The sequence below is a fragment of the Kitasatospora sp. NPDC088742 genome, from assembly GCF_055584905.1.
The window spans coordinates 1-107,919 of the sequence record NZ_JBVJLD010000030.1; the positions used below are offsets into that span (position 1 = coordinate 1).

91 protein-coding genes, 1 tRNA gene and 4 pseudogenes are annotated in these 107,919 nt (G+C 72.8%); 72 read left to right on the plus strand and 24 right to left on the minus strand.

Annotation, left to right across the window (positions count from 1 at the left end; translation table 11 throughout):
- Positions 1-183: 183 nt before the first annotated feature.
- From ACZ6ZR_RS22870 to ACZ6ZR_RS22880, 3 genes are all read left to right on the plus strand, one after another.
- Positions 184-1,029 (plus strand): NUDIX hydrolase, encoded by an 846-nt coding sequence (locus ACZ6ZR_RS22870; protein WP_465645062.1) that lies wholly within the window; start codon positions 184-186, stop codon positions 1,027-1,029.
- A gap of 93 nt (positions 1,030-1,122) precedes the next feature.
- Positions 1,123-1,308 carry a hypothetical protein gene (locus ACZ6ZR_RS22875; protein WP_465645064.1) on the plus strand — a complete coding sequence of 62 codons (186 nt, stop codon included), beginning with the start codon at positions 1,123-1,125 and terminating at the stop codon, positions 1,306-1,308.
- Positions 1,305-2,126 carry an MBL fold metallo-hydrolase gene (locus tag ACZ6ZR_RS22880; RefSeq protein ID WP_465645066.1) on the plus strand — a complete coding sequence of 274 codons (822 nt, stop codon included), beginning with the start codon at positions 1,305-1,307 and terminating at the stop codon, positions 2,124-2,126. The genes ACZ6ZR_RS22875 and ACZ6ZR_RS22880 overlap by 4 nt, the downstream gene beginning before the upstream one ends.
- Before the next feature lie 101 nt (positions 2,127-2,227).
- Here ACZ6ZR_RS22880 and ACZ6ZR_RS22885 read toward each other — a convergent pair whose 3' ends face one another.
- Positions 2,228-2,902, minus strand: a complete 675-nt coding sequence (locus ACZ6ZR_RS22885; RefSeq protein WP_030288117.1) for a Crp/Fnr family transcriptional regulator — start codon at positions 2,900-2,902, stop codon at positions 2,228-2,230.
- Positions 2,903-3,611: 709 nt separating this feature from the next.
- On the opposite strand from ACZ6ZR_RS22885, the gene ACZ6ZR_RS22890 reads away from it, so the two are divergent.
- On the plus strand, positions 3,612-4,022 hold the full coding sequence (locus ACZ6ZR_RS22890) for a 6-pyruvoyl trahydropterin synthase family protein (protein WP_465645068.1): 411 nt from the start codon (positions 3,612-3,614) through the stop codon (positions 4,020-4,022).
- A gap of 19 nt (positions 4,023-4,041) precedes the next feature.
- Here ACZ6ZR_RS22890 and ACZ6ZR_RS22895 read toward each other — a convergent pair whose 3' ends face one another.
- The 3 genes and pseudogenes from ACZ6ZR_RS22895 to ACZ6ZR_RS22905 form a co-directional block, all read right to left on the minus strand.
- Positions 4,042-4,470 carry an SRPBCC family protein gene (locus tag ACZ6ZR_RS22895; protein ID WP_465645069.1) on the minus strand — a complete coding sequence of 143 codons (429 nt, stop codon included), beginning with the start codon at positions 4,468-4,470 and terminating at the stop codon, positions 4,042-4,044.
- Between the two features lie 102 nt (positions 4,471-4,572).
- Positions 4,573-5,061, minus strand: a complete 489-nt coding sequence (locus tag ACZ6ZR_RS22900; RefSeq protein WP_465645071.1) for a carboxymuconolactone decarboxylase family protein — start codon at positions 5,059-5,061, stop codon at positions 4,573-4,575.
- Between the two features lie 68 nt (positions 5,062-5,129).
- Positions 5,130-6,137: pseudogene (locus ACZ6ZR_RS22905) on the minus strand (sigma-70 family RNA polymerase sigma factor); the annotation flags it as partial.
- Positions 6,138-6,266: 129 nt separating this feature from the next.
- Here ACZ6ZR_RS22905 and ACZ6ZR_RS22910 point away from each other — a divergent pair.
- Positions 6,267-7,025, plus strand: a complete 759-nt coding sequence (locus ACZ6ZR_RS22910) for a VC0807 family protein (protein ID WP_465645073.1) — start codon at positions 6,267-6,269, stop codon at positions 7,023-7,025.
- On the opposite strand, the gene ACZ6ZR_RS22915 is transcribed toward ACZ6ZR_RS22910, so the two are convergent.
- The 3 genes from ACZ6ZR_RS22915 to ACZ6ZR_RS22925 form a co-directional block, all read right to left on the minus strand.
- Positions 7,026-9,692 carry an ATP-binding protein gene (locus ACZ6ZR_RS22915; protein WP_465645075.1) on the minus strand — a complete coding sequence of 889 codons (2,667 nt, stop codon included), beginning with the start codon at positions 9,690-9,692 and terminating at the stop codon, positions 7,026-7,028.
- Positions 9,693-9,808: 116 nt separating this feature from the next.
- The gene (locus tag ACZ6ZR_RS22920; RefSeq protein ID WP_465645077.1) at positions 9,809-11,077 is read right to left on the minus strand and encodes a helix-turn-helix domain-containing protein; all 1,269 of its coding nucleotides are present in this window, start codon (positions 11,075-11,077) and stop codon (positions 9,809-9,811) included.
- A 93-nt stretch (positions 11,078-11,170) separates the two neighbouring features.
- A complete protein-coding gene (locus ACZ6ZR_RS22925) occupies positions 11,171-11,326 on the minus strand; it encodes a hypothetical protein (RefSeq protein ID WP_465645079.1) in 156 nt (51 codons plus the stop codon).
- 189 nt (positions 11,327-11,515) lie between these two features.
- Between ACZ6ZR_RS22925 and ACZ6ZR_RS22930 the strand changes: the two genes are divergently transcribed.
- Complete coding sequence (locus ACZ6ZR_RS22930) at positions 11,516-12,469, plus strand: ParB/RepB/Spo0J family partition protein (RefSeq protein ID WP_465645080.1); 954 nt, start codon at positions 11,516-11,518, stop codon at positions 12,467-12,469.
- Between the two features lie 58 nt (positions 12,470-12,527).
- On the opposite strand, the gene ACZ6ZR_RS22935 is transcribed toward ACZ6ZR_RS22930, so the two are convergent.
- Positions 12,528-13,034 carry a MarR family winged helix-turn-helix transcriptional regulator gene (locus tag ACZ6ZR_RS22935; protein ID WP_465645082.1) on the minus strand — a complete coding sequence of 169 codons (507 nt, stop codon included), beginning with the start codon at positions 13,032-13,034 and terminating at the stop codon, positions 12,528-12,530.
- A 68-nt stretch (positions 13,035-13,102) separates the two neighbouring features.
- Between ACZ6ZR_RS22935 and ACZ6ZR_RS22940 the strand changes: the two genes are divergently transcribed.
- From ACZ6ZR_RS22940 to ACZ6ZR_RS23000, 13 genes are all read left to right on the plus strand, one after another.
- Positions 13,103-14,389: an MFS transporter gene (locus tag ACZ6ZR_RS22940; RefSeq protein ID WP_465645083.1), complete on the plus strand. Its 1,287-nt coding sequence runs from the start codon at positions 13,103-13,105 to the stop codon at positions 14,387-14,389.
- 231 nt (positions 14,390-14,620) lie between these two features.
- The gene (locus ACZ6ZR_RS22945) at positions 14,621-14,884 is read left to right on the plus strand and encodes an acyl carrier protein (RefSeq protein WP_465645084.1); all 264 of its coding nucleotides are present in this window, start codon (positions 14,621-14,623) and stop codon (positions 14,882-14,884) included.
- 13 nt (positions 14,885-14,897) lie between these two features.
- Positions 14,898-16,808 (plus strand): beta-ketoacyl [acyl carrier protein] synthase domain-containing protein, encoded by a 1,911-nt coding sequence (locus ACZ6ZR_RS22950; protein WP_465645085.1) that lies wholly within the window; start codon positions 14,898-14,900, stop codon positions 16,806-16,808.
- 56 nt (positions 16,809-16,864) lie between these two features.
- Positions 16,865-18,430, plus strand: a complete 1,566-nt coding sequence (locus ACZ6ZR_RS22955; protein WP_465645086.1) for an amino acid adenylation domain-containing protein — start codon at positions 16,865-16,867, stop codon at positions 18,428-18,430.
- Entirely contained in the window at positions 18,427-19,539 is a 1,113-nt protein-coding gene (locus ACZ6ZR_RS22960) for a MupA/Atu3671 family FMN-dependent luciferase-like monooxygenase (protein ID WP_465645087.1), read from the plus strand. Before ACZ6ZR_RS22955 ends, ACZ6ZR_RS22960 begins: the two co-directional genes overlap by 4 nt.
- Positions 19,536-22,640, plus strand: a complete 3,105-nt coding sequence (locus tag ACZ6ZR_RS22965) for an amino acid adenylation domain-containing protein (protein ID WP_465645089.1) — start codon at positions 19,536-19,538, stop codon at positions 22,638-22,640. Before ACZ6ZR_RS22960 ends, ACZ6ZR_RS22965 begins: the two co-directional genes overlap by 4 nt.
- The gene (locus tag ACZ6ZR_RS22970; protein WP_465645091.1) at positions 22,637-24,394 is read left to right on the plus strand and encodes a thioesterase domain-containing protein; all 1,758 of its coding nucleotides are present in this window, start codon (positions 22,637-22,639) and stop codon (positions 24,392-24,394) included. Before ACZ6ZR_RS22965 ends, ACZ6ZR_RS22970 begins: the two co-directional genes overlap by 4 nt.
- Positions 24,391-25,707: an ATP-grasp domain-containing protein gene (locus ACZ6ZR_RS22975; RefSeq protein WP_465645093.1), complete on the plus strand. Its 1,317-nt coding sequence runs from the start codon at positions 24,391-24,393 to the stop codon at positions 25,705-25,707. The genes ACZ6ZR_RS22970 and ACZ6ZR_RS22975 overlap by 4 nt, the downstream gene beginning before the upstream one ends.
- A 99-nt stretch (positions 25,708-25,806) precedes the next feature.
- Positions 25,807-26,322, plus strand: a complete 516-nt coding sequence (locus ACZ6ZR_RS22980) for a flavin reductase family protein (RefSeq protein ID WP_465645095.1) — start codon at positions 25,807-25,809, stop codon at positions 26,320-26,322.
- A 99-nt stretch (positions 26,323-26,421) separates the two neighbouring features.
- Positions 26,422-27,252, plus strand: a complete 831-nt coding sequence (gene nth / locus ACZ6ZR_RS22985; protein WP_465645097.1) for an endonuclease III — start codon at positions 26,422-26,424, stop codon at positions 27,250-27,252.
- Positions 27,253-27,263: 11 nt separating this feature from the next.
- A complete protein-coding gene (locus ACZ6ZR_RS22990) occupies positions 27,264-27,914 on the plus strand; it encodes an NUDIX hydrolase (RefSeq protein ID WP_465645210.1) in 651 nt (216 codons plus the stop codon).
- Positions 27,915-28,035: 121 nt separating this feature from the next.
- Entirely contained in the window at positions 28,036-29,220 is a 1,185-nt protein-coding gene (locus tag ACZ6ZR_RS22995) for a MarP family serine protease (RefSeq protein ID WP_465645099.1), read from the plus strand.
- Positions 29,221-29,380: 160 nt separating this feature from the next.
- Complete coding sequence (locus ACZ6ZR_RS23000; RefSeq protein WP_465645100.1) at positions 29,381-30,082, plus strand: metal-dependent hydrolase; 702 nt, start codon at positions 29,381-29,383, stop codon at positions 30,080-30,082.
- Between the two features lie 18 nt (positions 30,083-30,100).
- Here the strand turns inward: ACZ6ZR_RS23000 and ACZ6ZR_RS23005 are convergent, their stop codons facing one another.
- The 4 genes from ACZ6ZR_RS23005 to nhaA all read right to left on the minus strand — a co-directional run bounded on the left by ACZ6ZR_RS23005 (position 30,101) and on the right by nhaA (position 33,673).
- Positions 30,101-30,319, minus strand: a complete 219-nt coding sequence (locus ACZ6ZR_RS23005; protein WP_465645102.1) for a hypothetical protein — start codon at positions 30,317-30,319, stop codon at positions 30,101-30,103.
- Between the two features lie 262 nt (positions 30,320-30,581).
- Positions 30,582-31,541, minus strand: coding sequence for an alpha/beta fold hydrolase (locus ACZ6ZR_RS23010; protein ID WP_465645104.1), 960 nt, complete (start codon positions 31,539-31,541; stop codon positions 30,582-30,584).
- Positions 31,542-31,653: 112 nt separating this feature from the next.
- On the minus strand, positions 31,654-32,130 hold the full coding sequence (locus ACZ6ZR_RS23015) for a phage holin family protein (RefSeq protein ID WP_465645106.1): 477 nt from the start codon (positions 32,128-32,130) through the stop codon (positions 31,654-31,656).
- A gap of 244 nt (positions 32,131-32,374) precedes the next feature.
- Entirely contained in the window at positions 32,375-33,673 is a 1,299-nt protein-coding gene (nhaA, locus tag ACZ6ZR_RS23020) for a Na+/H+ antiporter NhaA (RefSeq protein WP_465645108.1), read from the minus strand.
- Positions 33,674-33,994: 321 nt separating this feature from the next.
- Between nhaA and ACZ6ZR_RS23025 the strand changes: the two genes are divergently transcribed.
- Positions 33,995-35,173 (plus strand): serine hydrolase domain-containing protein, encoded by a 1,179-nt coding sequence (locus ACZ6ZR_RS23025; protein WP_465645110.1) that lies wholly within the window; start codon positions 33,995-33,997, stop codon positions 35,171-35,173.
- Between the two features lie 196 nt (positions 35,174-35,369).
- Here the strand turns inward: ACZ6ZR_RS23025 and acs are convergent, their stop codons facing one another.
- On the minus strand, positions 35,370-37,322 hold the full coding sequence (acs, locus tag ACZ6ZR_RS23030; protein WP_465645112.1) for an acetate--CoA ligase: 1,953 nt from the start codon (positions 37,320-37,322) through the stop codon (positions 35,370-35,372).
- Between the two features lie 455 nt (positions 37,323-37,777).
- On the opposite strand from acs, the gene ACZ6ZR_RS23035 reads away from it, so the two are divergent.
- Positions 37,778-38,419 carry a hypothetical protein gene (locus ACZ6ZR_RS23035; protein ID WP_465645113.1) on the plus strand — a complete coding sequence of 214 codons (642 nt, stop codon included), beginning with the start codon at positions 37,778-37,780 and terminating at the stop codon, positions 38,417-38,419.
- A gap of 194 nt (positions 38,420-38,613) precedes the next feature.
- Here ACZ6ZR_RS23035 and ACZ6ZR_RS23040 read toward each other — a convergent pair whose 3' ends face one another.
- A complete protein-coding gene (locus ACZ6ZR_RS23040; RefSeq protein WP_465645115.1) occupies positions 38,614-41,010 on the minus strand; it encodes a SulP family inorganic anion transporter in 2,397 nt (798 codons plus the stop codon).
- A gap of 342 nt (positions 41,011-41,352) precedes the next feature.
- Positions 41,353-42,348 (minus strand): ATP-binding protein, encoded by a 996-nt coding sequence (locus ACZ6ZR_RS23045; protein ID WP_465645117.1) that lies wholly within the window; start codon positions 42,346-42,348, stop codon positions 41,353-41,355.
- A gap of 221 nt (positions 42,349-42,569) precedes the next feature.
- Between ACZ6ZR_RS23045 and ACZ6ZR_RS23050 the strand changes: the two genes are divergently transcribed.
- Entirely contained in the window at positions 42,570-43,466 is an 897-nt protein-coding gene (locus tag ACZ6ZR_RS23050; RefSeq protein ID WP_465645119.1) for a Fic family protein, read from the plus strand.
- A 397-nt stretch (positions 43,467-43,863) separates the two neighbouring features.
- On the opposite strand, the gene ACZ6ZR_RS23055 is transcribed toward ACZ6ZR_RS23050, so the two are convergent.
- Positions 43,864-44,700 carry an HAD family hydrolase gene (locus ACZ6ZR_RS23055; protein WP_465645211.1) on the minus strand — a complete coding sequence of 279 codons (837 nt, stop codon included), beginning with the start codon at positions 44,698-44,700 and terminating at the stop codon, positions 43,864-43,866.
- 677 nt (positions 44,701-45,377) lie between these two features.
- Here ACZ6ZR_RS23055 and ssd point away from each other — a divergent pair.
- The 3 genes and pseudogenes from ssd to ACZ6ZR_RS23070 all read left to right on the plus strand — a co-directional run bounded on the left by ssd (position 45,378) and on the right by ACZ6ZR_RS23070 (position 48,939).
- A complete protein-coding gene (gene ssd, locus ACZ6ZR_RS23060) occupies positions 45,378-46,478 on the plus strand; it encodes a septum site-determining protein Ssd (RefSeq protein WP_465645121.1) in 1,101 nt (366 codons plus the stop codon).
- Positions 46,479-46,699: 221 nt separating this feature from the next.
- Positions 46,700-47,545: pseudogene (locus ACZ6ZR_RS23065) on the plus strand (TadA family conjugal transfer-associated ATPase); the annotation flags it as partial.
- A gap of 188 nt (positions 47,546-47,733) precedes the next feature.
- Complete coding sequence (locus ACZ6ZR_RS23070; RefSeq protein WP_465645123.1) at positions 47,734-48,939, plus strand: TniQ family protein; 1,206 nt, start codon at positions 47,734-47,736, stop codon at positions 48,937-48,939.
- 70 nt (positions 48,940-49,009) lie between these two features.
- Here the strand turns inward: ACZ6ZR_RS23070 and ACZ6ZR_RS23075 are convergent, their stop codons facing one another.
- Positions 49,010-51,295 (minus strand): ATP-binding domain-containing protein, encoded by a 2,286-nt coding sequence (locus ACZ6ZR_RS23075; RefSeq protein ID WP_465645125.1) that lies wholly within the window; start codon positions 51,293-51,295, stop codon positions 49,010-49,012.
- Between the two features lie 94 nt (positions 51,296-51,389).
- Between ACZ6ZR_RS23075 and istA the strand changes: the two genes are divergently transcribed.
- From istA to ACZ6ZR_RS23090, 3 genes are all read left to right on the plus strand, one after another.
- The gene (istA, locus tag ACZ6ZR_RS23080) at positions 51,390-53,048 is read left to right on the plus strand and encodes an IS21 family transposase (protein ID WP_465645127.1); all 1,659 of its coding nucleotides are present in this window, start codon (positions 51,390-51,392) and stop codon (positions 53,046-53,048) included.
- The gene (istB, locus tag ACZ6ZR_RS23085) at positions 53,045-53,842 is read left to right on the plus strand and encodes an IS21-like element helper ATPase IstB (RefSeq protein ID WP_465645129.1); all 798 of its coding nucleotides are present in this window, start codon (positions 53,045-53,047) and stop codon (positions 53,840-53,842) included. The genes istA and istB overlap by 4 nt, the downstream gene beginning before the upstream one ends.
- Positions 53,843-54,026: 184 nt before the next feature.
- Positions 54,027-54,974: a hypothetical protein gene (locus ACZ6ZR_RS23090; protein ID WP_465645131.1), complete on the plus strand. Its 948-nt coding sequence runs from the start codon at positions 54,027-54,029 to the stop codon at positions 54,972-54,974.
- Between the two features lie 271 nt (positions 54,975-55,245).
- Here ACZ6ZR_RS23090 and ACZ6ZR_RS23095 read toward each other — a convergent pair whose 3' ends face one another.
- Complete coding sequence (locus ACZ6ZR_RS23095; protein WP_465645133.1) at positions 55,246-55,458, minus strand: hypothetical protein; 213 nt, start codon at positions 55,456-55,458, stop codon at positions 55,246-55,248.
- A 202-nt stretch (positions 55,459-55,660) separates the two neighbouring features.
- On the opposite strand from ACZ6ZR_RS23095, the gene ACZ6ZR_RS23100 reads away from it, so the two are divergent.
- The 4 genes from ACZ6ZR_RS23100 (at position 55,661) to ACZ6ZR_RS23115 (ending at position 58,661) form a co-directional block, all read left to right on the plus strand.
- The gene (locus tag ACZ6ZR_RS23100; RefSeq protein ID WP_465645135.1) at positions 55,661-56,866 is read left to right on the plus strand and encodes a TniQ family protein; all 1,206 of its coding nucleotides are present in this window, start codon (positions 55,661-55,663) and stop codon (positions 56,864-56,866) included.
- 214 nt (positions 56,867-57,080) lie between these two features.
- Positions 57,081-57,293 carry a hypothetical protein gene (locus tag ACZ6ZR_RS23105; RefSeq protein ID WP_350641494.1) on the plus strand — a complete coding sequence of 71 codons (213 nt, stop codon included), beginning with the start codon at positions 57,081-57,083 and terminating at the stop codon, positions 57,291-57,293.
- A complete protein-coding gene (locus tag ACZ6ZR_RS23110; RefSeq protein ID WP_350641495.1) occupies positions 57,280-57,888 on the plus strand; it encodes a sigma-70 family RNA polymerase sigma factor in 609 nt (202 codons plus the stop codon). The genes ACZ6ZR_RS23105 and ACZ6ZR_RS23110 overlap by 14 nt, the downstream gene beginning before the upstream one ends.
- Positions 57,885-58,661 carry a hypothetical protein gene (locus ACZ6ZR_RS23115; protein WP_465645138.1) on the plus strand — a complete coding sequence of 259 codons (777 nt, stop codon included), beginning with the start codon at positions 57,885-57,887 and terminating at the stop codon, positions 58,659-58,661. Before ACZ6ZR_RS23110 ends, ACZ6ZR_RS23115 begins: the two co-directional genes overlap by 4 nt.
- 172 nt (positions 58,662-58,833) lie before the next feature.
- Here ACZ6ZR_RS23115 and ACZ6ZR_RS23120 read toward each other — a convergent pair whose 3' ends face one another.
- Both ACZ6ZR_RS23120 and ACZ6ZR_RS23125 read right to left on the minus strand, forming a co-directional pair.
- Positions 58,834-59,064 (minus strand): DUF397 domain-containing protein, encoded by a 231-nt coding sequence (locus ACZ6ZR_RS23120; RefSeq protein WP_465645140.1) that lies wholly within the window; start codon positions 59,062-59,064, stop codon positions 58,834-58,836.
- Positions 59,065-59,937, minus strand: coding sequence for a helix-turn-helix domain-containing protein (locus tag ACZ6ZR_RS23125; RefSeq protein WP_465645142.1), 873 nt, complete (start codon positions 59,935-59,937; stop codon positions 59,065-59,067).
- 271 nt (positions 59,938-60,208) lie between these two features.
- Between ACZ6ZR_RS23125 and ACZ6ZR_RS23130 the strand changes: the two genes are divergently transcribed.
- The 8 genes from ACZ6ZR_RS23130 to ACZ6ZR_RS23165 all read left to right on the plus strand — a co-directional run bounded on the left by ACZ6ZR_RS23130 (position 60,209) and on the right by ACZ6ZR_RS23165 (position 68,291).
- Positions 60,209-60,688, plus strand: a complete 480-nt coding sequence (locus ACZ6ZR_RS23130) for an ATP-binding protein (protein WP_465645144.1) — start codon at positions 60,209-60,211, stop codon at positions 60,686-60,688.
- A gap of 170 nt (positions 60,689-60,858) precedes the next feature.
- Positions 60,859-62,175, plus strand: a complete 1,317-nt coding sequence (locus tag ACZ6ZR_RS23135; RefSeq protein WP_465645146.1) for a UDP-N-acetylglucosamine 1-carboxyvinyltransferase — start codon at positions 60,859-60,861, stop codon at positions 62,173-62,175.
- Positions 62,172-63,401 (plus strand): metallophosphoesterase, encoded by a 1,230-nt coding sequence (locus ACZ6ZR_RS23140; RefSeq protein WP_465645148.1) that lies wholly within the window; start codon positions 62,172-62,174, stop codon positions 63,399-63,401. Before ACZ6ZR_RS23135 ends, ACZ6ZR_RS23140 begins: the two co-directional genes overlap by 4 nt.
- Positions 63,398-63,934 (plus strand): dCTP deaminase, encoded by a 537-nt coding sequence (gene dcd / locus ACZ6ZR_RS23145; protein ID WP_465645150.1) that lies wholly within the window; start codon positions 63,398-63,400, stop codon positions 63,932-63,934. Before ACZ6ZR_RS23140 ends, dcd begins: the two co-directional genes overlap by 4 nt.
- The gene (locus ACZ6ZR_RS23150) at positions 63,934-64,470 is read left to right on the plus strand and encodes a dCTP deaminase (protein WP_465645152.1); all 537 of its coding nucleotides are present in this window, start codon (positions 63,934-63,936) and stop codon (positions 64,468-64,470) included. The genes dcd and ACZ6ZR_RS23150 overlap by 1 nt, the downstream gene beginning before the upstream one ends.
- Complete coding sequence (locus tag ACZ6ZR_RS23155; protein ID WP_465645154.1) at positions 64,467-65,582, plus strand: glycosyltransferase family 4 protein; 1,116 nt, start codon at positions 64,467-64,469, stop codon at positions 65,580-65,582. The genes ACZ6ZR_RS23150 and ACZ6ZR_RS23155 overlap by 4 nt, the downstream gene beginning before the upstream one ends.
- Positions 65,583-65,667: 85 nt before the next feature.
- On the plus strand, positions 65,668-66,711 hold the full coding sequence (locus ACZ6ZR_RS23160; RefSeq protein ID WP_465645156.1) for a serine hydrolase domain-containing protein: 1,044 nt from the start codon (positions 65,668-65,670) through the stop codon (positions 66,709-66,711).
- Between the two features lie 368 nt (positions 66,712-67,079).
- The gene (locus ACZ6ZR_RS23165; RefSeq protein WP_350641517.1) at positions 67,080-68,291 is read left to right on the plus strand and encodes a TniQ family protein; all 1,212 of its coding nucleotides are present in this window, start codon (positions 67,080-67,082) and stop codon (positions 68,289-68,291) included.
- Between the two features lie 176 nt (positions 68,292-68,467).
- On the opposite strand, the gene ACZ6ZR_RS23170 is transcribed toward ACZ6ZR_RS23165, so the two are convergent.
- Positions 68,468-68,707 carry a helix-turn-helix domain-containing protein gene (locus ACZ6ZR_RS23170; RefSeq protein WP_350641518.1) on the minus strand — a complete coding sequence of 80 codons (240 nt, stop codon included), beginning with the start codon at positions 68,705-68,707 and terminating at the stop codon, positions 68,468-68,470.
- A gap of 59 nt (positions 68,708-68,766) precedes the next feature.
- On the opposite strand from ACZ6ZR_RS23170, the gene ACZ6ZR_RS23175 reads away from it, so the two are divergent.
- From ACZ6ZR_RS23175 to ACZ6ZR_RS23225, 11 genes and pseudogenes are all read left to right on the plus strand, one after another.
- Positions 68,767-70,596, plus strand: coding sequence for a TniQ family protein (locus tag ACZ6ZR_RS23175; protein ID WP_465645159.1), 1,830 nt, complete (start codon positions 68,767-68,769; stop codon positions 70,594-70,596).
- The gene (locus ACZ6ZR_RS23180) at positions 70,593-71,357 is read left to right on the plus strand and encodes a TnsA-like heteromeric transposase endonuclease subunit (RefSeq protein ID WP_465645161.1); all 765 of its coding nucleotides are present in this window, start codon (positions 70,593-70,595) and stop codon (positions 71,355-71,357) included. Before ACZ6ZR_RS23175 ends, ACZ6ZR_RS23180 begins: the two co-directional genes overlap by 4 nt.
- Entirely contained in the window at positions 71,354-73,471 is a 2,118-nt protein-coding gene (locus ACZ6ZR_RS23185; RefSeq protein WP_465645163.1) for a Mu transposase C-terminal domain-containing protein, read from the plus strand. The genes ACZ6ZR_RS23180 and ACZ6ZR_RS23185 overlap by 4 nt, the downstream gene beginning before the upstream one ends.
- Positions 73,471-74,592, plus strand: a complete 1,122-nt coding sequence (locus ACZ6ZR_RS23190; RefSeq protein ID WP_465645165.1) for a TniB family NTP-binding protein — start codon at positions 73,471-73,473, stop codon at positions 74,590-74,592. The genes ACZ6ZR_RS23185 and ACZ6ZR_RS23190 overlap by 1 nt, the downstream gene beginning before the upstream one ends.
- Positions 74,593-74,714: 122 nt before the next feature.
- Positions 74,715-75,125 (plus strand): hypothetical protein, encoded by a 411-nt coding sequence (locus ACZ6ZR_RS23195; RefSeq protein ID WP_465645167.1) that lies wholly within the window; start codon positions 74,715-74,717, stop codon positions 75,123-75,125.
- Positions 75,122-75,262 carry a hypothetical protein gene (locus ACZ6ZR_RS23200; protein ID WP_465645168.1) on the plus strand — a complete coding sequence of 47 codons (141 nt, stop codon included), beginning with the start codon at positions 75,122-75,124 and terminating at the stop codon, positions 75,260-75,262. The genes ACZ6ZR_RS23195 and ACZ6ZR_RS23200 overlap by 4 nt, the downstream gene beginning before the upstream one ends.
- Positions 75,259-76,308 carry a type II secretion system F family protein gene (locus ACZ6ZR_RS23205; RefSeq protein WP_465645170.1) on the plus strand — a complete coding sequence of 350 codons (1,050 nt, stop codon included), beginning with the start codon at positions 75,259-75,261 and terminating at the stop codon, positions 76,306-76,308. The genes ACZ6ZR_RS23200 and ACZ6ZR_RS23205 overlap by 4 nt, the downstream gene beginning before the upstream one ends.
- Positions 76,305-77,120: a type II secretion system F family protein gene (locus ACZ6ZR_RS23210; protein ID WP_465645172.1), complete on the plus strand. Its 816-nt coding sequence runs from the start codon at positions 76,305-76,307 to the stop codon at positions 77,118-77,120. The genes ACZ6ZR_RS23205 and ACZ6ZR_RS23210 overlap by 4 nt, the downstream gene beginning before the upstream one ends.
- Positions 77,121-77,242: 122 nt before the next feature.
- Positions 77,243-77,446: a DUF4244 domain-containing protein gene (locus ACZ6ZR_RS23215; protein WP_465645213.1), complete on the plus strand. Its 204-nt coding sequence runs from the start codon at positions 77,243-77,245 to the stop codon at positions 77,444-77,446.
- A complete protein-coding gene (locus ACZ6ZR_RS23220) occupies positions 77,436-77,957 on the plus strand; it encodes a TadE family type IV pilus minor pilin (RefSeq protein WP_465645174.1) in 522 nt (173 codons plus the stop codon). Before ACZ6ZR_RS23215 ends, ACZ6ZR_RS23220 begins: the two co-directional genes overlap by 11 nt.
- 92 nt (positions 77,958-78,049) lie before the next feature.
- Positions 78,050-78,379: pseudogene (locus ACZ6ZR_RS23225) on the plus strand (Rv3654c family TadE-like protein); the annotation flags it as partial.
- Between the two features lie 188 nt (positions 78,380-78,567).
- Here ACZ6ZR_RS23225 and ACZ6ZR_RS23230 read toward each other — a convergent pair.
- Positions 78,568-80,907 carry a DEAD/DEAH box helicase gene (locus ACZ6ZR_RS23230; RefSeq protein ID WP_465645176.1) on the minus strand — a complete coding sequence of 780 codons (2,340 nt, stop codon included), beginning with the start codon at positions 80,905-80,907 and terminating at the stop codon, positions 78,568-78,570.
- A gap of 228 nt (positions 80,908-81,135) precedes the next feature.
- Between ACZ6ZR_RS23230 and bldG the strand changes: the two genes are divergently transcribed.
- From bldG to ACZ6ZR_RS23310, 16 genes are all read left to right on the plus strand, one after another.
- Entirely contained in the window at positions 81,136-81,477 is a 342-nt protein-coding gene (gene bldG / locus ACZ6ZR_RS23235; RefSeq protein WP_345289613.1) for an anti-sigma factor antagonist BldG, read from the plus strand.
- Between the two features lie 273 nt (positions 81,478-81,750).
- A complete protein-coding gene (locus ACZ6ZR_RS23240; protein WP_465645178.1) occupies positions 81,751-82,176 on the plus strand; it encodes an ATP-binding protein in 426 nt (141 codons plus the stop codon).
- Positions 82,177-82,291: 115 nt separating this feature from the next.
- The gene (locus ACZ6ZR_RS23245; RefSeq protein ID WP_465645215.1) at positions 82,292-82,660 is read left to right on the plus strand and encodes a cyclophilin-like fold protein; all 369 of its coding nucleotides are present in this window, start codon (positions 82,292-82,294) and stop codon (positions 82,658-82,660) included.
- A 29-nt stretch (positions 82,661-82,689) separates the two neighbouring features.
- Positions 82,690-83,427 carry a hypothetical protein gene (locus ACZ6ZR_RS23250; RefSeq protein WP_465645180.1) on the plus strand — a complete coding sequence of 246 codons (738 nt, stop codon included), beginning with the start codon at positions 82,690-82,692 and terminating at the stop codon, positions 83,425-83,427.
- A gap of 75 nt (positions 83,428-83,502) precedes the next feature.
- On the plus strand, positions 83,503-85,038 hold the full coding sequence (locus tag ACZ6ZR_RS23255) for a DUF7059 domain-containing protein (RefSeq protein WP_465645182.1): 1,536 nt from the start codon (positions 83,503-83,505) through the stop codon (positions 85,036-85,038).
- 251 nt (positions 85,039-85,289) lie between these two features.
- Complete coding sequence (locus ACZ6ZR_RS23260; protein WP_465645183.1) at positions 85,290-85,745, plus strand: hypothetical protein; 456 nt, start codon at positions 85,290-85,292, stop codon at positions 85,743-85,745.
- A gap of 397 nt (positions 85,746-86,142) precedes the next feature.
- On the plus strand, positions 86,143-88,995 hold the full coding sequence (topA, locus tag ACZ6ZR_RS23265) for a type I DNA topoisomerase (RefSeq protein ID WP_465645185.1): 2,853 nt from the start codon (positions 86,143-86,145) through the stop codon (positions 88,993-88,995).
- Positions 88,996-89,170: 175 nt separating this feature from the next.
- Positions 89,171-92,404, plus strand: coding sequence for a dTMP kinase (tmk, locus tag ACZ6ZR_RS23270; RefSeq protein ID WP_465645187.1), 3,234 nt, complete (start codon positions 89,171-89,173; stop codon positions 92,402-92,404).
- Positions 92,405-92,570: 166 nt separating this feature from the next.
- Positions 92,571-93,827, plus strand: a complete 1,257-nt coding sequence (locus tag ACZ6ZR_RS23275; protein WP_465645189.1) for a DNA polymerase III subunit delta' — start codon at positions 92,571-92,573, stop codon at positions 93,825-93,827.
- Between the two features lie 183 nt (positions 93,828-94,010).
- Complete coding sequence (locus tag ACZ6ZR_RS23280) at positions 94,011-95,081, plus strand: alpha/beta hydrolase (RefSeq protein ID WP_465645191.1); 1,071 nt, start codon at positions 94,011-94,013, stop codon at positions 95,079-95,081.
- A gap of 166 nt (positions 95,082-95,247) precedes the next feature.
- Complete coding sequence (locus ACZ6ZR_RS23285; RefSeq protein ID WP_465645192.1) at positions 95,248-96,849, plus strand: alpha/beta hydrolase; 1,602 nt, start codon at positions 95,248-95,250, stop codon at positions 96,847-96,849.
- A gap of 88 nt (positions 96,850-96,937) precedes the next feature.
- Entirely contained in the window at positions 96,938-97,594 is a 657-nt protein-coding gene (leuE, locus tag ACZ6ZR_RS23290) for a leucine efflux protein LeuE (RefSeq protein WP_465645194.1), read from the plus strand.
- A gap of 97 nt (positions 97,595-97,691) precedes the next feature.
- Positions 97,692-97,765: transfer RNA gene (locus tag ACZ6ZR_RS23295), tRNA-Thr, on the plus strand.
- 241 nt (positions 97,766-98,006) lie between these two features.
- Entirely contained in the window at positions 98,007-98,555 is a 549-nt protein-coding gene (locus ACZ6ZR_RS23300) for a hypothetical protein (protein ID WP_465645196.1), read from the plus strand.
- Between the two features lie 5 nt (positions 98,556-98,560).
- Positions 98,561-99,232, plus strand: a complete 672-nt coding sequence (locus tag ACZ6ZR_RS23305; RefSeq protein ID WP_465645197.1) for a hypothetical protein — start codon at positions 98,561-98,563, stop codon at positions 99,230-99,232.
- A gap of 234 nt (positions 99,233-99,466) precedes the next feature.
- Entirely contained in the window at positions 99,467-100,327 is an 861-nt protein-coding gene (locus ACZ6ZR_RS23310; RefSeq protein WP_465645199.1) for a hypothetical protein, read from the plus strand.
- Between the two features lie 82 nt (positions 100,328-100,409).
- On the opposite strand, the gene ACZ6ZR_RS23315 is transcribed toward ACZ6ZR_RS23310, so the two are convergent.
- Together ACZ6ZR_RS23315 and ACZ6ZR_RS23320 are read right to left on the minus strand one after the other, a co-directional pair.
- The gene (locus tag ACZ6ZR_RS23315; RefSeq protein WP_465645200.1) at positions 100,410-101,270 is read right to left on the minus strand and encodes an ABC transporter permease; all 861 of its coding nucleotides are present in this window, start codon (positions 101,268-101,270) and stop codon (positions 100,410-100,412) included.
- Positions 101,267-102,166 (minus strand): ABC transporter ATP-binding protein, encoded by a 900-nt coding sequence (locus ACZ6ZR_RS23320; RefSeq protein ID WP_465645202.1) that lies wholly within the window; start codon positions 102,164-102,166, stop codon positions 101,267-101,269. Before ACZ6ZR_RS23320 ends, ACZ6ZR_RS23315 begins: the two co-directional genes overlap by 4 nt.
- A gap of 307 nt (positions 102,167-102,473) precedes the next feature.
- Here ACZ6ZR_RS23320 and ACZ6ZR_RS23325 point away from each other — a divergent pair, with 307 nt between their 5' ends.
- The 5 genes and pseudogenes from ACZ6ZR_RS23325 to ACZ6ZR_RS23345 form a co-directional block, all read left to right on the plus strand.
- A complete protein-coding gene (locus ACZ6ZR_RS23325; protein ID WP_345291011.1) occupies positions 102,474-102,638 on the plus strand; it encodes a hypothetical protein in 165 nt (54 codons plus the stop codon).
- Between the two features lie 126 nt (positions 102,639-102,764).
- On the plus strand, positions 102,765-104,024 hold the full coding sequence (locus ACZ6ZR_RS23330; protein WP_465645204.1) for a cytochrome P450: 1,260 nt from the start codon (positions 102,765-102,767) through the stop codon (positions 104,022-104,024).
- A 29-nt stretch (positions 104,025-104,053) separates the two neighbouring features.
- On the plus strand, positions 104,054-104,932 hold the full coding sequence (locus ACZ6ZR_RS23335; RefSeq protein ID WP_465645206.1) for a hypothetical protein: 879 nt from the start codon (positions 104,054-104,056) through the stop codon (positions 104,930-104,932).
- Positions 104,929-107,385, plus strand: a complete 2,457-nt coding sequence (locus ACZ6ZR_RS23340) for an ATP-binding cassette domain-containing protein (protein WP_465645208.1) — start codon at positions 104,929-104,931, stop codon at positions 107,383-107,385. The genes ACZ6ZR_RS23335 and ACZ6ZR_RS23340 overlap by 4 nt, the downstream gene beginning before the upstream one ends.
- A pseudogene (locus ACZ6ZR_RS23345) lies at positions 107,382-107,919 on the plus strand (hypothetical protein); the annotation flags it as partial. The gene ACZ6ZR_RS23340 and the pseudogene ACZ6ZR_RS23345, both read left to right, overlap by 4 nt.

A 107,919-nucleotide genomic window follows, 5' to 3' on the forward strand; every position in this document is an offset into this window, starting at 1 on the left:
GCGAGGAACTGCGCGAGGGGGCACGGCAGCGCGTGCAACTGGCTGACGTGCCCTCAGTCGCAGGTGGGCTGCCTTCCGATTCGCGCGGTTCCTCGCGCCCCTGGGTCCGCCGCCCTGCCGGTCGCTGCACTGCTGGAGGCGCTGCCCTGCCGGAGGCGTTGGGGTGGCCGGTAGCATCCGGCCATGATGTCGATGCCGTCGTCGTGGCCGGCCCGGATCCGGGCCCTCACCGCGGGTGAACTGACCCCGCCGGTGCCCAAGCCCTCCGCCACCGTGGTCCTGCTGCGGGACGGCGAGGCCGGGCCGGAGGTGTACCTGCTGCGCCGTCGGACCTCGATGGCCTTCGCCGGAGGGCAGTACGCCTACCCCGGCGGTGGGGTGGACCCGCGTGACGCCGAGGGCGGCTACGGCTGGGCCGGCCCGTCCCCCGCCGAGTGGGCGGAGCGGCTGGGCACCGACGAGCCGACCGCCCGGGCGGTGGTCTGCGCGGCGGTCCGGGAGACCTTCGAGGAGGCCGGGGTGCTGCTGGCCGGTCCGGACGAGCACCGCACCGCCGACCCCCGCGACTGGTCGAAGGAGCGCGCCGCGATGGAGCGGCACGAGCTGGCCTTCGCCGACTTCCTCTCCGCCAACGGCCTGTTGCTCCGTTCCGACCTGCTGGCGCCCTGGGCCCGTTGGGTGACGCCGGAGTTCGAGGAGCGCCGGTTCGACACCTGGTTCTTCGTGGCCGCGATGCCGCCCGGGCAGCTGGCGGCCGAGACCGTGGGCGAGGCCGACCGGGTCGCCTGGCTCGCCCCGTCCGAGGTGGTCGAGGGCTACGGGGAGGGCCGGTACCGGATGATGCCGCCCACCGTGACGGTCCAGCGGGAGCTGCTGACGGTCCGTTCGGCGGCCGAGGCGGTGGCCGCGGGGGCCGACCGGAAGGTGACACCCGTGCTTGGACGGGCGGAGACTTCGGGAGATCGGCTGACAGTTCGCTGGCCGGGGTATGAAGAGCTGACCATCGAAGGTATTTTTCCTCCCGAGTAGCCGTCACGCTCTCCCGCCGGGACGTGGGAGGCCGGACGCCGCTCGCCCCCGTCCACCGAGAAGCACCAGCTCATCCCGAGGAAGGACTGTCCGATGACCCACAACGACGTGGCTCGCCGGTCGGCGCTCACCGACAACACCCTCACCGCGCGTCCGCTGACGCTCCGTTCGCTGGCCGGCCGGCCGGTCGACCGCGTGCCGGAGGACCCGACCCTGCGGCGCCTGGAGCGGCAGCTGCCGCTGCGCAGCCTGTACCGGGTCAGCGAGGGCGGCCGGTGACCGGTCTCCTCCCGGGTGACCCCGCTGCCGCGATCGGCGGCGGGGCCACCCCCCGGGCGTTCTGCGTGCTCGCGCCGAACCCCTCGCCGATGACCCTGGACGGCACCAACACCTGGCTGCTCTCCGAGCCCGGCTCCGACCTCGCGGTCGTGGTGGACCCCGGGCCGCTGGACGAGGGCCACCTGCGCCGGGTCGTCGACACCGCCGAGCAGCAGGGCAAGCGGATCGCGCTGACCCTGCTCACCCACGGGCACCACGACCACGCCGAGGGCGCGGCCCGCTTCGCCGAACTGACCGGCACCGACGTCCGCGCGCTCGACCCGGCCCTCCGGCTGGGCTCCGAGGGTCTGCGCGGCGGCCAGGTGATCGAGGTCGGCGGCCTGGAGATCCGGGTGGTCGGCACCCCCGGGCACACCGCCGACTCCCTGACCTTCCACCTCCCGGCCGACGGCGCGATCCTGACCGGCGACACCGTGCTGGGCCGGGGCACCACGATGGTGGCCCACCCGGACGGCCGGCTCGGCGACTACCTGGACTCGCTGCGCCGCCTGCACACCATGGCCGCCGAGCACGGCGTCCGCACCGTGCTGCCGGGCCACGGCCCGGTGCTGGCGGACGCGCTCGGCGCCGTCGACTACTACCTCGCCCACCGGGCCGCCCGGCTGGCCCAGGTGGAGACCGCCGTGGAGGCGGGCCACCGGACGGCCGAGCAGGTGGTGGCCAAGGTGTACGCGGACGTGGACCGCGCGCTCTGGCCGGCCGCCGAGCTCTCGGTCCGGGCCCAGCTCGCCTACCTGGAGGACCACGGCCTGATCTGACGCCCCGCCGGCCGAGGGGCAGTCTCCGGACGCAGCAAGGCCCCCGGGACCGTCACGGTCCCGGGGGCCTTCCTGATGTCCCGTCAGCGCGGGACCTCGCGTCAGCGCGAGCGGCGGGAGAGGCGCTCGACGTCGAGCAGGACCACCGCGCGGGCCTCCAGCTTCAGCCAGCCGCGGCCGGCGAAGTCGGCCAGTGCCTTGTTGACCGTCTCGCGGGAGGCGCCGACCAGCTGGGCCAGCTCCTCCTGGGTGAGGTCGTGGGCGACGTGGATGCCCTCCTCGGACTGCACGCCGAAGCGGCGGGAGAGGTCCAGCAGCGCCTTGGCCACCCGGCCGGGCACGTCGGAGAAGACCAGGTCGGACATCACGTCGTTGGTCCGGCGCAGCCGGCGGGCGATCGCCCGGAGCAGCGCGATGGAGACCTCGGGGCGGGCGTGCAGCCAGGGCTGGAGGTCGCCGTGGCCGAGGCCGAGCAGCTTGACCTCGGTCAGCGCGCTGGCGGTGGCGGTGCGCGGGCCCGGGTCGAAGAGCGACAGCTCGCCGATCATCTCGCTGGGGCCGAGCACGGCCAGCATGTTCTCCCGGCCGTCCGGCGAGGCGCGGTGCAGCTTCACCTTGCCCTCGGCGACGACGTACAGGCGGTCGCCCGGGTCACCCTCGTGGAAGAGCGACTCACCGCGGGCCAGCGTCACCTCGGTCATGGAGGCACGCAGCTCGCCGGCCTGCTCGTCATCGAGAGCCGCGAACAGCGCGGCACGCCGCAGAACGTCGTCCACGTGCTTCCTCCTGCTGGTGGTGGATGGTGCATCCGGTCATGACTTGCATCACCAAGGATGACGCATGTCGCTCCGATCATATGAGGAGGGGTGCTGGCCGGGGGTACGGTACGGGGCCATTTGTACTCATCACGGCCGGTCGGCTACCGCCGTGAGCGTTCGTTCACCCGTATGCCGCAACGGCGGTGGCGCGCTCCGCCGCTCGCGGACGGACCGCCGCCGGACCACCGGCGACCAACCACCGGTGACCGAGGCGGCCGAGGTGGGGGGAGGGAATGGGCGGGGGAATTCGGCCCGGCGACTGTCCGTGTTCGTCCCGCCCCTGCGGCTGCGGTGTCCTAGGGTTTCCCCGGCGGGTGCGGTGGCACCTGGTGGCGGTGGGCCGTAGGGGTAGTGGTGCCGACGAATTTCGTGGACCGGGCCGAGTAGCTGTCGGAGTTCCACGACGTTCTGGGGGGATTGACCAGACGTCAGGGCCGGGTCCTGGTGGTGGAGGGCCGCTCCGGGATCGGGAAGTCCGCGCTGCTGGGCGAATTCCGGCGGATGGCCGCCGCCGGGCCGAGCTCGCCGCTGCGGGTGGTGACCATCCGCTGCCTGCCCCAGGTCGGCGAGGGCCTCTCGTACCTGGCCGCCTACGACCTGTTGCTCCAGCTCCAGGAGAAGCCCGAGTGCCCCAGTCTGCTCCGCCGTCTGCTCACCGGGGCAGGGCGTGGCGTGGCCCAGTCCGCGCCCGAGGCGCTCTCCACCCTGGTGCCATGTGCTGTCCCGGCTGCCGTCCTGGCACCAGTGCGCCAGGATGCACGGTCACAACTACGTCGTGGTGTTGGAACTCTCCTGCCGCTCCGACGAGTTGAACGAGATCGGGTTCGTCCGCGACTACCACGAGCTCGGTGCCTTCAAGACCTGGCTGGACGACACCCTCGACCACCGGCACCTGAACGACGCGATGGGTGCCGTCTCGCCCTCGGCCGAGAACCTGGCGATGTGGATCTTCGGCATCTGGGCCGACGAGTACCCCGAGCTCGCCGCCGTCCGGGTCTCCGAGACCCCCAAGACCTGGGCCGTCTACCGGCCGGCGCAGCCGCAGTGCCACCACTGCGGTGCCCCGGCCGGGGACTGACGGCCGACCCGCCCGCCGCTCACCCGGCCAGGTGGGCGGCCAGGCGGTCGAGGGAGGAGTTCAGGCCGGCCTCGGCCTGCGGGCCGAGGTACTGCGGCGGGACCTCGGTCTGGTGCAGCCGGATGGCGGTGCGGCCGTCGCCGAGGTCGGTGAGGTGGATCGCGCTGCGCATCGTGGTGCCCTGGACCCGGAAGACCAGCAGCTCGGGCTCGGTGACGGCCTCGAAGACGGCGCTGAGCGGGAAGCTCTGGTCGGTGCCGTCGACCACCATGGTGGACTCGAAGCGCCCGCCCGCGAACGGCTCGATGGTGACGCTCTCCAGCGGGACGTGGGTGCCCTCCGGGCCCCAGAAGTCGATGAAGCGCTCCGGGGTGACGTAGGCGTGGAACACGTCGGCGCGGTCGGCGTGGAAGACGCGGTCGAGGGTGAGCTCGCCGAGGTCGGTCATGTCGTACTCCCTGCTCCGGGGGGCTCCGGGTGAGCCTCTCGCAGGGGTAGACCGCCGACCCCGGCCGGACTCATCGGTCCGCGGGAAGGTTTCTGCGCGGGTTCACTCCCACTGGCGCTGGGCGAGCGAGGTGACCGGCATCGGCTTGCCGATGACGGCCAGCGCGACGAAGAAGTTGATCTGGCCGATCGCGATGGTCAGGGTCGCCATCGCCTTCTCGTCGTAGTGCGCGGCCACCTCGGCGTAGAGCCGGTCGGTGACCCGCTCGCGGCCGGGCGGGGCGGGCTGCAGGGTGGCCTCCACCAGGGCCAGGGCGGCGCGTTCGGCGGGGGTGAAGCAGAGCGCGTCCTGCCAGGAGGAGACAGCGGTGATGCGCTCCGCGGTCTCGCCGGCCTTGCGCAGGAAACCGGTGTTGAGAGTGGTCAGGTAGGTGTTGTGGACGATCTGACCGGCCCTCAGGTGCACCAGGTTGATCGTGGTCCGGGGCACCGAGCGGTTGCCCGTCGCCTTGAAGAGGGCGGTGCTGACCTCGGCCAGCTCAGGGACGAACCGGCCGGGGTCGGGCATCCGGGAGATCGACTGCTCCGTCATGGTGTGCTCCTCGTCGTCGGGGGCCTTCACCACACCGACGGACGGGAGCGCGGAAGTGTGACGGGCGGTCAGGAGTCGAGTCGGGGCGGCAGGCCGAACAGCGGGAAGAGCGCGTCGGTGTCCAGGAAGTTGTTCAGCCCGGTGATCCGGCCGTCCTGGACGTCGAGGACCTGGAGCGCCCAGGGCAGGTACCCGCCGGCCGGGTCCGGGCGGTACTGGGCGAAGGCCGGGGCGCCGTTGGCCGAGACCGGGAGCAGGCGGGAGCCGCGGCAGCCGCCGCCCGGGCCGTGCAGCCAGAGCAGGTACTGGTCCAGGCCCCGGAGCCACATCTCGAAGGGCGGCATGGAGAGCACCACGTCCTCGTGCAGCAGCGCGGCCAGCCGGTCCAGGTCGAAGCTCTCGAAGGCGGAGACGAACTTGGCCAGCAGCTCGGTCTGGCCGGGGTCGAGCGGCTCGGCCGGCTCGGCGTCGGCGCCCGGCTGCGCGGCCAGCGCCGCACGGGCCCGCTGCATCGCGCTGTTGACCGAGGCCACGGTGGTCTCCAGCAGCTCCGCCACCTCGGCCGCCGACCAGCCCACCACCTCGCGCAGGATCAGCACCGCGCGCTGCCGGGGCGCCAGGCGCTGGAGCGCGGCGACGAAGGCCAGCCGGACCGACTCGCGCTGCGCGGCCAGCTCGGCCGGGTCCCCGGCCAGCACCCAGGCGTCCGGCACCGGGCCGATCCAGGTGACCTCGGGCAGCTGGGTCCCGTACGCCTCGGAGACCGGGACGGGGCTGGTGAGGTCCATCGGCCGGGCCCGGCCCTGACGGCCCTTCAGGGCGTCCAGGCAGACGTTGGTGGCGATCCGGTACAGCCAGGAGCGCAGCGCGGACCGGCCCTCGAAGCCCTGGTGGCCGCGCCAGGCGCGGATCATCGTCTCCTGCACCGCGTCCTCGGCCTCGAAGGCCGACCCGAGCATCCGGTAGCAGTAGCCCGTCAGCTCCCGCCGGTACTGCTCCAGCTCCTGCTCGACCTCCGCCGTGACCGCCATCGTGCCGCCCCCTGCCGTCTCTGCCGTTGCTTCGCCGTCGTCCGACCGAGGCCTGGCACGGCGGTGGGGGTGACGCTACCTCAGCCCACCGACTGGCCCTGGTGCGGGAGCTGACGGGCTGTTAGCCTCCCTGGCTGTTGATCATGAACGTGATCGTCCAGTACGGGGGAGACCATGACCGAGTCCCAGCTCAGACCTGCCACCGAGGCCACCGGGGCCACCGAGACCGTTGAGGCCGTCGAGGCCCTTCCGACGCCGCCCGAGCGCGGTGGCGCCGGCAGCGCGCTCTGGCAGTGGGGTCCGTTCGTCCTGTTCGGCGTGGTGCTGCCGCTGATCACCTACAACCAGCTGATCGACCACGGCGTCGGCGTCAGCGCCGCGCTGCTGCTCTCCGCGCTCTGGCCGGCCGCCGAGACGGTCGCCATGCTGCTGATCCGGCGTCACGTGGACGAGATGGCGGTCCTCACGCTCACCCTCCTCGGCCTCTCGCTGATCAGTTCGCTGGCCTTCAACAGCCCCCGGATGATCCTGGTCAAGGACTCCGCCCTGACCGGCCTGTTCGGCCTGGTGATGTTCGCCAGCCTGCTGGCGCCCCGGCCGCTCTGCTTCTACATGGGCCGCAAGTTCGCCACCGACGGCTCCCCGGAGGCGGTCGCCTGGTGGAACGGGCTCTGGCAGTTCGCCGGCTTCCGCCGCACCCAGAAGATCATCACCACCGTCTGGGGCACCGCCTTCACCGCCGAGGCCGTGCTGCGCATCGTCCTCGCGTACCTGCTGCCCACCTCGGTGATGGTCACCCTGAACTCCGTGCTGCCCTTCGTGGTGATGGCGGGCCTGGTCACCTGGACCATCCGGTACGGCCGTCGTTCGGCCGAGCGCGGCCGGGCGGCGGCAGCGGCGGCAGCGGCGGCAACGGCGGCGTCAGCGGCCTGATCACCCGGCCAGTGCGGCGCGCGCCCGTCCGGCCAGTCCGTCCGCGCCGCAGCGCACGGCCAGCGCCAGACCCTCCGTCAGGCGGCGCCGCGCCCGGGCCCGATGGCCGGCCGCGGCCAGCGCCTCGCCGAGGTCGACCAGGGCGAGGGCGTGCTCGTAGCGGGCGGGGGAGCGTTCCAGCCGCCGGACCGCCTCCTCCAGCAGGGGCAGCGCACGCGGACCGCCGTGCACCGGGGCGGCGAGCCGCAGCGCGCTGCCGACGGCCGCGTCGGGGCCGAACTCCTCGGCGCGGCGAACCGACTCCTCGGCCAACTCCCGGGCCCGGTCCGGGTCCTCGGGCAGCAGGGCGAGGGCCAGGTGGCCGGTCCAGGGGGCCCAGACCGGATTGCGCCAGCCGCGCGCGTCCAGGGCCGCCCCGGCCCGGGCCAGCGCCTCGGCCGCTCCGGCGGTGTCCCCCCGGGCGAGCAGCAGCCGGCCGTACAGGGTCGGGGCGTCCGGCAGCACCATCACCGTCGGGTACGGCGGCCCGAAGGCGTACCGCCGGGCGAGCTGCCAGGCCTCCTCGGGCCTGCCCCGGGCCAGCAGGGTGTCGGCCAGCACTCCCACGGCGAACCACTGCAAGGGGATGCCCGGCGCGATCCGCTCGGCGATCCGCAGCGAGCGCCGCAGCAGTTGCTCCGCCTCGACGAGCTCGCCGCAGCGGAAGCGCAGCAGGCCGGTCAGGAACAGCGCGAACCCCAGGTGCCCGCCGCTCCAACCGGCCACCTGGTAGGCCAGCACCGCCTCGTCGAACAGTGCCTGGGCGCGGTCCGCCCGGTCCGCGTAGAGGTAGGCGATGCCGAGCACGCCGGGCAGTTCGAAGCCCCAGGTGGTGTTGGTCCACCCGAGCTCGGGCGGGAGCCGGCCGTCCTCCAGCACCCACTCCGCCAGCGCGACCGCCCGGGAGGCGTCGCCGCCCCGGAGCACCAACTCCCAGCAGCGCAGCACCGACACGGCCGCGTCCGTCCCGTCGGCCCTGGCGTGGTCGCGGGCGTACTCCTCCAACTGCCGGAAGCGGCCGGGCCCGTCCTCCTCCTCGGCCTGGAACGCCGCGAACATCAGGGCCGCCACCTCCAGCCGCCCGCGCCCCGGCCCGGGGGCGGTCCGCGCGGCCTCTTCGGCGCAGGCCGCGGCGGCCTCCCGCAGCCGGTTGCTGTGGGCCAGCGCCTGGGCGAGCCGGAAGGTGGCGTCCACCCGGAGCGCGGCGGTCAGTCCGGGCCGCTCGTCGAGGGCCAGGCGCAGCTGGTTCACGGTGGTGGCCGGGTCGGTCAGCAGCGCCGAGCAGCCGAGCTCGTACAGCACCGCAGCGCGCTCCGTCCCCTCCGGCGGCTCGCTCATCGCCCGCCGCAGGCAGCGCTGCGCCGCCTCGGGGGCGCCGGTGGCCAGGTGCTCGGCGGCGGCCCGGCGCAGGCGGCGGACCGTCTCGGGGTCGCCGTCCGGCTCGGTCTCCAGCAGGTGCCGGGAGGCGGCCAGCAGCCCCAGGCCGGCGTTCTCGATCGCGGTGGCGGCGACGCCGTGCATGCCGGTGCGGACGGCGGGCGGCATCGAGCGGTAGACGGAAGTGGCGATCAGCGGGTGGACGAACTCCAGCCGGCCGTCGGCCGTACCGGTCAGCACCCGCTGCCTGCGCAGCTCGCGGACCGAGTCGGCGGAGGTGTCCGGCCCCTGGGCGGAGATGACCGCCGCGAGGTCCGGGCGGATGCCGGTGCCGAGCAGCGAGGCCGCCCAGGCGAACCTGAGGGTGCTCGGACCGAGCCGGCCCAGCCAGTGATCGAGCGTCAGGCCCAGGGCGTCCGAGGCGAGTTCGCGCAGCTGCCCGGCGTTGTCGGCGACCGGGGCCAGCCCCTGGTCGCGCACCTCGCGCAGCAGTGCCCCGGTCGCGAACGGGTTGCCCCCGGTGACCGCCCAGACCTCACGGCAGAAGTCCTCCTCCGCCCCGTCCCCGAGCGAGTCGCGGACCAGCCCGGCCACCGAGTCCGGCCGCAGCGGGCGCAGTTCGTGCAGCCGGTCGGCCGTGCCCCGGATGCCCCGGATCAGGTCCTGGGCCCCGCCGGGTAACTCGTCGAACCGGTCCCGGCAGGCGGCCACCAGTAGCACCGGGAGCTCCCTGGCCCGCCCCGCGAAGGCGGCCAGCCAGCCGAGGGACTCCGGATCGGCCCAGTGCAGGTCGTCCACGACCACCATCAACGGCTCCAGCAGCCGGGCGAGTTGGACCAGGACGAAGTCCAGCCCGTCCCGGACGCCCTGCGGGTCGAGCTCCCCGGCGGGCGGCAGCAGCCCGACGGCGGGGCCGACGATCCCGTGCCAGTGGCCGGTGACCTGCCGCTGCCCGCCCTCGCCCAGCCCGGCCAGCGCAGGCTGCATCAACTGGCGCACCACGTGGAAGGGTTCGTTGCGACGGCGCTCGCCGCCGCGGGCGGAGAGCACCGTGCAGCCCGCCCGCCTCGCCAGCCGGCGGACCTCGGTCACCAGGGCCGTCTTGCCGACCCCGGCCGGCCCGGCGTAGACCAGCAGCCCGCCGGTCCCGGCCCCCTCGGCGGGGTCGCAGAGCGCCCGGACCGCCTCGTCCGCGGCCCTGGTCTCCGCTTCGCGCTCGTACAGACCGGCCCGTTCCCGAGCTGCCTCCACCGTGCCCCCCTCGGCGCTGCCGGTACCCCCGGCCGAGGTTAGTGCCGCACCGGCGGCGCCGGGGCGGACTTGGACCACGTCGGCCGGAATCGCCTCCGCCCGTCCGCCGGGTGGGATCAGGCCGGGGGACGGGGACGCAGGGCGCGGCCGGGCCGTCCGGGGTGGGCGAGGGCGACGGCGAGGGAGCGCCAGATCTCGGCGGCCAGGTCGACGTTGGCCGCGTCCTGGGCCTGGGCCGCGAGGCGCTCCAACTCGGCGACCGCCTCGGTGCGTTCGCCGTTCAGGATGCGCAGCTGGTTGTGCAGCATCTGGTGCCGGACCCGGTCGCGGAAGGAGAGGTGCTCGGGGTTCTCGCCGAGCTGCTCGCAGAGTTCCCGGGCCGCTCCGGGGTCGTTCTGCTGGAACGCCAGGTGGGCCCGGAGCGAGAGGAACTCCTGCAGGTGGATCGGCAGGTTGAGCAGGCCGACGGCCGGGGCGGCCTCGCGCAGCCGGCGCTCCGCCTCGTCGGTGTTGACCGGGACCATCCGCAGGTAGAGCGAGGCGGCCGCCAGCCGCAGCCGCATCCACAGCAGCAGCTCGTCGGCGCCGGAGCCGACCAGGTCCATGGCCTGCTCCAGCACCTCGGCCGCGGCGGCGTGCGCGCCCTGCCGGATCCGGATGCTGCTGGCGGTCCAGAGACACTCCGAGCGCAGCGTGCTCGGCACCCCCTCGGCGAGTTCGAGCATCCGGTCGGTGTGCTCGACGGCCTCACCGAGGCGGCCGGTCTCGGTCTCGGCCGCGATCAGCACGAGCAGGGCGCGGATGCGGTCGGTGCGGGAGAGGTCGGCCTCGGTGGCGATCTGCCAGGCCTCGCTCGCGGTGCGGTGGGCGGCGGCCGGGTCGCCGGAGGAGCGCTGGCAGCGGGCCAGTTGGATCCGGGCCCTGGCCCGCAGGTGCGGGTGCCGGATCTCGTCCCCGAGGGCGGTCAGGGTGAGCAGGGTGCGCTGCTCCTCGGCCCGGTCCCCGCTCTTGCGCTGATGCTCGGCGAGCATCCACAGGGCCTGCCAGCGGAGGGCCGGCTGGTCGGTGTCCGCGGTGTCCAGCAGCAGCCGGGTGCAGTCCTCGTCGTCGGCGCCGGAGAGCACGACGGCCAGCGTCTCCGCCGTCCGGTCGGCCTGCTCGGCGTTGAAGAACCCCGGCGCGAGGTCCAGTTTGGCGCAGAGGTACTCGACGGCACGGGACGTCGGCGGCCTGCTGCCCGACTCCAGCCGGGACAGATAGGCCGTGGACATCCCCGGGCCGGCCAGCTGCGTCTGCAGCATGCCGCGGGACTGCCGGACGGCGCGCAGTCGGATTCCGAACTGCGGCTGCGACAGGACGTCGTGGTCGCTGACCGATGCTCGCATAGCGAAACATTGCCACAACATTGCAGTCTCTTGTCAACTTGATCACCGAGGTCCAGCAAACTCTGTCAAGCTGGACCCCGGGGACGGATGCTGCTAAGGCCGGATCACGGGCCACTCGATGTCGTTGTTCTGCGGGCCCGCGTAGGTGGTGCGCGGAGCGCTCCCGCTCGGGTCCGCCCCGTGCACGAGGCCGATGCCGAACACTGCCAACAGGCCGGCCAGCACGGCGATCCTGCGGAACTTGCGCATGGTGTTTCCTCTGACTGCTCTGGCTGGACGGAAGCGGGGCAGGTTGCCGGGCCAGCCGTTTCCCCCGATCACCCCGTGTCCGAAACTTAACGTGAAGTGGCATCAGTTGACAACACGGATACCTCACTTGACAACTTTGGTAATCGATCGGAAAGCTGACGCCATCGCGTGACGGACGGGGAGGGAACGGTGACGGTGACGGGGGAGGCGCCGACCGGATCGGAACGGCTGCCGCTCGGGGAGCTGCGGCCGGCCGATTCGCCTCGGCTGGCTGGCGAGGATGCCGCCCGGATCGGTGAACTGGCGGCTGTGGAGGGCGAGTTCGAACCGGTCCTGGTGCACCGGGGGACGCTCCGGGTGGTGGACGGCCGGCACCGGCTGCGGGCCGCCGCCCTGCGCGGGGACCGGGACCTGCCGGTCCGCTACCTGGACGGGCCCGAGGACGAGATCTTCGCCCGCTCGGTCGAGGCCAACACCGCGCACGGCCTTCCGCTCACCCGCGAGGACCGGCGGGCCGCGGCCGCCCGCCTGCTGGCCCAGCACCCGCACTGGTCGGACCGCTCGATCGCCCGGATCGCCGGGCTGTCGCCCAAGACCGTCGGACGGGTCCGCCGCGATTCGACCGGGGAAGTTCCACGGTCGAACGCCAGGGTGGGCGAGGACGGCAGGCTGCGCCCGGTGGACGCCGGCGCCGGGCGCCGGGCGGCGGTCGCGCTGCTGGCCGAGCGGCCGGACGCGCCGCTGCGGGAGATCGCCCGGGCGGCCGGGATCGCCACCAGCACCGCGCACGAGGTCCGTCGACGGCTGCGCGAGGGCGAGGACCCGCTGGGTCCGGCCGTACCGCGGACCGGACGGGCTGCCCGGCCTCGGCGGACCGCGGCCCGGGCGGAGGCCGGGCGCGGGCCGACGGCGATCCTGGACGGGCTCGCCCGCGATCCCGCGCTGCGCCACACCCAGACCGGGCGACACCTGCTGCGCTGGCTCAACGCGCGGGACATCGACGCCCGTGCTGGCTGGGAGGTGGTCGCCGCCGTCCCGCCGCACTGCGCGCCGGCGGTCGCCGAACTGGCGAGCAGCTACGCGCAGGAGTGGAGCGCGCTGGCCGAGCGGCTGGCCCGTCAGGCCCGGGCGGCCGGGGCGTAGGCCCGACGGACCGTCAACGGCCTTGCCCGGCCTGCCTGGTCGGGTGCCGGGGTCCGGATCAGGCGGTGGGGTCCGGCCGTTCGGCCTCGATCAGGACCCGGCGCAGCAGGTCGACCAGCTGGGCCCGCTCGGCGGGTTCGAGCGTGCGCAGGATGCGGTGCTCCTCCTCGCCCTGGGTCTCCATGGCCGCCTGCCAGGCCGCCCGCCCCTCGGCGGTCAGTTCGATGTCGGTCTTCCGCCGGTCGGTCGCGGAGGGCAGGCGGCGGACGAACCCGCGCCGCTCCAGCCCGTCCAGCCTGCTGGTCATCGCGGACGGCGAGAGCTTGAGGTCGGCCACCAGCTCGGAGGGGACGGCCCGGCCGTCCCGCCCGGCCAGCGCGTGCAGGGTGAGGTACTCCGAGCTGAGCAGGTCGTGCGCGGCCAGCGAGCGCTCCTTGGCCTGGCCCAGGTGCTTGACCAGCACCCACATGCGCTTCACCGCGCCCTCCACCAGCGGGTCCAGTGAGGGCAGCACCTCCAGCCAGCGGTCCAGGTGGTCGTCGACGGAGTCGCGTGCGGTCGTCATGCGGCGATTTTACTTCATCGACGTAAAGTGCGTTGTCGAATATTGCGACATCGAAATACTATGGCGGAGTGACTCACCCACTGCGCTCCCCCAACTTCCGGCTGCTCTTCGCCAGTCGGACCCTGTCGACGCTCAGCGACGCGCTGGTGCCCACCGCCCTCAGCCTGGCCGTGGTCACCATCACCGGCTCCGCCACCGCCCTGGCGGTGGTGCTCGGCTGTGCCCTCGGCAGCCGGCTGCTGATGCTGCCGCTGGCCGGTGTGATCGCCGACCGGTACAACACCCGCTGGGTCGCGTTCGGCGCCGACTCGGTCCGGGTGCTGACCCAGGGCCTGGTCGCCGTGGAGCTGATCGGCGGCGATCCGTCCATCGCACTGATCGCCGTCGCCCAGGGCGTCGCCGGCATCGCGTCGGCCGTCGGCCTGTCCAACCTCTCGCCTCTGGTCACCAAGGTGGTGGTGGGCGCCGGCCCGCAGCGGCTGAAGGCCAACTCCCTGATGGGAGTGGCGAAGAGCGTCTCGCTGCTGGCCGGGCCGGCGCTGGCCGGGCTGCTGATCTGGCTGGTCGGCATCGGCTGGGTCTTCGTGCTGGACAGCGCCGCCTTCGCGCTCAGCGCGGCCCTGATGCTGGTCATCCGGATCGACGCGAGCACCACCGCCGCCAGCGCGCGCCGCAACGTCCGGGCCGGTCTGGTGGACGGCTGGGTCGAGGTGCGGGCCCGGGACTGGTACTGGACCAGCCTGATCGCCCACGCCGCGTGGAACTTCGTCGCCAACGTGCTGCTCACCCTCGGCCCGCTGATCGCGGTCAGCAAGCTCGGTGGTGAGGGCGCCTGGATCGCGGTGACCCAGGCCGGCGGCATCGGCCTGCTGGCCGGCTCCCTGCTGGCCGGCCGGGCCCGCCCCCGGCGTCCCGTCCTGGTGGGCAACCTCGCCCTCGCCAGCTACGCGGTGCCGCTCGTCCTGTTCGCCGTCGGTGCCCCGCTCCAGCTGCTGGTGATCGGCTACGGCGTCGCGCTGGCGGCGCTCGGCTTCCTCAACCCGACCTGGCAGACCACCGTGCAGACGGTCATCCCGCAGGACGTGCTGGCCCGGGTCGGCTCCTACGACTGGCTGGTCTCGCTGGCCGCCCAGCCGCTCGGCGTGCTGCTCGCCCCCATCGCGCTGCGGCTGTGGGGCGACCGGGTGCCGTTCGCCGTGGCGGCGGTGCTGGTGTTCGTCTTCTGCGCGGGCACCGCCCTCGTCCCCGGGGTGCGCCGCCTGCGGCTGGACCGGGACGGCGAGCTGCCCCCGGCCCCGCTCACCACCGCCCCGGCGCAGCCCACCGCCCCGCGCGAAGGCGTGAGCACCGGCTGACCACCGCCGTCGGCGTTCGGTGTCCGAGGGGCCCGAACAGCGGCGATCGCTTGATTCCCGAAGGGACGGCCGAGACGATGAAGTCACCGCAGCGGAGCGCGTGTTGACGCACCCGCGTGGTTTCTCAGGCCGACTCCGGCCTGCTCCCGCGACTCCTTGCCGACCGCCGCCCCGCCCTGCCCGGCGGCGGTCCGCGTCGTGGCGCAGGCACGCTTCGAAAGGCGAAACACCGTGACCGATCTCGTGCTGCTCGACCAGCTGCAGCAGATCTGGGCCGATGTCCTGGTCCTCGACGAGGTGCCGCTGGACCTCAACTTCTTCGAGGCCGGCGGCGACTCGCTCCTCTTCATCGTGCTGCTGGAGCGCGTCAACCGGCTCACCGGCCGGGAGGTGGAGGCCGCCGAACTCTTCGACTACGCCACCGTCCAGGCCCAGACCGAGTTCCTCTCCGAGCTCGTCGCGTCCTCGCCGGTGCCCGCCGGCCTGGCCGGCTGACGGCGGTCCGGAGATGACGCGCGACACCGACATCGCCGTGATCGGCGCGGGCTGCCGCTTCCCCGACGCGACCTCCCCGGAGGAGTTCTGGCGCAACCTCGAGAACGGCGTGGTCTCGGTCCGCGACGTCCCCGAGCGGGAGCTGCGGGCCGCAGGTGTCGCGCCGGAGCAGCTGAGCGCCCCGGACTTCGTCGCCAAGGCGGCCAGGCTGTCGGGCGTCGCGGACTTCGCGGGGGAGTTCTTCGGCTACGCGCGGGCCGAGGCCGAGACCGTCGACCCGCAGCAGCGGCTCTTCCTGGAGGTGTGCTGGGAGGCCCTGGAGGTGTCCGGCCACCCGCCGCGCACCCCGAACGGGCCGGTCACCGGGGTCTTCGTGGGCAGCCACGCGGGCCCGTACTCGGCCCGGCTGCTCGCGGCGAAGGCGCAGTGGGACGGCTGGCCGGCTGCGCTCGGTGACGTGCAGCTGCACCTCGGCGGGCTCGGCGACTTCACGGCGGCGCGGGTCGGCTACAAGCTCGGCCTGCGCGGCCCCACGCTCGGCGTCCAGGCGGCCTGCGCCTCGGCGCTGTCCGCCGTGCACCAGGCGGTGCTGAGCCTGCAGGCGGGCGCCTGCGAGGTGGCGTTGGCCGGCGGCACCACGGTGCTGGAGCCGGCCACCGGGTACCGGCGCCGGCCGGACGGCGCGCTCTCGGCGGACGGGCTGACCCGCTCCTTCGACGCCGCCTCCACCGGCACCGTCTACTCCTCGGGGGTCGGTGTGGTCGTCCTGCGCCGGCTGTCCGACGCGCTGGCCGACGGGGACACCGTGCTGGCGGTGCTGCGCGGCACGGCGGTGGGCAACCACGGTGCCGAGCGCGCCGGCTTCACCGCGCCCAGCGCGGCCGGAGTGGCCGCGGTGGTCGCGCAGGCGCTGCGGGTGGCCGGGGTGCGGGGCGACCAGCTCGACTACGTGGAGGCGCACGGCACCGGCACCCCGATCGGCGACCGGATCGAGATCCGCGGCCTGACCGCCGGATTCGGTGACACCCCGCCGCCGGCCGGTGCGTGCGGGCTCGGTTCGGTGAAGACCAACATCGGCCACACCGGCCCCGCCTCGGGCGTGGCCGGCCTGATCGGAGCGGTCAACGCGGTGCGCACGGGCGTGCTGCCGCCGCACCCGCTCTTCGAGTCGCCGCGCGAACCGGCGGCCTTCGCCCGCAGCCCGTTCACGATCTCCGCCACCGCCCGCCCGGCACCCGGGCCCGAGCGGTACGCGCTGGTGAACGCGATCGGGTTCGGCGGGACGAGCGCGGTGGCCGTGCTGGCCGCGCCCCCCGCGCCGACCCGCGCCTCCGCGCCGCTGCCGGGCACCGTCCGGCTGGCCTTCTCGGCCCGGAACCGGGCGGAGCTCGACGCGCTCGGGGAGCTGCTCGTCGAGGCGGTCGAGGCCCGCACGGTACCGCTCGGCGACCTCGCGCACACCCTGCGCGTGGGGCGCACGACCTTCCCCGAGCGCCGGGTGGTCAGCGCGGTCGCGGCCGGCCTGGCCGCCGCGCTGCGCAGCCCCGACTCCTCGGACGCGCGCACCGTCCGGGTCGCCGTACCCCGCCGGCTGGCACTGGTCGTCCCGGCCGGCCACCGGCTCCCCGACTGGGCCGCGGACCGGCTGCGGGCCGCCTTCGGCGGCCCGGTGCCGCTGGTCGCCACCGCCGCTGAGGCACCGTCAGGCGCGCTCACCCTGCCGGTCGGCGCGATGCCGTCCGGACCGGGACCGGCGGCCGACGACCTGGTCGACGAACTCGCCCACACCGCCTGGCTGCACGGCGTACCGGTCGAGTGGGAGGCCCTGGCCGGTGGCCGGGGCCGCCGGGTACCGCTGCCCACCTACCCCTTCCCGCGCGAGCGGTACTGGGCCCTGGACCGCGTCCCAGCCCAGGTCGGCTGACCTTCCCGGCTCGATCGCCCCCCACCAATCACCCCCCACCCAAGCGAGGAGTACCCATGCGTGCCCGCACCCTCTACGAGTGGTTCGCCGAGTCGGCCGCCCGCCACCCGGAGAACACCGCCCTGGAGGTGAACGACACCTCCTTCGACTACCGCCGGCTCGAGGAGCGGGCCGAGGCGCTCGCCGACCGGATGCTCCGGGAGCTGGGCCGCGCCCCGCGCCGGGTGGCGCTGCTGGCGATGCGCAGCGAGGTCGCGTACGCGGGCTACCTCGCCGCCCTGCGGCTGGGGGCGAGCGTCACGCCGCTCAACCCGCGCTTCCCGGCCACCCGGAACCAGGCCACCTGCGAACTGGCCGGGGCCGACCTGCTGCTGGCCGACGAGAACGGGGCCCCGCAGGTCGCGGGGCCGGAGGGCTGGCAGGGTCTGCCGGTCCTCGCGCTCACCGCCGCGGACCTGGCCGGGCTGCCCGCCGCCGGTGAGCTGCCCGCCCACCCGGCCGACCCGGACGAGGTCGCGTACCTGCTGTTCACCTCCGGCTCGACCGGCCGGCCCAAGGGCGTGCCGATCCGGCACCGCAACGCCTCCGCGTACGTCGCGCACTCGGTGGAGCGCTACGACGTCCGCCCCGGTGACCGGGTCTCGCACACCTTCGACCTGACCTTCGACCCGTCCGTCTTCGACCTGTTCGTCACCTGGGCGGCCGGAGCCGCCCTGGTCGTCCCGCAGCGGACCGAACTGCTGTCGCCCGTCGAGTACCTGACGGACCGTCGGATCACCCACTGGTTCTCGGTGCCCTCGGTGGTGTCGGTCGGCCAGAGCCTCGGCAAGCTCACCGGGGTGGCCGGCACGCTGCGCCACAGCCTGTTCATCGGCGAGCAGTTCACCCTCGACCAGGCGCGCGCCTGGCGCCGGATCGCCCCGCAGGCGGTCATCGGCAACGTCTACGGACCGACCGAACTCACCGTCGCCTGCAGCGGGTTCGAGCTGCCGGCCGATGAGGGGCAGTGGCCCCGCAGCTCCAACGACACGGTGCCGATCGGCCCGGTCTACGACTTCCTCGACTGGCTGGTGCTGGACGAGGAGGGCCGGCCGGCCGAGGACGGCGAGCTGGTGGTCCGCGGGGTCCAGCGGTTCGCCGGCTACCACGCCCCGGAGGACAACGCCGGCCGCTTCCTGGCCGTCCGGGACGGCGTCGCCGTGGTGTACGACGGCACCGAGCCGCTCACCGAGGAGCACTACTACCGCACCGGGGACCGGGTCCGGCTGGAGGACGGCGCCTGGGTGCACCTCGGCCGGCTCGACAACCAGGTCAAGATCCGCGGCTACCGGGTCGAGCTGGGCGAGATCGAGACCGTGCTGCGCCGTCACCCCGAGGTCGCCGAGGCCGTGGTGGTCCCGGAGCAGCAGGGTGTCGCGGTCGGCCTGGCCGCCTTCTACACCGGCCCGGCGGACCTCGACCGGACCGCGCTGACCCGCTGGCTGCGCGCCCGGCTCCCCGTGCACATGGTGCCGCAGCGCTTCGAGCGGCTGGACGCGTTGCCGCTCAACGCCAGCGGCAAGACCGACCGCGGCGCGCTCAAGGCCCGGCTCGCCGAGCGCCGGACGATCACGACGGGATGACCATGGACTTCAGCCTCTTCTACTTCGCCAACGACAGCGACGCCGCCGAGACCCCGGGCGGCCGCTACGAACTCCTGCTGGAGGGCGCCAAGTTCGCGGACCGCAACGGCTTCTCGGCGGTGTGGACCCCGGAGCGGCACTTCCACGCCTTCGGCGGCACCTACCCGAACCCCTCGGTGACCGGAGCGGCCGTCGCCGCCGTCACCGAGCGGATCGACATCCGGGCCGGCAGCGTGGTCGCCGCGCTGCACCACCCGCTGCGGATCGCCGAGGAGTGGTCGGTGGTCGACAACCTCTCCGGCGGCCGGGCCGGGATCTCGCTCGCCTCGGGCTGGCACGCGACCGACTTCTGCTTCAACCCCGACGCGTACGAGACCCGCAAGAGCGGGCTGTTCGACCAGGCCGACACCGTCCGCCGGCTCTGGCGCGGCGAGCAGCTGGAGGTGCTGGACGGCACCGGCGAGCAGGTCTCGGTCCGGGCCTACCCACCGCCGGTCCGGCCCGAGCTGCCGGTCTGGATCACCAGCGGCGGTGACGAGCGCACCGTCCGGGAGGCCGGCCGGCGCGGCTACGGCCTGCTCACCCACCTGCTCGGACAGGACCTCGACCAGCTGGCCGGGAAGATCGCCGCCTACCGCAAGGAGGTGGCCGGGCGTCCGGACGCCGACGGCTGGCCGGGCCACGTGGTCCTGATGGCGCACGCCTTCCTCGGCGAGGACGACGACGAGGTGCGGGAGGCCGTCCGTGGCCCGCTCTCCCGCTACCTGCGCAGCTCGCTCGGCCTGGTGCTCGGCTCCGGTCTGGCCGGGGCCCGCAGCATCGACCCGAGCAAGCTGCGGGAGAAGGACGTCGACTTCCTGGTCGCCCGCGCCTTCGACCGCTACTACGACGACGGCGGCCTGCTCGGCGGCGTCGAGAAGGCGCTCGGCGTGGTCCGCCGGCTGCGGGAGATCGGCGTGGACGAGATCGCCTGCCTGGTCGACTTCGGCGTGCCCACCGACCGGGTGCTGTCCTCGCTGACCCACCTCGACCGGCTCCGCCGGCTCGCCCAGGACGACCTGCCCCCGACCGCCCCGGGGACCTCGACCGATCTGGAGACCTCCCGATGACCATCCACCGGCTCTTCGCCGAGGCGGCCGCCCGCCACCCCGAGCGGATCGCCGTCTCGGACGGTACCCGCAGCCTCAGCTACGCCGAACTGGACCGGGCCGCCAACCGGCTCGCGCACCGGTTGGTCCGCTCCGGCGCGGGCTCCGAGCAGCTGGTCGCGCTCTGCGCCGAACGCACCGTCGACCTGGTGGTCGGCGTGCTCGGGATCCTCAAGTCCGGTGCCGGCTACCTGCCCCTGGACCCGCGCTACCCGCTGGACCGGCTGCGCGCGACCGTCGCCGACGCGGGTGCCCGCCTGGTGGTCGGCGACCGGGTGCCGGAGCTCGGCCTGGAGACCGTCGACCCGGCCGACCCGAGCCTCGCCACCGAGCCCGGCACCGCCCCGGACAGCGGCGCCGGCCCTTCGGACACCGCCTACGTCATCTACACCTCCGGCTCCACCGGCCGCCCCAAGGGCGTGGTGGTCGAGCACGCGCACGTCACCCGGCTGTTCTCGGTCACCGAGCAGGAGTTCGGGTTCGACGCCGAGGACGTCTGGACGATGTTCCACTCCATCGCCTTCGACTTCTCGGTCTGGGAGCTGTGGGGCGCCCTGCTGTACGGCGGCCGGGTGGTCGTGGTGCCGTACGCGGTCAGCCGCGACCCGGAGGCGTTCCTGCGCCTGCTGATCGACGAGCGGGTCACCATGCTCAGTCAGACCCCGTCCGCCTTCCGGCAGTTGGCCCGTACGGCGGAGGCCGTCGGCTTCCCGGACACCGCGCTGCGCGCCGTCGTCTTCGGCGGCGAGAAGCTCGAACCGGCCACCCTGCGCCGCTGGGTCGGCCACTACGGCGACGAGCGGCCGCAGCTGGTCAACATGTACGGGATCACCGAGACCACCGTGCACGTCACGGTCCGGCGGATCCGGCGCGCCGACCTCGACCTGCGGCAGAGCCCGATCGGCCGCCCGCTGGCCGACCTCACCCTGCACGTGCTGGACGAGTACCTGCAGCCGGTCGCCCCCGGCGAGGTCGGCGAGCTGTACGTCGGCGGGGCCGGCGTCACCCGCGGCTACCTCAACCGGCCCGAGCTGACCGAACAGCGCTTCCTGCCGGACCCGTTCGGCGCCCCGGGCGCCCGGCTCTACCGCACCGGTGACCTGGCCGAGCCGGACGCCTCGGGCGAGGTGTACTTCCACGGACGGTCCGACGGGCAGGTCCAACTGCGCGGCTTCCGGATCGAGTTGGGCGAGATCGAGGCGGCCCTCCTGGAGCACCCGGCGGTCCGCGAGGCGGTCGTGGTGGTCCGTGAGGACGAGGCCGACGAACAGCGCCTGGTCGCCTACTGGGTCGGCGCCGGGGCCACGGAGCCGTCCGCCGAGCCCGCCGAGGTCTCGGCCGGACTCCGTGAGCTGCTCGCGGCCCGGCTGCCCGCGCACATGGTGCCGTCCGCCTTCGTCGGGCTGGCCGCCCTGCCGATCACCGTCAACGGCAAGCTCGACCGGGCCGCGCTGCCCGCCCCGGCGGGCCCGGCCCGGTCCGCCGGTCTGGCCCGCACGGCACCGGCCGATCCGCTGGAGCAGCAGATCGCCGGCCTGTGGGCCGAGCAGCTCGGGGTGGCCGACATCGGCCGGGAGGAGAGCTTCTTCGCCCTCGGCGGGGACTCCATCCGCGCCATCCCGGTGGTGGCCCGGGCCCGTGAGGCGGGTCTGCCGCTGACCGTCGTGGCCCTGTTCGCCCACCCGACCGTCGCCGGGCTGGCCGCCTGGTGCCGCGAGCAGGCCGGGGTCGAGGACGCCGGCGCCGCTGGGGCCGGTGCGGCCGAGCCTCGCCAGGAGTTCCCGGTTCCGGACGGGGTCGAGGCGGTCTATCCGGCCTCCGCGCTCCAGCAGGGCATCATCTTCCACGCCAAGCTCAGCGGCGACCCGACGCTCTACCACGACCTGGAGACCGTCCGGGTGCGGGGCCCGTTGGAGCTGCCCGCCCTGGACCGCGCGCTCCGGGCGCTCACCGAACGGCACGAGATCCTGCGCACCTCCTTCGACCTGGGCAGCCACCGGCAGGTCGTGCAACACGTGCTCCCCGCCGTGGAGTTGACGGCCCAGCAGGTGCCCGTCCAGTCCGGCCAGGAGCCCGCGGCGGCAGTCCGCGCCTGGTGGCGGGAGCAGTGGCGGAACGGCTTCGACCTGACCCAGGGGCCGCTGCTCCGCTGCCACGTGCTGCAGCACGGCGAGGAGGACTTCCACCTCGCCGTCTCGGCCCACCACTCCATCCTCGACGGCTGGAGCTTCGCCCTCCTGATGACCGAGCTGCTCACCGGCTACGACCGCGAGCTGTCCGGCCTGCCCGCGCTGCCCGCCCTGAGGCCGGGTCAGCAGCCGGTGCGGTACCGGGAGTTCGTGGAACTGGAGGCTGCCGAGACCGAGGCGCCGGAAGCCGGGCGGTACTGGGCCGAGCTGCTGGACGGCGCCACCGCCACCGCGCTGCCCGCCCCCGCCGCCGCTCCGGGAGGGCTCGACCCGCACCTGCGGCTGCTGCTGCCCGGCGAGTTGGTGGAGCGGGTCGGTGCCCTGGCCGCCGAACTCGGCACCCCGGTCAAGAGCGTCTACCTGGCGGCCCACCTGGCCGCGCTCGGCCGGCTCACCGGGGACAAGGACGTGGTCACCGGGCTGGTGGTCAACGGCCGGCCCGAGGTGACCGGCGCCGAGGCCGCGCTCGGCCTGTTCCTGAACACCGTGCCGCTCCGGGTGGACCTGGCCGGCCGTCCCGGGCGGGAGCTGGTCCGGGCCGTCTTCGCGGCGGAGCAGGGCCTGCTGGCCCACCGCCGCTTCCCGCTCGCCAAGATCCGCAAGGCGACCGGCACCGTCCCGTTCACGGCGCTGTTCAACTTCACCAGCTTCGCGCCCGCCGACGCGGTCGCCGAGCTCGACCACCTGAGCACCGGCGAATGGTGGCTCAGCGACCGCAACAGCTTCCCGGTCTCGGTCGAGGTCGGCCGCCTGACCGGCTCCGACCAGTGGAAGCTCGACGTCAAGGTCGACCCGGCCAAGGTGGACGTGGCGGCCGGCCACGAACTGGCCACCGCGATCGAAGCACTGCTGCGGGAGATCACCGCCGGATGACCCGACCCTGGATCCGCCGGTTCCACCCCGCTCCGGCCGGCCTGCCCCGGCTGCTCTGCCTTCCGCACGCCGGCGGTTCGGCGGCCTTCTTCCGGCCGCTCTCCCGCTACCTGGAGGGCCGGGCCGAGGTGCTCGCCGTGCAGTACCCGGGCCGTCAGGACCGGCTGGGCGAGCCGCCGTTCGAGTCGCTGGACGCCCTGTCGGACGGCGTGGCCGGTGCCCTGGCGGACGAGGCGCCGCCGCTGGGCGGCCGCCCGCTGGTGCTGCTGGGTCACAGCATGGGCGCCGTGCTGGCCTTCGAGCTGGCCCGCCGCCTGACCCCGGATCACCTGGTGCTCTCCGGCCGCCGCGCACCGTCCAGGCACCGCACCGAACGCTGGCCGGAGACCGACGCCGAACTGCTGGCCGCCCTGCGGCGGATGGCCGGCACCGACCCCCGGCTGCTCGGCCACGAGGGCCTGCTGCGGCTCGCCCTGCCCGCGCTGCGGGCCGACGTCCGGGCGGTCCGGGACCACCGGACCGACCCGGCCGCCGTGGTGGCCGCCCCGATCACCGTCCTGCTCGGCGACGCCGATCCGACCACCACGGTGGCCGAGGCGGCGGCCTGGGCCGACCACACCACCGGCGGAGCCGACCTGCGGCTCTTCCCCGGAGACCACTTCCACCTGCGCGACTGGCCGGACGGACCGGCCGAGGTGGTGGCCGCCGTCCTGGCCACCACCAGCGCCCGCACCCCGGAGGCACCCGTGCCGACCCCTTCCCCCGCCCGGCCCCTCACGGCGGCCGGCCCGAGCGCGATCATCGACCTCGACGTCCGCTTCCCGGCCGGCCGGGTCACCGTCGAGCGGATGAGCGCCGAGTCCGGCCTGCCGCTCGAGGACGTCCTGCGGATCACCGCCGGCACCCGGGAGATCCCGGTCCTCGGCCCGGACGAGACCGCCTGGGAGATCACCCGGGACGCCGCCGAGGCGGTCCTCGCCCGCAGCGGCGTCGACCGGTCGGAGATCACCCACGTCATCTACGCCGGCTCCGGCGTCTGGGACCGGCCGGCCTGGTCGCCCGCCGCCAAGATCGCCCACGAGCTCGGCATCGAGCAGGCGCACTGCTTCGAGCTCGGCAACTTCTGCAACGCGGGCATGGCCGCCCTCCAGGTCGCCGCCGACCAGGTCACCCTGCGCGGCGGGTACACCCTGCTGCTGCTCGGCGACCGGCTCGGCCGGCTGGTCGACTACCGGGACCCCGAGACCCGTCCGCTGTTCAACGCGGGTGACGCCGGCGCGGCCGTCCTGGTCGGCCCGGACGGCCGCTACCGGCACCTGCACTCGGCCATGCGCACCGATCCGAGCTGGGCCGACTTCTGGGCCGGCGAGCACCGTCCCGAAGGCCCGGCCTTCCGCCGGGCCGGCACCCGCGAGGGCCTCGGCGCGGTCTACCTGGAGAACTTCGTCCAGCTGGCCGACCGGACCCTGGCGGCGGTGGGCCGCAAGCGCGAGGACATCGGGTACCTGCTGATCAACCAGGGCGACCGCAACATCCAGCTGCGCCTGCTGGAGGCACTCGGCCTGCCCGAGGAGCGCAGCGTCTTCACCTACGGCCGGCTCGGTCACATGGCCTCCGCCGACAGCATCGTCTGCCTGCGCGAACTGGCGGACCGTCAGACGCTGCGCCACGGCGACCTGATCCTGGTCGCCTCCAGCGGCATGGGCTTCACCTTCGGCATCACCGCTCTCGAGTACCGGGAGGACCTCGCGTGAACGCCACCGCTCCGGCCACCGCTCCGGCCACCGCTCAGGTCACCGGGCCGATCGTCGCCGTGGTGTACGACCGCGGTGCCGTGTCGCCCGGTGAGATCGCCGCCGGCCTGGCCGGCCTCGGCACCCCCGTCTTCCTGACGGCCGACTCCCAGCACACCGCCGACCTCCGTCCGGTGCTCCAGGAGCTCGGCCCCGTCCACCCGCTGACCGGGGACCCGGAGCAGGACCTGGCCACCGCCCGGGCGCTCGCCCCGGCCGCCGTGCTCACCTTCAGCGAGTCCATGCTGCGCACCGCCGCCGCCCTCTCCGAGGGCCTCGGCCTCCCCGGGCACACCCCGGAGACCGCGCTGCTGCTCACCGACAAGGCCCGCCAGCGCGAACGGTTGCGCGCCGCCGGGGTGGACGAGGTCCGCAGCCGGACGCTGCACTCGGTCGACGACTGGCCGGCCGCGGTGGCCGGCACCGGCCTGCCGGCGATCGTCAAGCCCGTGCGCGGCGAGGGCAGCCGGGCGACCTACGTTCTGCGCACCGAGGAGGACGCGGCCCGGCTGCTGCCCGAGGCGTTCGCCGCGGTGCCGGCCGACGGCGCCGGCCCGGTGTTCGTGGTGGAGGAGCTGCTGGAGGGCCGCACCGGCCTGCCGTTCGGCGACTACGTCGCGGTGGAGAGCGTCTGCACCCCACAGGGCGTCACCCATCTCGCGGTGTCCGGGAAGTACCCGTTGGTGCCGCCGTTCCGGGAGGCCGGGGTGTACTGGCCGGCCGCCCTCGGCGCCGACGAGGAGGCGGAGATCAAGGAGTTGGCGGGCCGGGCGCTCACCGCGCTCGGGGTCACCGTCGGCCTCACCCACACCGAGGTCAAGCTCACCCCGGCCGGCCCGCGGCTGATCGAGGTGAACGGCCGGATCGGCGGGCACGTCAACCAACTCGCCCTGTACGCCTGCGGGGTGGACCTGGTCCGGATCGCCGCCCTGCTGGCCCTCGGCCAACGGGTCCGGGCACCCCGGCTGCGCCCCGAGCGGGTGCACTTCCTCCGCTACGGGCTTGCCCCCACCGAACCGGCCCGGCTCGCCGCCGTCCACGGCGAGCAGGAGGTGCGGCAGCTGCCGGGCATCGACGGCTACCGCGGCTACCGCCGGATCGGTGACCAGCTGCCCGGCGGGGTGATGACCCAGCCCCTGGACCTGCTCTGGGGGAGCGCCGCCGACCACGAGGAGATGGCCGCGCTGGTCGAGCGGGCGCTGTCCGTCCTCGGCTACGACTTCGAGTTCGCCGCCGGCACCCACCGGCTGTCCGCCGGCGACCTGGTGCGCTGACCGCGCCCGACCGCCGCCGGTTCCGCTCGCCCGACCGCCTGTCCCGCTCGCACCCGAGCGGCCCGGCGGGACCGACCCGACACCCACGAGGAGCATCCTGTGAGCACGTCGACCCAGGCGCCGCCCGCCCCGATCGGCGCGGCCGAATTCCGGGACGCCATGGCCCTGTTGGCCGCCCCGATCACCATCGTCACCATGGTGGACCCGACCGGTCGGCGCTGGGGCTTCACCGCCAGCGCCGTCACCTCCGTCTCGATGGAGCCCCCGCTGCTGCTGGTCGGGATCGGCCGCACCTCCAGCTGCCACCCGGCGCTCACCACCGCCGACGAGTTCGTGGTCAACCTGCTCGGCGCCGAACACCGGGCCACGGCCCGTGCGTTCGCCGAGCGCGGCATCGACCGCTTCGCCGCGGCCGGCGGCTTCCAGCCCTGGCCGGACTCCGACACCCCCTACCTGCCGGACGCCACCGCGGCCTTCCGCTGCCGCCGGGCGGACGTCCTGGCCGCCGGTGACCACGACCTGGTCCTCGGCGAACTCGTCGGGATCCACACCGGGAGCGCCGCCGACCCGTTGCTCTGGTACCGCCGCGGCTTCCACACCCCCGGGGCAGCCTGACCGGGCCCGGTGTTCCGGCCGGCACCGCCTGACCTTGGGACCGCCGGCTCCGGGGTCGAACCGCCACGGGTCGCGGGTGAACCGGCGTAGCCTTCGGTCATGGCAGAGATCAAGGCCGTGCGGGCCGCGAAGCCGAGGAAGCCGGAGTCGCACCTGGCGATGGTGCGCCGAGCCCGGAAGATCAACCGGGCGCTGGCGGAGGAGTATCCGTACGCGCATCCGGAGTTGGACTTCGAGAACCCCTTCGAGCTGCTGGTGGCGACGGTGCTGTCGGCGCAGACCACCGACCTGAGGGTGAATCAGACGACTCCGGCGCTGTTCGCCAAGTACCCGACGCCGGAGGACATGGCGGCGGCGGTCCCGGAGGAGCTGGAGGAGATCATCCGGCCGACGGGGTTCTTCCGCTCCAAGGCCAAGTCGCTGATCGGGCTGTCGATCGCGCTGCGGGACGGCTTCGGCGGCGAGGTGCCGGGCCGGCTGGAGGACCTGGTCACGCTGCCGGGCGTCGGCCGCAAGACCGCCAACGTGGTGCTGGGGAACGTCTTCGGCGTCCCCGGGATCACCGTGGACACCCACTTCGGGCGGCTGGCCCGGCGGTTCGGCTGGACCGCGGACGAGGACCCGGTGAAGGTCGAGGCCACCGTGGCGGAGATCTTCCCGAAGTCGGAGTGGACGATGCTCTCGCACCGGGTGGTCTTCCACGGCCGCCGGATCTGCCACGCCCGCCGTCCGGCCTGCGGCGCCTGCCCGATCACGGCGCTCTGCCCCTCGTACGGGGTCGGCGAGACCGATCCGGAGAAGGCCGCGAAGTTGCTGAAGTACGAGAAGGGTGGCCAGCCGGGCCAGCGGCTGCGGCCTCCGGCCGACTACCCTGGCGAACCCGCCCGTCCGGCGGGTCGGGTGGCCGTGGGGGAGGCGGAGGCGGAGTGACCGGGCGTCAGATGGTGCGGGTGGAGCGGGACGGGCTGCCGGAGTGGCTGGTGCCGGTGCGCGAGGCGGCGGAGACCGTCCGGCCGGAGCAGCTGAGCCGCTTCCTGCCGCCGACCGAGGGCGGCAGGGCGTCGGCGGTGCTGGTGCTGTTCGGTGACGGACCGTCGGGGCCCGACCTGCTGCTGATCGAGCGGGCCAGGGCGCTGCGCTCGCACGCCGGGCAGCCCTCCTTCCCCGGCGGCGCGCTGGACCCGGAGGACGGTGACCCACGGGGCGACGGGCCGGTGGCGGCCGCGCTGCGCGAGGCCGAGGAGGAGACCGGCCTCGACCCGAGCGGGGTGCAGGTCTTCGCCATCCTGCCCGCGCTCTACATCCCGGTGAGCGACTTCGTGGTGACCCCGGTGCTGGGGTGGTGGCGGCGGGAGACGCCGGTCGCCCCGGTGGACCTGGCCGAGACCGGCGCGGTGTTCCGGGTGCCGATCACCGAGCTGACCGATCCGGCCAACCGGGCCCGCCTGCGGCACCCCTCCGGGCACGTCGGCCCGGCCTTCGAGGTGGCGGGGCGGCTCGTCTGGGGGTTCACGGCCGGGGTGATCGACCGGGTGCTGCACTACAGCGGTCTGGAGCGGGAGTGGGACAGCTCCCGCACTCTCAGCCTCTGACGGTGGGTCACGTCAAGCCGCGGGCGGCTGTGCCTTCGTCCTCGCCTTCGTCCTCGGCTCCGTCCTCGGCTTTGTCCGGGCCTTCGGCCATTCGGGCGGCGGCCCGTGGGAGGGTAGCCGGGTGAACGTCCTGGATCTTCTGCTGATCGTCGCCGCGCTGGGCTTCGCCGTGACCGGCTACCGGCAGGGCTTCGTGGTCGGCGTGCTGTCGGTGCTCGGCTTCCTGGGCGGCGGTCTGATCGCCGTCCAGCTGCTGCCGCTGCTGCTGCGCCACCTGGACCCCGGCACGGTGGCCTCGGTGGTCGCGGTGCTGGTGGTGATCGTCTTCGCGGCGGTCGGCCAGGCGGTCACCACGCACTTCGGGTGGAAGCTGCGCGGCCACATCGGCCGCCGCCCGGCGCGCACCCTGGACGCGATCGGCGGCTCGGTGGTCAACGTGATCTCGATGCTGCTGGTGGCCTGGCTGATCGGTTCGGCCCTGGCGGGCACCTCGATGCCGACGGTCTCCAAGCAGGTCCGGAGTTCGACGGTGCTCGGCGGGGTGCAGGCGACCCTGCCCGCCTCCGCGCCGAACTGGTTCCGAGACTTCACCCACGCCCTGGCCAGGAACGGTTTTCCCCAGGTCTTCAACCCCTTCGAGCGGGAGCAGATCACCGAGGTCAGCCCGCCCGATCCGGCGCTGGCGGCCAGCCCGGTGGTGACCCGGGCCCGGCAGAGCCTGGTGAAGGTGGTCGGCACCGCCACCGCCTGCGGCAAGACCCTGGAGGGCACCGGCTTCGTCTTCGCCCCGCACCGGGTGATGACCAACGCCCACGTGGTCGGGGGTGTCGACGAGCCGACCGTGCAGATCGGCGGCACCGGCAAGCTCTACGACGCCACCGTGGTCCGCTACGACTGGCAGCGCGACATCGCGGTGCTGGACGTGCCCAAGCTGGACGCCCCCGCGCTGGAGTTCGCCGACGAGGCGAAGAGCAACGACAGCGCGATCGTGGCCGGCTTCCCGGAGAACGGCGCCTTCAACGTCCAGCCCGCCCGCGTGCGCGGCCGGATCAAGGCCACCGGCTCGGACATCTACCACCGCGGCCAGGTGGTCCGGGACATCTACTCGATCCGCTCGCTGGTCCGTCAGGGCAACAGCGGCGGGCCGCTGTTGAGCCCGGAGGGCAAGGTCTTCGGCGTGGTGTTCGCCAAGTCGCTGGACAGCTCGGACACCGGGTACGTGCTGACCGCCGCCGAGGTGCAGAGCGAGGCGGTGGCGGGCGCGTCCGCCACCGGGCGGGTGGACACCGAGGGCTGCGCGCTCTGAGGGGCGGGCGCCCGTAGCGGGCCGCTGTCGGTGACCTCCGCCGTTCCGCGGACAGCGGCTGGTAGCGTCGCCACCGGCTCACCCGTTCGGCGCAACTGCCGTACGGGGAACGGGAGCCGACGACGGATCAGCAGGCCGGGACGACGGAGGACGAACGCCCATGATGGGTCACTCGCACGCGGTCAGCGGGGCGATGCTGTACGCGGGCACCGCACCGTTCCTGGCGCCGATGCTGTTCGACGTCCACCTGGCGCCCGCCGACGTCCTGATGGGCACCGTCCTGGCGGCCGGCGCCGCGCTACTGCCGGACCTCGACCACCACGACGGCACCATCGCCAACTTCCTCGGCCCGGTCTCCAAGCTGCTCTGCCGCTTCGTGGCCTGGGCCTCCGGCGGGCATCGGCACGCCACCCACTCGCTGCTCTTCGTCGCGCTGATGGGCGGCGGCACCTGGGCGGGCATCAGCTACCTGGGCCGCAACTTCACCCTGGGCATGACGTTCTTCCTGCTCGCCCTGGCCATCCGGGCCCTGCGGCTGCACCCGCCCGGCGACGGGCCGACGATGTGGATCACCATCATCGGCCTCTCCGTGCTCGGCACCGCCGGCATGGACACCTGGCTCCCCAGCGCGCCCGGCTGGCTCCCGTACGCGGTCGCCCTCGGCACGCTGGCCCACCTGCTGGGGGACTGCCTCACCAAGAAGGGCGCGCCGCTGCTCTGGCCGCACAAGGAGCGCTACGAGACGGTGCTGATCAAGCGCAGCGGCAACTCGATGGAGACCAAGGTGCTGGTGCCCGTCATGTCGGTGGCCACCTTCGTGCTGCTCTGGTTCACCGCCGTCTCGCCGACGGTCCTCAGCTGAGGCCCTAGGAGACAGCCGCTAGCCCTCGCGGCGCAGGCGCGCCCCGACCCAGCGGGCGCGCCGCCCGAGGATGCGCGGGATGCCCAGCGGGTGCTCGTCCGCGGCCTGGCGTTGGCGGCCGATCCGGCTGTGGCCGTCGTACTCGCGGGGCCAGTCGACGGCTTGGGTCTCGGGGTAGGGGTACTGCGGGCTGTCGGCACGGCGGCGTCGGCGCGCGACAGCTTCGCGATCGGGCATCCAGGTCATACCGGATGGATGCCCCCGGGCCGGGCGGGCTAATCGCTACCGGGCGGTCGCCTGGCCTATGCGATTGTCATATGAACCTGGCGACATGAGACTCCGTCAGGAGGGTCCACCGGCTCCGTCAACCTCCGGACCGATGCCCGCTGCTCCGTCAGGACCGTTGTCAGGTCGGGGTTCCGGCGAGCCCGTCCCGGTGTGCCGGCGTGCGTGCCGGTGCCGGTGCCGGTGCCGGTGCCGGTGCCGGTGTGCCGACGGGTCAGGGCTGGTGCTCGCGCACCCAGGACACCAGCTCCGCCGAGAACTGCTCCGGCGCCTCCTCGTGCGGGTAGTGCCCCACCCCCGGCAGCAGCCGCCAGCGGTACGGCGCCTCGACGTACTCACCGGCGCCCAGCGCGGTGTGGGAGAGCAGCACCGGGTCGGCCGCGCCCTGGACGTGCAGGGTCGGCGCGGTGATCGGGCGCTTCATCCGGCGCGCGAACTGGATGCCGTCCGGGCGGGCCATCGAGCGCAGCAGCCAGCGGTACGGCTCGATCGAGCAGTGCGCGGTGCTGGGGATCTGGATGGCCTGCCGGTAGGCGTGCAGGGCCTCCGGGTCGAGCTGGTTGGGGCCGGTCCAGGCGTCCAGGTACTCGGCCACCAGTGCGCCGTCGTCCGCCACCAGCTTGCGCTCGGGGACCCAGGGGCGCTGGAAGCTCAGGACGTGGTCGAAGGCGGCCATCTGCCGACGGTCCGTCAGCAGCGCCCGGCGCAGGTGGCGCGGGTGCGCGGCGGAGACCACGGTCAGGCTGCGGATCACCGAGGGCCGCATCACGGCCGCCACCCAGGCCAGCGAACCTCCCAGCGCGTGGCCGACCAGGTGGGCCTGCCGCTCGCCCAGCGAACGGATCACGCCGGTGATGTCGAGCGCCAGGTTGCCCGGGTCGTAGCCGCGCGGGGTGCGGTCGCTGCCACCGATCCCGCGCAGGTCCAGCGCCACGGCCCGGAAGCCGGCCTCGGCCAGCGCGGTCAACTGGTGCCGCCAGGCCCACCAGTACTCGGGCCAGCCGTGCACCAGCAGCACCAGCGGGCCCTCGCCGACCTCGGCGATGTGGAACCGGGCACCGTTGGCCGCCAGGTCGCGGTGGCTCCACGGCCCGGCCGAACGCAGCTCCCACGGGGTTTCGGCGATCTCGGTTGCTCTCGTTCCGGGGTTCGGCCTGTTGGCGGTCAGCGACATACCGAGAGCCTGTCACACCCGGCGGCGGAACAGCCGCCCGGCACTCGCTCCGGAGGGCTGACGCCCCGTCACCGGAGCGTGGCCCCGCCGCCGGTGCGACTGCGTCGTCGGTTCAGCGGATGCGGCCGAGGCCCCGGTCGATCTCTTCCTGGGTGGCCGGGCGCGGCCGGGCGTTCTTCAGCACGTCGGCGGTCTTCTGGGCGCCCTCGATGGTGCGGCGCGGCTTCTCGATCCGCTTGAACGAGCGCAGCGCCAGCAGGCCGAGCAGCACGGCCAGCAGCAGGTAGGCGCCGGCCACGATCAGGAACGACCAGCCCAGCGAGAGGCCCAGCGCGTGCAGGCCGAACGCGGCCGCGGCGCTCAGCATCGGGACGGCGGCCAGCGCCACCACGCCCGCCACGATCAGCGAGACGCCGCCGGAGACCCCGCGCTTCACGTCCTGGCGGATCTCGGCCTTGGCCAGCGCGATCTCGTCGTGCACCAGCGCGGAGAGGTCGGCGGTGGCCGCCGCGAACAGCTGGCCCACCGAACGCTCGCCCTCGTAGGGCACCCGGCCGTCGCTGGTCGGGTCTGCGATTCCTGCGGGCATCAGCGGTTCTCCTTCGGCTTGGGCTGCGGTCCTCGGCGTTCGGTACCGACAGCTCTGAATCATGCCCCTACCGGCCAGTCCGGCACCACTCCGGGGCACCCCAGGGGCGACGGCGTGTCACCCGTCAGGGCTCGGAGGGCATCGGACGGACCGTCAGGCGGCTGGGTCTGCCCATCGCCGGGGGTCTGACGCCGAGGGCCTGACGCCGGGGGCCTGACGCCGGGGGCCGCCGGCTGTCGTGACGTCAGCTCGCCTGTTGCTGGTAGACGTCGGGGATGCCGTCGCCGTCGGAGTCCCGGTCCTCCTCCTCGCAGAGGGCGCGGTAGTGCCGGTTCCGGAGCTTGAGCAGCACGGTGGCGACCAGCGCGCAGAGCAGCGAACCGACCAGCACGGCCGCCTTCGCCCGGTCGGCCAGCGCCGGGTCGCCGGGGAAGGCCAGCTCGCTGATCAGCAGGGAGACGGTGAACCCGATCCCGGCCAGCACCGAGACCGCGAACAGGTCGGCCCACTTGAGTTGCGGGTTCAGCTCGGCGCGGGTGAAGCGGGCCGCCAGCCAGGTGCCGCCGAAGATGCCGACGGTCTTGCCGACCAGCAGCCCGAGCACGATGCCGAGCGGCGTCGCCTGGGTGAAGACTTCCTCGAGTGCCGGGCCGGACACCGTCACACCGGCGGCGAAGAGGGCGAACACGGGCACCGCGAAACCGGCCGACAGCGGCCGCACCAGGTGCTCGATGTGCTCGCCGGGGGAGACCTTCTCGCCCTCCTCGCGGTGGCAGCGCAGGATCAGACCCATCGCCACACCGGCCACCGTGGCGTGCACCCCGCTCTCGTGCATCAGCGCCCAGATCGCCACGCCCAACGGGACGAACAGGTACCAGCCGCGCACCCCGCGACGGTGCAGGAACCAGAACAGCACCAGCCCGGCGAAGGAGAGCCCGAGCGCCCAGAACTTGATGCCCGAGCTGTAGAACACCGCGATGATCAGGATCGCGATCAGGTCGTCCACCACGGCCAGGGTGAGCAGGAACGCCCGCAGCGCGGACGGGAGGTGACTGCCCACCACGGCCAGCACGCCGAGCGCGAAGGCGATGTCCGTGGCGGTCGGGATCGCCCAGCCGGACGGGTGTCCGCCGGCCCCCGCGTTGGCCAGGGTGTAGACCACCGCGGGCAGCGCAACGCCGCAGACCGCCGCCACCACCGGCAGCGCGGCCGCCGCGGGATTGCGCAGCTCACCGGCCACGAACTCGCGCTTCAGCTCGATCCCGGCCACGAAGAAGAAGATCGTCAGCAGGCCGTCCTTGGCCCAGGCGTCGAGCGAGAGGTCGAGGTGGAGCGGGGCGGACGGCCCGATGGTGAACTCCTTGACGCTCTCGTAGGCGTCCGGCCAGACGTTCGCCCAGACGAGGGCGGCGGTCGCGGCCAACAGGAGGAGGACGCCGCCGACGGTCTCGGTGCGCAGGGCGTCTGCGATGTACGTCCGCTCGGGGAGCGAGAGCCTGCCGAGGAACTGACGGCGGGGCGGGGCGGGCGGCGGCGTGGCCACGGCTGTGGACCTCCAGGGCGGGGCGGCGGTGGGCCCACGGCTGTGGACACACGGGTGGTGTGGTGCCGACCAGACTTCCCGGCGCGCCTCAGAGATCTTGTTGTGTTTTTGACAGCTTATCGGGCTCGGTCCGGGAACCCTGAGGCGGCGTCCGGTTTGCCTATTTTATGAACGTGGCCGCCTTCCGCCCGCGCGCTCACGGCGCCCGCCGTGCGCTCGCTCGAATGGCCGCAGCGTCGTGCGACGCTCCCGGGGCGTTCCTATGGTCGGGGCAGTGTGCCGCCCAGAACGGGCGCCAGCTCGTCCCCCCGGGAGCACGTGATGGTCAGTCAGCAGCCCACCCCCATACCCGCGCCGCCCGCGCCGCCGTCCTCCTCGCCGTCCACCTCGGCGCTCTCCCCCGAGCTCGCCCAGCTGCTCCGGCCGCTGTTCAGCGGGGCGGCACCGGGCGGCGGCATCGCCGTCGCCGTCATCCGGGGCGGCGAGCGGACGGTGGTCTGCCGGGGCTACGCCGACCGCTCAGCCTCCCGCCCGGTCCGGGCCGACACCCGCTTCGCCCTCGGCTCCGTCACCAAGACCTTCACCGGACTCCTGCTCGCCGAGATGGTGGCCCGGGGCGAGGTCCGCTACGAGGACCCGATCGACCGCTACCTCCCGGCCGACTCGCTCCCCGGCTACCCGCAGGAGCGCCCGATCACCCTGCTCCACCTCGCCACCCACACCTCCGGACTGCCCAGGCTCCCGGTCGGCCTCACCCCGGCCGCGGTACCGCGCTGGTTCACCGACCCGTACGCGAGCTTCAGCCGCCCGCACCTGCTCCGGGCGCTGCCCCGGACACCCGTGCGCGGCATGCCGGGCGCGCAGTACCGCTACTCCAGTCTGGGCTGCGGACTGCTCGGCCTGGCCCTGGAGAACGCGGCCGGCCTGCGGTACGAGGAACTGCTGGCGGGCCGGGTCTGCGGTCCGCTCGGTCTGGTCGACACCTCCTGCGCGGAGGACCGCGAACCGTCCTCCGGCTACCGGCGCGGACGCCGGGTCGCCTCCTTCCGCCTGCCGGCCCTGCCCGGCGCGGCGGCCCTCAGCTCGACGCCGGACGACATGCTGCGCTACCTCCAGGCCCATCTGGCGGTGGACGCGGTACCGATCCCGGAGCGCGGTGGTGCGGCGGCGGCGCTGCGCTCGGCCCTGCGGGAGGTCCGGCTGCCCCGGGTGGAGCGGCGGCGGGGCAGTGGGGGGAGGGGCGGGGTGCGGATCGCCCTGACGTGGAACCAGCGACCGGTGGAGGACGGCGAGTTGCTCTACCACGCGGGCTCGACCGGCTCGGCCCGCGGCCGGGTCGGGCGGGGCGACAGCGCCGGGAGCGGAGCGCCCTCGGCGGTCTTCGCGGGCTTCAACCCGGTGGCCCAGGTGGGGCTGGTGGCGATGGCCAGCACCCTGCCGGGGCTGCGGCGGCGCTTCACCCAGACCGCGTACGGGACGCTGCGCCGCCTGGCGGGGTAGTGGGCGGCGGGGCTGCGGGGGCCGCTGGGCCGCCGTGCCGTGGCCGTGCCGTGGCCGTGTGGCGGTCCTGGTGGTGCCCGGTGCCACGGGCACCACCAGGACCTGCTCCGCTGCCGGGGCGGGGCCCTGGCGGAGCGTCAGCTCGTTGCGACGGCCGGCCGGTTGACGGTCGACCGCCGGGGCCGCTCGCCGACGGTCAGCCCTGGTCGTTGGCCGGGAGCTGGGACTGGATGGTGTTCATCACCGAGGCGTCGGCGAGGGTGGTGGTGTCACCGACCTCGCGGCCCTCGGCGATGTCGCGGAGCAGACGGCGCATGATCTTGCCGGAGCGGGTCTTCGGCAGCTCGCTGACCACCTTGATCTGCTTCGGCTTGGCGATCGGGCCGAGGGTCTTGCCGACGTGGTTGCGCAGCTCGGCGACCAGCTCCTCGCTCTCGGTGGCGGTGCCGCGCAGGATCACGAACGCGACGATCGCCTGGCCGGTGGTGGCGTCGGTGGCGCCGACCACGGCGGACTCGGCCACGGCCGGGTGGCCGACCAGGGCGGACTCGACCTCGGTGGTGGAGATGTTGTGGCCGGAGACCAGCATCACGTCGTCGACGCGGCCGAGCAGCCAGATGTCGCCGTCCTCGTCCTTCTTGGCGCCGTCACCCGCGAAGTAGCGGCCCTCGAACCGCGACCAGTAGGTGTCGATGTAGCGCTGGTCGTCGCCCCAGATGGTGCGGAGCATCGACGGCCACGGCTCGGTCAGGACGAGGTAGCCGCCGGAGCCGTTGGGCACCTCGCGGGCCTCGTCGTCGACGACGGTGGCCGCGATGCCCGGGAGGGCGCGCTGGGCAGAGCCCGGCTTGGTCTCGGTGACGCCCGGCAGGGGGCTGATCATCATCGCGCCGGTCTCGGTCTGCCACCAGGTGTCGACGATCGGGGTCCTGCCCGCGCCGATGTGGTCGCGGTACCAGACCCAGGCCTCGGGGTTGATCGGCTCGCCGACGCTGCCCAGCACCCGCAGGCTCGACAGGTCGAACTTGGCGGGGATGTCGTCGCCCCACTTCATGAAGGTGCGGATCGCGGTCGGCGCCGTGTAGAGGATGGTGACGCCGTACTTCTGCACGATCTCCCAGAACCGGCCTTGGTGCGGGGTGTCCGGGGTGCCCTCGTAGATGACCTGGGTGGCGCCGTTGGCGAGGGGGCCGTAGACGATGTAGGAGTGGCCGGTGACCCAGCCGATGTCCGCGGTGCACCAGTAGACGTCGGTCTCCGGCTTGAGGTCGAAGACCGCGTGGTGGGTGTAGGCGGCCTGGGTCAGGTAGCCGCCGGAGGTGTGCAGGATGCCCTTGGGCTTACCCGTGGTGCCGGAGGTGTAGAGGATGAAGAGCGGGTGCTCCGCGTCGTGCGCCTCGGGGGTGTGCTCGGTGGACTGACGCTCCACCAGCTCGTGCCACCAGAAGTCGCGGCCCTCGGTCCACTCGACGTCCTGGCCGGTGCGGCGGATGACCAGGACCTTCTCGACGCCCTCGACCTTGGTGAGGGCCTCGTCGATGGCCGGCTTCAGCGCGGACGGCTTGCCGCGGCGGTAGCCGCCGTCGGCGGTGATGACCACCTTGGCGTCGGCGTCGGTGATCCGGGAGGCGACGGCGTCGGCCGAGAAGCCGCCGAAGACCACCGAGTGGGTGGCGCCGATCCGGGCGCAGGCGAGGATCGCGACGACCGCCTCGGCGATCATCGGGAGGTAGACCGCGACCCGGTCGCCCTTGCGGACGCCGAGCTCCAGCAGCGCGTTGGCGGCCTGCGAGACCTCGTCCTTGAGCTGGGCGTAGGTGATGGAGCGGGAGTCGCCCGGCTCGCCCTCGAAGTGGATCGCGACCCGGTCGCCGTTGCCGGCCTCGACGTGCCGGTCCACGCAGTTGTACGCCACGTTGAGCTTGCCGTCGGCGAACCACTTGGCGAACGGCGGGTTCGACCAGTCCAGGGTCTCGGTGGGCTCGACCGCCCAGCTGAGCCGACGGGCCTGCTCGGCCCAGAAGCCGAGCCGGTCCTCGGAGGCCTGCGCGTACGCGGCCGCGGTGACGTTCGCGTTGGCCGCCAACTCCGCGGGCGGCGCGAAGCGACGCTCCTCCTTGAGCAGGTTGGCCAGGCTCTCGTTGCTCAACGCGCACTCCTCATCGAGTCTCAATGCTGCGGGGAACCCCGTGCGGAGGGATTGTCCCGTGTGTCCCAGCGCACAGCTCACCAGGCGAACCGGCATGTTGACAAGAGGCGCCCGATAATTGGTGTAGACCTTTGGCCGGCATGTGACCAGGGGATGGACGCCAGGTGCGGGGGATCCCGGGCGGGGTGAGGGGCTACGGGCCTCCTGCCTGCGGTGGGCGACTGTGGTGGATTGCTGCGGTGGGCGCCGCCGGTGGATGGCTGTGGTGGGTGGCCCTGGGGCGGGAGTGCCGCCCGGGGCACATCGGCACAGGCTCCGTCAGATGGCGGCGGAACCGAATGGGGTGAGGCTGCGGAAGGCATTGACGGCTCGTCAGACTGGTACTCCACTGTCAGGGCGGACGGGGCCCGGCCGGCACTGGGTCGGCCGCTCCCCACCGTGGCAGGGGGACAGCCATGCCCACCGCACCGGTCCCGCCGACCGAGCCCTCCTCCCCGCTCTCCGGCCCCTCACCCGACGGCTCTCCTGACACCCTCACCCTGTCTCCCGAAGCCGCTTCCCCCTCGCTCTCCGAGTCGGCCACCACGACCGAAGTGCGGCCCCTCCCGGGCGACTTCGCGGTGGTCCGGATGGGCGGCCGGGGTGGCCGCGCGATCCGGATCGGCCAGTGGCTCAACGGAGACGGCTTCGCCGACTTCGAGCACGCCTTCGTCCACGTGGGGAACGAGGAGCTGGTCGAGGCTCAGCCGGGCGGAGCCGAGCTCCGCCCCCTCTCGGTCTACTCGGACGGCCGGCCGGTCCGCTGGTCCACCGGCCGAATCCCGCTGACGGACGACCAGCGCCGGGCGATCGTCGCCGCGGCCCTCGGCTACGTCGGCACCCCCTACAGCGTGGCCGACTACGCCGCCCTCGCCGCGCACCGCTTCCACCTCCCGGTCGGCCTGCTGATCAGGGCCTACGTGGCGGACAGCCGCCACATGATCTGCTCCCAACTGGTCGACCAGTGCTACCAGGACGCCGGAGTGCAGCTCTTCTCCGACGGCCGCTGGCCCGGGTACGTGACGCCGGCGGACCTGGCCAACCTCCTGGCCGGGTAGGGGATCCGCCGGGCCCTCCCGGACTCCTGCCGTGTTTCCCTCGCCCCGGGTCGTGCCAGGGGGTGCGCCGGGGCGAGGGCTGGATGGTGACGGACGGAAGGGGGCTCGCGGCCGGGGCTCGCGACCGAGGTGGCCGGTGAGGGAGGCCCGGTGTCGGTGAGGCCGGGACGGTGCGGGGAGGAGAGCGCGAGCGCTCAGGCCGCGAGTGACCTGTCGGCCAGGTCCTCGGGGGAGGGGTGCTCGACGACCACCCGCGGCCGGGTGTCCGACGGGTCGTCAGTCCCCGGCTTTCGATCGGAGACCGGGGCGAAGCGGCCGGTCTCGGGGTCGAGCACGTACGCCTGGGCGTCGGCGAAGTCGAAGTACATCCCGACCAGGCGGAGACTGCCCTCGGCCACCCTCCGTTCCACCGACGGGTGGGCGAGCAACTGGTCCAACTGCTGCACCACGTTGGTGATGCAGAGCTGCTCCGCCTCGTCGCCCACCGGCCGGTGGGCGAACTCGGCCGGTACCCGGCGCAGCCGGGCGAGCGATCCCCGGCCGTTCCGCAGCCAGCGGGTGAGCGGGGTGGGCGGGCCGGACTGCTCGTGCACGCCGTCCAGCAGGGCCTTCATCGCCCCGCAGCCCGAGTGCCCGCAGATGGTGATGGAGCGGACCTCCAGCACCTCGACCGCGTACTGCACGGCGGCGGCGACCGAGTCGTCGGCGGCGCCGGGCTCGTAGGGGGCGGGCACCAGGTTCCCCACGTTCCGCACGGTGAAGAGGTCGCCCGGGCCGCTGCTGGTGATCATGCTGGTGACCAGCCGGGAGTCCGCGCAGGTGAGGAAGAGCTGCGAGGGCGTCTGACCCTCCCGGGCCAGCCGGGCCAGCTCGGGGCGGACCAGCGGGGCGGTGTGCTGCTGGAAACCGCGCACGCCCTCGATCAGGCGCCCGTGCGGATCGTCCTCGGCCTGCTCGATGCAGTGGTGGCCGACCCACGGGGTCCAGGCACGGCAGCGGTGCGGGCCGGGGGAACTGCCCGAGCGCACGGTGCCGTCGGGGTCGAGCACGTCGTCCTCGTGAGGCTCCGTCAGCATCGAGACCCGGCCGCCGCCGGCCTGGTGGCCGGCCCGCCAGGTGTGCATCTCCTCGTAGGCGGCGTGGTCGAGGAAGGAGCCGTCGTGGCGGACCGTCACGGCGACGCCGGGCGGGATCTGGGCCAGCGTCCGGCTGAGCCGGGGCACCACGGCGAAGGTCAGCGGGCCGTGGGTGCGGATGGTGTAGGAGCCGTCGGGCTCGGTCAGCACGTCCACGTGCGCCCTGGTCAGCCGGTGCAGGGCGAGCACGCCCGCCACGGCGCATCCGATCAGCACGCCCAGCGGCACGCCGATCACCACCACGCCGAGCACGGTGACCAGGTAGACCGGGAACTCCCGGTGCCGGTGCACCCGCCGGATGTGCGCGAAGCTGACCATCTGGAGGCCGACCACCAGGACCAGCGCGGCCAGTGCCGCCAGCGGGATGTGCCGGAAGCCGGTGGCCAGGGTCAGCGCGGCGAGCAGGACCCAGACGCCGTGCAGCACGGACGACCATCGACTGGTCGCCCCGGCGCGGATGTTGGCGGTGGAGCGGACCGCGCCGCCGGCCACCGGGAGCCCGCCGAGCAGGCCGGAGACCACGTTGGCGATGCCCTGGCCGCGCAGCTCGCGGTCGAGGTCGATCGGGCCGGGAGCCATCCGGCCGACCGCGACGGCGGAGAGCAGGGACTCCACCCCGGCCACGACCGTCATGGTGAGGGCGGCGGCGAGCAGCGTCGGCCACTGCTGCTCCAGCAGCGAGAGGGAGGGGAGGGCCGCGATGCCGTGCTGCTCCCAGGTGGGGAGCTCGACCTTGGCCAGCGTCAGGCCGAGGGCCGCACTGGTTGCGGTGGCGGCGCCCACCGCGACCAGTGCCGCGGGGATCCTGGTGGCCTTGGCGCCGATCCGCCCGGCCCGGCCGGGGAGGCTGCCCAGCCGAGGCCAGCCGAAGAGCAGGACGGTCGCCAGGGTGCCGACCGCGAGGGCGGGCAGATGGGCGGCGGAGAGCTGACCGGGGAGCGCGATCAGGTTGGCCAGGGCGGCGCTCTGCGGGGATCCGCCCAGCACGACGTGGAGTTGGGCGATGGCGATGGTCAGGCCGACTCCGGCGAGCATGCCGTGCACGATCGCGGGGGAGACGGCGAGCGCCGCGCGGGCCACCTTGAGGGAACCGAGCAGCAACTGGAACAGGCCAGCGGCGACCACGACCGCGCAGGTGAGCTGCCAGCCGAACTGGGTGATCAGCCCGGCCACGACCACGGTCAGCGCGGCGGAGGGACCGGTCACCTGGAGCGGGACGCCGCCGAGTGTGCCGGCCACCAGGCCGCCGACGGCTGCGGCCACCAGGCCAGAGGTCAGCGGAGCGCCGGTGGCCAGCGCGATGCCCAGGGAGAAGGGGACGGCGATCAGGAAGACCACCACGGAGGCCGGGAGGTCCCGCAGGAGGGAGGCGTGCGGGGCGGGGGCCGGGGCCAGGGGCGGCGCGTGGTCGGTGGTGTCGGAGGCGATGGGTGCGGAGGAGATGTCGAGGGTCATGGTTGCCCGTCTTTCCGGGGGAACGAACGCAGTCAGGTCCGGAGTGGTACTCGGGGGATCGGATCGGCTGTCGTGGGTCGCGACGGTGTGGCGGGGATGGTGGTGTCCACCCTTGAACAATCAAGACTCGGTAAACCGAGAGTAATGAGAGCTTCGCACAGCGTAAAATCCAGCGGTAGGGCAGAGCGTTGGATTCACTCGAATGGGGAGTAGTCGAACCACTCGGGAATATGGGAGGGTTCGCGCCACCACGGCCGCGGGCCCGTTCTCGGCGTCGAAGCCGAAGAGGGCGGCCCCCGCGCGGGGCCACCCTCTTCTTCCGGCAGTAGCTCTGACGTGGCGTCAGACGCTCGCGGCGTCCAGTCGATCGGCCTGCGAGGGCCCGAGCAGGAAGCCGCGGTCCACCTGGGTGGCCAGGTCGATGCCGGTCTTGGCGTTGCCCCAGCTCTCCGCGTTCCGCAGGTGGAAGTGGACGGCCTGCTCGGTGTACCGCTGCGGGTCACGGGTGCCGAAAGCCACGTCGGCCTGCTCGTGGAGCAGTTCCAGCACGGCGCGGTTGGCGGGCTCCAGCTCGCGCAGTGCGGGCTCGGCGCCCTGTTCGAGCCGGCGCACCCAGTCCGACTGGCCGAAGCAGGCCAGCAGGTCGTCGCCGGCCTCGCGGCGCAGGAAGGCCAGGTCCTCCGGGCCCTGCACCTTGTTGCCCACCACCCGGAGCGCCACCCCGAAGTCCCGCGCGTACTCCTTGTACTGGCGGTAGACGGAGACGCCCTTCCGGGTCGGCTCGGCGACCAGGAAGGTCAGGTCGAAGCGGGTGAACAGGCCGGAGGCGAAGGAGTCGGACCCGGCGGTCATGTCGGTCACCACGTACTCCTCCCGGCCGTCCTGCAAGTGGTTCAGCAGGAGCTCGACCGCGCCGACCTTGGAGTGGTAGCAGGCCACACCGAGGTCGTCCTCGGTGAACCCGCCCGTCGCCAGCAGGCGCACCGAGCCCTCGTCGAGGGCCACCGGCCGCGCGCAGGCGGCGTAGACCGGGTTCTCCTCGACGATCCGCAGCAGGCGCGAGCCCCGGCCGGGCGGGGTGGTCTTGATCATCTCCTCGGCGGAGCGGATCAGCGGGTTCTCCCCGCGCAGGTACTCCTTGATCTCCGGCAGGTGCGCGCCGAGCGAGGGGAGCGCGGCGGCCTGGTCGTCCGTCAGGCCGAGTGCCGGGCCCAGATGTTGGTTGATGTCGGCGTCGACCGCGATCACCGGGCGTCCCGCCGCGGCGAGGTGGCGGATGAACAGCGCGGACAGCGTGGTCTTGCCGCTGCCGCCCTTGCCCACGAAGGCGATCTTCATCTTGAGGCTCCGGCTCTCGGGCTGACTCTCGGTCTGGCTCTCGGACAGGCTCGGGGCGGATTCTCGGGATCCGCCGTTCTTGGTAACCGTTATCGTCACCGATAGCGCCATGCTAGCGAGGCGGCGGGGACAGGGGAGGGCTGGTCGTACGGATTGCCTCGAACGGGTGATGCCGGGGTTGCTGTGGAGTCCTGGGGGGTGGGTTCATTACCCTCGGGTAGGTGACCACTGGAACTGATCCCCTCGCCCCGCTGGCCGTCCTCCCCGGAGTCCCCGAGGCCGTCGCGGAGGTGCGCAAGGCCGCGGACCGGCTTTACGGGCACCGGGTGATGCGCCGCAGGGCCGCCGAGGTGACCTCGGAGTCGGCCCTGCGCGGCGCCCGGGCCTCTGCCGCGCTGGACGGGGCGGACTGGCCGCTGGAGGAGGTGCGCCGCCGGACCGACTTCGGCGCCGACGAGCAGGCCCGGGTGGTCGGCGGTGCCCTGCGGGTCTCCGCCGAGGTCGGGCAGCTGCTCAGCGTCTGGCGGCACTCGCCGCTCCAAGTGCTGGCCCGGCTGCACCTGCTCGCGGTCGGCGAGGGCACCCCGGCCGACCAGGCCGGCCGTCCGCGCCGCGAGGGCGAGTCGGCCGAGGCGCTCTTCCCGGTCGAGCTCAAGGCGGTCGAGGGGTCTGCGGTGGGCGGCGAGCCGTTCGCCGGCCAGGTGCCGCCCGCGCCCCCCGCCGCCGAGGCGGCCGCCCGGCTGGACCAGCTGGCGCAGTTGCTGGTGGCCCGCGCCGACCGCACCCCGGGGTCGGGTGCGCCGGCCCTGGTGGTGGCCTCCGTGGTCCACGGCGAGCTGCTCGCCCTGCGGCCCTTCGCCTCGCACAACGGCGTCGTGGCGCGCGCGGCCCAGCGCATCGTGCTGATCGCCGAAGGCCTGGACCCGAAGGCGATCTGTCCGGCCGAGGTCGGCCTGGCGGAGCTGGGCACGGCGGCGTACCAGGAGGCGCTGCTGGGCTACTCGAGCGGCACCGCGGAAGGAATGGCGGCCTGGATCACCCACTGCGGGCGGGCGGTACAGCTGGGCGTCCGGGAGAGCACGGCGGTCTGCGAGGCCATGCAGCGCGGGATGGTCTGACCGGGCCGACGGCGGCTCGGCGGGCCGGTGCCGGTCTGACGGAATCTCATCCGACCTGGCGGAGAACGTAGTTGCGGCGGCGCCTGATGGAACCGGGCGCCGCCGCTGGTACAGGTACCGGGTGACCAAAGCATGCACCGTTTAGTGCCCATCAGGTGGGGATCTCATGCCCGTTCACCTGGTGCGGCGGCCCGACAGCGGGTCGGCTGCATGTGGGTGCTCAGTTATCTGTACGCGGTCCGTGGGGCCTTGATGTGCGTTGTCGGTTTGACCTTCTGGAGGTCCTGACCGGGTCTCGCGGGCCGTAAGTCATTTCTACCGCGATTCCGGGCAAAGGGGAACCCGAAACAAGGGCTTCTTTACCCTTTGTCCGTTTTGGCTGACTGTCCGGATCGGCTCAGGCCACCGGGTGCCCACCGCCCGGGCGACGGCGCTTGGCCGCGTACCAGAGCAGTCCGGCGGTCACGGCCGCGGTGCCGAGTGCGACCGCGAGCAGCGCCGGCCGGCTCGGGGCACCGAACTCCGGCAGGCGGCGGCGGAGTTCGACCGGCCGTTCGAAGCGGAGCACCGGCCAGTCGCGGGCCGCGGCCTCCTTGCGCAGGGCCCGGTCCGGGTTGACGGCCGAGGGGTGGCCGACCGCCTCCAGCAGCGGCAGGTCGGTCGAAGAGTCGCTGTACGCGTAGGAGTTGGCCAGGTCGTAGCCTTCGCGGCCGGCCAGCTCGCGGATCGCCTCGGCCTTGGTCTCGGCGTAGGCGTAGTACTCGATCTCGCCGGTGTAGCGGCCGTCCTCGACCTGCAGCCTGGTCGCGATCACGTGGTCGGCGCCCAGGAGTTGGCCGATCGGCTCGACGACCTCGGAGCCGGAGCTGCTGACGATCACCACGTCACGGCCGGCCTGGTGGTGCTGCTCGATCAGCGAGGCGGCCTCGTCGTAGATGATCGGGTCGATCATCCCGTGCAGGGTCTCGGCCACGATCTCGCGGACCTGCTGCACGTTCCAGCCCTTGGTGAGGGCCGAGAGGTACTCGCGCATCCGCTCCATCTGGTCGTGGTCGGCGCCGCCGGCCAGGAACAGGAACTGCGCGTAGGCGCTCTTCAGGACGGCCCGACGGTTGATCAGACCGCCCTGGTAGAACGGGCGGCTGAACGCCAGGGCGCTGGACTTGGCGATGATCGTCTTGTCCAGGTCGAAGAACGCGGCCGTGCGCGTCGCTCCGAACGGGCGGGCCGGCACCGCCGGAGTGGCGGATTCCGGAGCGCGGGCGTCGGCGTCCGGTGCCGGAGCGGGGGCGGAGTTCTCGCCGTGGTCGGCGGTGTCGGCGTTCTCGGTGGTGTCCACGGGATCAGAGGATAGATGGCCGGGTGAAACACCCCGCCATATGGCGTACTCGCGAGCGTCCGGGTTTGTGTTTCTGGGCCTTCGGGTACACCATGGAAGTCACGGATCGTTCGCGACCGTGCTAACCCGGTCCGGCTCCTCCCCCCCGAGTCGGACCGTGGATAGACGACCCCCGCTCTCCCCCCCGGCGGGGGTCGTCGCACGTCCGGGGCCATTTTGCAGGCCTGTCGGGCTCTCGGGGGTGGTTGTGGGGGACCTCTTCCGGGCTTCGGGGCGCATGCCGCCCAAGCTGTCGGCCGATACGACTTCGTCACTCTCTGTGTTGATCCGGAGTCCCGGTTACGTGGGCGCTAAGCAGCCTCCATTGCCACTGTTCGAAAGCTTCCGGATCTTCTCCGTGACGTCGTCCGCGTCAATTCATTGCGCAATCACCCCCCGTGTGAGTGAACCCGGTTATCCACAGCCCCGAGTTGTCCACAGGCAATCGGGCGGGAACTGACGGACCGTTCGTTCACCCGCACCGTGGTGTCCGGTCGGGTTCCGCCCGACCGCACCGCGCCGGGGAGGAAGCCATGTCGACGCCCACCACCGAACGGCCCGCCCTGCCGGGTCCGTTGATCGTCACCGAGGACGAGGCCCTCACGGAGCACCTGCTGAGGCTCTGCGCCGCGGCCGGTACGGACCCGCAGCTGCTCACCGCGGCGCCGCCGCCCCGGAGCCTCTGGGAGAAGGCTCCGCTGGTCCTGGTCGGCGACGACGTGGCCGAGCGCTGCACGGGGCTGACCAGGCGAGCCGGAGTGCTGCTGCTGGGGCTGGACCTCGACGACTCCGACGTCTGGGTCCGCGCGGTCCAACTCGGCGCCGAGCACGTCCTCTTCCTGCCCGACGCACAGGCCTGGCTGCTGGACCGGATCGCCGACGCGGCCGAGGGCGTCGGCACCCCGGCCCTCACCGTGGCGGTGCTGGGCGGCCGGGGCGGAGCCGGCGCCTCCACCCTGGCCTGCGCCCTCGCCGTCACGGCCGCCCGCTCGGGGCACCGCACCATGCTGATCGACGCGGACCCGCTGGGCGGTGGGCTGGACGTGCTGCTCGGGGGCGAGGAGGCCAGCGGCCTGCGCTGGCCCGATCTGGCCGGATCCCGGGGCCGGGTCAGCGGCACCGAGCTGGCCAAGGCGCTGCCGGCCCTGCACCGGCTGACGGCACTGTCCTGGGACCGCGGGGACACCCTCGCCGTTCCTCCGGAGGCCATGCGCAGCGTGCTGGCAGCCGCACGGCGGCGGGGCGGCCTGGTGGTGCTCGACCTGCCGCGCCACCTCGACCCGGCCGCCGGGCAGGCCCTCGAACAGTCCGACACCGGGCTGCTGGTGGTGCCCGCCGAGCTGCGCGCGATGGCGGCGGCCGACCGGGTCGCGGCCGCCGCCCGGATGAGGCTCGACGACCTGCGAGCCGTGGTCCGGGTGCCGGGCCCGGCCGGGCTGACGGGGGCGGAGGTGGCCCGCGGGCTCCGCATGCGGCTGGCGGGAGAGCTGCCGCCCGAGCCGGGCCTGACGGTGGACGTCGAGCGGGGATCCCCGCCTGGCATACGCGAGCGGGGCCCGCTGGCCCGGTTCTGCGCACGTTTCCTGGCCGAGGCCGTGCCGCCCGTCCAGACAGTCGAAGGAGGAGCACAGTGACGGATCGTCAGAGTGATGCGCAGTGGCCCGGCGAGGCGGCTTCGGGGCGGGGACGAACGCCCGGGGCAGACGGCCGGGGTTTCGGATCCGGCCCGCTGCGGCGGCCGTTGATCGGGCGTCAGCGCACGGGCCCCGGAGACGGGCCTTCCGCCAGTGGCCTCCGCAGCGGTGCGGGCGGGCCCTCGGCCCCGCGGCGGCCGACCGACGACAGGGCGGCCGCGCTGATCGACGCGGTCAGGATCCGACTGGCCGAGGCCGGTGCCGCGCCCACCGCCGGGTCGGTGGCGGCTGCACTGCGGGCCGCACGGCCGCCCCTGGGCGGGGACGACGTCCTGGACGCGGTCAGGGTGCTGCGCTCCGAGCTCGTCGGTGCCGGGCCGCTGGACGGGCTGCTCCGCGAGCCGGAGGTGACGGACGTGCTGGTCAACGGACCTGACGAGGTGTGGGTCGACCGGGGAGCGGGGCTGCACCGGGTCCCGGAGGTCCGCTTCACCGACGCCGAGGCGGTGCGGCGACTGGCCCACCGGCTCGCCACGGCGACGGGTCGGCGGCTCGACGACGCCCGGCCCTGGGTCGACGCCCGCCTGCCGGACGGCACCCGGTTGCACGCCGTACTGCCGCCGATCGCGGCCGGCTGCACCCACATCTCGCTCCGCATCTGCCGCACCCGCCCGTTCACCCTGGACGAGTTGGTGGCCGGTGGAGCGCTGGCCCCGGTCGGCGCCGAGCTGCTCACCGCCGTGCTGAGGGCCCGGCTCTCCCTGCTGATCTCCGGCGGGACGGGCACCGGGAAGACCACCCTCCTCGCCGCCCTGCTCGGTCTGGTCGGGCCCGAGGAGCGGATCGTGCTCGCCGAGGACTCGGCGGAGCTCCGTCCCGACCACCCGCACGTGGTGCGGCTCCAGAGCCGTCCGCCGAACCAGGAGGGCCTCGGCGAGCTGACCCTCAAGGACCTGGTCCGTCAGGCCTTGCGGATGCGGCCCGACCGGGTGGTGGTTGGCGAGGTCCGGGGCGAGGAGGTGGTCGATCTGCTCTCCGCGCTCAACACCGGCCACGAGGGCGGTTGTCGGGCGGCATTCAATCGTTCAGTAGCGCGGTGAATAGTTCAGTGACTGTTCAGTGGCGCGTTCAATCGTTCAGTCGCCTGCTGTCGGGAAGTAGCTGTAGTTCGGCGCGGATGATGGCGTCGGAGGGCCTCCGCCCGGCTGCTTGATCGTTTGTGCCACCATCTACTCCAGTTCGGCGGGAGGGTGGCATGGCAGTTCGAACGTGGTCGCAGCTACGGCGGCTACCTGCGGTTCCGGTACCAGTTGAGGCTGAGTCGCTTCACAGCTGGATCGGGGCACTGGCGAGGCTGCACGAGACGAGCGTCGGATCGGTGATGGCCGCCCTAGGGTGGCCGGGGGTCCCCTCCAATCCCACCGGCGCGCTGCATTCAGCGGTACGGGGCCTCAGCCGGTCTGATCGCGGCAGGATCGCGGCAGCCACGGGTCTCTCAGAGGGCCGGATCAGCCGTATGACCTGCGCGTCGTACCTCTCCGGGTTCCGGGATGCCCGTCCCTTGCCACCTCGTCTGCCGGAACGGCCGAGCAGAGGCACGGAGTTCCACGAGCAGATCCGAGTCAAGGCGATTCGCAAAGGTCACATTGTTTCGCAGGCACGGTTCAAGGTGTGCCCGAGCTGCATCGACGAGGACGGCGGGCGCTGGCCGCTGGCCTGGTTGCTTCCGTGGTTCGTCATCTGCCCGCGCCACCTTCGCTTCCTGCTGGAGACCTGCGAGTGCGGCGGTCCGGTCCGATCTTCCGGCGGTGCAAGCGGACGAGACTGGATGTGCCGTCAGCGGCCAATGGACCGGCCGAATGTGACGTGTGGACGGCTTTTGCGGCGACTTCCTTCGGAGGAGATCTCGGACGTCGCGCTGGCCGAGGCCCACACGTGGCTTCTGCAGCTGCTCAAGCCCGCCGGCGAGCGGGGCACTGCTGAGGGGATCACGCCGGACGACCTCTTCGCGGTACTGCTGCTGTGCACCGAACGCGGCTTCCTGAGAAACGTGACCGGGCTTGATCCGTCGATTCGCGAAGCCTTCGACGCGCACGCGCGAGCGAGAGAGGCCAGGATGTGGCGGGGTATGAGGGGTGGACAGCGCGGTTACTCGCCGGATGTGCGGGTGATGGCCGCCGGCCTCCGGATGGCCGTGCCGATCCTGGTCGCTGACGATCCGCTGGAGGAGGCACGGAAGGTGTTGCCGGTGGACGTCGTCAGCAACTCGGGGGTCAGGGCCATCTCGGACTGGCTGCACAACGACCCGCAGTGGACTGCCATGAGCCTGGTCGGAGACCGCTACATCCCGCTGGCCGCGGCCGTCCTGAGCCCGGACGGAGCCAGAGTGCCGCGTACGCCCTACATGGCGTACAGGCCGGAGGGAAACATGAGCGGATGGTCGGCGTTCACAACTGAGTGATCTTGCCAGGAGCCGCCGTCTCGGCGGGCGGCCCGCGACCCGCTCCGTGGAGCGTCGGCCACCTTGGCCGTCATGCCGGTGAGGGGCGAGCGCAGGCCCGCAGGTGCTGCCGCAGCCGCTCTCTCAGTCGAGGCAGCTTGGCGCCGGCGCCCAGGCGTGCGAGGAACTCGTCCACGCCCCAGGTGACCAGGTGGCCCTGACGGGAGAGATACAGGCCAACCCGGTCGATCTGGTAGCGGTCGTCGTAGTCGAGCAGGAGGTAGCCGGCGAGCTGGTAGATCTCGTCCCGGCCGAGCCGCTGCGGGCGAGTGGTGGCCTTGCAGTCGAGTAGCAGTCCACCCAGGATGAAGTCGGCGTCGGCGCCCCCGATGTCCGCGCTGCCGGCGAAGCTCGGGCCGCAGACTCGAGCCTCGGGCGGAAGCGCCCGGAAGTCCGCGAACGGGCCCTGGGCCAGGTCCATCTGCCGGTGAAGGTCCTCGGCCACATACGCCGGAACGCCGGCGCACAACTGGCCGAGCGTCGTGGCTCCGGTGGCACCCAGCAGGGGGTTGTTCCGGCGGAACTGGCCGCTGCGGAAGACGTCTTCGAAGTGCGCGGCGACGAAGCACAGCCAGCTCAGCTCGTCCTCGCCCAGCAGGCCCGGCTGGGCGAGGTAGGCGTCCACCCCGGCCAGCAGTTCCTGCCCGGCAGCGTGCAGGGCCGCGCGGGCACTGGAGGCGGGCGCCCCAGATAGCGGCTGGTTGGAGCCGGCAGCGTGGATGCCGAGAGTGACGGCCGCACCCAGCGGGCGGCCAAGGAACAGCCGCAGCCGGTAGTCGATGGCGTGCCCGAGCGCGGACCAGTCGGGGTGCTGCACGTCGATGGGCTGCACCGGGTAGGGCAGGGCGGCGATGCGCCGCTGGTAGTCGACCACCACCGCGCCGCTGCCGGGCAGGTGTTCGGCCATGAACCGGGACATCGGTGAGGTCGAGTAGCGAAGCTGGCCGGTCAGACTCAGGTCGATCATCGGCACACCGCCGATTGTGCCGTTCTTCTCCTCGTGCGAGAGAGCCTTCTCATAGCCGCCCGCCCAGGAGATCCCGCGGACATCGAGCTGGTGGCGCGCGCGGGTGACGGCGACGTAGATCAACCGCGCCTCGTCCTGCCGCATGGGCAGCTGCCGGCCTTCCTCCGTCACCGGCGGGGCGGCGAATCCGTCGCCGATGCGCACGGTGTTCCACTCGCGGCCCTTGGCCTTGTGCACGGTGGAGACGGTGACCCTGGCATCGCCCTCCGGGCTCAACTGCCCCACCGCCTTGAGGATCACTTCAGGGCCGTGGTCGTCGACCAGTTGGACGATCGCCTTCAGGTCCTGTCCGGCCTTGTCCTGCTCGACGTACTCCTGCACCTCCTCCCAGGAGTTGAACAGGAACAGCTCCGGGTGGCTGGTGCGCCGTCCGGCCTGGAGTTCCAGGGCCGCGTTCGCGATCCGATCCAGCGCGCTGCCGCCGCCGGCCAGCGCCACGGGGACTCCGCGCTCCAGGTAGGCCATGACCTCCTGCATCGCGTCCGCGTTGCCCCGGCACAGCACCGCGTCCGGCTCACTCAGCGGCCCGATGCGCGAGTCGGCCGGTCCGGAGCCGGTCAGGCGCATGTCGGAGGCCGCGTGCCGCAGCCAGCGGTTGGCCTGCTCGGCGATCCTCGGGCCGAAGCGGAACGACTGCGTCAGGTGGAGGTGGGCGGCGGGGAAGCCGGTCATCACGTCCTTCGCCGACCGCCAGGCGTAGATCTGCTGAGCGGGGTCGCCGACGCAGATCCGCTGGGCGGGCTGGTTGAGGAAAACCTCCTCCAGCACCGGATTGGTGTCCTGGGCCTCGTCCAGCAGAACGAAGTCGGCGGGCAGCACCGGCTCGCTCATCGCCCACATCTTCATGTAGAAGTCGTGCTCGAACCGCAGTCTGCCGTCGAGGGACTGGACGTCCTCCCACGCCTTCTCCGCGTACGGCAGCAGAATCCGGGCGAGATAGTCCTGCCCCTGCAGGCTCAGGCCGTTCAGTCGCTCCATGTGCCGGGCCATCACCTGCCGGTCGACGGTGTAGCAGAACCGCCGGAGCATGCCCATCACCAGTCGTGCCTGGTGGTTGACCTTGATCTTCGTGCCGTTCACCATCAGGTCGCTCGTGATGCCGAGCAGCCGGGCGGTCTGCTTCGCCGGGATCCGCGCGGAGGCTTCCAGCCGCGGCCCGTAGTTCCTGCCCACGGCCTCGAACGCCAGCGAGTGCGAGGTGCGGCACTCCACATTGCGGCCGAAGCGCTTGCGGGCGTTGGCTCTATAGGTGAGAAGTGAGACCAGTCGGAAGGTCAGTTCTGACTCCACCTGATGTGAGTGGAGTTCGTATCGCCGAGTTCTGACTCCACCGGAGGGGTGGTAATGCGAGGATGGCCGTGCTGCCGGGAGCGAGGGGGCGTAAGTGCCCAGCTCGAAGGTCGAGTTGTACGCCGCGATCCGCAGGGACGCGCGTGACGAGGGGCTGTCCGGTCGCGCGCTGGCGTTGAAGTACTCGGTGGGCCGGCGCACTGTCGCGGCGGCGTTGGAGTCGGCGTTGCCCGCCCCGCGCAAGCAGTCGGCGCCGCGCAGGTCGCGTCTGGACCCGTACAAGCTGATCATCGACGACATGCTGCGGGTGGACCTGGACGCGCCGCGCAAGCAGCGGCACACCGTCACCCGGGTGTTCCACCGGCTGCTGGACGAGCACGGCGCCGAGGAGGTGACCTACGCGATGGTCCGGGACTACGTCTTCGGCCGGCGCCGTGAGATCCGGGTGGAGGAGGGCCGCGGCCCTCCGGTCTCGTTCATCCCGCAGACCCACCGGCCCGGTGACGAGGCGGAGGTGGACTTCGGGGACGTGTGGGTGAACCTGGCCGGCGTGCCGACGAAGTGCTACCTGTTCTCGCTGCGGCTGTCGTTCTCGGGCCGGGCCGTGCACCGGGTCTTCGCGTCCTGCGGGCAGGAGGCGTTCCTGGAGGGCCATGTCCACGCGTTGAACGCGCTGGGGGGCGTCCCGCGCGGCAAGATCCGGTACGACAACCTGCGGGCTGCGGTCGCCCAGGTCCTGGGACTGACCCGGCGCCGGGTGGAGTCAGAGCGGTGGACCGCGTTCCGCTCGCACTACTCGATCACCAGTTTCTACTGCCAGCCTGGTATCGGCGGCGCCCATGAGAAGGGCGGGGTGGAGGGGCAGATCGGCTGGTTCCGCAGGAACCATCTGGTCCCGGTCCCGCAGGTCCAGACGCTGGCGGAGCTCAACGCGATGGTGGACCGGTGGGACGCCCAGGACGACGGGCGCCGGATCCGGCTGCGTCCCCGGACGGTCGGGGAGTACTTCGAGGCGGAGCGGCCGCTGCTGGCGCCGCTGCCCGTGGAGGTGTTCGAGACCGGGTACGTGTCCTCGGTGCGGGTGGACCGCTACGGGCAGGTCAGCGCGCGCACCAACCGGTACTCGGTGCCGGTACGGCTGATCGGGCAGATGGTGCGGATCGTGCTGCACGCCTCGGAGCTGGTGGTCTACGACGGGCAGCGCGAGGTGGCCCGGCACGAGCGCCTGATCGCCAAGGGCGCCTGCCGCCTGGAGCTGGACCACTACCTGGAGGCGCTGGTCCGCAAGCCCGGTGCGCTGCCCGGGGCGACCGCCCTGGACCAGGCCCGCTCGGCGGGCAAGTTCACCCCCGTCCACGACGCGTGGTGGCAGGCGGCCTGCCGGGCCCACGGCGACGCGGAGGGCACCCGCGCGCTGATCTCGGTGCTGCTGCTGCACCGTCACATGCCCCACGACCACGTGGTCACCGGGCTCGCGACCGCCCTGCGGGCCGGCGCGATGACCGCCGACGCGGTCGCGCTGGAAGCCCGCAGAGCCGCCGAGGCCGACAGCGCCGAACCCGCCCCCGCTCCGGTGCGCGCCCCGCACACGGTGCCTTCCGCCGGGGCGACGGTGACGTCGCTGACGGAGCGCCGGCTCGCGGCGCTGCCGCCCGACCCTCGGCCGCTGCCCTCGGTGGCCGCCTACGACCAGCTGCTGCGCATCCGCAGGCAGGTGGGCCAGATCGCCGTCCGTCAGGAAGAGGCACCATGACCGCCAAGCGCAACCGCGCACTGACCGAGCAGGCCGCGGATGCGGCCGTCGACCAGGCGTGCCGGATGCTCCGGCTGCCGACCATCCGCACCCGCTACCCCGAGGTCGCCCAGAGCGCCGCCCAGGACCAGATGACCTACCGCGGGTTCCTGGCCGAGCTGCTGATGTCCGAGTGCGACGACCGGGCCCGGCGCCGCTCCGAGCGCCGGATCAAGGCGGCCGGCTTCCCGCGCGACAAGTCGCTGCGGGCGTTCGACTTCGACGCCAACCCGGCCGTCGACCCGGCCGCCATCCACACCCTGGCCACCTGCGACTGGGTGAAGAAGGGGCTGCCGCTGTGCCTGATCGGCGACTCCGGGACCGGCAAGTCGCACCTGCTGATCGCGCTCGGCACCGAGGCCGCGATGCACGAGTACCGGGTCAAGTACGTGCTGGCGACCAAGCTCGTCAACGAGCTGGTGGAGGCCGCCGACGAGAAGCTGCTGGCCAAGACCATCGCCCGCTACGGCCGCGTCGACCTTCTCTGTATTGATGAACTCGGCTATATGGAGCTTGATCGCCGGGGTGCGGAGCTGCTGTTCCAGGTGTTGACGGAGCGTGAGGAGAAGAACTCCGTGGCGATCGCCTCCAACGAATCGTTCGGCGGATGGACGAAGACGTTCACGGATCCAAGGCTGTGTGCGGCCATCGTCGACCGGCTGACCTTCGGCGGCAACATCATCGAGACCGGCACCGACTCCTACCGCCTCGCCGCCACCCGGGCCCGCGCCGAACAGCAGGCCGCCGCCGGCTGACAGGCTGGCCCGAGGGGTCAGGGGCCGCCGCAAGGGCATCACTCTTGATGATGGTTCGTGCACTGGCAGTGTTCGGGATGGGGTGCCATGGTGAGCTGGACGCCACGCGTCACGCCGTGAAGGGCCGGACCCGCATCCGGGCCGGTCCCACTCATCATCGGTTCTCCCTCTGGAGGTTCCCGGCATGCGTGCAGCTCCCCTGCGCACCCGCCGCAGTCTCGCCCTGGCCAGCACCCTGGCCCTGGCCACCAGCTCCCTGCTGGCCCTGCCCCTGGCCGGCAGCGCCCACGCCGACGACGACGTCCCCGCCTGCACCAACGGCGCCTTCATCACCACCGTGGGCGACTTCGAGTGCACGATCCCCAGAAAGCTGCTGGCCACCATCACCCTGGTCGGAGGCGGCGGAGGCGGCGGAGGCAACGGTGCCGGCGGCGGCAGCTCCGGCTACCTCACGTGCACCAAGCTCCTCCTGAGGGGAACGGTCCTCCAGGGCACGGTGGGCGGTGGCGGCCAGGGCGGCCAGTACGGCACCGTGGGCCACGCCGGTGGCTCCGGCGGCTTCAACAACCCCTTCCTCACCGAGCCGTCCCCTGGCGAGGTCGGCAACGGCAACGGCGGCAACGGCAACGGCGAGACTACTTCAGGCGGCGCCGCCTACCCCTACGAGAGCATCGGTGGCCTCGGCGGCTTCAGCGGCAATGCAGGCGGCGTCGGGATCAGGGCCCTGACCTTCGCACCTCAGACCGGGGGCGGCGGAGGCGGCGGCGGTGGCTACACCACCCTGCAGAACGACACCAACGGCCTGGACCTGACCGTCACCGGAGGCGGCGGAGGAGGCGGCGGCGTAGTCGGCCTCAGCGCTCAGGACAAGGTCATCACCGACTCCCGGGGCGGCGAAGGCGGCTCAAGCGAGATCAGTAACGCCCTCAGCAGCGGATGTACCCTGAGCACGTCCCGCGACGGGGTGAAGGGCGACGACGGCGCCGGTGGCCCCGGCCACCAGAACCCCCTCGGCAACAACGGCGGCCACGGCGGCACCGGCGGCACCGGCCTTGACGACGGCCACGGCGGCATCGGTGGCACCGGCGAGAACGGCGGCGACGGCTACGTCAGGATCAGCTGGCTCCTCTGACACCGCCCGCCCACGCATCACCGACCCGGGCCGGGCCGGCCACCAAACGGGTGCGGGTCCGGACGTGACACACCGTCCGGACCCGCACCCAAGCCCCCGGAGGCGGACCCCCGCTCCGGACCGGACCGCTCACCCACCAGAGCAGCGAAGCCCAACAGCGTCCGACCCACCACGTCCACCGGATCCGGACCAGTCCCGCGCAGCGACATGGTGGTGGAGTCACTTCTGACATTCAGATCTTGCGCCTCGCGCCTCTCAGCGGAGTCAGAACTCACCTTCTGCTGGCGCCAGTTGTCACCGACACAGCCAGGGCGTCGTCCGCGATCGCCCGGTTGAACGCCATGTACAACCCGCGCTTGCGGGTTGCGGAACCCATCAGCATCAACGTCGAGGTCTTGCCCGTCCCGGCGCCGGCCACCAGGGCCAGATCCTGCCCGGAGACGAACACCTCCCGCGCGGCCTGCTGTTCCTTGGTCGGCTCCATGGCCATCGTGTCCTCCCAGGGTGCGGCTTCATGTACCGCGATCACCGAGACTGTCCTATCCGTTACTGACAGTCAATGGCTCCCGGCGTGTTCATGACTGATGCTCGGCATCCGGCGTTTCGGTGTCAGTCGCGCGGGCCGGGGCATCAGCGCCGCTGATCGCCTGTGTCAGCATGGGGACCGGTGCGAGGGGGAGGGCGGTATGGCGGTGGTACACGGGCGCTGGCTGCCCAGGCGCTTGCCGGCTGTGCCCGTCCCACTGCCGCATGAGTCGCTGCACAGCTGGGCCGCCGCACTGGGGCGGGTGCTGGACACGAACTTCGCTCCGGTGACCTCGGTCCTCGGCTTGGACAGCGGCGGCCACGACGCGGTCTTCCGGCTGCGGCGAGCCGTCCTGGGCCTGGAGGCCCGGCAGGTGGAGATCATCGCGGCCGCCACCGGCCTGACCCGGGAGCGGATCACGGCGCTGACGTTCGAGTCCTACCTGTCGGGTGTGAAGGCCGATCACCTGTGGCCTACCGGGCTGCCCGACATCCCGGGGCACGACCAGCTGGAGAGGAACCGGGCGGCCACCGTCCAGCGCGGCTACGTCCTGGGCACCACCCGGTTCAGGGTCTGCTCGGCGTGCATCGACGAGGACGGCGGGCGCTGGCCGCTGGCATGGATGCTTCCGTGGTTCGTCGCGTGCACCCGACACCGCCTCTACATGGTCGAACGATGCGTGTGCGGCAACCGCCTGCGGTCGGCGGGCTGCCTTGATGGTGCCGACTGGAAGTGCTCCGGCCACTTCTCCGATGCCACCGGAACGAAACAGCAGGCGTGCGGGCGGCGGCTGCGGGAGCTGCCAAGAGTGCCAGTCGCGGACTCGGCCCTAATCGAAGCGCACAACTGGCTGCTGCAACTGCTCAACCGTCCAGGCGAACGGGGCACGGCGGAGAACTTCACTCCCAACGACCTGTTCGCGGTGCTGCTGCTGTGCATCGAGCGCGGAGCCCCCGTCAACGTGGCAGGGCTCGACTCCCACGTCAGGCTGGCCTTCGAGGAACGGACCAGGAGGAACGAGGCCACCATGTGGCGCTCGGGCGAGGGCGAGCGAGGATACGCGGCGCCCGTGCCTGTGATGGCGGCCGGCGTTCGCATGGCCGCACCGATCCTCGCTGCCGCAGACCCCGTGCGGGCGGCTGGCAGTGTCCTGCCCGTCGACGTGGTGGTCGACGGCGCCCGCGCCATTTCGGACTGGCTCCACACCCCATTGCAGATCACGGCGATGAGCCTGGTCAGTGCGCGCTTCATCCCGCTGGCAGCCTGCGTCCTCGACCAGAGCGGAAGTCCCGTCCCGCGCACCCAGCACGCGATGAACCATCCCGAGCGCTACATGAGCAGATGGTCCGCGCTCGGACCGCGGTAGCCGCTCGACCGTTCACCCGAGTGAGGCAAGCCCTTCGGGCCGGACGCGGTTCGGCCGGGCCCGTGCGTGCCGACAGGTCTGCTGTAAAGAATCTTGAAGTTTCCTTCCCGATCATGGTGGTCGGCGGCCACCTACACGATGTAGGCGCCGGTACGAGCGGGGCACGGGTCCCCGCGCCGGCGAGGGGAGGGACGAGATAGTGGAACCTGGCATCTTGATCGAGGTGGCGACCGCGGTGAGCGGCTTCGCGGCCCCCGGCGTGGCGGCGTGGTTACAGCTGCGAGGCCGACGGCAGCGTGACCGGGAGCTGTCGCTGCGGGAGTACGCCCGCACGCTTCCGGCCGGGAGCCTGATCGTGGACCGGGGCCGGCAGGGGCTCGTCATCGAGGTCGGCCAGCGCAAGGGCGGTGCCGGTGGAGTTCGATGACCGCCAGTTCGCCGCACCGGTCTTGGACGAACGCCTGCGCGTCGCCTCCGAGGCTGCCAGGATGGCCCGGGTGCGTGGTCAGTTCCTCGACTTCTTCGAGCGTGAGCACCTGCTCGTCATCCGCTTCCTGCGGTACCTGGGTGCCAGCCTCCCGGACGCCGAGGATGCCGCCTCCGAGGCGTTCGTGGCAGCGTGGGAGCGATTGCGCGACGGTGAGTTCCCCACCCAGGACTCCCAACGACGCTCCTGGGTCCGGACGGTAGCCCGCAGGGCCTGGTCGAGGCCGCCCGCCATGGCCCGCCACCAGGTGGCCGTGGCTGCGGGAGTTGAGCTGCCGGAGCTGTGCGAGCCGGGCCCCGGCCACGCCGAGCTGACCGACCAGACGATGGCCGTGCTCGCCGCGCTCGGCGCGCTGGAGGAGAACACGCGGGTCGTCATGGCCTTCCACCTGGACGGGTTCAGCTCGGTCGAGACCGCCCGTGCCATCGGGGTGTCGGATCAAAAGGCCCGCGATCTGCTGAAGAAGGCTCGAGCTGTCCTGCGGCATGAACTGAGCGCGCAACGGGATGCGGACAGGAGGGGGAGAGCGGAATGAGTACACCTGACCGTTGGCTGGACGACGACGAGCTGGACGCTCTGCTGGCCGGCGCGTCGGCCGAACTTCTCGGCGAGGCCGAGTCCGTGGCGGACCCCACGAAGGTCTTGCTGGCCATCATGGATGCACCCTCGGGCCCCGGGCAGGCCGCAGATCCGGACGACGTGACGGGAGCTGACGTCATCACGGTCATCGGCCTGCGAGCTCTGGCGCGTTCCGCGACCGAGGCGTTGGACGCTGTCAGGTCGCCGGGCCCGCTCGGCCCGTTGGACGAGTTGCCCGATCTCGCTGATCTTCTGACCCGCGGAGACCTTGAAGGTCCGTGGACGTCCGCGATCGACATGTCCCTGCGGTTCCGCGCCCGGGGGCTCCTCGACCGTCTCCCCGCTCTGGGCGCGGTCCTGCAGCAGTTGCGGGCCTTCACGAGCGTCTTGGGCCAAGCTCGCGACACCCAGCGCGAGATGCGATCGCTGAACGTGGACGCGGCCTTGGCCAAGTCAGACCGGCTCTTCGCCGAACAGGACCAGGCCCGGGATGCGGGGCGGCTTCTGGTGCACTTGCTGAGGAGTATTGAACTCGACGCCCGCGGGAGCGACTTGTCGAACCTGGCATTGGGTGAGCCGTCGACACTGGCCAGCCTCGTGTGGTCGGAGACGACGATCTGGCCGCCCGCCGTCGCGCGCTGGATCCGGGCCGAGTCCCGGGAGATCCAGCCTGGTGTCTACCAGGTGCTCGACATCGGTGAACGCAGCGCGATGCACCTGGGCAGGTGAACACCCCCTGCCCAGGTGCCCCGTGGCCGCAGGGGCGTCAGCCGCCCTTGCGATGGTCGTTGCCGACTGCCGACAGAGCGGTCTGGGATGATGGCGAAGGCGGCCGGCCCCACTAACGCTGGGGCCGGCCGCCACTTCGTTGATTGGCTGCCCTGGGCAGCCCGTACCGCCGTCAGGCCAGGTGGTCGAAGGCTCCGGACTTCGCGCCCGAGAGCATGGCCCGGATCTCACCGCGGGTGTAGACGTGCGGAGTCTGCTCCGGCCGCTTGGAGTCCCGGATCGCGATGAAGTCGCCGACCACACCGAACTCCACGCAGTTGTCGTTGCCCCCGCTGTCCGGGCTCTTCTCCCAAGTGACACCGGAGAAGTCCAGCTCGGAGGGGTTGGGCTTGGTGGTGCTCACTTACGGCTCCTTGAGGATCTTGTTGATCTGGTCGCGGGTCTCGGGTGGGCCGAGGGCACGGGCACGCAGGTGGTCGAAGACCTCGGTGTAGCGCTCCACATCCTCAGATCCCTCGAAATACACCGAGTTGGTCAGATTCTCCACCCACACCACGTCCGGGTTGGGCGCGGGGAAGCGCATGAGAATGAACGACCCGTAGAGGCCCGGGTGGAAGCCGGCTGCGAACGGCAGGAGTTGAATGGTGAGGTTCGGGCTGGGCTCGATGGCCAGCAGGTGCTCCAACTGGCCCTTCAGGACGGCTGGCGAGCCCTCGATCCGCCGTATGGCCGCCTCGTCGATCACCGCCCACAGCTTCGGCGCGTCCTCGCGGCCGAGTACCTTCTCCTGACGCTCCATCCGCACCGTCACCAGGGCGTCGACCTGCTTGGCCGTCAGGTCCACCCGCATCTCGGTGATGACCTGCCGCGCGTAGTCGGCGGTCTGCAACAGGCCCGGCAGCAGCTGCGGCTCGTACGAGCGGAAGCTCGTCGCACTGGACTCCAGCGCCAGGTAGCCGCCGTACTGGGTGGTGTTGATGACCGCGGAGTACTTCTTCCACCACTGCTGACGCTGAGCCTGGTCGGCGCGGACCAGGTCGAGGATGTCCTCACGCTCGACCGGGTCGGTGACCCCGTAGCAGTCCAGCAGAGCCTTTACCAGGATTGGAGTAGTGCCGCGTTCGCCGTTCTCGATCCGGCTGAGCGAGCTCTGGTTGACCTCCACGATGGCCGCGACCTCGGTCAGCTTCAGCTCCTTGGCGTCCCTCAACTCCCTGAGCCTGGACGCGAGCTGACGGCGGTACACGGACTGCGGGGCCGGGTTCCTCTTCGCCATGGCGCAAGTCTCCACCCCGCCGGAGCCGGAGGACAACCGATCTGAGGGAATTTCGCTTGGGCATATTGCCCAATGGCAGACCCTGCGGGCATGCTGACTCTCGGTGGCGGATCGTGACCTCTTGGTCGCGCTTCGTGTCATATGCCGCTGCCCGCCTCGCGCCGACTGCCGGGGGCCCCGTGTGCCCCGACGCCGACGTGCCTGCCGAACCCTTTCGCGAGCCCCCACACATCCACGCCCGGGGCTTGCTCTGCCGACTGGGGAGCACGCCATGCACGAAGACCGAGTCCGCCCCCGACACGAACCCGAAGTGGCCCTGTGCGGCTTCTTCCTGATGCCCCGCCAGAACGGATTCGCGCTGCACATGAGCGTGAGCCCCGAGCACGTCCGCGAGATGCGCGCGCGGGTCTTCAAGACAGTGGCCTCGTTCGGGGCCTCCGAAGCCGTCGCCGACGACGCCCGGCTGGTGGCCAGCGAGCTGGTCGCCAACGTGGTGCGGCTGTGCGGCCCGTGGGCGCCGGTGGTCGTCCTGGTGGCCGTTGCGGACGGGCAGGTTCTGGTGCAGGTCCACGATCCGGCTCCGTCCGTGATGCCCGGCCGGGAGACGGCACCGCCGGACAACGCCCGCTCCGAGACCGGCCGCGGCCTGTGGATCCTCGACGTCCTCGCCCCGGGCTGGACCGTCGATCCCACCCCGGTGGGCAAGCGGATCACCTGCACCCTGCCCCGCGAAGCCCTCGCCGCAGTCTGACCCGCCGGCCCCAGGGCACCGCCGTGACCGCACCGCCCGGCGCTCCTCAGGCCGAGGCGGTGTCCCTTCCGGCCTGGCCGCCAGGCGGAGCGCCTTCGTCTGCCGGTCCGCCCGCGCGCACAGCCGCACTACTCCACCTTCCGATCCCGCTCACCGCACTGGAGGCTTCCATGACGCTCGTCCCCGTCTCCGCCCCTGGCCTTGCCGTCACCTCCCGCCCCGGCCGTCCGTTGTCCGGGACCGTCAGGGTGGATGGCTCCAAGAACGCCGCCCTGCCCCTACTGGCCGCCGCCGCCGCGATCCGCCGCCCGGTCCGCTTGGACAACGTCCCCGACAGCGCGGACGTCCAGCTGATGCTGGCCCTCCTCCAGCGCTCGGGCTGCCACCTGGCCCGGCCCGTCGCCGACCCACGGGCGGTGTTGCTCGGGCCGGTGGACGGCCGCCTTCCGGTGCCCGAACTGCCCGACGCCGGCCGCATCCGCGCCTCCTACTACCTGGTGCCCGCCCTGCTGGCCGCCTGCGGGGCGGCCCGGCTGCCGTGGCCTGGGGGCTGCCAGATCGGCGAGCGGGGCATGGACGAGCACTTCAAGGTCTACGCCGCCTTCGGCGACAAGGTCGAGGTCGATGACGACGGCTACCAGATCACCGCCGCCCCGGCCGGTGCGGACCGGGTGGTGATCGACCTGCCGTTCCGCTCCCGGGGCGCGAGCGTGGTTGCCGTCCTTCGCGCCGCCTGCGGCGGCCACCGGCTGCTGCTGGGCAACCCCAACCTGTCCCCGGAGTTCACCGGGATGCTGGAGTTCCTGCGCGAGGCCGGGTGGCGGGCCGACCTCACCGAGGACACCCTCACCGTCGAACCACCGGCCGTCCTGGACGAGACGTCCACGCTCGCCTGGTCGGTGCCGGGCGACAAGATCGAGGCCGGGACCCTGGCCTGCGCGATCGCCGCCACCGGAGGCAGCGGCCAGATCGAGGGAGTCCGGGGCCAGGACACCCTCCCGGTCGCCGAGGCCCTGAACTGGCTGGGCATCCCCGCCCTGGCCGAGCCCGGCGCGTTGGTCCTGCCCGGCGGTGCCATCCCGAGCGGCAAGCCGCTGACGGCCACCGCCTCGCTCGCCCCCGGCGGCCTGGACGCCGACTTCGAGCCCGCGCTGATGGCCCTCGCCCTCGGCCTGCCCGGCACCCACCTGTTCTCCGACGCCATCAACCCCGGCCGGCACGGCAACCTGATCCCCCAGCTCCGCGCGCTCGGTGCCCGGATCGAGGAACTGTCCCCCACCCAGTGCCGCCTGACGGGCCCTCAGCAGCTGACGGGCGCCGCAGTGAAGGCCACCGACATCCGCACCGGCACCGCCCTGCTGATCGCCGGGCTCACCGCGCACGGCACCACCACCGTCACCGGCCTCGACCAGCTCCAGCGCGGCCACGCCGACCTGCCCGCCAAGCTCCGCGCGCTCGGCGCCGACATCACCGAGGCCGGCCGATGACCGAGACCGGGCGGACGCTGAAGCGGATCATCGCCACCACCGATGTCCACTCCCATCTCGCCCACGCCACCGGCATGCTCGCCCACCTGCACGGCGAGCGCGAGCGGTCGCTGATCGTGGACTGCGGGGACTTCTTCGAGGGCACCGGCTTCTACCGTCTCGGCCACGGCGGCGTGGAGCGGAAGATCCTGCTCGCGCTGTACGACGTGCTCGCCCCGGGCAACCACGGCTGGAGCCACCACCTCGAGCCGGGCCTGCGGGAGTTGACGGTCTGCGCGAACGCCATCGACACGAACGGCCGCCCGCTGTTCCGTCCCCTGCACCTGGCGAAGGTCGGCGGCCGGAGGGTGGCCGTCACCGCCGTCATCAGCCCGCAGGCGTTCAGCGCGATCCCGCTCGCCCAGCGCTCCGGCCACCGCGCCACCGACCCGGTGGAGGCCCTGCGCAAGCTGCTGCTGGCCCACCACCACGAGGTGGACACCTGGGTCCTGCTCTCCCACTCCGGATTCGAGCCCGATCTGGAGCTGGCCGTCGAGTGCCCGTTCCTGGACGTCGTCTTCGCCGGGCACTGCCACAGCGACCACTACGGGCCCGAGCCGGTCGGCAGCACCCTCGTGGTCAAGGGCGCCGAGCACGGGGCCGGGTACGCGGCCGCCGAAGCGGCCCCCGCTGGCTGGACCGCCCGCACCGGCCGCTTCCCCGCCGAGGGCCCGCTCCCGGCCGAGCTGGCGGACATCGGCGAGGAGATCGAGACGCTCAAGGACCAGCTGACCGACCCGCTCGGGCCCGTCGCCGAGCGCTGGCGGAACACGGTCCCCGACCGCCGAGTGCTTCTGGAGTCCGTCGTCTCCAGGCTCCACACCGGCTTGGACGGCACGGCCGTGATCCTCAACGAGACCGCCCTGCGGCCGGCGTCGCTGGGCGAAGTACTGCGGCTCGAAGACCTGATGACCATCGAGCCGTTCGGAAACCGGCTCGTCCACGCCGACCTGCCCGAGGCGCATTCCCGGGACCTGGCCGCACTGCTGGCCCACCTGACGGAACGCGCCGGGCCGCTGGTCGTGGCTCCCGCCCTGCCCTGGCCCGGCGTCCACAGCGTGCTGACCACCGACTACCTCGCCGAGACCTTCCTGGCCGGGCAGGCCAGCAGGAGCGGACTTCCGCTCGGCCAGGCCGTCCGGCACGCCCTCACCCACACCCCGAGTGTCGAAGGAGAAGCCGAGTGATCCTCACCGGACCGGAGATCACCGCCGCCGTCCGCGACGGCCGCCTCCGCATCGCCCCCTTCGAACCCGGCCAGGTCAACCCCAACAGCTACAACGTCCGCCTCGGCCCCACCCTGCTGACCTACACCGAGGACATCATCGACGCCCACCGCCCCAACCCCACCCGGGAAGTCGAGATCGGACCGGGCGGGTTCGTCCTTGAGCCGGGAGAGCTCTACCTCGGGCACACCGTCGAGGAGGTCGGCTCCGACACCTTCGTGCCCCTGCTGTTCGGCCGCTCCTCCGTAGGCCGTCTCGGCCTGTTCGTAGAGATCACCGCCCCCATCGGCGACATCGGCTTCCACGGCCAGTGGACCCTGATGCTCGCCCCGACCCGCCCCCTGCGGGTCTACCCGGGCATGAAGATCGGCCAGATCATGTTCTTCGTCTCGGTCGGGCCAGTCGACCTCTACAGCGGCAAGTACCAAGCGGCGCTCGGCCCGCAGCCCTCCGGCTACTGGCGCGACCGCACCGGCACCGGGGCGGTGGCCTGATGATCCTCACCGGCTCCGCCATCGCCGCCGCCGTCAAGGCCAGCGAGATCACCATCGACCCCTTCGACCCCGGCCGGATCTCGCCCAACGCCTACGACTGGCGACTCGGCGAGACCTTACGGGTCTGCGAAGGCGACCTCGACGCCGCCCAGCCCACCGCCTTCACCGAGACCACCATCCCCGCCGACGGCCTCGTCCTCCGCCCCGGCGTGCTGTACCTCGGGGCGACGCTGGAGCACACCGGCTCCGAGCGGTACGCGCAGATGCTCAACGGCGACCGCACCACCGGGGCACTCGGCATCTGGGTCCACGTCTCCGCACCGCTAGGCCACGCCGGCCACGCGATCCGCTGGACCCTGGAGATCCGCGCCGCCCGGCCGGCGCGGGTCTACCCCGGCATGACCTTCGGCAAGCTGATCTTCCTCCAGACCTTCGGCGCCCCGGCCAGCTACCAGCAGCTCGGCCTCAAGTACACGGCCACCGACGGCATCGACATCTCCCGCCTCTACGAAGAGATCCCCGGAGGGACTACGTGACCTTCCCCCGCACCGACCGGCCCCTGGTGGCAACCTGCCTCGACCTGCCCTTCGGCAGCCCCGGCGGCAGCGTCGAACTCTTCCGCGACCTCTACACCGGAGCTGACGCGCTCATCCCCGCCCGCGCCTTCATGCTCCAGCCCACCGGCCGCCGTCCCACCGTCCCGCCGGGGCTCGACCTGCTGGCCGTCTCCGGCAAGACCTTGGAGGGCCCCGCCTTCCGCCGCTACGTCGCCGCCCTCCGCCGGGCCCTCGCCCGAGCTCTGGACCCGGAGCAGATTGGGGTGCTGCACCTTCAGCACCTGGCGTTCGGCGCCACCCCGGCCCTGATGCGGGCCCTGCCCCAGCACCCGCGGATAGCCCTGGTGCACGGCACCGACCTGCTGTTCGCCCAGACGCACCGGGACCAACTGCGGGTCCTGCGCGAGAGCGCCCGCCTCGCGGACGCGATCGTGGCCCCCACCGCCGCCATGGCCGACCACCTGGTCCGCCTCGCGCCCCAGACCGACCTCCGCAAGATCCACCACATCCCGTGGGGCATCCCCGACCACCTGATCAGCATCGTGCCGACGCCGGCCAAGCGAGCCCCCGGCCAGCACCTGCGGCTGCTGTACGCCGGGCGGCTCACCGCGGAGAAGGGCGGCGACGTCCTCATCAAGGCACTCTCCGCCACGAAAGGGGTGGAGCTGAGCGTCGCCGCCCCGCGCGCGGAGTTCAGCACGCTCCAACCCGCGCTCCGCCAAGCTGCTGTCCAGGCCCGCTACCTCGGCTGGCTGAGCCGCCCCCAGCTGTGGAAGACGTTCGCCGACCACGACGCCCTCGTCATGCCCTCCACCACCCTGGAGGCCATGGGCCTGGTCGCCCTCGAAGCCCAGGCGTGCGGCCTGCCCGTCCTCTACCAGCCCGTGCCCGGCCTGAACGAGGCCCTCGGCAGCTCCGCCCTGGCCACCGACTTCACCGACACCACCACGCTCACCCGGGACCTGGAACGGCTGCGGACCTCGCCCACCCTGCTGGCCGCCCTGCGAAGCGCCGGCCTGGCGAACGCGGCCCGCTACCCGCTCAGCACCACCGCCGCCGCGCTGACCGACCTCGGCAAGCAACTGCTCTGAGCACGGCTTCGCGCCGAAGCCCACTCCGCCCCGGCCGGCTCACTACGCTGGCCGGGGCGGACGTCCACAGTGATTCGGGGAGACGATGACACCCAGCACCGACCGCATCCACCAACTCCTGGCCGACGGAGTCCAAGGCCGCGCCTACCCCGGGGCGGTGTGGGCCGTCGGCGACGCGACCGGCACCCACGCGAGCGGCACCGTCGGCGTCCTCGACCCCGCACGGCCCGACGAGCCGATGCGGGCGGACACCCTCTTCGACGTCGCCAGCCTCACCAAAATCCTCGCCGTGTGGTCCACCATCGGCACCCTCTGGCAGGACGGCCTACTGCCACTGGACGAGCCGCTCGGCATCTTCTGGCCCGAGGTCACCGGACACCCCCTCGGCCGGGCCACCGCACGGAACCTGCTGACCCACACCGCCGGAGTACCGCTGCGGGCCCAGCTGAAGAACCTCTACGGCACCGACCCGGCCGCCATCCGCACCGGCGTCCTGCACGAGGCCGCGCACCGCCCGCCCGGCGAGGCCGTCGAGTACACCGACCGGGCCGCCCTCATCCTCGGCTACCTCGCCGAACACCTCTCCGGCCAGTCCCTCGACCAACTCGCCACGACACGGATCTGGGCACCGCTCGGCATGAGCGCCACCCGCTTCGGCCCGCTGCCCGCCGACCAGGCCGCCCTCGCCGCTCCGACCGAACTCGACCCGGACACCGGCACCCACCTCCAGGGCACCGCCCACGACTTCTCCGCCCGCCTCCTGAACGGGGTGTGCGGCATCGCCGGAGCCTTCTCCACCGCCGGCGACCTCTCCCGCTTCCTGCGCTACATGCTCGACCCCGCCACCGCTGCCAACACGCCCGGCTTCGGCCCCGGATGGACAGAGGAGTCACTGACCGTCCAGACCGGAGCACTGGAGCCCGTCCGCGGCCTGTTCTGGCACCCCGCCCCCGGCACCGACCCGACCGACCACGTCTGGGTGCACTACGGCTTCACCGGCACCGGCATGTGGATCTCACCCAAGCTCGGCACCTGGGCCGTCCTGCTGACCAACAAGCTCTACTACACCCGCGACCGCGAACCCCTCACCGGCATCCGCAACCACTTCCGCAAACTCGTCTTCAGCTGACAGCCCTCTCGCCGCCGGACAGCAGGTGGCGAGAGCGGGTCATCAAGCCCCATAGCTCGACGATATCCACCGAAGCCACACCCACCGGGCTTCGGGCGGAACTGGTGTGGCAGCCCGGATCCGACCAGATGCCTCCCCCGCCGGACAGCCAGAAGCACTCACGGCGACCTGCCGGAGATCACCCAGGGAGCGGCCACTACGGTATGGGGAAGCCCTCTGGCGACACTGCGGACATGACTGACGGCAGGTTCCGGGCCGCGGCAGACCCGCCGTCGAGGCAGGAACGAGGGGATCGGAGGGCGGACACTACGGGCCCGGTGAAAGAGCGGCATGCCAGCATGGACCCCGACTTATGGTAGGGGGACGGCATGACAGCTCAGACACGATGGCGGCCACGGCGGCTGCCCGCCGTCCCGGTACCGCTCGAGGGCGAGTCCCTGCACAGCTGGCTCGCGGCGCTGGCCAGACTGAACGAGACCGGGATCGGCCCGGTCATGGCGGCCCTGCACCTGCCCGCGTCGGCCAACCCCGGCTTCGCGCTTCGCAAGGCCGTGCGCGGTCTCACCGCCTACCAGACGGGAGCGGTCGCCGCGGCCACGGGCCTGCCCGAAGACCGGGTCAGCCGGCTCACCTTCGCTTCCTATCTGTCGGGACTGCGCAAGGTCCGGCCGCTGCCGGACGGCCTGCCGGAACGGCCCCGGACTGCGAGCATCGACATCCACGAGAAGAACCACGCCGACACGATCCGCCGTGACCACATCGTCCCCGACGGGCAGGCCAAGGTGTGTCCGAGCTGCATCGACGAGGACGACGGGCGCTGGCCGCTGGCCTGGATGCTGCCGTGGTCTGTGGTGTGCCCGCGCCATCACCGCTTCCTCGTGGCGGCATGCGAGTGCGGCGCTCGGCCCAGGGCGCTCGGCTGCCTCGACGGCCGGAACTGGACGTGCCCCGGCCGCAAGATCAACGGGCGGCTGACGGCCTGCGGCCAGCTCCTGCGGGACCTGCCGGCCGGGACCTTCTCCGACCCGGCGCTGGCCGACGCGCAAGCCTGGCTCCTGCAACTGCTTGACCCGCTCGGTGAGCGAGGAGAAGCGGAAGGCGTCACACCGGACGACGTCAACGCCATGGTGCTGCTGTGCACCGAGCGTGGCTTCGTGACGAACCTGGCCGGACTCGACCCTCCCGTCAAGGAGGCGTTCGAGACGCACATGAGGACGAACGAGCGGAACATGTGGCGCCGCGGCGGCAGCAGCAGAGGACGCCGCGGATACTCGCCCGACCCGCACGTCATCGCCGCCGGCCTGCGGATGGCCGTGGCGATCCTGGCCGCCGACGACCCGCTGGAGGAAGCCCGCAGGTTTCTGCCGGTGGACATCGCGGGCGTGATGGGTGTCAGGGCCATCTCCGACTGGCTGCGCAAGGACACGCAGTGGACCGCCATGAGCCTGGTCGGACCCCGGTACGTTCCGCTGGCCGCGGCCGTCCTGAACCCCGAGGGTGCCAGGGTGCCGCGTACGGGCTTCATGCTGGCCCACCCCCGGGGACGGATGAGCTTGTGGTCGGCGTTCGACGCCGATTGATCGCCACCGATCGCCCGGCGGCCCAGGGGGCGCGTCCCGCTCCCGACCTCGCTGGTCGCTCCGCTCCATGGAGTTCGGGTCCACCGACTGCTGCGGACGGCTGACCCGTCGAGGCCGGTGCCGACGATCTCGACGGATCGCGGAGCGAGCACGGCGGACGAAGCCGCCGGGGCCCGTCAGCTGCGGGGGAACAGGTCGCTCACCTCGACGCCGAGAACCCGGGCGACGCCGGGAAGGCGGTCGGCCGCGATGCTGTGGCGGCCGGCCTCGACACCGGCGTAGAAGGACCGGTCCAGGCCGATCGCGCGGGCGGCACCGCTCTGGCTCAGCCCCGCCTGCTCGCGAAGCGCCCGCAGCCGCTTGCCGAAGGCGACGCGGTAGGGCTCGTCTTCCGGGCTCGTCTCGGGTGTGTCCACCCCAGAAAGCTACCGCGAGCCGACCTGTAGCATATTTCCATCAATCGGGGGGAGGTCCGATGGGTGTGCCGGTATCGATCGCCCAGCCGGGCTCGGGGTCCGTCGCGCACCGGCTGGCGCTGGTGCCGCGGGCAAGACGGCTTCCGGCTGTTCCGGTGCCGGTGGAGGGGGAGGCGTTCGCGTCCTGGATCGACCGGACGGCCTTCGAGCTCGGGGTCGGCCCCGGCCTGCTGGCCCAGCGGCTCGGTCTGGAATGCCGCCCGTCCAGTGCGACCACCCGACCGCTGCTGTTCGGGATCATGCTCACGGCGGAGAGCCTACGCGGGGTCCAGGAGGCGACCGGCCTGGCCGCGGACCGGTTGCGGGCAATGCATCTAGAGCACTACGCGGGCGGCGCCCTGGACTTCACCGGCCTGTACGCGCCGTCCGAGTCCTCGGTGCGGTCCTGGGCGATCCGCGAGTGGGCCCAGGTGCACTCCAGCCGGGCCTGCCCGCGCTGTCTGGCCGAGGGGACGGCGTGGCCGCTGTGGTGGCGGCTTCAGACGGCAGCTGTGTGCCCGCGCCACTCGTGCCTGCTGGCCGACTCCTGCCCGGCGTGCGGCATCCGGCTCCGGCGGGGAAACGCTGGCCATCCGCGAGGTCTGCTGTCCAGGCCTGGCGCGCTCGATCCGACTCTGTGCGGCAACCGGGTGCCTGGCTCGCCCGAGGTCGGCGGGTTGTGTCCCCAGCCGTTGGCCGAGATCGAGGCATCCAAGGTCCACCCGGCGCTGGTGCAGGCTCAGAACCGCGTTCTGGCCGCTGCTGCCTTCCGCCAGCCGCAGCTGCTGGGCGAGCAGGTCACCGCCGCCGAGTGGTTCGCCGCCCTGCGGCTGCTGGTCGCCATCGCGCGGCGCGCGGCGAGCGCGGAGGACCTGAACGGTTGCGAGACCATGCCGCCCGCGGCCCGGGAATCGCTTGCAGCAGCCCTCCGGCACCACCGGTCGGCGGCCAGAGGTGGGATGCACGCCGTGCTGCGGGCGGGCCCGGCCGAGGCCGCAGAAGCGGCCGGACTGCTCGCGCTCGTCGATCCGGTTATGGCCTGCCCGGACCCCACGCAGGCGCGAGACTTGCTGGCACCGTGGGTGACGGTGATGGCCGAGCAACGGCGCGCCGCGAAGGGCGCCGATCGGTTCCGGGGCTTGCCGCGTCCCCGACTGCTGGACGAACTGCTGGCCGAGGCAATGCCCCGCTCGAACAGGGTCGCCGGAGCGCTGACCCACCGCCGAAACCTCCCAGCGCCGCCCCTGCACCTGCACCAGATACCCCACCTGGTCGGCGAGAGCGAATACGCCGAACTCATCGCCGAGCATCTGCCCGCCACCGCGCCCACCTCCGGGCGACGGCTCGCCGCCCTCGCCGTGGCCCGACTGTGCGGGGCGGGCAGCTGGCCCGAGGCCGCCGCCCTGCTCGACATGGACGCCCGCCGCGCGGCCCGGGTCAGCGACACGCTGGTGCGCCGAATCAACGACGCCGGCGCCTTCTGGAAGGCCGTCCGCCTCCTGGCCGAGCGGATGCGCGCGAGCGGACCGGTCGACTACCAGACGCGCCGCACGCTGCTGGTCGGCCTGACCGAGGTACCGCACCGCGTGCTGTTCGCCATCCTCCACCCGCTCGGCCGGGACGTGACCCGCCAGCGGCAGCGGCACGCCGCCGCCTGGGTGTGGCAGCAGCTGACCGGCGGCGACGTGCGGGAAGCCCCCGCGTACCGGCACGGCTGGACGGGAGCGAGCGAGGAGTCGGTCCGGGAGGGCTGCCGGCGCTTCGCCGCCCGCCTCCCGCCCCAGGCCGCCGACGCCCTCACCGCCTGGGGCGAAGAACTGCTGAATCAGCATCAGGGAAGGGCACGATGACTCGCCGACGCACCGTCAGACCTATCGGTCTGGCACTGGGCCAGGTCCTGGTCCGCTACTGCGACCAGGGGGGCAATGAGCGGCTGGTGGCGGCTGCGGACGCCGCCCGGCTGCGGTTCGAGGACGGCCTGCCGGTACGGGACATCCCCTCCTACGCAGGCCAGCAGCACACCCCCGGCGAGCTCTGGTTCGCCACCAGCGACCGGTTCCTGGCCTACGAGTCCTACCTGGAGTCGAAATGGATGAAGCTCCTCGACTTCGACCCTGACGTGGCCGACCTCGCGGCCCAGCCGTTCGAACTCGAGGGCCGCGACCAAGGCGGAGTGTGGCGGCACACCCCCGACCTCTTCGCCCGCCTTGGGGACGGGACGGTGCGGCTGCTGGACGTGAAAGCGGACCGGTTCTTGCCCCACCTCGACGTCGCCCGCCAGCGGATCAGGACCGCGGCCGTGTGCGAGGCCATGGGCTGGGACTACGAGATGGTCGGCGAGCCCGATCCCCTGCGCTGGGAGAGCGTGAAGTGGCTGGCCGGGTACCGCCGCCCGTCACTGGCCGCCGACGAACTCGCCGCACCGCTGCTCGAACTCGCCGCCGACCCGGTCACCATCGGGGACCTGTTGGCCTTCCAGAGCGCACCGGACATCGCCCGCGCGGTGGTCTACCACCTCATGTGGCACCACCGCCTGGCCTTCGACATCACCAAGCCCCTGCGGGACCACACGCTGGTGTGGTCCCGCCCAGCCCCGGAGACGCGCCCGTGAATACCCACCGCATGACCGTCGGCGACTGGATCGCGTTCGAGGACGAGCGCCACCAGGTCGCCGGCCTCGACGGCCTCACCGTCCGGCTGCGGTCCGAGACTGGCCGGCTCCAGGTCATCCTGCTGTCCGAGGTACTGACAGACACGACCTTCCAGGCATCCGTCGCACCCCCGGACACCGCAGACACTGCGGAAGGCGCGGACGACCTGGCCGCCCTCGACCCGGGCGGCATCCTCGCCTCCATCGACAAGGGCCTGGTCAAGGACGCGGTGGAGCGAGAGGCGGACCTGCTGGAAGCGATGACCGGATACCGCTCCGGCGACCCACTCGACGCGCTGCCGGGCGAGCCCCGCGCCGAGTACACCCCCGACCTGCCGCTGACCGAACGGGTCGCCGCCAAAGCGCGCGAGCGCGGAGTCAGCGAGCGGTGGATTTGGAAGCAGTGGGCCCGGCGCCAGGAGCAGGGCCTGTGGGGACTGGTGGACAAGCGCCGGGCCAAGCTGAGCAACCCACTCAAGAACGTCCCGGCGGAGGTCATCCAGGCCATCCGGGACCAAGCCGAGGCTGAACGCCTCGACAGCACCGCGACCATCGGCAACCGGTTCCTGCGACGCACCCAGCAGCGGCTCGACGCCCAGCACGGCGAGGGAGCCTTCACGCTACCCGAACGTGACGCCTTCCGAAGGATCGTCAAGAACCTGCTCGGCGGCCGTGTTACCGAACCCGCCTACCGCCGGGCCACAGCTGCCAACCAGCCTGACCGCACCTTCGGCAACGTCATCGCCCACCGCCCGGGCGAGGTCGTCATGCTCGACACCACCCCGCTGGACGTCCTCGCCTTCGACCCGGAGACCGCTAAGACCCACAGGGTCGAACTCACGATCGCCATCGACGTCGCCACCCGCTCGATCCTCGCCTGGCGGCTCACCCCCGAGGGAACCAAGGCCATCGACATCGGCCTGCTGCTGGCCGACGTGATGACCCCCGAGCCCATGCGCCCGGCCTGGGCGGAGGCCCTGCGCTACCAGGTCCTGCGGATCCCCTACGACCGGAAGCTGACCATCGACGAGCGCCTGGCCGAAGCCGCCGCCCGCCCTGTGGTCTACCCCGAGACGCTGCTGTACGACCATGGCAAGCCCTACAAGAGCGAAGTCGTCCAACGCGCCTGCCACCGCTGGAAGATCGACCTCCAGGACGCGCGCAAGCTCAAGCCGACCGACAAACCGCACGTCGAGCGGCTGTTCGGCACGATCCGTCAGCAGTTCTCCGAGCACGTCGCCGGCTACAAGGGCAACAACACCGCCAACCGCGGACGCACCGCCGAGGATCAGGCGCGCTGGACCATCGACGAACTCGCGGAGTTCTTCGCCGAGTACGTCGTGGCGGTCTACCAGCGGAAAACCCACCGGGGCCTCCACCTGCCCGGTTTCCCGGACATCCGCGTCTCGCCCAACGAGGCGTACCGCCAGGCCCTCGGCTCGGCCGGCTACGTGGACTGCCCGCGCGATCCGAACCTGTACTACGAACTACTGCCGATCGAGCGTCGGGTGATCCACCCCTACGGCGTTGAGATCGACCACCTCGTCTACAACGACGACATCCTCTACGGCTACCGGGGCTCCAAGTCCGACTACCCGGACGGGCTGTGGCCCATCCGCTCCGACCCCCGCAACCTCCTGCACGCCTACTTCCTCGACCCCGCCACAGGGAAGTGGCACGTCCTCACCTGGACACACGCCACCGGTGAACACCAGCCGTTCACTGACATCACCCTTCGCGAGGCCAAGCGGTACATCGCCGCCCGCGGCAAGACCCCGGACGACCAGGACGCGATCGCCGAAGCCCTCGTCGCACTGCAGAACCGCATGGACGCCCCCGAGACGTGGACGGCCGACCGCAAGCGCAAGATCCGCGACCGTCACCGGGCCGCCGCCCAAGCTGCCGATATGCAGCGCGCCGAGCCTCCCGCCAACTCGCCGACCCTGCACGTCATTTCCGACGTCGAACCGGATGGTGAACCGGAAGGCGAAGAGGGCGCCTTCTGGGGCGATCTGGACCTGACCACCATCAAGCCCGCTGAGATCTGGGCCCCGAGCACCCGACAGGACCGCTGATGTTCACCACTTTCGGCTTCGCGCACCCCGGCCTCGCCGAGCCCCGCACCAAGGAGGAATGGCGGGCCTACCTGGCCATGGAGGCTCCACAGCGGCCCTTCATGCCCGCGCACGCGCAGTACTTGCGGATGACCCCTGAGGAGCGCGAGGACTTCAACGACGAGCGGGACGACTTCCACAGCGCGCTCGAGCTCGTGCGCACCCGGCAGATGCGCCGGCTGCACGCCGCCTTCGCCCGCCGGATGAAGGTCAACCGGAACCAGGCGCCCGGAGCCAGGCGCGGCATCGTCCTGGACGGCCCGGCGACCATCGGCAAGAGCACCCTGGTCAAGCTCTTCGCCAAGGACTACGAACTCAAGCTCCGCAAGCGCTACCCCAAGAAGTTCGCCGCGAGCTACGAAGTCGACGGCTACCTCGTCGACTACACCCCCGTCGTGTACCTCAACATCCCGAGTCAGGCCACCCCGAAGGACCTGTCCGTCCTGCTGGCCGAGTACATGGCCATGGTGATGCGCTCCGGAGCGACCAAGACCGAGGTCACCAACGGCCTGCTGAAGAACCTGAAGCTGGCGGGCACCGAGCTGGTCATCATCGACGATGTCCACTTCCTGGACCTGTCCGCCAAGGAGGGCAAAGTCGTCAACGACCACCTGAAGTACCTGGCCAACCACGTCGCGGCCACGTTCATCTACACCGGCGCCAACCTCAACACCAGCGGCCTGTTCCTCGAAGGCCAAGGCAGCACCCGGGCCACCCAGACCTCGGGTCGAAACACCCTCCACCACATGCGGAAGTTCGGAACCACGAAGACGGACAAGATCGCCTGGGTCGAGGTCGTGGCCGCACTGGAGAGCACCCTCGCCCTGTATCGGCACAAGCAAGGCCAACTCGCCGCCCTCTCGCCGTACCTGTACGAGCGAGCCGGTGGCAGCATCTGCGGCCTCTCCGACCTCATCCGCGAATCAGCCATCGAAGCCGTCGTCTCTGGTGAGGAAGCTATCACCAAGAAGTTGATGGACACGGTCCAGCTCAGCCAGATGGCGGAACTTGAGTACCAGGCGACCAGGCCCAAGCAGCGCCCGACCCGTTCGAAGGCACAGGCGGTTGCCTCAGCAAGCTGACGTACTGAACTATTGAATGCGCAGCCCTGTATGGCTATGCCTGTATGTGAATAGTTCAGTGCACAGGTCAGAGTTCCTGTGCACTGAACTATTCACTGTCGCCCGACAGCGGTTGCGGGACGGTGCACGCCAACACGGCGGCGGACGTCCCGGCCCGGCTGGAGGCGCTCGGCTCGCAGGCCGGGCTCGACCGCCTGTCGCTCCACAGCCAACTCCGGGCGGCGCTGGACGTGGTGATCCACCTGGTCCGGGACCAGCGGACCGGACGGCGGCGGGTGGCCGAACTGCACATGCTGATCGGCGACGAACGGGGGCTCGCGGTGACGGCTCCGGCGGTCACGTTCACGGCTCGGGGAGAAGCCCTGCCGGGGCCGGGCTGGGAGCGGCTGCGGCGCCGCTGCGCGGAGCGGGGCGTGGGGTTGCCGGATCTGACGGTGTCCTCGGACACGGCGCCGGCCCCGGCCGCAGGTGCGGTCGAGGCCGGCGCCGGGTTGGCGGGCATGGCGTCGGAGCCGGGCGAGGTGGCGGGATGAGCCTTCGGCAGATGGAGCTGATCTGGGCACTGGCGCTCGGAGGGATCGCGGTCGCGGCCTGGTGCCTGTTGCAGAGCGGGGCCAGGACGGTCCTGGAGGGCGGCGTGGCCGGCCACCGAGGGAGGGGGCGGACATGACGCCCGGTCACATCCTGGTGGCCGCCGGAGCGGGCGGTGTCGCGGTCGGCCTCTGGCTGGGGCTGCGACGGCGGGCCAAGGTGGCCCTCCGGGCGCGCTCCCTGCTCGGGGCGGCGGTGGCGAGCCGTGACCTGCGCGGTCGGATGGTGGAGCTCGCCACGGCCCGGCCACCCTGGCTGGTGGTCGAACTCCTGCTGGTACCGGTGGGGTTGGTGGCCGGTCGGCTCACCGACTCACCGGTGCCGGTGCTGCTGGCGGTCGCGGGGGTGGTGCCGCTGCGGCGTTGGCTGGCCAGGCGACGCAGGGCGGCCGAAGCGCGGCGGCGGGCCTCCGCGGTGATCGAGCTCTGCGAGGGGCTGGCCGCCGAGCTCCGCAGCGGCGCGACGGCCGGCCAGGCGCTGACCATCGTGATGAGCCGCCCTTCAGGGCTGAGAGCGGGGCTCGGTGCCGAGCCCGCAGCGCGGCTGACGGCCGGGAGGTACGGAGCTGACATCCCGGCGGCGCTGCGCCTGATCGCCGAACTGCCCGGTGGCCGGGGCGCGGCGGCGCTGGCCGCCTGCTGGCAGGTCACGGCGGAGAGCGGCACCGGGCTCGCCCCGGGGCTCGACCAACTCGCCGACGCGCTACGGGCGGAGCGGGTGCTGGTGGAGGAGATCACGGGAGAGCTGGCGGGGCCGCGGACCACCATCGCCGTACTGGCCGCCCTGCCGGTGGTCGGCCTGGTGCTGGGTGCTGCGCTCGGCGCGGACCCGGTCCGCATCCTGCTGCACACCCCAGCCGGTCTGGCCTGTCTGGTGGCCGGCGCGCTGTTGGAGGCGGCCGGACTGGCGTGGACGGCGAGGATCGTCCGGGCCGCCGAGGACGCACCGGGGCGACGGGAGCGCAAGAAGCGGCGTGGCAGTGCTCGGAGGGAGGCGGAGAAGCCCGGGGAGCCGTGGGGAGAGCGGGATCGCTGCGGCATCTCCCGGACCGGTCCCGACGGCCGGGCGCAGGACCAGTGGGTCGGGCGGAGTGCCCTGCCCGTGCAGGCCGAGGTTGCCTGGTGAGGCGGGAGTTGGCGCTGCCGCTGGTGTTCGGCGGGCTGGCGGCGGTCACCGTCGGGGCGGGCGCCGTCCAGGCCCTCCGGGGCTGGGCGGTCCGACGGCGGATCAGGAAGTGGCAGCGCGCCACCGGGAGCCGGCACGTGCGGCGGCTGGACGGTGGACGGCTCGGCAGAGCCGTGGCCGCACGCGGTGTCAGCAGGGCGGTGCTGCTGGAGCGCGTGCTGCCGGTGGTGGCGGGAGTGATGGCAGTGGGGTTGGTGGGTGGCCCGGCCGGCCTCGTGGCTGGGCTGCTGACGGGGCTGGCGGCGCGCAGATGGCTGCCCCGGGTCCGCTCGCCGACCGCTCGCCGGGTGGCCGTGGAGCAGGACCGCCTGACTCGGCAACTCCCGCTCACCGCCGAACTGCTGGCCGCCTGCCTCGGCGCCAGCAGCTCCCCGGCCACCGCCGCGGCGGCCGTGTCCGAGAGCGTCGACGAGCCGATGAGCGGCCGATTGGCTTCCGTGGCATCCGAGTTGACGCTCGGAGCGCCGCCCGAGGTGTGCTGGGAGCGCCTCGGAGCCGACTGTCCCTCACTCGCCCCGCTGGCCCGCTGCCTGGTCCGCACGAGCCTCAGCGGCGCCCCGCCCACGGCCCCGCTGACCAGCTTGGCGCACGCACACCGGGCCACCGCCTCCCGAGCCGCCCACGCCCGGGTGCGGCGGGCCGGGGTGCTGGCCACGGCACCGCTCGGCGTCTGCTTCCTCCCCGCCTTCGTGCTGGTGGGAGTAGTGCCCGTGGTGATGGGCCTGACCTCGTTGTTCGCCGCTCGGGCCTGAAAAACCATTCCTGACGACAGAGGAGTTCTGCCATGACCGTACGCGCTGCCCGCACTATCCATCCCTACCGTGAGGTCCGAGTCCGCCAGCCCATCGGCGACAGCCGTCGGACCCGGGTGCTGATGCGCCGCAGGAGGAGGTGGCTGACCATCCGCATCCGCCGTCTGCGGACCGCCCGGAGCGACGCCGGAATGACCACTGCGGAGTACGCGGTGGGGACGGTGGCGGCCTGCGGGTTCGCCGCCCTGCTGTACAAGGTGGTGACCAGCGGCGCGGTCTCCGGTGCCATCAGCGAGCTGCTCAACCGGGCACTCCATGCCGTCTGACGATCCGTCGGCCCTGGGCGGGCAGGCCATGCCCGCCCAGGTCGCGCCGGTCCAGGCCCTGCCGGCCCAGCTCGTGCGCAGCATCGGGGCGTGGCGGTCGGGCGGTCCGGGGCGCGGCGGTAGCGGTAGCGGACGGCGGGCGGAGCGCGGATTCGTGACGGCCGAGACGGCGGTCGCCCTGCCGGCCCTGGTCTTCCTGGTGGCGCTGCTGATCTGGGGTGTGGTCGCGGCGGCCGCGCAGATCAAGTGCGTGGACGCCGCTCGGATCGGTGCCAGAGCGGCCGCTCGGGGCGACGCCGGCGCGGCAGGGCTGGCCCGGGCGGCCGCACCACCGGGAGCACGGGTCTCCGTCTCGGTCGGAGGCGACACCGTCCGGGTCACCGTCGAGGCGCCGAACCCGGCGCCCGGGCGGCTCGGCGGGATGCTGTCGGTCCGGCTGCGCGCCGAGGCGGCAGCGGCCCGGGAGGACGTGATCGGTGCGGAGGGAGGTGGTGGGCCGTGGCCGGCCTGAATGAAGCAGAGCGGGACGAAGCGTTGGTCGGCGATGTGCGCCCGGTCGTCATCGGCACTCGGGCAGAGGGCAGTTGGGCTGGCTCTCGGCGGATGGCGGCCGACCGGGGCTCGGCGACGATCTGGCTGGTCTCGCTGGCGATGCTCGGCTGCGTCGTCTTCTCCGCCAGTCTGGCGGTGGGCGCGGTGGTGTCCGCCAGGCACCGGGCGGAGTCCGCCGCCGACCTGGCCGCGTTGGCTGCCGCCGGGCACCTCATGGTGGACGAGGACGGCGGCTGCGGCAGGGCGGCCCGGATCGCCGGTGAGCACCGGGCCCGGCTGGTGAGTTGTGAGGTCCGGGAGAGCATCGATGCGGTGGACGTGGTGGTGGAGGTCCGGGTCGCGAGGGTCCTCATGCCCGTCGGTCCGGCGCGGGCGCGATCGAGGGCGGGGCCGGTGTGGGCCTGGGGCGACGACGCGGTCGGCTCCACCGCCATCGCTCCCTCTCCGCGCAAGCTCACTCCGGTTGGACCTGCCCCGGCCCTACCGGCCTCTGCCCCACCCCCAGCGTCCACCTCCCCGGTACGCGTCGTGCGCGGCTGCGCTAGCGGTGCGGATGAGGCGACGAGGCGTCAGTTGCCCTCCGACGCTTGCCGGCCAGGGGCGCCCGCCAGCAACACGTCCAGCAGCCGTACCGCCGTCGCCTTGTCCAGCGGGTCGTTCCCGTTGCCGCACTTCGGTGACTGCACGCACGACGGGCACCCTCGCTCGCACTCACAGGCCGCGATGGCCTCACGGGTCGCGGTGAGCCACTGCTCGGCGCCGTGGAAGCCGCGTTCGGCAAAGCCGGCCCCGCCCGAGTGGCCGTCGTACACGAAGACCGTCGGTAGGCCGGTGTCCGGGTGCAGCGGCACCGAGACCCCGCCGATGTCCCAGCGGTCGCAGGTTGCGAAGAGCGGGAGCAGGCCGATCGAGGCGTGCTCCGCCGCGTGCGCGGCGCCGGGGAGTTGGTCGAACGGGATGACCGCGTCCAGCAGTTGGTCCTCGGTGACGGACCACCAGACGGCGCGGGTGCGCAGCGTCCGGGGCGGGAGGTCGAGCTTGCTCTCGCCGAGGATCTCGCCGGTGGAGATGCGCTTGCGCAGGTACCCGACCACCTGGTTGACCACCTCCACCGAGCCGAAGCAGAGCCGGGCCTCGCCCCATTCGACGGTGGTGTCGGTGGAGAGCACGGAGATGGAGGTGATGTCCCTGGCGGAGGTGGTGTAGGGCGGGTCGGCCCGTTCGACGAGGGCGACCGAGGTCTCCAGGTCGAGGTCCTGCACCAGGTAGCTGCGGCCCTGGTGGAGGTGGACCGCTCCGGTGTGCACGGTGGTGTGGGCGGCGGCCGCGTCCACGGTGCCGAGCAGCCGGCCGGTCGAACCCTCCACGATCTGAACGGGGTTGCCGCCGCTTCCCCTCAGGTCCACGGCGTCGGCGGCCCGCTCCCGGCGGGTCCAGTACCAGGAGCCGTCCGTCCGTCGCCGGAGCAGGCCGCGCTTCTCCAGCACCGGCAGCAGCGGTTCGGCGGACGGGCCGAACAGCGTCAGGTCCTCGGCGCCGAGCGGGAGTTCGGCGGCGGCCGCGCACAGGTGCGGGGCGAGCACGTGGGGGTTGTCCGGGTCGAGGACGGTGGCCTCGACCGGGGTGTCGAACAGGGCCTCCGGGTGGTGCACCAGGTAGGTGTCCAGCGGGTCGTCCCGGGCGATCAGCACGGCGAGCGCCCCCTGGGCCTCGCGACCGGCCCGTCCGGCCTGCTGCCAGAGCGAGGCGCGGGTGCCGGGGTAGCCGGCCATCAGGACGGCGTCCAGACCGGAGACGTCCACGCCGAGTTCGAGCGCCGAGGTGGAGGCCAAGCCGAGCAGACGGCCGGAGTGCAGGGCCTGTTCGAGCCCTCGGCGCTCCTCGGCCAGGTAACCGCCACGGTAGGCGGCGACCCGGGAGGCGAGCGGGCCGCCGAGCTGCTCCTGGGCCTGGAGGGCGACCAGTTCGGCGGCCCGCCGGGAGCGGACGAAGACCACCGTGCGGGTGCCCTGTTCGACCAGTTCGGTCAGCAGGTACCCGGCCTCGGCGGTGGCGGTGCGGCGCACCGGTGCGCCCTGCTCGCCGACGTTCTCGGTGAGCGGAGGCTCCCAGAGGGCGAAGACCAGCGGCCCGCGCGGTGAGGCGTCGTCGGCCACCGCCACCGCCGGCAGGCCGGTCAGCCGCTGCGCGGTGACGGCGGGGTCGGCGGTGGTGGCGGAGGCGAGCAGGAAGGTGGGGGAGGAGCCGTAGCGGGCGCAGAGCCGGCGCAGCCGCCGCAGCACCTGGGCGACGTGCGAGCCGAAGACGCCCCGGTAGGTGTGGCACTCGTCGATGACCACGTACTTCAGGGTCTTGAGGAAGGAGGCCCAGCGCGGGTGCGCGGGCAGTATCCCCCGGTGCAGCATGTCGGGGTTGGTCAGGACGTACGAGGCGTACTGGCGCACCCACTCGCGTTCCTCGAACGGGGTGTCACCGTCGTAGAGGGCGGCTCGCACCCGGCTGGGGGCGAGTTCGGCGGCGCGGCGGCGCTGGTCGGCTGCGAGGGCCTTGGTCGGTGCCAGGTAGAGCGCGGTGGCGCCACGCCCGTTGCGCGCCTCGGTGCCGCTGAGCAGGTCACTGAGGACCGGTGCCAGGTAGCCGAGCGACTTGCCGGATGCGGTGCCTGTGGCCAGGACCACAGTTTGGCCCGATTTGGCCAATTCCATCGCCTCGGCCTGGTGGGCCCACGGCTCCGTGATGCCGAGTTCCCGGGCGGCCGCCACGATTTCGGGCCGGATGCCTTCCGGCCACGGTGCGTACCGGGCGGGCCGGGCCGCGATGTGCTCCGTATGGGTGAGGCGGTCGGCCCGGCCACGGCTGGTGGACAGGGCGGCCAGCAGGGCCTCTGGCTGGTGGTGACGGGGCGGCATGAGCAGCCAGTGTGTCACTGCGGTGGCGGAGAATCGCGCCAAGCCATCGTGCGGGCATGGTCACAGGTGGTTGAATGAAGCCGTGACGGCCGCATGGCCGAGGGTTGCATCGCCGCGCTTTCACGAGAAAATCCAGCGGCCGTGCCGTGCCCGGCCTTGCGACCAAGCGGTGGCGGCCATCCGGCCGAGGATCGCAATGACGTAGCAAGGCAAGGTGCTGGAGGTTCCGTGGACCTGTCCCTGTCGACCCGCACTGTCGGCGACCGTACGGTCGTCGAGGTTGGCGGCGAGATCGATGTGTACACCGCCCCCAAGCTGCGCGAGCAGCTGGTCGAGCTCGTCAACGAGGGCAACTACCACCTGGTCGTCGACATGGAGGGCGTGGACTTCCTGGACTCGACCGGTCTCGGTGTCCTGGTCGGCGGTCTCAAGCGCGTCCGCGCGCACGAGGGTTCGCTCCGCCTGGTGTGCAACCAGGAGCGCATCCTGAAGATCTTCCGGATCACCGGTCTGACCAAGGTCTTCCCGATCCACACCTCGGTGGACGACGCGGTCGCGGCGAACGACTGACGGGTGCTCAGGCACCCTCGCCTGGTGGACTGACCAGGCGTCAGGGCCGTTCCGGCACGGGCCGGGCGGTGCTGATCAGCCGTCAGAGCGGTGGTTCGGGGCTCCGGTTCCGATCGCTCCCGTTCGGCGGCGCTCATAGAAGCTCACTCGCGCACCGGCGGGGCCACTACGGCCCCGCCGGTGGCGGATGGTGGGCGACTGCCCCGGCGCGGCGCCGTCCGGCCCGCGCGAGCCCGGGGTGCGATCCCGGGCACGATCCCGGAGGGGAAGACAATGGCAACGGTCGAACTTCGGTTCAGCGCACTTCCCGAGCACGTGCGGACGGCCCGTCTGGTGGCCGCGGCGGTGGCGAGGCGCGCCGGAGTCGATGAGTCGGTGCTCGACGAGGTCCGGCTCGCGGTCGGCGAGGCCTGCTCGCGGGCGGTCGGCCTGCACCAGCGCGGCGGTGTCGACGGCGCGGTCCGGGTGGCGCTCACCGATCAGGAGAAGCGTTTCCTCATCGAGGTGGAGGACGAGGCCGGCACGGCCGGCCTGCCGCCGGTCGGCAGCGACGCCGAGGAGGCCGGGGAGGACGCCGAGGACGCGCTCGGACTGGCGGTGATCACCGGCCTGGTCGAGGACGTCGAGGTGACCTCGGGGGCCAGTGGCGGGCTGATCCGGATGAGTTGGCCGCTGCTGCCGGAGCTCGACGAGCTCTGACGCCCCGCTCCGGGGCTGATCCCCCGAAGACCATTGACAAATTGTTGAAGGTGGCTGTTCCCTGCTCTCGGCGCGATCGGATCCGTTTCGAGAGAAGGACACCTTCCCCATGCGCATGCGCATCCGCATCCTCTGGCCGGCCGGGCACAGCACGGCCACGTTGAGGCGTACCCCCACCTCCGAGGCGCTCTGGGCGGCGCTCCCGGTCACCTCCTCCGCGAACACCTGGGGCGAGGAGGTCTACTTCGGCACGCCCGTCGCCGTCCCGCTCGAGGAGGACGCGGCACAGGTGGTCGAGCCCGGCACCGTCGCGTTCTGGACCGAGGGTGACAGCCTCGCGCTGCCCTACGGCCCGACGCCGATCTCGCGCGGCGGCGAGTGCCGGCTCGCCGGCCCCTGCAACCTGCTGGGTGCGTTGGACGGCGATCCCGCAGTTCTGCGCACCGTCCGGCCCGGGGACGTGATCCGGGTGGAGCGGGTCTGAGCCCGAGCGGTGCCGTGTAGGTTCGCAGGGTGACGTTCGAGAAGCGGCTGTGGGCCGCACCCGTACTGGGCCTGACGCTGGCGATGGGCGCCGTCGGCTGCGGCGGCGACGACAACTCCGCCGCCGCGCTCGACTCCTGGGCGAAGACCGTCTGCGACGCCGCCCACGACCCGATCGCGCAGTCCACGGCCGCGCTCGACGGCAGCGGCAAGGTCGTCCCGGGGGAGGCCCCGGCGGACCTGCAGAAGCGGCTCGCCGCCGACCTCGGGACGCTGGCGCAGACCAACCAGCAGCTGGCGGACGCGATCGGCAAGGCGGGGGCGCCGAAGATCGGTGACGGCGCCAAGGTCCAGCAGGGGGCGACGGACGAGCTCAGGCAGGCGGCCCAAGGCTACCTGGACGTCCAGCAGAAGCTGACCGCGCTGCCCAACGGGGACCAGGCGAAGTTCGCCGACGGCCTGCGCAGCGTCAGCGACCAGATCCAGCGGCTGGCCCAGCAGTCCACAGACGCGCTCAACACGCTCCAGAGCGGCGTGCTCGGCGCGGCGATCTCCAAGCAGACCGGCTGCAAGCCGTCCCCGGCTCCGACGGACAGTCAGGCACCGGGCCAGGGCGGCGGCCAGACGCCCGGTCAGTCCCCCGGACAGACACCGGGGCAGACCCCCGGGCAGAGCGGCGCGCCGACGGACGGCCAGTCCCCGCCCGCAACCCCGCCCGCGACGCCGGCAACCCCACCCGCAACCCCCTCCGCCACGCCGAGCAGCTGACCCTCCCCGCCCCCCGGGCCCTCGGCGGCCCGACGGCCGGAGCGCAGCCCGGGCGGCAGGCGGGAGAATGGGGCGGTGACCAGTAGCAGCCCTGTGCTTGACCATGCCCGCCTCGCGAAGCTGCGCGAGGCGCTGCTCGCCGCCTCCTACACCGCCGACGGGTGCCTTGACCTGCTCGGGCCGACCGCGTACGCCGCGCTCGCCCGGAGCGAGGCGGTGCCCGCGCTGCGGGCGACCGCGGGCGGCAGCCCGTTGGAGACCCTGGTGCGGCTGTTCCTGCTGCAGCAGCCGGTGCCGTACGCCGCCGCGGCCGCCGCGCTGCCGGTGGAGGACTGCCTGACGGACCGTTGGCTGGTCCGGGACGGTGAGCGGGTGCGGGCCGCCGTCGACGTGCGCCCGTACGCCAACGAGGTGGCTGGGATGCCCAGCGCGGACGCCTGGGTGGTCTCGGACCTGGGGTGCGCGGTGGGTGGTGCGGGCGGCATCGGTTCCGGCGAGACCCCGCACGGGGTGGCCCGCAAGGACCTGGTGCTCGGCGTCGGCGGGGCCTCCACCACGCTGGCCAACCTGGCCGTGCGCCGTCCGGTGCGCCGGGCGCTCGACCTCGGCTCCGGTTCGGGTGTGCAGGCCCTGCACACCGCCCGGCACGCCCAGCACGTCACCGCGACCGACCTCAACCCGAGGGCGCTGCACTTCACCGCGCTGACCCTGGCGCTCTCCGGTTTTGAGAACGTGGAGACCGCCGAGGGCAGCCTGTTCGAGCCGGTCGGGGACGGGAAGTTCGACCTGATCGTCTCCAACCCGCCGTTCGTGATCTCGCCCGGCAGCCGCTTCGTGTACCGGGACGGCGGGATGGCGGGCGACGAGCTCTGCCGGTCGATCGTCCGGGGCGCCGCCGCGCACCTGGAGCCCGGCGGCTTCTGCCACCTGCTGGCGAACTGGCAGCACGTCAAGGGCGAGGACTGGCAGGACCGGTTGGCCGGCTGGGTGGCCGGGACGGGCCTGGACGCCTGGGTGGTGCAGCGCGAGGTGCAGGACCCGGCCCAGTACGCGGAGCTCTGGCTGCGCGACGGCGGCGACCACCGGGGCCCGGGTTCGGACTACCAGGCCCGGTACGGCGAGTGGCTGGACGCCTTCGAGGCGGGCGGGGTCGAGGGCATCGGCTTCGGCTGGATCACCCTGCGGGCGGGTGGCGCCGAGCAGCCGACGGTCCGGATCGAGGAGTGGCCGCACCCGGTGGAGCAGCCGCTCGGCCCGCACATCGAGGACTGGTTCGGCCGGCAGGACTTCCTGCGCGACCACGACGACGCCGCGCTGCTGGTGGCCCGTTACCAGCTGGCCGACGAGGTGGTGCAGGAGCAGGTCGGCGCCCCCGGCGCGGAGGACCCCGAGCACGTGATCCTCCGTCACAACCGGGGCATGCGCCGGGCCACCAAGGTGGACACCGTCGGCGCGGGCTTCGTCGGGGTCTGCGACGGCACGCTGGCGGCGGGCGAGATCGTGGACGCCATCGCACAGCTGCTCGGCGAGGACCGGGTGGTGCTGCGGGACCGGGTGCCGGAGTCGCTGCGGCTGCTGACCGAGCAGGGGTTCATCGAGCCGGTGGGGTGACGGGACGGTGCCGGTGCGCACGGTTGTCCACAGGCGGTGGACAACCGTGCGCACCGGCGGCTTTCGAACACCGGGGTGGCGGGATGCGGGCCCGTCCGGCATCGACCAGGGGGTCTGTGGCGATCCGTCATCTCCGGTTCACCGCCCGGTGGCCCCCGGTTCGGTGGGCGTACGACGCCCCGCCGTCCGTGCCTGCCAGCCTCCCGTCCACAGGCTGTGGACAAGGCGGGGGCAGACGGAGGGGCGGGGCGATGGAGACGCCGACGGCGTTGGTGGCAGGGGTGGTACTCACGTTCTTCGGTAGCGCGCTGCTGCTCTGGTGCGCTGTCGAACTGCGACTTCGCCACCGCCTGCGCCGCCACGGCGTGCCCGCCACTGCCCGGGTGGTCGCGGACCGCGACTCCTTCGGCGAGCACCGCGTCGACACCTACGGCGAGCTCGACAGCGCTCCGCTGCTCGCCGTCCCGACCGGTCCGGACCGCTCCGTGCTGACCCGGCCGCGTGGGCAGACCCCCCTGCGCCGACCGGCCTGGCTGACGCCCGGCACGGTGGTCCAGGTGCGGTTCGACGCCCGGCGGCCGAACCGGGTGGTGCTGGCGGCGGGTTCGGCCGGTTCGGCAGTCCCCGGGGATGTGCTCTGGCTGCTGCTCGGCACCAGCGCGCTCGCCGCCGGTCTGAGTCTGCTCGGGGAGGCCCTCGCCCGGTAGGCGGGCGGAGGGACGGCCCCCGGGGAGTGGTGTGGATACGATCCAGCCGCCTGCGGTCAGGGCCCGGCGGGCCTGTTGGGCCGCCTCCGGCCGCCGCGCGCCTGCTCGCTGAACGGTCGTCCGCGTCCGGAATCCGACTTCCGGCGCACCCGGCACCCCCCTCCGCGCGGCGGGAACGCTCGTCATCGGGTTACCGTTCGAGTGGCGTAGGTCGGCCTTGCCGGTGAAAAAGTGCGATCCGTTCGTTTGACAAGGGTGGCCAGGGTACGGTCACACTCCGCTGGTGGGGCCGTCGCGGAGCGGCAGCTCCACAAGGCGGGGAGGACGGGGTTTTCGCGCTCTCCCAGGCCGCCACGCGCCGCCCAGCAGACGTAACGACCGGGAGAGAAGAGCGAAGGTGTCCCCGAGCAGCGAGACCGCGCACGGCAAGCGACTCGTCATCGTCGAGTCGCCGGCCAAGGCCAAGACGATCAAGGGCTACCTGGGCCCCGGCTACATCGTCGAGGCCAGCGTCGGGCACATCCGCGACCTCCCCGGCACGGCCGCCGAGGTACCGGACAAGTACACCGGTGAGGTGCGCCGCCTCGGAGTCGACGTGGACCACGACTTCGCTCCGATCTACGTGGTGAACGCGGACAAGAAGTCGCAGGTCACCAAGTTGAAGTCGCTCCTCGCGGAGTCCGACGAGCTCTTCCTCGCCACCGATGAGGACCGCGAGGGCGAGGCCATCGCGTGGCACCTCCAGCAGGTCCTGAAGCCCAAGGTGCCGGTGCACCGGATGGTCTTCCACGAGATCACCAAGGACGCCATCCAGGAGGCCGTCCGCAACCCGCGCGAGCTGAACCAGCGCCTGGTGGACGCCCAGGAGACCCGTCGCATCCTCGACCGCCTCTACGGCTACGAGGTCTCGCCGGTGCTCTGGAAGAAGGTCATGCCGAAGCTCTCGGCGGGCCGCGTGCAGTCCGTCGCGACCCGGCTGGTGGTCGAGCGCGAGCGCGAGCGGATCGCGTTCCGGACCGCTTCCTACTGGGACCTGACCGGCACCTTCGGCACCGGCCGCACCGCCGCGGACGCCGCGAACCCGGAGTCCTTCGGTGCCCGGCTCTCCCAGGTGGACGGCAAGCGGATCGCCACCGGCCGTGACTTCGGCTCCGACGGGAAGATCAAGAGCGCCAACACCCTGCACCTGGACGAGACGGCCGCCCGCGCGCTGGCCGCCGCCCTGGAGCAGACCGCGTTCTCGGTCCGCAGCGTCGAGTCCAAGCCGTACCGCCGCTCGCCGTACGCGCCGTTCCGCACCACCACGCTCCAGCAGGAGGCCAGCCGCAAGCTGGGCTTCGGCGCCAAGCGCACCATGCAGGTGGCCCAGAAGCTGTATGAGAACGGCTTCATCACCTACATGCGTACCGACTCGACCACGCTCTCGGAGACCGCGATCTCGGCGGCCCGGGCCCAGGTCACCCAGCTCTACGGTGCCGACTACCTGCCGGACGCGCCGCGCACCTACGCCTCCAAGGTGAAGAACGCCCAGGAGGCGCACGAGGCGATCCGCCCCTCCGGCGACCGCTTCCGCACCCCGGCCGAGACCGGTCTGAGCAGCGACGAGTTCCGGCTCTACGAGCTGATCTGGATGCGCACCGTCGCCTCCCAGATGAAGGACGCCGTCGGCCAGTCGGTGACGGTCAAGGTCGGCGGCCGGGCCGCCACCGGGCAGGACGTGGAGTTCTCCGCCTCCGGTAAGATCATCACCTTCCACGGCTTCCTCAAGGCCTACGTCGAGGGCGCCGACGACCCGAACGCCGAGCTGGACGACCGCGAGCGCCGGCTGCCCCAGGTGGCCGAGGGTGACCCGCTGGCCGCCGAGCAGCTCAACCCCGAGGGCCACTCGACCAAGCCGCCGGCCCGTTACACCGAGGCCTCGCTGGTCAAGGAGCTCGAGGACCGGGAGATCGGCCGTCCGTCGACCTACGCGTCGATCATCGACACGATCATCAACCGGAAGTACGTCTTCAAGAAGGGCACCGCGCTGGTCCCCTCCTTCCTGTCGTTCGCCGTGGTGAACCTGCTCGAGAAGCACTTCGGCCGCCTGGTCGACTACGACTTCACCGCCAAGATGGAGGACGACCTCGACCGGATCGCGGCCGGTGAGGCGCAGTCCGTGCCGTGGCTCAAGCGCTTCTACTTCGGCGAGGCCGTGGCCCCCGAGGTGGCCGGCGGCGCCGCCGACGCGGGCAACGGCGACGGCGACCACCTCGGCGGGCTCAAGGAGCTGGTCACCGACCTCGGCGCGATCGACGCCCGGGAGATCAGCTCGTTCCCGCTGAACGACGAGATCACCCTGCGGGTCGGCCGCTACGGCCCGTACGTGGAGAAGGCCTCGACGGTCGAGGGCGAGCCCGGCCAGCGCGCCGACATCCCGGACGAGCTGCCGCCGGACGAGCTGACCGTCGAGCTGGCCGAGGAGCTGCTGGCCAAGCCCAGCGGTGACTTCGAGCTGGGCAAGGACCCGCAGTCCGGCAACATGCTGGTCGCCAAGGACGGCCGCTACGGCCCGTACGTCACCGAGATCCTGCCCGAGGGCACCCCGAAGACCGGCAAGAACGCGGTCAAGCCGCGCACCGCCTCGCTGCTCAAGACGATGGCGCTGGACACCGTCACGCTGGCCGACGCGCTGATGCTGCTCTCGCTGCCCCGGGTGGTCGGCGCCGACGCCGAGGGCGTGGAGATCACCGCGCAGAACGGCCGGTACGGCCCGTACCTCAAGAAGGGGACCGACTCGCGCTCGCTGACCAGCGAGGAGCAGATGTTCACGGTCACCCTCGATGAGGCCCTGGCGATCTACGCCCAGCCGAAGCAGCGCGGACGGGCCGCGGCCGCGCCGCCGCTCAAGGAGCTGGGCAACGACCCGGTCAGCGAGCGGCCGGTGGTGGTCAAGGACGGCCGTTTCGGACCGTACGTGACCGATGGCGAGACCAACGCGACGCTCCGCAAGGACGACTCGGTGGAGGACATCACGCCGGAGCGCGGCTACGAGCTGCTGGCCGAGAAGCGGGCCCGCGGGCCGGTGAAGAAGACGGCCAAGAAGGCTCCGGCGAAGAAGGCCGCGGCCAAGAAGGCTCCGGCGAAGAAGACCACCACGGCGGCCAAGACGGCTGCCAAGAAGACGACGGCGGCCACGACCACGGCGGCGAAGAAGACCACCGCCAAGAAGGTCGCGGCGAAGAAGACGGCGGCTTCCGAGCAGGACTGATCCGACCGCTCCGCGACGAGGGCCCGCACTCCGGTGCGGGCCCTCGTCGTATGCCGGGCGGGTACCGCGCGGGTGCCGGGTGTTCTGCGCGGGGAGTGTCACAACCCTGTGATGACGCGGTTCCGGAGGCACTCGCCCCTCTTATCCGCCGGGTGGCGACCGCTACGCTGACGGTATGACGAGCGAGGAGCAGCCCAGCCCGACCAGCGCCCCCGAGCCACCGGAGACCCGCCCTGCGGGGACGCCCGGCGAGCGGGCCAGGGCGCTGCTGCGGCTGCGCCCGTACCGGAGGCTGTGGACCGCGCAGCTGATCGGCGGAGCCGGTGACCGGCTGGGGCTGCTGGTGCTGGTCGGCCTGGCCTGGGTGGCCGCGCTGATCGGTGGTCAGTTCGGGCACGGGTACCGGGCGGGGGCGCTGGCCGTCGCCGTGGTGCTGGCCTCGCGGCTGCTGGCCACCCTGCTGTTCGGCGCGGCACTGCTCGGACCGGTGCACCGTCTGGTCGCTTCGACGCTGGACCGGCGCTGGGTGCTGCTCGGGGCCGACGCCTTCCGAGCGGTTCTGATCGGGCTGTCACCCTGGTGGCTCAGCTGGTCCGCCGGCTCGGCGCTCTGGCTGCTGCTCGGCACCGCCTTCCTGGCCGGTGCGGCCGAGCGGGTCTGGGCGGTGGCCAAGGACGCGGCCGTGCCCGGCCTGCTGCCGGTCGCCGACCCGTACGCCGCCAGTTCGCAGCAGCGGCCCTCGGCCGCCTACCTGGAGACGGTCCGCTCGGTCGACCTGCGCACCGGCTGGGCCGTGGTGCCGCTGGCCGGTGCCCTGCTGGTCGGGCTGACCCTGCTCAACAACGTCTTCGCCGCCTTCGGCGCGGACTGGCTGCGGACGCACCAGTTCACCAGCGCCGGAGTGGGCGCGGCGCTGCTGCTGGCCGCCTCCGCCGTGCTGCTCCACCTCCAGCAGCTGCCGTCCGGCGCGGCCGGTGCCCCGCGCTCCCCGCTGCAGGGCCTGCGCGCCCCCACCGACGCCACCCCCGGCCCCGCGCTGAGCAAGGGCCGGACCGGCTCGGCCCCCTACTTCACCTTCGCGGTGGCCGCCGCCTACGCCTCGATGGCGGGCGTGGCCGCGCTCGGCCTGCTCACCTCGGTCGACCACCGGGGCGGTCCGATCGGCTACGGCCTGGTGGTGCTGGCCGCCGGCCTCGCCCCCGCCGTCGGCATCCGGATCACCCGGCCGCTGCTGCCCTCGCTCTCCCGCCGCCGGCTGCTGGCGCTGGCCCTGATCACCGAGGGCCTGGCGCTGATCCTGGCCGGGCTGGTGCTGGACTTCGTCCTGGTGCTGCTGCTCACCGTGCTGGCCGGTCTGGCCGCCGGCGTGGTGGTCGGCACCGGCCGGACGCTGCTCGCCCAGGAGGTCGAGGAGGCCCGGCTGCCCAAGGTCACCGAGCACCTGCAGGCGGTGCTGCGGGTGGTGGTCGGCGCCGCGCTGGTGCTGATGCCGCTGGCCGCCGCCGGGTACGGCGAGATCTCGCTCGGCGAGGTCCGGCCGGGCAGCTTCACCTTCATCCACGACGGCGCCGCGCTGGCCGTCGGCTCCGCCGGGCTGCTGGTGCTGGTGTTGGCGGCCGTGGTGCTGCTGAAGACCGACGACCAGCGGGGCAGCGTGCCGTTCGGCCGCGAGCTGCTGCGCTCGGTCCGGGGCGCGGACGTCGTCCCGGCCCACCGGGTGAGCGGCACCGGCTACTTCATCGCCCTGGAGGGCGGCGACGGCGCCGGCAAGTCCACCCAGGCGAACGCGCTGGCCGAGTGGATCCGCAGCAAGGGCCACGAGGTCGTGATCACCCGCGAGCCGGGCGGTTCGCCGATCGGCCAGCGGCTGCGCGCCCTGGTGCTGGACGTCGGCAACACCGGCCTCTCGCACCGGGCCGAGGCGCTGATCTACGCGGCCGACCGCGCCGAGCACGTGGAGAACGTCATCCGCCCGGCACTGGAGCGCGGCGCGGTGGTGATCACCGACCGGTACATGGACTCCTCGATCGCGTACCAGGGCGCGGGCCGCGACCTGGCCGCCACCGAGGTGGCCCGGATCTCCCGCTGGGCGACCGGCGGGCTGGTGCCCGACCTGACCGTGCTGCTGGACGTCGCTCCCGAGGCGGCGCGCGAGCGCTTCACCGAGGCGCTCGACCGGCTGGAGTCCGAGCCCACCGAGTTCCACGCCCGCGTGCGCGCCGGGTTCCTCGCGCTGGCCGCGGCCGACCCCGCCCGCTACCTGGTGGTGGACGGCAGCCAGCAGCCCGCCTTCGTCACCACCGCGATCCGCCACCGGCTCGACCGCGAGCTGCCGCTCTCCGAGCAGGAGAAGGTTGCCCGGATCGAGCAGGACCGGCTCGCCCGCGAGGAGGCCGCGCGCCGCGCCGCTGAGGAGGCCCGCCTGAAGGCCGAGGCCGAGGCGGCCGAGCGCAAGCGGCTCGAACTGCTGGAGGAGCTCCGCAAGGAGCAGGAGGAGAAGGACCGGCTGGCCCGCGAGGAGGCCGAGCGGCTCGCGGCCGAGGCGGCGGCCAAGGCCGCCGAGGAGGCGCGGCTGAAGGCGGAGGCCGAGGCGGCCCGCCAGGCCGAGGAGGCTGCGGCCCGGGCGGCGGCGGAGGCCGAACGGCGCAAGGCCGAGGAGGCGGAGCGGCAGCGGCTGGCCGCCGAGGCGGCGGCGCAGGCGGAGCTCCAGCGGCAGCGCGAGGAGCAGCGGGCCGAGCAGCGGCGGCGGGCCGAGGAGGCGCTGCAGCGGGCGGAGGCGGCGCGGGTCGCCGCGGCCGCGGCTGCCGCGGCGACGGCTGCTGCGGCAACTGCGGCAGCAGCCGAGGCTGCGGGTTCGGGCGAGGCGACCACCACCATGGAGCTGGCCCACCCGGGCCGGGACCGGGACCAGGCCACCACCGAGCTCCGGAAGCCGGCCGACGAGACGGCCGTGCTGCCGCGCGTCCCCGCGGACGAGACCGCGGTGCTGCCCCGGGTGCCGGCGGCGGGCGAGACCGCGGTCCTGCCGCGGGTCCCGGCGGACGAGACGGCCGTGCTGCCCAAGGTGGAGGGGGCCAGGACGGCCGAGCTGCCGAAGCTGCCGGCCGAGCCCGCCCGGCCCGCCTCACCGGCGGCCCCCGCCGCCCCCACCACCCCCGCCGACCGGGTGCCGTCCGGACTGTGGCGGGACGAGCCGGCCGAGCCGGCGCGGTCCGAGGCCGAGTCCACCCGGGAGCTCCCGGTGCTCGGGGAGGAGCCGCGGCCCCGGCCGTCCTGGGCCGAGGAGACCCCGATGGACGACCTGCCCAGCCTGACCGACAGCCTGCTCGGCTCCCGCGAGGAGTGGGCGCGCTGGGACGAGACCGACGAGGAGCAGGACCAGGACCGCAAGGGCCGCAAGCGCAAGTAGCGGCCGGGGGCGGCCGGGCTGACGCGCGGCTGGGCCGACGGGCGGACGGAGGGGCGGGTACGGCCGGGGGCCGGGCCCGCCCCTCCCGCGTGCGGTGGACCTGTCGGTGACGGCCCTTGGCTGTCCGCCGTTGCGGTTAGGCTCGGGTGGGACGAGGGAGTGCGGCGTGAGTGTGTGGGACGACCTGGTCGGCCAGGATCGGGTGGTCGAGCAGCTGACGGCGGCGGCCGTGGCGGCACGGGCGACGGTGGCCGCCGGGCGCGCGGGTGCTGACGGAGCGTCGGGCGGCGCGTCGGGTGGTGCATCGGGCGGCGCGCCGGTGCCGGGTGGGAACGCCTCGCTGATGACGCACGCCTGGCTGTTCACCGGTCCGCCGGGCGCCGGGCAGACCACTGCCGCGCGCGCCTTCGCGGCCGCCCTCCAGTGCACCAGCCCGGACCTCGAGCTCGGCGGTGTCCCGGGCTGCGGCTTCTGCGACGGTTGCCACACCGTGCTCTCCGGCAGCCACGCCGACGTGAAGTACGTCCGCACCGACGGCCTTTCGATCGGTGTCGGCGACATGCGCGCCCTGGTACTGCGCGCCGCCAGCTACCCGACCGGCGGCCGCTGGTCGGTGATCCTGGTGGACGCCGCGCACCGGCTGACCGAGGCGGCGGCCAACGCGCTGCTCAAGGGCGTGGAGGAGCCCTCCCCGCGCACCGTCTGGCTGCTCTGCGCCCCCTCGGTGCAGGACGTGCTCCCCACCATCCGTTCGCGCTGCCGCCTGCTGGTGCTGCGCACCCCGGCCGCCGAGGCGGTGGCCGACATGCTGGTCCGCCGGGACGGGGTGGAGCCGGAGGCGGCGCGGCTGGCGGCGCTGGCCGGTCAGGGGGACATCGAGCGCTCCCGCCGCCTGGCGGTGGACGACCAGGCCCGGGCCCGTCGGCTGGACGTGCTGAAGATCCCGCTGGAGGTCGCGGACATCGGTGGCTGCCTGGCCGCAGCCCAGCGGCTGGTGGACACCGCGAAGGCGGATGCTGAGGCGCTGGCGGAGAGTCAGGACGCCAAGGAGACGGGCGACTTGAGGGCGGCCTACGGGGCGCTCGAGGGCAGCCGGGCGCCGCGCGGGATGGCGGGCGCCGTCAAGGAGCTGGAGAAGCGTCAGAAGAGCCGGGCCACCCGGACCAGGCGGGAGACGCTCGGCGTCGCCCTGCTCGACCTGCTCAGCTTCTACCGGGACGTGCTGGCGCTCCAGCTCGGCTCCACCGGGACCCTGTCCAACGAGGACCAGCGCCCGGCGCTCGGCCGGGTCGCGGGCGCCGGGAGCGCGGAGAACACGCTGCGCCGGATCGAGGCCGTGCTGGCCTGCCGCCGTGCCCTGGACCGGAACGTCGACCCGCTGCTGGCGGTCGAGGCGATGACGGTCGCCCTCCGGGCGGGCTGAGCGGCACCCGGCACCTTCGTCCCTCTCCTCGTCGACGCGGGCGGCTGCCGCCGTACGGCGGCGAGTTGACGAAACCTCACCTCCTCCCTTCGAGTGAATCCCGGCCCTGCTCCGGGAGCCGCGCCGCCGCCCGTCGCCGGGCCCGGCACGCTGTGCACCGATGACCGAGAGGTGGTGCGCCGCATGCCCAGACCGTTCCTCGTCGTACCGCTGGTGGTGGCCCTGGTCGCCGGGTTCCTGCTGGGCCGGGCCGCGCTGGTCCGCTGGCGCGACCTGAAGGCGGCCCAGACCTACGAACTGACCGCCGAGCAGCGGCCGTTGCTGGTCAGGGCCGGTGGCGCGGTACTGTGCGGGATCTGCGTGACCGCCCTCACCGTCGCGCTCGTGCTGGACGGCCGGGGCGCCCTCCCGGCACAGGCCGCCGCCGTGGTGGCGCCCGAGCGGCCGGCCGCGCCCCCGGCGCAGGCCTCCCCTTCCGGGGCGGAGATCCCACCCGTGGTGACCCGGTTCGAGCTGATCGGCAAGCCCGCCGGCGGTGAGCTGATGGAGGGTGCGGTGGCCGGGCCGGACGGCCGCCCCCGGACGGTCCGGGTCTGGTTGCCGGACCGCTACCGCGCCGAGCCGCAGACCCGCTTCCCGGTCGTGGTGCTGCACGCGGGCACCACCGGGCGGACCGCGGACGCCGAGCTCCCCGACGTCTTCGAGGGCGTCGCCTCCGCCGTGAAGCTGGGCCGCTCCCGCCCGTTCGTGCTGGTCGCCCCCGAGGCCCCGGCCGGCACCGGCCACCCCTGCGAGCTGGTCGCCGCCGCCCCGCAGGCCATCGCCGACGACCGGGCGCTGCGGACGGCGGTCGGCGCCGCCTTCCGCACCCTGCCGCCCGGCCCCGGTGGCTGGGGCGTGCTGGGCGTCGAGGGCGGCGCGGCCTGCGCGGCCGCCGCCGGGCTGGCCCGCCCCGACCTGTACGGTGCGGCCGCCGCCGTCTCCGGCCGGTACGACGGTGCCGCGCTGGCGGCCGCCGCGGCCGAGGCGCCGGAGGGCACGGCGGCGAAGCTGCTGCTGGCCGCCGCCAAGGAGGACGCGGAGGGGCTGGGGGCGGCACGCGGGCTGCAGAAGGCGCTGAAGGAGGGTCAGGGGCGGGCCGCCAAGGCCAACGTCCGGCTCTCCGACGTGGTCCGGGACTTCGCGCCCGACCGGGAGCGGCTCCGGCTGGTCCGGGTGGCGGTCCAGTACCTGGCGGAGAACCTGACGCACTGACAGCTGCCCTGCCGGCCTGCTGGCCCGCCGCCCTGCCGAGCGCTCCGGCGCGTCCGGGCCAGGGGCGGGGCGCGCGGCGGCGTCTGTGCGCCGGAGCGCGGGTGCGCCGATCACCGGGCGCTAGGCTCGGGGCGTCCGACCCCTCCTGCCGAGAGAAGACGCACCGATGCGCGCAGTCCGGCCCGTCCGCCTCGTGCCCGCCCTGCTGGCCGCCGCGCTGCTGGTGGGTGGCTGCACCTCGGGACGGTCCGACAGCCCCGCGTCCTCCACCCCGCCCTCCACGGACGCCGCCCCGGCCTCGGCCGCCCGCAACGCCGCGGCCACCCCGCTCCAGCCCCTGCCCGACGCGACCCCGGCCGGGCTCGCCCCGTACTACGCCCAGAAGCTCTCCTGGCAGCCCTGCGACGGCGAGTTCGAGTGCACCACCTTCAAGGTGCCGCTCGACTACGCCGCCCCGTCCGCCGGCGAGCTCACCCTCGCCGCCGCCCGCAAGCCCGCCACCACCCGCCCCGACGGCCGGGCCAAGCTCGGCTCGCTGCTGCTCAACCCGGGCGGCCCCGGCGCCTCCGCCGTCGAGTACGTCGAGGCGGTGGCCAAGGGCTACGACGCCGAGGTCCGCGCCGGGTACGACCTGGTCGGGCTGGACCCGCGCGGCGTCGGCCGCTCCCGGCCGGTGACCTGCCTGAGCGGCCCGCGGATGGACGCGTACACCGCCGTCGACATCACCCCTGACGACCAGTCGGAGATCGACGCCCTGGTGGCCGCCGACAAGGAGTTCGCCGACGGCTGCAAGCAGAACTCCGGCGACGTCCTCGGCCACGTCTCCACCGTCGAGTCGGCCCGCGACCTGGACGTCCTCCGGGCCCTGGTCGGCGACCAGAAGATCAACTACCTCGGCAAGTCCTACGGCACCTTCCTCGGCGCCACCTACGCCGGCCTCTACCCCGCCAAGGTCGGCCGGATGGTGCTCGACGGCGCGATGGACCCGGCGCTCGACGCCGTCGCCGGCAACCGCACCCAGGCGGCCGGCTTCGAGACCGCCTGGTCCGCGTTCGCCAAGGACTGCGTCAAGCGCGGCGGGGAGTGCCCGCTCGGCGACACCGAGCAGAAGGCCGGCGAGCAGTTGCTCGCCCTCTTCAAGCAGCTCGACGCCACCCCGCTGCCCGCCGACTCCGCCCGGAAGCTGACGGAGGCCCAGGCCACCACCGGGGTGATCCACGCGATGTACGCCGAGTTCCTCTGGCCCCAGCTGCGCACCGCGCTCACCTCCGCGAAGGCCGGGGACGGCGCCGGCCTGCTCAAGCTCTCCGACCAGTACTACGAGCGCGAGTCCGACGGCAGCTACCCCAACCTCATGTACGCCAACATGGCCGTCAACTGCCTCGACCTCCCCGCCCCCTTCACCACCCCCGCCCAGGCCGCCGCCGCAGTCCCCGACTTCGAGAAGGCCTCCGCCCACTTCGGCCGCGACATGGCCTGGATGGCCCTGGCCTGCGCCTACTGGCCCGTCCCCGCCACCGGCGCCCCGCACACCATCGCCGCCGCCGGGTCCGCCCCGGTCGTCGTGGTCGGCACCACCCGCGACCCGGCCACCCCCTACGCCTGGGCCCAGTCCCTCGCCGACCAGCTCGGCTCCGGCCGCCTCCTCACCTACGACGGCGACGGCCACACCGCCTACGGCCGCCGCAACACCTGCGTGGACGGCGCGGTCAACCGCTACCTCCTCGGCGGCGAGCCCCCGGCTGACGGCACCCGCTGCGCGAAGTAGCTCACACCGGGCGGAAACCGGCTACGGCGCCCGGGCGGTCCGTATGTACGATGACCGCCCCTACCCCTGCCCGTCCGAGGAGTGCTCCGTGCTCGGAGTCAACGACCTGGCGACGTACGTGCTCGGCGCCCTGGTCATCGTGCTGTTGCCCGGCCCCAACTCGCTCTACGTCCTCTCCGTCGCCGCCCGCAAGGGCATACGCACCGGCTACCAGGCCGCCGCCGGTGTCTTCATCGGCGACTTCACCCTGATCAGCCTCACCGCGCTCGGCGCCTCCTCCCTCCTGGAGGCCAACCCGGCGGTCTTCGCTGTGGTCAAGTTCGGCGGCGCCGCCTACCTGCTCTGGATCGGCTTCGGCATGCTCCGCGCCGCCCGCCAGCTCTGGCGCGAACGCCACGCCCTCCCGGTCGCCGAGACCGCCGACGAGGCCCCGCAGGCCGACACCGAGCGGCCGTTCCGCCGCGCCCTGGTGATCAGCCTGCTGAACCCCAAGGCGATCTTGTTCCTCCTCTCGTTCTTCACGCAGTTCGTGGATCCGTCCTACGGCGCCCCGATCCTCTCCTTCTCCCTCCTCGGCGGCGTCCTCCAGACCTTCAGCGTCCTCTACCTCTCCCTCCTGATCTTCGCGGGCACCACCCTCGCCACCGCCTTCCGCCGCCGCAAGCGCCTCTCCGCCACCCTCACCACCGGCGTCGCGGCCCTCTTCGCCGGCTTCGCCGCCAAGCTCGCCGTCTCCTCGGCGTGACCGCGCGGTCTGCGGAAAGCCGGTAGGGAGCACGAGTGCGCAGCGTGTAGACTGGCCCGCGTTGCCGAAGCGGTGTTCGCACAGCTCAGGCAGCGGTGCCGCCTTAGCTCAGTTGGCCAGAGCAACGCACTCGTAATGCGTAGGTCATGGGTTCGAATCCCATAGGCGGCTCTAGAGAGGCCCAGGTCATGCAATTCATGACCTGGGCCTCTGTCGTTTCCGGGCACCTTCCTCAACCCGTGGAGGCCAAGGCAGTTCCACCGGCCGTTCGGACGACTCGGAGCACCTGTAGCCGTGCCGCCACTTAGGGTGATCGTGTCCCGTGGGCCACGTCTGATGGGGCGACGCGTAGGTGAGTCGCCGTGGGCGGTGCGGAATGCGGTGAGCGGTCTCGATCGCGGTGGAGGAACAGATGAATGAGTTCGAGCTGCGCCGGACGGAGCAAGAGCTCCGCGAGCTGCTGTCAGGTACCCCCCTTGAGTGGGTGCTCGGCGAAGTCGACGAAGCCATCGCGAATGGTGTGGCGGAGGAGAAGGTGCTGCGCCGCAGGAGCCGTAGCGGCCGACAGCGCACGGCCGCCGATGAATCTCCTTACGAGGCACTCGAACGCTCGCTGGTCAGCGCAGAGGAGTTCGAGGCATCGCGGAAGCGCGGATCACTGGTGATCACGACCAGGCCCATGACGGTTACGGAGCGCGTGGAGTTGCTTCTGCAGGCACTTCAGAGGGCTCTGGTGGAAGCAGCCTTGATCGAGGAGGAGACGCTCAAGTTGCTGACGACCGTACCGCCTGGAGAGCAAGGCGAGCGTCAAGGCGTCGTAGGGGTCGCCTTCGAGCAAGAGGAGGACGGGTTTCGTCCCCGTGGCCGAAGGGCCGATCTGGGGCGCAGCCGGATCGAACCCGGGGAGCTCAGCCGTCTGGCCGGGCTCCTGGACGCCGCGATGGATGAGGTGCGGGGATGAGCTCCGTGAGCCTGTTGATCCAACAGATCAGAACTCTGTTGGCAGCACAGCAGCTTTCCTATCATTCTGCGTCCGCCATTTCCGACGTCTACGAGGGCTATGTCTTCTCGCTGATCGTGGCGACGGCGAGCCGGCACGGCGCCGTGGTCACTTACGAGGACGTTCACGGGGCGCAGGCCACCAACCTGGTCTTCCGCACGGGCCCAGGCCAGCTCTACGGCACCAGCAAGCCGTTCACGCATGCGCGAATCGAGTTCCAGGGGGCACCCGCGCTCGAACTGCACCTGGGAGTGCAGGTGCAGGGCACGTCCGGAGTCCTGCACGAGTGCGACGTACTGCTGTTGCCCGAGGCGGAGGCGGCACTCTGCCGCGCCGAACGGATCGCTCCACGAGGCAGCCAGTGCTTGCTGATCACCGAATGCAAGTACTACGTGAGCTCGATGAATATCGGCCTTGCTCGGAACTTCGAGGGACTGCGTGCTGACATCCGGACACAGAGCGAGCTGTTCGTCTCCAACACCAGCACGTCGAGCATCGTGAGGTACCTGCACGCACGGAAGCGTGGTTCGGAGCGTGACGTAGTGCCGAACTCTGCCCAGTCCGGATACCTGCAGGGAAAGATCCGCGAGGTCTTCAAGGACTACCTCAGCCGTCATTCGCCGTCGACGGTGATCTGACTGCTGCCTGATGCGCCATCACGGAGGCTTGCGGGCCGTCGGTTGCGACACCCCTCGTCGGTCATGGCGACCGGTCGAGCATCCAGGGTGCCTGGAGCGCACTGAAGCTGACGCGGGCTCAGGGGAAGGTTCACCCGTGCGGGCGGCGCCGGTGAGGGACCCTCGGGGATAGCTTCGTGGGCGAAGTGCGGGTGGCGAGCCGTGCTGCCCGTGATCCTGTCGAGGGAGATGTCCGTGCGGGTTCCCGTAGTGGTGGCCGTGGTGGTGGCGGCTGCGCTCGTTCCGGTCAGTGCGCAGGCGGCGCCGGGGGACGGGCCGTCGTTCGTGCGTGATCTGGCGGTGTCGGTGGCGGCTCCGGAGCCGTCGGCTCCGGGGGAGGTGGTGCCGTTCACGGTGGTGGTGTGCAACCAGGGGAGCGAGGCGCTGCAGGAGGATGCGGTGCTGGTGGTGAACGGGCCGCCCGGGGAGGGGATGGAGCTGACCTCGGAGACCTTCGGGGTGGTGGACGGCGGGTGGAACTGGATCAAGTTCGAGCTGGGGAAGGGGCTCTACCCGCACGACTGCACGCACGTGAAGCTGCGGGCGCGGACGCTGGCCGGGATGGACGGGTCGAAGACATTCGACGGCGGTACCGCGGAGCTGAGTTGGGCGGCGGACCAGGACCAGTCGGACAATGCGGCGACCTGGAGTTCGGTGATCACCGCGCCGGTGACGGGGGCGTTCCTGGCGCTGTCGAAGCAGCCGCTGCCGACCGCGCCGGGCGGGACGGCGGAGTTCCAGGTGGAGGAGAGCAACCTGGGGCCGTCGGTGGACTACCCGTGGCGGGGCCGGGTGGTGGCCCAACTGCCGCCCGGGTCGCGGTTCCTGCCGACGGGCGAGGGAGGTCAGTGCGAGATCTCGGCGGACGGGACGACCGCCGTCTGTCCGAACGACATCGTCACCAACACCTGGCGGCCGGGGAAGCGGGACTTCGCGGTGCAGGTCGGCGAGGGCTGTGCGTCGGGGAGCACGGTGCGGGTCGTGGTCACCCAGGAGGCGCCGGCCAACCCGCCGCCGCACCGGTTCGTGCTGAACGTGGACATCCCGGTGACGTAGGGCCGGGAAAGGCTGAAGGCGGGCCCGGACCGAGGTGGACTCGGCGGGCTCGCCCAGCAGCATCAGGGGTGGTGACGACGGGTCAGCCGTGGCGGGGCTCCCAGCGGAAGAGGCGGCGAGCGAGGACGGTGGCGCCGGCGGTCCAGGCGGCGGCGATCAGCAGGGACGTGGCGGAGTGCTGCCAGCCGTGCACCAGGTCGAGCTCGGGGAGGGCGGCGCCGCTCCAGGACTCGTGGCCGAAGCCGCGGCCGAACCAGGCGGTGCGCAGGGTCTCGACCACGGGGGCCAGCGGGAGGTTGTGGGCCGGGTCCTGGAGCCAGCTGGGCATCGAGCTGAGCGGGGCGACCACGCCGCTGGCGAACATGCAGATCAGCAGGACGGGGGTGGCGATCATCGGGGCGGACTCGGCGCTGGGGGTGATGCCGGAGAGGGCCACCGCGAGGATCGCGAAGAGCAGGAACCCGAGGGTCAGGGTGAGCAGGAAGAGCAGCGGGTCGGCGGGCAGCGGGGCGCCGAACCAGATGACCGCGGTGCCGCCGAGCACCAGCACCTGGAGCAGGACCACGGCGGCGGCCGCACCGAACTGACCGGCGAAGATCGCGGTCGGCGGGACCTCGGTGCCGCGCAGGCGCTTGAGCACCAGGTCGTCGCGGCGGGCCACGATGCCGTTCAGCAGGTTGATGAACGTGGTGACCAGGGCGAAGCCGATGAAGCCGATGGTGCTGTAGGCGGCCGCGTTCACCCCGCCGATCTCGCGCTCGCGCAGCGGGGCGGCGATCACCAGGTTGAGCAGCACCGGCAGCAGGAAGCCGATGAAGGTGGAGCGCCGGTTTCGCCAGAACACCTTCCAGGAGAGCAGGAATTGGCCGCGCGCGTAGGCGGGCCAGGTCAGCTCCTTCTGGGGAGCGGTGGAGAGGGCGACGGTGGTGGTCAGGGTGCTCATCGGGTCTCCGCCTTGTCGTGGGCCAGCTGCAGGAAGACGTCCTCCAGGGAGGCGTTGCGCGCCTCGATGCCGTCCAGCTCGACGCCGAGGCCGGCGGCCCAGGAGTGCAGGGCGGCCAGGGCCGGGGCGGTCTTGGCGACGGTGTAGAGCACGGTGCCCTCGTCGAGGGTCGGCGACTCGCCCAGGACGGTGGGGAGTTGGGAGGGAAGCACGCCGGCGGGCAGCGGGAAGGTGACCCGGGTGCCCTGGCCGGAGAGCACCTCGTCGACGGTGCCGACGGAGGCGAGCTGTCCGCGGTCCATGATGGCCACCCGGTCGGCCAACTGCTGGGCCTCCTCCAGGTAGTGGGTGGTCAGCAGGACGGTGGTGCCGGCCGCGCGGAGCTCGCTGACCAGGCGCCAGGTGGTGCGCCGGGCCTCCGGGTCCATGCCGGTGGTGGGCTCGTCCAGGAAGAGCAGCTCCGGGGTGTTGAGCACGGCCAACGCCAGGTCGAGCCTGCGCCGTTCGCCGCCGGAGAGTTGGGAGACCCGGATGCCGGCCCGCTCGGTGAGGGCGACCCGGTCGAGCACCTCGGCGGTGGGACGGGCGCCGGAGATGAAGGTGCGCCAGGAGTCCACCGTCTCCTTGACGGTCAACTCCTTGAAGAAGCCGCCCTCCTGGAGCATCACGCCGGTGCGCCTGCGCACCTGCGCGCCCTGCGTCCAGGGGTCGAGGCCGAACACCCGGACGGTGCCGGCGCTCGGCGGGCGGTACCCCTCCAGCACCTCCATGGTGGTGGTCTTGCCAGCGCCGTTGGTCCCCAGCAGGGCGAACAGCTCGCCCCGCGCGACGGTGAAGGAGACGCCCCGTACGGCCTCGTAGTCCCCGTAGCTGCTGCGCAGACCGTGTACTTCCACGGCCGCCTCCCCGGTAATTCCCGGGCCTGTGGTGAGTGTCATGGGACATAGGGTGAACCGGGCTGCCCCTGTAAGGCAAGTGCACGACATAAGTGCAGGTCAGAGGGTATGCAAAATGTCATGGGTGTGGGTGTGGCATTTTCGACGGATGGGTTTCTTACATTCCCTACTGATGTTCGAGCGGCGGCCGGGTGCATAGTTTCCTCATCGCCGAGAACGAGCCGGAGAAAAAGACCGGAAAGCGAATCGGCGGAAAGGGTGACCGGCCCCGAAGGGGCGGGCCCCACGACCCAAGAGGGAGCTTCACATGGCTGAGAACACCACCCCCGCGAACGACCAGTTCGACATCGAGATCGAGGAGCTGGACAGCGTCAACGCCGGCGTCTCCGTCTCCTCCCTGGCCTGCGCGGCCTGCCCGGTCTCGAGCTTCAGCTCGATCTCCAACGCCGCCGCCGAGGTTGCGGCCGAGTAATTCGGGACCTGTGCCGCGGTGAGTCCGCCCTCGGGCGGGGTCACCGCGGCACCCTCATCTCCCCGCCATCTTCCCACCCACAGACGTGAATTGACCGACATACAGCAGTGAAGGAGACGCCGGGTCATGGAGAACCTCCGGCAAGAGCTGACGCGGTTCATCCAGCAGCCCGCCGCTCAGCAGGACCCGCCCGCGCTCTACCGTCGACTGCTGGCCGAGGCGCCGGTGCTGGACCTCGGACGCGTGCACGTGGTCTCGGGCTACCAGGAGATCGTCAGCGTGCTGATGCACCCCGGGACGGCGGTCGATCCGACCACCGTCGGTCTGCCGAGCGCCGGTTCGACCGCGCTGGCGCGGATCGTGAACCGGATGCTCCCGATGCGCGACGGCTCCGACCACACCCGGTTGAAGCGCCTCGCCACCACCGCCTTCTCCGCGCGCCGTCTGGAGCAGATGCGCGAGCGGATCGAGAGCACCGCCGCACGGATGCTCGAACCCCTGATCGCCGCAGGCGAGTTCGACGTGGTCGCCGACCTCGCCGTGCCGCTGCCGGTGGCCGTGTCCTGCGCCATCCTGGACATCCCCGACTCCGAGCAGGAGCGCGTGGTCGGCTGGGCCGGCCTGGTCGCCCGCTCGCTGCTGGACGACTTCGGCGGCACGGACGCCCAGGCGGACGCCGCCCAGATCGCCGAACTGGACGCGGAGTTCGAGGAGTTCCGCGCCTACGTCGAGGAGCTGTGCGCCGCGCGCGCCGCCGCTCCCGGCGACGACCTGATCAGCCGTCTCACCGTGGCCCGCGCCGAGGGCAAGCTCGACGACGAGGACCTGCTGGCCTTCGTGGTGATGCTGCTCGCCAACGGGCTGGAGACGCTCACCTCCGGACTGGCCCTGGCCGTCTGGCAGTTGCTGCGCGACCCGGAGCTCGCCGAACTGATCCGGAACCGGCCCGAGCGGGCCGAAGCGGTGTTCGACGAGGCCCAGCGGCTCGGCAGCCCGGTGCGCGCCAGTGCGCGCGCCCTGACCCACGACGTCACCCTCGGCGACACCGTGATCCCGGCCGGCCGGGTCGCCCTGCTGCTCTACGCGGCCGCCAACCGGGACCCGCGGCGCTTCGCCACCCCGGACGCCTTCGACCCGGACCGGGCCGAGACCCGCCACCTGGCATTCGGCCACGGTCCGCACCACTGCCTGGGCGCTCCGCTCTCCCTGATGGCCGGCGCCGCCGTGCTGCGCGGCCTGGCCGAGGCCGGCCGCACCCGGGAGCTGAGCACCCCGCTGACCGACCGGACGGTGCGCTGGAGCACCCAGTTCGTCTTCGGCGGCATGCGTGAACTGCCGCTGCGCTGCGAGCCGGTGGCGGACCTGGCCGGGGCGGTGCGGGCATGAGCCTCACGACCACGACGACGAGCACGAGCATGAGCACGACCAAGAGCACGAGCACGAGTACGAGTACGAGTACGAGCAAGACCGAGCAGACGTCGGCGCGCGAGGAGAGCGGTGAGAGCGTGACCGTCAGCGGGACGACCGCCACCAAGGAGTCCACCGCCGTCGCGGCCGCCCGCGCGGCCGCCGTCCTCGAACCCGGGCTGGACCGCCCGGTGGGACTGGTCGGCGCCCGGCTCCGCGCCGCCGCGGCGGCCCTGCTGCTGGTGGTCGGCGCGGGCGGCGGCTGGCTGGCCTTCGGCACCCTGCCGCACACGCTCGCGCTCCCGGCTCTGCTGGCCCACGGCGCGGCCCCGGAGACCGTCCGGGCCGAGCAGGCGGGTGCGCTGCTGGCCTACCAGGTGAGCCCCGGCACTGCCGTGACGCAGGGTCAGACCCTGGCACTGCTGCGGACCGCGGCGGGCGAGGAGCTCGCCGTCCGGGCCCCGCAGGCCGGCACCGTCACCGCGCTGCTCTCCGCACCCGGCAGCACGCTCGCCCCGGGGTCGGCCGTCGCCGCCCTGGACGCGGCGCAACTCCCCGACACCGTAAGACTGTTCGCCACCTCGCTGCGCGAGGCCCAGCAGCTGGTCCCCGGTCGGACGGTGCTGGTGCCGGTGCCCGGTGGGGGCACCGTGCAGGCCACCATCTCCGAGGTCGACCCGCTGCCGGTCCGCGCCGAGACGCTGGACGGGGTCTTCTCCGTCCCGCTGCCCGGCGTGCCCACCGGCGCGGCCCCGGTCTGGACGGCCCGGGCGCAGCTTCCGCCCGACACCACCCGGCTGCGCGGCCCGGTGCCGCTGACGGTCTCGGTCGACCTGGGTGCCCGGCACCCGTACCAGGCCGTGTTCGGAACGGGGGCCGGCCGGTGAGCCTCGACGTCCGGGAGACGGCGGCCGCGGCGACGGCAGCCGTCGAGGAGACCCCGGCAGCTCCCGAGGCTCCCGAGGCCCCTCGGACACCTGAGCGACGAACGGCCAAGGCCCGCAAGCCCCGCCGCTACCTGCGCACCCCCGTGGTGCCGCAGATGGAGGAGCAGGACTGCGGCGCCGCCTGCCTGGCCGTGGTGCTGGGCGCGCTCGGCCGCCGGGTGACGCTCCAGGAGGCCTCCCGCTCCTGCGGGGTGAGCCGGGACGGCGTCAGCGCGGCGGCGGTCGCCCGGGCGGCCGGCCGGTACGGCGTGACCGCCAAGGGCCGCCGGATCGTCCGTACCGAGGAGAAGCTCCAGGGCCTGGAGGCCCTCCAGGTCCCGTCCATGGTCCTGGTGACCGGCCCGCACTTCGCCGTCTACGAGGGCGTCAAGCGCGGCCGGGTGTACGTCAACGACCCGTCGATGGGCTCCTATTCGGCCACTCCGGCCGAGTTCTGGGACTCGTTCTCGGGGATCGCGGTCGGCTTCGAACCCGGCCCGGACTTCGAGCCCGGCGGGCAGCGCTTCCCGCTGCTGCGGGCTCTGTCGGGCCGGATGCGGGCCTTCGCCGCCCCGCTGCTGCTGGCGGTGCTGCTCTCCGTCGCGCTGGCGGTGCCGGGGGTGGTCGCGGCCTTCCTGCTGCGGGCCTACCTGCGCTCCGTGGTGCTGGGCGGCATGGAGTCCTGGGCGGTGCCGCTGGCGCTCGCCTCGGCCGCCGTGGCCGGCACCGTGGTGCTCGGCACCTGGCTCCAACAGACCCTGGTCAACCGGGTGTTGGAGGCGATGGCGGCCCGCGCCTCGTCCGGCTTCCTGTGGCGGCTGATCCGGCTGCCCGGCTCCTTCTTCCACCGGCGCCAGCTGGGCGGCCTGGTGACCCGGGTCCAGATGAACGACGGCCTGGCCATGCTGCTCTCGCACCGGGTGGCCTCGGCCTCGGCCCAACTGGCCGCCGCCGCCGTCCACCTGGGGGCGCTGGCCTGGCTGGAGCCCCGGCTGGCCGTGGTCCCGGTGGTGGTCGCGGGCCTGGACCTGCTGGCCCTGCGGGTCGCCGACCGGCGCCGCGGCGGGCTGGTGCACCGGCTGCACGCCGAGCAGCACAAGCGCGACGGGGTGGCCTTCGCCGGGGTGTCGGCGATCGAGACGCTCAAGGCCGAGGGCGCGGAGGACTCCTTCTTCCGCTCCTGGGCGGGCTGGCAGGCCCGGGCCATGGAGACCGGCCAGCGGGTCACCAGCGCGGTGATCGTGCCGCTCTCGCTGCCCGGGGCACTGAACGCGGCGGCCACCGCCACCGTGGTGGTGGCGGGCACCTCGATGCTGCTCGGCGGGTCGCTCTCGATCGGCACCCTGCTGGCCTTCCTGCTGCTGCTCAACGGATTCCTCGGCCCCGTCGGCCAGTTGGTCGGCGCGGCCTCGGAGCTCACCATGGCCCGGGCGCAGAACGCGTTGCTGGAGGACGTGGAGAGCAGCGAGCCCGACCCGTACCTGACCCCGGTGCTGGACGCCCCGGCCGAGCCGGGCCCGCGCCTGAGCGGCGAACTGGAGCTGCGCGACGTCGAGTTCGGCTACGACCCGAACCGGCCGCCCACCCTGGCGGGGATCTCGCTGCACATCCGCCCGGGGGAGTGGGTCGCGGTGGTCGGCGGCAGCGGCAGCGGCAAGTCCACGGTGGCCAGGCTGGCCGCCGGGGTGCTGAGGCCCTGGTCCGGCCAGGTGCTGCTGGACGGCCGGCCCCGGGACGACTGGCACCGCTCCGTGGTGACCGGTCAGGTCGCCTACGTGGAACAGCAGTTGAGGCTCTTCGAGGGGACCGTCCGGGAGAACCTGACGCTCTGGAACCCGGCCGCCGACGAGGACGCCCTGCGCCGCGCGCTGGACGACGCCGAGGTCGCCGAACTGGTCGCCAGGCGCGGCGGGTTGGACGCCGGACGGATCGACGAGGACGCCCGCAACCTCTCCGGCGGCGAGCGCCAGCGGCTCGAACTGGCCCGCGCGCTCGCCCTGGAACCCGCCCTGCTGGTGCTGGACGAGGCCACCTCCGCGCTGGACGCGCACACCGAGGCGGCCGTCAACGAGCACCTGCGGCGGCGCGGCACCACCTGCCTGGTGCTGGCCCACCGGCTGAGCACCATCCAGGCCGCCGACCGGGTGGTCGTGCTGGCCGGCGGACGGATCGTCCAGCAGGGCACCCCCGCCGAACTCGCGGCCGTCCCCGGCCCCTACCAGACCCTGCTCACCGAAAAGGCCCGGCGCACCGGGACCCATGAGCCGTCCGAAGGCACCGCGTCCAGCGAGAAGGCCCGGCCCACCGGGACCCATGGACGGCCCGGAGCCACCGCGCCCACCGAGAAGGCCCGGCGTACCGGGACCCATGGGCGACCCACCGGATCCGAGATCCCGAAGGAGGAGAAGTCATGACCGCCACGGCCACCGCCGATGCCAACCGAGCCGCACTCACCGCCACCATCGGCGTCCTGCACCCCGGCCGCGGCGGACGACAGACCCACCGACCGACCACGAACGATCCGGCCGGGCAGGCGCACGCCGTGCTCGTCGCGCTCGGGGCGCTCCCCGCAGACGCCGAACTCCCCTCCACGGTACGGAGCTCCCGTGACCCGCTGACCGCGCTGCTGCGGTCGGCCGGGCTGCGGTACCGGCCGGTGACCCTGCCGTCCGGCCCGGACGGCCACGGCGACCCGGCCGGTACGGCCGGGCCGATGGTCGGCTTCGCGGCCGAGGACGGCCGTCCGGTCGCCCTGGTGCCGCGGCCGGCGGGCGGCCACCGCCACCACGACCCGGCCGGGGCGCTCGCCCCGGTCGCGCTGCAGGAACGAGCGCTGCTGCTCTACCTGCCGCTTCCCGCAGGCGAGTTGGGACCGGCGGACCTGGCCCGCTTCGTCCTGCGGGTGCCCGGTGCCCGCCGCGACCTGGGACGGCTGACCGCAGCCGGCC

Excerpts from the sequence above, each read along its gene's own strand:
- ACZ6ZR_RS23025 (WP_465645110.1), top strand. The coding sequence starts at position 33,995 with ATGGTCAGTCAGCAGCCCACCCCCATACCCGCGCCGCCCGCGCCGCCG.
- ACZ6ZR_RS23045 (WP_465645117.1), bottom strand. The coding sequence starts at position 42,348 with ATGAAGATCGCCTTCGTGGGCAAGGGCGGCAGCGGCAAGACCACGCTG.
- ACZ6ZR_RS22935 (WP_465645082.1), bottom strand. The coding sequence starts at position 13,034 with ATGACGACCGCACGCGACTCCGTCGACGACCACCTGGACCGCTGGCTG.
- ssd (WP_465645121.1), top strand. The coding sequence starts at position 45,378 with ATGTCGACGCCCACCACCGAACGGCCCGCCCTGCCGGGTCCGTTGATC.
- ACZ6ZR_RS23130 (WP_465645144.1), top strand. The coding sequence starts at position 60,209 with ATGCACGAAGACCGAGTCCGCCCCCGACACGAACCCGAAGTGGCCCTG.
- ACZ6ZR_RS23125 (WP_465645142.1), bottom strand. The coding sequence starts at position 59,937 with ATGGCGAAGAGGAACCCGGCCCCGCAGTCCGTGTACCGCCGTCAGCTC.
- ACZ6ZR_RS23220 (WP_465645174.1), top strand. The coding sequence starts at position 77,436 with ATGCCGTCTGACGATCCGTCGGCCCTGGGCGGGCAGGCCATGCCCGCC.
- ACZ6ZR_RS23090 (WP_465645131.1), top strand. The coding sequence starts at position 54,027 with ATGCGTGCAGCTCCCCTGCGCACCCGCCGCAGTCTCGCCCTGGCCAGC.
- ACZ6ZR_RS23180 (WP_465645161.1), top strand. The coding sequence starts at position 70,593 with ATGACTCGCCGACGCACCGTCAGACCTATCGGTCTGGCACTGGGCCAG.
- ACZ6ZR_RS23260 (WP_465645183.1), top strand. The coding sequence starts at position 85,290 with ATGGAGACGCCGACGGCGTTGGTGGCAGGGGTGGTACTCACGTTCTTC.
- ACZ6ZR_RS23010 (WP_465645104.1), bottom strand. The coding sequence starts at position 31,541 with ATGTCGCTGACCGCCAACAGGCCGAACCCCGGAACGAGAGCAACCGAG.
- ACZ6ZR_RS23280 (WP_465645191.1), top strand. The coding sequence starts at position 94,011 with ATGCCCAGACCGTTCCTCGTCGTACCGCTGGTGGTGGCCCTGGTCGCC.
- ACZ6ZR_RS23160 (WP_465645156.1), top strand. The coding sequence starts at position 65,668 with ATGACACCCAGCACCGACCGCATCCACCAACTCCTGGCCGACGGAGTC.
- ACZ6ZR_RS23165 (WP_350641517.1), top strand. The coding sequence starts at position 67,080 with ATGACAGCTCAGACACGATGGCGGCCACGGCGGCTGCCCGCCGTCCCG.
- ACZ6ZR_RS23190 (WP_465645165.1), top strand. The coding sequence starts at position 73,471 with ATGTTCACCACTTTCGGCTTCGCGCACCCCGGCCTCGCCGAGCCCCGC.
- ACZ6ZR_RS22875 (WP_465645064.1), top strand. The coding sequence starts at position 1,123 with ATGACCCACAACGACGTGGCTCGCCGGTCGGCGCTCACCGACAACACC.
- ACZ6ZR_RS22950 (WP_465645085.1), top strand. The coding sequence starts at position 14,898 with ATGACGCGCGACACCGACATCGCCGTGATCGGCGCGGGCTGCCGCTTC.
- ACZ6ZR_RS23135 (WP_465645146.1), top strand. The coding sequence starts at position 60,859 with ATGACGCTCGTCCCCGTCTCCGCCCCTGGCCTTGCCGTCACCTCCCGC.
- istB (WP_465645129.1), top strand. The coding sequence starts at position 53,045 with ATGACCGCCAAGCGCAACCGCGCACTGACCGAGCAGGCCGCGGATGCG.
- ACZ6ZR_RS22970 (WP_465645091.1), top strand. The coding sequence starts at position 22,637 with ATGACCCGACCCTGGATCCGCCGGTTCCACCCCGCTCCGGCCGGCCTG.
- ACZ6ZR_RS23095 (WP_465645133.1), bottom strand. The coding sequence starts at position 55,458 with ATGGAGCCGACCAAGGAACAGCAGGCCGCGCGGGAGGTGTTCGTCTCC.
- ACZ6ZR_RS23100 (WP_465645135.1), top strand. The coding sequence starts at position 55,661 with ATGGCGGTGGTACACGGGCGCTGGCTGCCCAGGCGCTTGCCGGCTGTG.
- nth (WP_465645097.1), top strand. The coding sequence starts at position 26,422 with ATGGCAGAGATCAAGGCCGTGCGGGCCGCGAAGCCGAGGAAGCCGGAG.
- ACZ6ZR_RS23175 (WP_465645159.1), top strand. The coding sequence starts at position 68,767 with ATGGGTGTGCCGGTATCGATCGCCCAGCCGGGCTCGGGGTCCGTCGCG.
- ACZ6ZR_RS23245 (WP_465645215.1), top strand. The coding sequence starts at position 82,292 with ATGCGCATCCGCATCCTCTGGCCGGCCGGGCACAGCACGGCCACGTTG.
- ACZ6ZR_RS23200 (WP_465645168.1), top strand. The coding sequence starts at position 75,122 with ATGAGCCTTCGGCAGATGGAGCTGATCTGGGCACTGGCGCTCGGAGGG.
- ACZ6ZR_RS23115 (WP_465645138.1), top strand. The coding sequence starts at position 57,885 with ATGAGTACACCTGACCGTTGGCTGGACGACGACGAGCTGGACGCTCTG.
- ACZ6ZR_RS22895 (WP_465645069.1), bottom strand. The coding sequence starts at position 4,470 with ATGACCGACCTCGGCGAGCTCACCCTCGACCGCGTCTTCCACGCCGAC.
- ACZ6ZR_RS22925 (WP_465645079.1), bottom strand. The coding sequence starts at position 11,326 with ATGCGCAAGTTCCGCAGGATCGCCGTGCTGGCCGGCCTGTTGGCAGTG.
- ACZ6ZR_RS23000 (WP_465645100.1), top strand. The coding sequence starts at position 29,381 with ATGATGGGTCACTCGCACGCGGTCAGCGGGGCGATGCTGTACGCGGGC.
- ACZ6ZR_RS23150 (WP_465645152.1), top strand. The coding sequence starts at position 63,934 with ATGATCCTCACCGGCTCCGCCATCGCCGCCGCCGTCAAGGCCAGCGAG.
- ACZ6ZR_RS22870 (WP_465645062.1), top strand. The coding sequence starts at position 184 with ATGATGTCGATGCCGTCGTCGTGGCCGGCCCGGATCCGGGCCCTCACC.
- ACZ6ZR_RS22960 (WP_465645087.1), top strand. The coding sequence starts at position 18,427 with ATGACCATGGACTTCAGCCTCTTCTACTTCGCCAACGACAGCGACGCC.
- ACZ6ZR_RS22965 (WP_465645089.1), top strand. The coding sequence starts at position 19,536 with ATGACCATCCACCGGCTCTTCGCCGAGGCGGCCGCCCGCCACCCCGAG.
- ACZ6ZR_RS23330 (WP_465645204.1), top strand. The coding sequence starts at position 102,765 with ATGGAGAACCTCCGGCAAGAGCTGACGCGGTTCATCCAGCAGCCCGCC.
- ACZ6ZR_RS23005 (WP_465645102.1), bottom strand. The coding sequence starts at position 30,319 with ATGCCCGATCGCGAAGCTGTCGCGCGCCGACGCCGCCGTGCCGACAGC.
- ACZ6ZR_RS23205 (WP_465645170.1), top strand. The coding sequence starts at position 75,259 with ATGACGCCCGGTCACATCCTGGTGGCCGCCGGAGCGGGCGGTGTCGCG.
- tmk (WP_465645187.1), top strand. The coding sequence starts at position 89,171 with ATGACGAGCGAGGAGCAGCCCAGCCCGACCAGCGCCCCCGAGCCACCG.
- ACZ6ZR_RS23300 (WP_465645196.1), top strand. The coding sequence starts at position 98,007 with ATGAATGAGTTCGAGCTGCGCCGGACGGAGCAAGAGCTCCGCGAGCTG.
- ACZ6ZR_RS22900 (WP_465645071.1), bottom strand. The coding sequence starts at position 5,061 with ATGACGGAGCAGTCGATCTCCCGGATGCCCGACCCCGGCCGGTTCGTC.
- ACZ6ZR_RS23285 (WP_465645192.1), top strand. The coding sequence starts at position 95,248 with ATGCGCGCAGTCCGGCCCGTCCGCCTCGTGCCCGCCCTGCTGGCCGCC.
- ACZ6ZR_RS23040 (WP_465645115.1), bottom strand. The coding sequence starts at position 41,010 with ATGACCCTCGACATCTCCTCCGCACCCATCGCCTCCGACACCACCGAC.
- ACZ6ZR_RS23315 (WP_465645200.1), bottom strand. The coding sequence starts at position 101,270 with ATGAGCACCCTGACCACCACCGTCGCCCTCTCCACCGCTCCCCAGAAG.
- ACZ6ZR_RS22910 (WP_465645073.1), top strand. The coding sequence starts at position 6,267 with ATGACCGAGTCCCAGCTCAGACCTGCCACCGAGGCCACCGGGGCCACC.
- ACZ6ZR_RS22990 (WP_465645210.1), top strand. The coding sequence starts at position 27,264 with ATGGTGCGGGTGGAGCGGGACGGGCTGCCGGAGTGGCTGGTGCCGGTG.
- ACZ6ZR_RS23240 (WP_465645178.1), top strand. The coding sequence starts at position 81,751 with ATGGCAACGGTCGAACTTCGGTTCAGCGCACTTCCCGAGCACGTGCGG.
- ACZ6ZR_RS23070 (WP_465645123.1), top strand. The coding sequence starts at position 47,734 with ATGGCAGTTCGAACGTGGTCGCAGCTACGGCGGCTACCTGCGGTTCCG.
- ACZ6ZR_RS23230 (WP_465645176.1), bottom strand. The coding sequence starts at position 80,907 with ATGCCGCCCCGTCACCACCAGCCAGAGGCCCTGCTGGCCGCCCTGTCC.
- ACZ6ZR_RS23140 (WP_465645148.1), top strand. The coding sequence starts at position 62,172 with ATGACCGAGACCGGGCGGACGCTGAAGCGGATCATCGCCACCACCGAT.
- ACZ6ZR_RS23015 (WP_465645106.1), bottom strand. The coding sequence starts at position 32,130 with ATGCCCGCAGGAATCGCAGACCCGACCAGCGACGGCCGGGTGCCCTAC.
- ACZ6ZR_RS23325 (WP_345291011.1), top strand. The coding sequence starts at position 102,474 with ATGGCTGAGAACACCACCCCCGCGAACGACCAGTTCGACATCGAGATC.
- ACZ6ZR_RS22920 (WP_465645077.1), bottom strand. The coding sequence starts at position 11,077 with ATGCGAGCATCGGTCAGCGACCACGACGTCCTGTCGCAGCCGCAGTTC.
- ACZ6ZR_RS23215 (WP_465645213.1), top strand. The coding sequence starts at position 77,243 with ATGCGCCGCAGGAGGAGGTGGCTGACCATCCGCATCCGCCGTCTGCGG.
- ACZ6ZR_RS23335 (WP_465645206.1), top strand. The coding sequence starts at position 104,054 with ATGAGCACGACCAAGAGCACGAGCACGAGTACGAGTACGAGTACGAGC.
- ACZ6ZR_RS22955 (WP_465645086.1), top strand. The coding sequence starts at position 16,865 with ATGCGTGCCCGCACCCTCTACGAGTGGTTCGCCGAGTCGGCCGCCCGC.
- ACZ6ZR_RS23035 (WP_465645113.1), top strand. The coding sequence starts at position 37,778 with ATGCCCACCGCACCGGTCCCGCCGACCGAGCCCTCCTCCCCGCTCTCC.